Origin of the sequence: Sandaracinus amylolyticus (assembly GCF_000737325.1) — a bacterium.
Classification (GTDB): Bacteria; Myxococcota_A; Polyangia; order Polyangiales; family Sandaracinaceae; genus Sandaracinus; species Sandaracinus amylolyticus.
The window spans coordinates 8,722,716-8,837,409 of record NZ_CP011125.1 but is presented as its reverse complement, the minus strand read 5'-3'; the positions used below and the strand labels follow the sequence as shown (position 1 = coordinate 8,837,409).

Here is a 114,694-nt window from a genome sequence, read left to right as displayed (position 1 = left end):
CGATGTCGGGGAAGCGCATCACCGCCTCGTCGGGCACGTCGAGCGCGCGCGCGATCGTCCTCCACACCGGCGCGCCGCTCATGCGCCGATCGTTCACGAGCGTGCCCTCCGCGATCGCCGCGCCGCTCGCGCCGTCGGGCATGTGATAGCTGTAGCGGTGCCCGTCGCCGTCGTCACCCGCGACGCGCACGTCGCCGTAGTAGCCGCCGCGGATGCGACCGCCCGCGAGGAGGAACCCGTTCTTCCCCTCGTCGCCCGACGAGCCTGCGGCCGGCGCGCGCCCTCCGTCGGTGCTCGAGATCGCGATCAGCGTGCGATCCCAGATCCCCGCGGCCTGGAAGCGCTCGATCAGCCTGACGAGCGGCAGCACCGTCGTCAGCGTCTGATCGCGCATCTGCGCCTCGGTGCGCTCGCCGTGCACGTCGCCGACGTCGATCTCGATCGCGACGCTGCGCACGAGCCCGCCCTCGATCAGCTTGAACGCGTACGCCGCCTGCTCCCACGCGTCGATGCGGGTGCGCCCGTAGCGCGCCGGCACATCCGCCGACCAGAACGCGACGTCCTCCTCGGTCAGCCGCAGATCGACCACCCGCGGTGCGCCGAGGTGCAGGAGACGCTGCACGTCGTCGAGCTGCGCGTCGTGCGCGCTCACCGCCGCGGCCGAGTACCCGCGCGACTCCAAGAGCCGCGGATCGACCCGACCGAGGAAGCGACGCACCAGCTCGGCCTCGCCGGGATCGGGCAGCACGTTGCGATCGATCGCGGTCGCGGGGAACTCGCGCATCAGCGCGTCGACGGTCTGGAAGCGATCGGGCTCGCTCCCCGGCAGCCCCGCGCCGAAGTGGTACATCGCGTGGGCGCGCTCGGTGCCCTTGATGACGACCGCGTTGTGGATCGTCCCGTCGTGCTGGCGCTGCCACCAGTTGTGCAGCGCCAAGGGCGTGGGCGTGCTCGAGTAGAACGCGCCCTCGGAGCTGTCGCCGCCCGGCTCGCCTTCCCACATCGCGATGCGGCCGTTGCCCTGCGCGCGCGTGCGACCGGGCGAGCGCACCGGGTTCGCCGCTTCGTGCCCGTGCACCGGACCGTCGGTGAGCTCGCAGAGCTCCATCATCGCGATGTCGCCGACGTACGGGCGCAGCACCTCGGACTGCGGCGTGAGGAACACGTCGGGCGCGGCCTCGATCAGCTCGTCCTGCCGGTAGAAGAGCGCGCATTGCCGGCCGTGCTCGCCGCGGCGCAGCGAGGCGTGGCGCGCGAGCCCCGGCGGCACCATCACGTGCCCGAAGTCGAGCTGGTCGCGCATGCAGATCTCGACGAGGAACGTCGCGTCGGGCGGCAGCTGCGCGTGCGCGCGGCCGAGCGCGGCGTCTCGGATGCGCGCGCGGAACGACGTCGAGAGCGCGGGCGCCGCGCTCGCGAGCGCGAGCCACTTGAGGAACGTCCGGCGCTGCGACGAGGGCAGTCGATCGACGTACGGCTTGGTCATCGGGCCTCGTTCGCGGCGAGCGCGGCGCGGATCACGTCGGGGTGCAGGAACGCGGCGCGCGCGAGCGCGCGCAGCGAGGGATCGGGCCCTGCGTCGCGCACGATCTCGTCGACCGTGCGTGCGTCGATCGCGGGCCCGGAGGGCTCCGCGAGATCGAAGCCGTACGCGAGCAGATGACGCGTCGCGCACGGCAGGAACGCGGGGCTCGTCGCGATCACGCGCGCCGCGTCCGGCAGCGACGCGACCTCCTGTCCGAGCATCTCGGTGCGCTCGTCGCGCGCGCGCTCGGGGTCGACGAAGTGCGACGCGTAGAGCCCCTCCACGTCGCTCACGCCGAGCTCGCCGCCCGCCCGCTGCGCACCCGTCGCGTCGGCGCGGTAGCGGCCGTCGCGGTCGTAGCGCACGAAGAGCTGCGCGTGGGCGCCGAACTGCCCGTGGCACGTGTAGCAGGCGAGCCCGTTGCCGAAGCCCGCGCGCGCCGCGTCCTCGGTCTGATCGTCGGCGCTCGTCGCGCGGAACATCGGGATCAGCAGCGCGCGCTCGAGGCGCGGCTGCACGTCGTCGGCGATCGGATAGTCGACGCACGCGAAGCGCCGCATCAGCGTGCGCGCGCGGCGGAGGTTGTAGCGGCTGTGGTTGCCCGCGAGGAACGCGCGCGTCGTGATCACGCCCGCCGCGTAGGGCGCGCCGGTGTCGCACGCGCTCGCCGCGCCGCTCGCGTCGACGCAGTGATCGCTCGTGAGGATCCCGGACCACGGTGCGTCCGCGCGCACCAGGTGCGCCGCGAGGTTTCCCGGCAGGTCCAGATCGATCCCGTCGCGATGCCCGCTCGTGCCGAGCAGCGTCGAGATCATGTCGCGCGCCGCGCGCTCGAGGCCCGGCTCGGACGTCCACGCGTCGAGCACCGTCGCGAGCGCGAGCCCGCCGCGCTCGAGCTGCTCGATCTCGCTCTCGCGCAGCGAGCGACGCACCAGCATCGGAGCGAGCCGTCGCGCGTAGCGCTCCGCGTCCTCGGGCGCGATCGCGTCGCGCCGTCGCGCCAGCGCGGCCTCGCTCTCGAGCGCGGCCACGATGCTCCCATCGCCCGCGCCTCCATCGACCTCGAACCGCGCGCGATCGAGCTCGCCCGCCGCGCACCCGAGCGCCAGCACCGCGAGCACGATCATCGCTCTCATCGCGCCACGAGCTCCGTGCTGCTGAGGAGCGCGATGCACATCGCGCGGTACTGCGCGTCGCCGACGAGCGGCACCTCGGCGAGCGCCGCGTCGTACGCGTCGTAGTCCTCGGGGGTCGCGCGCCGCCCGTACGCCGCGATCGCGAGCTCCTCGAGCGCATCGCGCAGCGCCGGATACCGCGCGCGCATCGCCTCCGACGCGCACACCGGGCGCAGCGCACGCGCCCACGACGTCATGCGGCGCGCCGACCACGCGAGATCGGGCGCGACGCCCGCGCCGTAGTCGTGATCGCCCAGCTCGAGGCGCGCCGCGCGCAGGTCCGCGAGGATCGGATCGTCGGTGCTCACGCCGACCGCGTCCGCGACGCGCTGGAGCCTCACGTCGAACGGCAACAGCGTCACCGACTCGAGCGGCGCGACGAACGCGGGTGGGTCCGTCGGATCGTGCTCCGGCCCGCCGAGCACTCCCTCACACCCGGCCAGCGCGAGCGCGACCCACGGCACCATCGACGTCCGCACACGAAGGCGAACAGCAACGTCCGCGCCGCGCAGAACACCGCGGAAAGCGGGGCGAAACACGGAGCGAGCGCCGCTCCCGAGCACCCCGCGCTCCGCTGGTCCCGATCGACCCCAGCTCGACTACAGCTCGGGACCGACTGCGCGTCCCAGCCAGCCGAGCCGCAGCCCCGCCGTCGCATCGAGCGCGACGCCGAGCTGATCCGCGCGCTCCTGCTGCATGTAGAGCCGCACGCCGAGCGTCAGCGCGAGCGGCCCCGCGAGGTCGAACATCGCGTCGAACGATCCGCGCAGCTGCCACCGGTTCTGATCGCCGAGGTCCACCACGAACCAGTCGAGCAGCCCCTGCAGCGTCACGTGTCGCTGCTCGATGCGCGCGATGTCCCACGGGCGCAGCTGCACCACCGCACCGACACCCCACTCGGCCTCGCCGTTCGGATCGAGCAGCTGCGCCTGGAGACCGGTCGAGAGCTTCACGTCGAGCTCGCTCGTCAGCGGAAACCGCGCGCCGATCGTCGGGCGGAAGAGCATCCAGTGCCATCCGCGCCCCGGCGGCTCGCTGAGCTCGCTCTCGAGGAAGATCTCGGCGTACGCGTCGGGCACGTACCAGTGCGCCGGATCCACGCGCAGCCCGCGCCACGCGCCCAGCGATCGCAGCTGGATCTGATCGACCGCCTCCGCGAACGCGCCCGCGACGCCGGGCGTCATGCTCGGCGTCCACTGCGCGCGATAGCGCAAGAGGCCGCTGTTCTCCCACGACCAATCGGGCGCCGTCGCGTCCGCGCGCAGGTTGATCTCCAGCCCGAGCGCGATCGTGTCGCCGCGGTTGAGCAGCGCCGAGTCGTAGAGCGGCGTGCCGTCCGGGCGTCGTGGGTTGTCGATCGACGAGCCCGAGAACGATCCATCGGCGTTCGCGCTCACGATCCACTCGGGCGTCACCGCGGGATCCTCGAGCGCCTCGCGCGCGTCGAGCTCGCTCCCGCGCTGCAGCCGCTCGAGCACCACCGAGCGCAGCGTGCCGACGTCGAGCGGGCTCCACGTGGTGCCCTCGGGCAGCGCGGGCAGCGCGCCGTCGCCTCCGCTCGCGAGGAAGCGCAGCGTCACCACGCGATACGTCGCGCGCGCGTTGACGGGTCTCCCGAGCACGCGCGCACCGTCTCCGTCGCGCTCGAGGCCCGGCGTCACGAGGTGCTGGTCCGCGCTCCTCCGCGCGAGCTCCACCACCCACGACGCGGGCACGTCCGCGACCACCAGCGGCTCGTCGTACTCGAGCGCGATGTAGAGATCGCTCGCCGTCAGCGCGTCCTCGCGCGCCGTCCTCCAGCGCTCGTCGATCGCGCCGAGGTTGATCACCGAGACGTCCGCGTCCGCCGCCTCGAGCACCACGCGCGCCGCGAGCTCGGCGAGCCCGTTCGCGTCGAGCTCGCGCGTGAGCAGCCCGCCGCCGAGCACGCGGCCCCACTCCGCGCAGTAGTCCTCGCCGATGCGATCGAGGAAGTCGAGCACCGGCTCGCCGACGTCGATGCCGCGCCCGCCGAGCGGCTGCACGACCATCTCGTAGCCCGCGCGCAAGAGGCCCTCGCGGATCAGGATCTCCACCGCATCGCCGCGCGGCGCCTCGGCGATCGCGGGCACCACGGTCGACGGTCGCGCGAAGAGCAGCTCGCCGCTGCCCGCGAGCAGCAGCAGATCGGGGCGACCATCCTCGGGCAGCTCGCGCGCGAGCTCGAGCGCGGCCTCGGTCTCGATCGCAGCCACCGCGACGACGACCTCGGCGCCCATCGCGCGCGCGGTCCGAACCTCCTCGGGCATCCGCTCCGCGATCGGCACGATCGAGAGCCCCGCCGAGTTCTCCGGCGCGATCTGCGTCGCTGCGTCGTCGGGCAGGAACGCGAGCACCGCCATCGGCCGCCCGTCGACGACGTGCACCGAGGGACGATCGCCCGCGTCGACGAGCAGATCGCAGAGCACGACCGCCTCGTCCTCGCAGCGCAGGTTGGTCGCGATCGACGGGATGCGGCGCCGCCGCAGCGATCGGATCACGTCGAGCAGCGACGCGCGCGGCGCGCCCAGCTCCTCCACGCCGAAGGCGAGCGCGCGATAGCCGAGCCGATCGACGAGCTCCGCGAGCGCCGTCGGATCCGACACCGCCGCGAACCGCGCGACGCCGTGCGGCGCGAGCAGCCCGCCGGTGTCGAGCACCATCGGCGCGTCGGGCGATCGCGCCTCGCGCACCAGCGCGTACGTGAAGAGCGCGCTCTGCGACGGCTCGATCGTGAGCCCGTGCTGACACAGCGGACGCCCGAAGCGCCCGCCGATCCCGCCCGACGCGAGCACCCGCGCGATCGTCCGCGACTGCACGTCGTACGAGGACTGCGCGCGCGCCACCACCGGAACGACGACGGCGATCGCGAGCATCGCGATCGCCGTCTTCACGACCTCACCTCGCACGCGCGAGGCTTAGCTCAGTCCAGCTGGAGCGCTCGCTGGCGCGGGGTCCGCACGGGAACGTGCGGAGCACGTGGACTCGGTTTCTTCAGCCGTTCGAGCGCTGCACCGGACGGAACGGATGCACGAAGTTCACGAGCCCGCCCGGGTTGCGCGTGCTGATCCAGAGGCGCCCCTGGCCCTGGAAATTGCAGACCAGACCCTCGCCACTGAAGAAGAGGCTCTTCAGCCCGCCGAGGCGCTGCACGTTGTAGTTGAGCCCGCCGGTGAACGCGACGACGTGCCCGGTGTCGCACACGTATCCACCCGGTCCGACGTCGACCGCGTGGATGCCGCCGTAGCTCGCGAAGAACACGGGGCCCGTGCCCTCCGCCTTGAGGAGGAAGAAGCCCTGCCCGCTGAAGAAGCCGCGCGTGCCGCCCCACTTCGTGTCGAGGTTCACGCTCGGCGCCGCGCCGAGGAACGCGCCGCTGTTCATCAGGATCGGGGTGTGCCCGTCGAGCTCGAGCACCTGCACGTCGCCCTCGGGCGCCGGCGCGAAGTACAGCGACTGGCCGGGCGCGGTCGCCGTGAACGTGTTCTGGAAGATGCTCTCGCCGCCGAGCAGCTTGCGCTTCGCCGCCGCGAGGAAGCCGCCCTGCATCTGCGTCTTCATGTCGATCTTCGAGTCGCGCGCGACCATCGCGCTCGCCTCGCAGAGCATCGACTCGCCCTGCTGATCGAAGGTGACCTTCACCATCGTGAAGTCCGGCTTCTCGAGAAGCTCGTAACGCATGTTCGTCGTTCTCCTCTTCTCTTCGCCGAGATCACGCCCTGCGCGGCGGCAGCATCGCCGCGACCGCCTGCCCGTACGCCGGGGGATTGCGCGACTGGATCCAGATGCGCCCCTGGCCCTCGAAGTGACACACGAGGCCTTCGCCGCTGAGGAAGCTGGCGATCCACCCGCTGCCGCTCTTGCCGACCTTGTAGGTCAGGCTCGCGTCCCACGCGACGAGGTGACCGGTGTCGATCACCATGTTGCCCTGACAGACGAGCTCCTCGATGCCGCCGAACGCACCGACGAGGAGCTGTCCCGGCGACTGCGCGCTCGCCTTCATGACGAACATGCCCTCGCCGGAGAAGAAGCTCTTCATCCCGCCGAGCTTCGTCTCGATCTGCACGTTCGGCGTCGACGCGATGAACGACGAGCTCGTGAGGAAATAACCTCCCGGCGTCATCTCCAGCGTCACCATGTCGCCGTTGAGCGCGTGCGCGAGGAGCACCTCGCCGGGCCCGTTGCTCGCGGTGAACGTGTTGCGGAAGAAGCTCTCACCGCCGAAGAGGCGCTTGAGCCCGCCCATCAGCCCGCCCTGCGACTGGGTCTGCATGTGCACGTTCGTGCTCATGCCGACGAGCGCGCCCGACTCCGCGACGATCTGCTCGCCGTGGCCCAGCGACACCTTCGCGAGCGAGTGCGCGGGACGATATCCGATGTCGATCTGCATCGTCGTGACTCCTCAGGAAGGCATGAGCGGGGTGAGCCAGCCCGCGAGCGAGCTGAGGTTGCGCGACTGGATGTAGATGCGGCCCTGTCCGTTGAACTCGCAGACGAGCCCTTCGCCCGACGCCATGAACCCGAGCAGGCCGCCGCCCGCGCTCTTGATGTTCATGGTGAGGTTGCCCTCGTACCCGACGAGGTGGCCGTTATCGACCATGTACGGGCCGTTGATGTCGATCGCCTGGATCCCGCCGTAGCTGGTGAACCAGAGATCGCCGGTGCCGCTCACCTCGAGCATGAAGGCGCCCTCCTTCGCGAGGATCGACTTCAGCCCGCCGAACTTCATCTTCACGTCGATGTCGCCGGCGCTCGCGACGTACGCGCCGCTCGAGAGCACGAGCTTCTCGCCGGGGTTGAGGCGGCGATGCGCGATCTGCCCGCTCATCGTCGGCGCGATCCACACGCTGCCGGGCTGCGGCGCGCTGAAGTGGTTCACGAAGAACGTCTCGCCGCCGACGACCTTGCGGATGAACGCGATCATCAGCGCCCAGACCTTCGCGAGGAAGCCGGCGCTCTTGCCCGCGTTCATCTTCACTTCCATCGCGACGTGCGAGTGCCGCGCGACCATCGAGCCCGCCTCGGCGATCACGACCTGACCGGGCTGCAGATCGACGCGCAGCATCGCGAACGACGGGCCGTGCGTGATGGCGTGCGCGACGCTCGCGCCCCCCGCGGGCGCGCCCATCGGCGCCGGCGTCATGCCCTGCATGGGCTGCTGCCCGTAGCCGCCGGGATGCCCCGGGTGCTGCGGCTGCGCGTACTGCGGCTGCTGATCCATCGATGTCTCCTCCGAGACCCGCCACACGGTGGTCCTACCGCGCGGCCGAGGCGCTCCGAATACGCCGGGGTGCGTCCCCACTTTCCCCGGCGTTTCGCTTCTAACCCGCGCGCCGCCGCGAGGGCAACGGGGTTGGCGGGCATCTGCGCGACTTCAAAGTTCTTTCATCGCTGCCGCGCCCGGGCGATCGCGACGGATCCGTCACCCGCTCGTCTCGCCGGCGATCCGCGACGACACCCCGAGGGAAACCCCGCGTCTCGGGTGCGATCCGGTGCGATACCGCCGCGCGGTCTTGCGGTTTTCTGGGGCGGGCACCACGACAGCTTGTATGGTTCGCGAAATGACAGTGCACATATCGTCATCTCGCGTCATCGTCCCCGATACCTGCCGCCCGAGCGCTCTCCGCATCCCCTGTGATGCCAACTCAAGATGCTGAAATCGCAGGAGAAATGCGAATCGGAAAAAACATGCGTTCAGACCCCTTGACCACCCCTCCGGTGCCCGTTTATCCAGGGGGTCCTTCCACAAGCCGTCGTGGGTTCGGGTGGACGACGAGCCCACCCCTTGTAGGTGCGAGGCAGCGACTTGTGTGACAGGACGTACCGTCCCCGGTCGTAGGCCGGGTCGGACGTAGCTCGATCGGGGACTCGTCCCTTTTCCGGGAAACAGGGGGAGACATGCCCTGGGCGCCGCAGCTCAGGGGCCGGGGTCCCTTTGTCTCTTCTCTTCTTTGTCTTGTCGTTCGTCTCCGTTGCCGTTCGGGTCGGACCTGGGGGGTCCGGCCGAGACCCAGCGGAAAACGCCGCGACTGCGGCCAATGCGTAGGTGGCGGGAGGAAAGCCGTGTCCGTAGATACTCGAACCGTGAGCAACACCGTCGACAGCAAGCCGCAGTCGCACTCTCCCGCGAGCGCGCGTCACCACGCGCTGCCCATCGAGGAGCAAGGCCTCCGCATCGCGCGGCGCTGGACGCGTTCGGGCGTCGAGCCGCTCGACGAGATCATCTACGAGCTGCGCGACAGCGTCATCACGAACCCCGACGGCTCCGTCGTGTTCGAGATGCGCGGCGCGGAGATCCCCGAGGACTGGTCGCAGCTCGCGACCGACATCGCGGTCTCCAAGTACTTCCGCAAGGCGGGCGTGAAGGGCGACGCGAAGAAGGGCGAGACGAGCGTGAAGATGCTCGTCCACCGCATCGCGCGCACCGTGCGCGAGGCCGGCGAGGCGCAGGGCGGCTACTTCGCGACGAAGGAGGACGCCGACGCGTTCGAGGCCGAGCTCTCGTACCTGCTCGTCACCCAGCGCGCCGCGTTCAACTCGCCCGTCTGGTTCAACCTCGGCCTCTACCAGCGCTACGGCATCGAGGGCCAGGGCGGCAACTGGGCCTGGGACGAGAAGAAGGACGACGTCCTCGAGACGACGAACGCCTACGAGCGCCCCCAGTGCTCGGCGTGCTTCATCCAGTCGGTCGGCGACGACCTGATGGGCATCTACGAGCTCGTGAAGAACGAGGCGCGCCTCTTCAAGTACGGCTCGGGCACCGGCACGAACTTCAGCAACCTGCGCGGACGCCAGGAGAAGCTGAGCGGCGGCGGCACGAGCTCGGGCCTGATGAGCTTCCTCGAGGTGCTCGATCGCGCGGCGGGCGCGACGAAGTCGGGCGGGACCACGCGGCGCGCCGCGAAGATGGTCTGCCTCGACATGGATCACCCGGAGATCGTCGACTTCATCGAGTGGAAGACCCGCGAGGAGAAGAAGGCGCGCGCGCTGATCGCGGCCGGCTATCCCGCGGACTTCAACGGCGACGCCTATCACACGGTGAGCGGCCAGAACTCGAACAACTCGATCCGCGTCAACGACGAGTTCATGCGCGCCGTCGAGCAGGACGGTGAGTGGCAGACGACGATGCGCACGACCGGCGAGGTCGTCGACACGTACAAGGCGCGCGAGCTCTGGCGGAAGATCGCGGACAGCGCGTGGCAGTGCGCCGATCCCGGCGTGCAGTACGACTCGACGATCAACGCGTGGCACACGTGCCCCAACACGGATCGCATCAACGCGAGCAATCCGTGCAGCGAGTACATGTTCCTCGACGACACGGCCTGTAACCTGTCGTCGATCAATCTCGTGAAGTTCCTCGACGAGAACGGGAAGTTCGACGTCGAGGGATATCGCCACGCGATTCGCATCATGTTCACGAGCCAGGAGATCCTGGTCGATCACTCGAGCTATCCGACGAAGCGGATCGGCAAGAACAGCCACGACTATCGTCCGCTCGGGCTCGGCTACGCGAACCTCGGCACGCTGCTGATGCGCCTCGGCATCCCGTACGACAGCGATGCTGGCCGTGCGTGGTGCGGCGCGCTGACTGCCATCCTCACCGGTCACGCGTACAAGACCAGCGCGGAGATGGCGGCGAGCAAGGGCCCGTTCCCGGGCTTCATGCGCAATCGCCAGCCGATGCTGCGCGTGATGGGCAAGCACCGCGACATGGCCTACATGATCGACGAGGCGGAGTTCCCCGCCATCGTCGGCAGCGGCGACACCGGTGTTCCCGACGATCTCCTCGGCGCGGCGCGCGAGGACTGGGATCACGCGGTCGAGCTCGGCACGCAGTACGGATATCGCAACGCGCAGGCGACCGTGCTCGCGCCGACTGGCACCATCGGCCTGTTGATGGACTGCGACACGACGGGCATCGAGCCCGACTTCGCGCTGGTGAAGTTCAAGAAGCTCGCGGGCGGCGGGTACTTCAAGATCGTCAATCAGAGCGTGCCCGACGCGCTTCGCAATCTCAGCTACTCGCCGGCGCAGATCGCCGACATCATCGCGTACGTCAGCGGCACCAACACGTTCACCGGCGCGCCCTATCTGACGCGCTCGATGCTGATCGAGAAGGGCCTGACCGAGAGCGAGCTGAGCAAGGCGGAGAAGGCGCTGCCCGGCGTGTTCGACGCGTCGCAGGCGCTCTCGCCGTGGGTGATCGGGACGAGCGCGTTCGAGCGCCTCGGCATCAAGCCCGAGCAGTACAACAAGCCCGGCTTCACGCTGCTCGAGCACTTCGGTCTGACCCGCAAGCAGATCGAGGAGCTCAACGACGTGGTCATCGGCCGCATGACGGTCGAGGGCGCGCCGCACCTGCGCAAGGAGCACTACGCGGTGTTCGACTGCGCGAACCGCTGCGGCAAGCACGGCAAGCGCTTCATCGAGCCGATGGCGCACGTTCGCATGATGGCGGCGGCGCAGCCGTTCTTGAGCGGCGCGATCAGCAAGACCGTCAATCTGCCGAACGAGGCGACGATCGAAGAGGTCGAGCGCATCTATCACGAGGGCTGGAAGCTCGGCCTCAAGGCGGTCGCGCTCTATCGCGACGGGTGCAAGGCGAGCCAGCCGCTCTCGACGTCGAGCGCGGAGAAGGACGACAAGGCCGAGGCGAAGAGCGAGAAGATCGCGGCGGCGCCCGCGGCTGCGCTCGTCCCGCAGGTCGTCAGCGAGCCGGCGAAGCCGCGCACGGTCGAGAACGCGAAGGCGCCGCCGATCAGCGTGCGTCACCGCATGAGCAAGCGTCGCCGCGGCTTCACGCAGGAGGCGAAGGTCGGAGGCCACAAGGTGTTCCTCCGCACCGGCGAGTACGAGAACGGCTCGCTCGGTGAGATCTTCATCGACATGCACAAGGAAGGCGCGGCCTTCCGCTCGCTGATGAACTGCTTCGCGATCAGCGTGTCGATGGGCCTCCAGCACGGAGTGCCGCTGAGCGCGTACGTCGATCAGTTCACGTTCACGCGCTTCGAGCCGGGCGGTCTCGTCGAGGGACACCCGAACATCAAGTTCAGCACGTCGATCATCGACTACGTCTTCCGCGTGCTCGGAGTCGAATATCTCCAGCGCTACGACTTCGCGCAGGTGCCGCCGGCGGAGACGCAGATGGAGCTCTCGAACCCGACGGACGCGGACGCGGTGCAGAAGCTCCCGGCGGGCCAGATCGACAGCATGGCGCCCCCGGCGATCACGAAGGCGCCGCAGATCGAGCTCGCGTTCGCGGGCGCCGATCACGCGGCGGCGAAGGGCGGCGGCAGCGTGCTCGACCAGCAGCTCGGCGAGATGATGGGCGACGCGCCGATGTGCGATCAGTGCGGCCACATCACGGTCCGCAACGGCGCTTGTTACAAGTGCCTGAACTGCGGCGCGAGTCTGGGCTGCAGCTGAACGAGTGAGCGGCACCGCTCTTCGGGGCGGTGCCGGCGCATCGTCGTATGATGCGCACGATGCGTCGGCAGTTACGACGGCGGCGTGACTGACGGAAAAAAGAAAGGGCCCGGCTGGTACCCGGGCCCTCTCTTCAGACCGCCCACTACTGAGGAGCAGCGGTGGATCTGGCTTCCGTGAAGCGAGCCCAAGTTATCGGCCCGAGCGCCGATCGGTCAAGACTCTGGTGTGATTCATCCGTTCCTCGCGGAGATGAGGAACCCGACAATGGCTCACCAGAGCTGCCGAAAGTGCGGCGGACCGATTCGGTTCAGCCGCCGACGCAGGCTTCCTGACGGTAGGATCGAATACCGGAAGAAGCCCTTCCCCATCCACCTCGAACATCCGTGCGTCGACTGACGTGACGGACCCTCGGAGGGCCCACAAGAGTGATCTTGTGGGCCCTCTCTCCGTCCCGGCTGCGCGCGGCATCGCCGTCGACTGACGTGCTCAGAACGTCACGCCGATCGACACGAGCCCGTTCGTCTCGTCGGTGCCGAGCCCGAAAAGATAGAGCGCGACGTCGATCGACTCCGACGACACGCCGGCGAACGGGCCTGCATCGACGTCTCGCGCGCTCTGGTAGAAGCGCGTCCTCTGCATCGCGCCGCCGACGCGCAGCCACTCGATGGGTGACCAGCCGAGCTCGGTCCACGTGAAGAAGAACGCTTCGGCGCGCTGTGACCACTCGACGAAGAGCTCGCCTTCGCTCGACAGATCGAGCGTGCCCAGCACGAGCTCGGCGCGATATGCCACGACTCCGCCCGAGGTCGCGCCCGCGGAGAGCCCGAGCGCGAGGTGCACGTCGTACGTGAGCGTGGAGCCTCCCGCGAAGTGGAGCCCGCCGAGCGCGGTGGCGATGTCGTCGCCCTCGTAGCCGTAACGCGCCTCGACGTGCAGGAGACCGCGATCGAGCCACAGCACGCGCGTCCACGTCACGTCGTCATCGGCAGAAGGCGCGACGCCGACGTAGCTCTCGTGTCGGAATTCCAGCGGTGGGTCGCCGCGGCACGGTGCCGCCATCAGCGCGAGAAGCGCCGCAATCGCCCCACCCGCGATCTCGACCGAGCGCATGAGTCCGGACTCGTGCTCTCGGGGATCTAATCGCGCGCGCTCCGACTTCAGAGCATCTCGGCGACTGCCGTCGACGATCTCGCGATTCGCGCTCGAGGCACGAGCGCACGTTCATTCAGGCGCGATCGCCGCCGATGCTCGAGGCGGAGCCGCGTCCGACGCCGGCGCGAGCTTCGCGTGCGAGAGCGCCATCAGCGGCCCGACGATCGCCCACTGCACGGCGGTGAACGCGGTCTCGATGAGCAGGTAGTCCGGCACGGACGTCATCACGTTCTTCGCGGCGACGGCGATCGTCGTGAAGCTCCACGAGAGCGCGGCGCCGAACGCAGCGAAGGCGAGCGCGCGCCGACCCACACCCGCTGCGCGACGAGCGAACGAAGTGTCGAAGACCCAGGCGAAGAGCAGGGCCTGAATCGTCATCGACAGGAATCCGAACGGGACGATCACGTCCTGTCGATACATCGCCAGACGCTCGTAGTAGCTCTCGAACACCACGAGGTGCCACACGAACCCCAACACGAACGTGGGCACGAGATAACACAGCGCGCCGACTCCGATCCTCCGCATCATCGCGTCGCCCTCCTGCGCTTGGAGCCGGCACCGCTCTCCTTCGCGGGCAGCGTCTCGACGAAAACGCGCGCCAGTCGCAGCCACGACTCGACGCTTCGCGCATCCAGCGCGCCCGTGACCCGGACGAAGCCGCGCATCGTGCGGCCGTTCATCACCATCGGATGAGCGCCCGGCTTGGCGAGCGCCTCGGCTTCGCCGGGCTCGCCGACGCGCACGAGGAGGCCACGGTCGGAGCTCGCCGCGACCATGTGGCCGTTCAGCACGAAGCCGAGGCCACCGAACATCTTGACCTCGCGCACGTGACTCGCGTCCGCGAGCGCGGCTCGCACCTGCGCGGCGAGCGCTTCGTCGATCGCCATCTCAGGGCTCCTCTCGCAGTCGCGCGTCGAGCAGATCGAGCGCGCCGCGCCAGCCCTGGTCGTGCCGCAGGTCGGCGTCCGCGCGTCCGAGCTTCGTGTGGCGGATGGTGAGCTCGGTGCCGGCGTCCTTTCCAGCCAGCGTCACGATCACCTCCGAGTCGATGCCGGCGTGCTCGTCGGGCGGCTCGATCAGCCACGAGAACACGATGCGCGACGGCGGCTCGATGACGCTGTACGTGCCGCCGACGACCATCCGCTCGCCGGTCGGCACGTCGTAGGCGAACCGGTACGCACCACCTCGGCGAAAGTCGAACGCGAGCACGGTGAGCGCGATGTCCGGCGACGGACGCAGCCACCGCGCGACCAGCGTCGCGTCGGCGAAGGCCGCGAACACCCTGTCGGGAGAGGCGCTCAAGAAGCGGCGCACGAGCACGCCGGGGCTCGGAGCGCTCATCGCTCGGACTCCTTCAGGAGCTGCTCGAGCTGATCGACCGCGCCGGTCCAGAACGCCTGATGGCGCTCGAGCCACTGACTGGCTTCCGCGAGCGGCTCGCGACGCAGGCGAAACCGGTGAACGCGCCCCTCGACGCGCCGCTCCACGAGGCACGCCTGCTCGAGCACCTTGAGGTGGCGCGAGATGGTCGGCTGCGCGGAGCGGAAGCGCGCGCCGAGCTCGCCGGCGCTGCGCGCCTCGCCGCTCGCGAGCGCGTGGATCATCGAGCGGCGCGTCGGGTCGGCGAGCGCGCGAAACGTGCGGTCGAGGGCAGCCTCACGATGCATAGCTGTCTAGCTATATGTTCCCGGCCGCCGTGTCAACGACGGCGCCTGTCACATCCGCGCGACGTCCGGTGTCTCCTGCTCGAACGCAGCGCGAAGGAGGCGACATGGCAGGAACGACACGGATCCCCGCGGCCGAGATCACCGGCATCTACGGCGCGATGATCAAGAGGCTCAGCAAGCGGATGCTCGGAGAGGTGCCGGAGTCCCTCGGCGTCTTCTGGCACCACCGCCCGGTGCTCAAGGCGCTCTTCGGGATGTCCGGTCAGGCGCAGAAGTGGGGCGCCTGCGATCGCAACCTGAAGTCGCTCGCGCACATGGCGGTCGCGTCGATGGTCGGCTGCAGCTTCTGCCTCGACCTCGGCTACTTCACTGCCCACAACGAGGGCCTCGACGTGAACAAGGCGCGCGAGGTGCCGCGGTGGCGCGAGTCCCACGTCTTCACGCCGCTCGAGCGCGACGTCATGGAGTACGCCGAAGCGATGAGCGACACGCCGCCGCGCGTCACCGATGCGATGTCCGCCCGCCTGCTCGAGCAGCTCGGCGCGCCCGCGCTCCTGGAGCTCACGGCGTTCGCCGGGCTGGCGAACCTCGCGGCCCGCACCAACGTCGCGCTCGGCATCCAGGCGCAGGGCTTCTCGGCGAGCTGCGGCCTGCGGCCGCTCGCGGCGCACACCGCGGAAACGGCCGCGGCGACATGAGCGACGATCCGTTCGTCGCCCACCGTGGCCTGCTCTTCACCGTCGCGTACGAGATGCTCGGCTCCGTCGCCGACGCCGACGACGTGGTGCAGGAGACCTGGCTGCGGTGGGCCAGCGCGGCGCGGCCCGAGGTGCGCGATCCTCGCGCGTACCTCGTGCGGATCGTCACCCGGCAGGCGCTCAACCGGCTGCGTTCCCGGAAGCGACGGCGTGAGGACTACGTCGGAGAGTGGCTGCCGGAGCCGCTCCTCGTCGGCCCCGAGGTCGCCGAGGACGTCGAGCTCGCGGAGAGCATCTCGATGGCGATGCTCACCGGGCTCGAGACCCTCGGGCCCACGGAGCGCGCGGTGTTCGTGCTCCGCGAGGTGTTCGAGACGCCGTACGACGAGATCGCCGCAGCCGTCGGGAAGACCCCCGCCGCGGTGCGCCAGATCGCGCACCGCGCGCGAGAGCACGTGGCCGCCCGCCGACCGCGGATGCAGGTGACCCGCGCGGAGCAGGAAGCCGTGATCGCGCGCTTCCTCGAAGCGCTGACCGACGGGGACGTGCGAGGCCTCGTCGAAGTGCTCGCGCCCGACGTGGCGCTGGTCCCCGACGGGGGCGGCGTCGTCCCTGCGCTCCGGGTGTCGCTCGTCGGCGTGGAGTCGGTCGTGCGGGCTCTCTCCGGCTTCGCGAAGCGCGCGCGCGCGGGCACGGTCGTCTCGCGGATGTGGATCAACGGCGGCCCTGCGGCGCGCATCGACGTCGATGGCGTGCTCGACACCGCGATCAGCTTCGTCGTCGAGGACGGCCGGATCACGCGCATCTACGCGGTCCGCAACCCTCACAAGCTCACGCCGCTCCGGGAGGCGAAGCAGGTGACGCTGCAGCGCTCGACGTCTCGTGACGACGCTTGAGCGCTCGGCGCATGCCGAGAGACGCGCCTTCGCGGGTACACTCCGACGAATGCGTCCATCTCTCGCGCTCCTCTCGCTCGCCGTCTCGGTGGCGGGCTGCGGCCCAGTCGACTCCGACTGCACGTTGGTGTTCTGCCGCTCGATGCTGGCCATCGATGCGCTCGAGTACGACGCGACCGCGGTCGGCGGCACGGTGACCGTGTGCCGCAACGACGAGTGCGTCGACGCCGCCATCGATGCCGAGGGCGAGCGCACGAGCCCGGCGGTCGTGCCGATCGGAGAGCACTTCCGCGTGGCGCTGTGGAGCGACGGCTCGCGGCGCGCTCGGCTCGACCTCGCGCCGGGCGGCGAGCGCGCGATCGACGTCGAGGGCCGCGACACGTATCGGCTCGAGCTCGTCGCGCACGACGGGACGCTCCTCGCCGCGCACGAGTGGATCGTGAGCTACGAGCGGTTCCGCCCGAACGGCCCGGGCTGTGACCCCGAGTGCACGCTCGGCACGGTCGTCGAGTGATCGTCGACGCCTACAGCCGAGTCCCGCAGCGCTTGCAGAAGCCCGCGTCGGCATCGTGGCCCTCGAGCCCGCAGCCCGGGCACGCCTCGGGCGAGAGCCCGGCGCGCGTCGCGTTCGCGAGCTCCACCGACACGATGCCGGTCGGCACTGCGATCACCCCGTAGCCGCCGATCATCAGCACGGACGCGATCGCTTGTCCGATCGGCGTGCGCGGCGAGATGTCGCCGTAGCCGACCGTCGTGAGCGTGACGATCGCCCAGTACATGCCGCGCGGGATGCTGTCGAACCCCGCGGCGTCGCCTTCCACGAGGTACATCAGCGCGCCCGCGATCACGACGGTGCTGAGGATCGCGCCGATGAACACCGTGATCTTCTGGCGGCTCGCGCGGAGCGCGCGCGAGAGCACCGCGGCCTCGACCGTGAAGCTCGCGAGCTTGAGCACGCGGAACACGCGCAGCAGACGCACCACGCGGATCACGAGCAGCGACTGCGCGCCCGGCACCAGCAGGCTGACCAGCGTCGGCAGGATCGCGAGCAGATCGACGAGCCCGAAGAAGCTCGTCGCGTAGCGCAGCGGCTGGCGAACGATCGCGAGGCGCAGGACGTACTCGATCGCGAAGAGGATCGTGAACGCCCACTCCGACGCGCGCAGCGCGTCGCCCCAGCGCGCGCGGAACGACGGCACGCTCTCGAGCAGCACCGCGACCACGCTCGCGAAGATCGCCACGAGCAGCGCGGTGTCGAACGCGCGCCCCGCGGGCGTGTCGGACTCGAACACGACCTCGAACGCGCGCTCGCGAAGCCCTTCGCCGCCCGGCCTCTGATCCCGACGCTCCACGGGGCGTTACGTAGGCGCGCCTCGGCCCGCGCGACACGCCGCGAAACCGCGCGCGAGCGCGTCCCGGTCGAGCCCGTATCCGACGATCACGAGCCGGCTCCGTCGCACCTCGTCGTCGCGCCACGGCGCGCCGAACGTGACCTCCACCTCGTCGGCGACCCCCTGGAGGATCATGCGCGGCTCGACGCCGCGGATCGCGAGCACGCCCTTGGTGCGCAGGAGACGCCCGGCGATCCGCGCGAGCTCGTCCTCCATCCACTCGAGGAAGCGATCCTCGTCGAGCTCGTCGTCGACCACCAGCGACACCGACTCGATCGCGCTCGCGTGTGCCGCCGCGGGCAGCGCGCGCCATCCGACGTCGGTCGCGCGCTGCGCGAGCAGGCCCTCGAAGCGCTCCGCGACACCGCGCGCCGACGTCGCGACGATCGCGGCGCCGTTGCGCGCACCGACCCACTCGCGCGCCTCGTCGATCGTGTGCTGTGAGCACATATCGGCGCGCGAGAGCACGACGACGTCGGCGTACCCGATCTGCTCGAGCGCGAGATCGTTCGACGCGAGCGAAGGCACGCGCGTCGCGTCCACCACCGTGATCACTCCGTCGAGCCGGAGCGCCTCGGTGCGGCTGATCGCGCGGATCACGCCGGCCGGGGACGCTGCGCCCGACGTCTCGACGATCACCCGGTGCGGCGCGCGCGACGCGAGCTCGGAGAGCGCCTTCACGAGCTCCGCGTACGTCGTGCAGCAGATGCATCCGCCGGTGATCTCCACGAGCGTGCGCGCGCGCTCCGCGAGCAGCTCGCCGTCGATGCCGATCGCGCCGAGCTCGTTGACGATCACCGCGATCTCGCCGCGCGCGTGCTCGGCGAGCCACGCGTTCACCAGCGTCGTCTTCCCCGCGCCGAGGAAGCCGGTCACCACGGTCACCGGGATGGTCCCGACACGCATCGTGGGCAGTCTGCGACGGCGCGCGCTCGGCGTCGCGCGGCTCTGTTAGAGTCGGCCCCCGATGGCTCGCACATTCACGTCGATCGTCGCGCTGACGCTCTCGCTCGGCGCCTGCAGCTTCATCGACGACTTCGGCAAGTTCGAGTTCCAGGGCGACGACATGGACGCGCGCGTCGACGCCGACGGCGGCACGCGCGCGGACGGGTGCAGCGTCGCGAGCGACGAGACGTGCAACGGCGAGGACGACGACTGCGACACGCGCGTCGACGAGCAGCCGACCGAGTGCGGCGGGCCCAACGAGCTCACCGCGTGTCAGGCCGGGACGTGCACGGTCTCCGGATGCGCCGAGGGCTGGGACGACTGCGACGAGGGCGCCGCGGGCTGCGAGCGCGACGTCACGGGCGATCACGGCGCGTGCGGCGGCTGCGACACGGTGTGCGAGGCGACCGATGCGTGCGTCGACGCGACGTGCTCGTCCGGTGAGATCGGCTGGTCGCTCCTGGTGCCCGGCGTGCAGTGGAACGCGATCGCAGCCGGCGAGCGCGCGCTGATCGCCGCAGGCGCGTTCACGGGGACCGTGGCGGTCGGCTCGGCGTCCGTCGTCTCGCACGGCTCCGAGGATGCGCTCGTGACGCGCGTCGACGAGGAGACCGGCACGCCGCTGTGGTCGCGCACGTTCGGTGGCACGTCGCTCGAGCGCGTCGTCGACGCGCAGATCGCGGGCTCGCTCGGCGACGTCGTCGTCGCGGGCACGACCGCGTCGCCCACGATGATCTACGCCGACGGAGCGTCGCAGGCGCTCTTCGGCGCGATGAACACAACGGACGCGTTCGTGATCTCGCTCGCCGACGACGGCACGCTGCGGTGGTGGGCGCAGTACGGCGGCACCGGCTACGACAACGTCGTCGCGGTCGCGCGCGATGCCGACGGCGCGACGTACGTCGCGGGCAACTACTCGGGCGGCTTCTCGATGCGCAACGACCGCGACTCGTCGGGCATCCCGATCCCGTACGCCGACGCGCCGACCGACGGCGTGTTCGTGGTGAAGCACGAGCTCTCGGGGCGCACCGGCTGGGTGCGCACGTTCGCGCGCAATTCCGAGTTCATCGAGGCGTTCGCGGCCGGCGGCGACACGCTGTTCGTCGGCGGCGAGCTCGACGACGGAATGGTCTTCGACGACGTCGAGCTCACGCCGACGACGTTCCGACAGGGCTACGTCGTCGCGCTCTCGGCCGCCGACGGGATGGCCCAGTGGGGACGCATCTACGGCGTGCCGGAGAACGAAGAGGGCGAGCTGCTGCGCTGGATGACGGCGGACGCCGAGGGCAACGTCTACTTCAGCACGCGCACCAACGGCGGCGCCGACTACGGCGGCGGCGCGATCCCGCTGACGCTCGGCGAGGGCTTCACGCTCGTCAGCCTCACGTCGAGCGCGGAGCATCGTTTCTCACGCATCTTCTCGGATCAGTACAGCGAGGGCGGGGTGAACCGCATGCGCTTCGCGGGCGGGCACCTGCTGATCGCGGGATGGTCGGGCGAGGGCGCCGATCTCGGCGGCGGCGCGCTGCCCAACGTGGGCATGCACGACGCGCTCGCGCTGCAGATCACGCCCGACGGCGCGTGGCGCTGGTCGGCGGTGCTCGGGAGCACGGAGTTCGACGGCGCGAGCACGATCACGTCGAGCGCCGACGGACAGCGCGTGTTCGCGGTGATGGGGCTCGCGGGCACGGTCGTGATCGACGGCACGACGTACGGCACGGGCGGGAGCATCCTCGTGGGCTTCGATCTGCCGGGAGGCGCGTGATGACGAGGACGATCGGAGTGCTCGCGATCGCGCTGCTGCTGGGCGCGACGACGACGCGCGCGAGCGCGCAGACGTCGGCGAGCGACGAGCAGGCGCGCATCCACTTCCAGGCGGGCACGCTCTACTTCGAGCAGGAGCGCTTCGAGGACGCGGCGCGCGAGTACGAAGAGGCGTTCGCGCTCTCGCCGCGCCCCGAGCTCCTTCTGAACGCGGCGACGGCGTGGGATCGCGCGGCGCGCCTCGAAGAGGCGATCGCGGCGCTCGAGCGCGTGATGCAGCAGTTCCCGGGCACCGAGTCCGCGCAGCTCGCGCAGCCGCGCCTCGATCGCCTGCGGCGCATGCAGGAGCGGCTCGTGCGCGAGCGCGAGGAGGCCGCGGCGCGCGCCGCGGCGACGACGACCGCGACCACGACCGAGCCCACGACGAGCGAAGGCGGAGGCGGGCTCGACTACCTCCCGGGCACGATCACGCTCTCCGCCTCGGCGGTGATCGCCGCGGTCGCGATCGGGCTCGGCGTCGCGGCGCACGACACGTACTCGACGCTCGAGGAGCAGTGCACGGGCGGCGTGTGCCCCGGCGATCTCCGTGACGATCGCGACAGCGCGTCGACCCTCGCCGACGTGTCCACCGCGCTCACGTTCGTCGCCGCGGCGGGCGGCATCGCGGGCGTGGTGCTGATCGTGGTGGCCGCGATCGACGACGCGCCCAGCCCGACGACCGAGCGCGTGGAGCTCGCGCCGGGACCGGGCGACGTGGGCCTCGGAGCGCGCATCCGGTTCTGAGTGACCCGATCGGCGCGCGCCGCGCCTCTCTCGTTCCATGCGGCGCGCGCGTGTCCTCCTGGTCGGGCTCGCTCTCGTGATCTCGGGGTGCGAGGGCATCCTGATCGAGCGCGGAGGGCTCGGCGAGATCGATGCCGGCCGAACGACGCCGAGCGTCGACGCGGCGCGTCCGATCGATCCGCCGAGCGACGACGATGCAGGGACGTCGCCGCGGGCCGATCCCATCGACGCATCGCTCCCGCCCGACGACGACGTCGACGCCGGCACGCCGCCTCCTCCGCCGCCTCCCCCGATCGACGCGAGCACCGAGCCGGACGCCGGCGCGCCTCCGCCTCCTCCCCCTCCGCCTCCTCCGCCGCCTCCTCCGCCGCCGCCGCCCGTCGGCGGGTTCGCCGATCTCGTCACCCGCGCGCAGTGGGACGAGATGTTCCCGCAGCGCAACGCGCTCTACTCGTACGACGCGCTCGTCGCGGCCACCGAGCACCACCCGACGTTCGCGCGCGAGGGCACGCTCGAGCAGCGCCGCCGCGAGGTCGCCGCGTTCCTCGCGAACATCGCGCACGAGACCACGGGCGGCTGGGACACCGCGCCCGGCGGCCGATACGCGTGGGGCCTCTACTTCATCCAAGAGGTCGGGTGCGAGAGCGGCGCGTGCACCCAGTACTGCGCGCCCTCCGCGACGAACCCCTGCGCGCCCGGCCGCACCTATCACGGCCGCGGGCCGATCCAGCTCTCGTGGAACTACAACTACGGCCCGATGGGTCGCGAGCTCGGCGTCGATCTGCTCGCCGATCCCGACGCAGTCACGCGCGACGGCGTCGTCGCGTTCCGCACGGCGCTCTGGTTCTGGACCACGGCGCAGTCGCCGAAGCCCTCGTGCCACGACGTGATCACCGGTCGCTGGACGCCCACCGACGCCGATCGCGCGGCCGGTCGCCTGCCCGGCTTCGGCATGACCGTGAACGTGATCAACGGCGGGCTCGAGTGCGGACGGCCCGGCGACTATCGCGTCGCGGATCGGCTCGGCTTCTACGCGCGCTTCACGTCGATGCTCGGCGTCTCGCAGGGCGACCACGTCGACTGCGCGAGCATGCGCCCTTATTGAGGCTCACTCCTCGAGCGCGCAGCGCGGCCGCAGCAAGACCGCTTCGCGCACGTCCGAGCCCTCGCGCTCCGCGACCGCGAGCACCCGCAGATCCGCGGTGACCCGCACCGCGCGCGTCACGTGCCACGCGTCGCCCTCGGCGAGCAGCGCGTCGAGCGCGAGCTTCCGCTCGCCGACCATCATCCACCCGTACGCCTCGGGCCCGGTCGCGCTCGGCCCGCTGTCGGTGCCGACGATCACGCCGCGATCGTTCACGTCGGTCGCCGCGCCCCACGCGAGGTCGGGCAGCGGAAGCAGCGGGATGCGCGCGATCACCTCACGACGCCAGACCACCGGCGTCATCACGCTGCTCGTGAGCGACGACGCGGTGCCCACGATGAACGCGCCGTCGTCGGAGATGGCGAGCGCACGCGAATGCAGCGCGCCGTCGTTCGGCAAGAGCCGATGACCGGCCGCGTGGGTCCACACGAACGCGCGCCACACGTCGAGCGTCTCGTCCGCGGTCGACGTGCCCACGACCGAGCCCGCCTCGTCGGCCGCGACGTCGAGCGCCTGCACCACCGCATGACGCGAGTGGCCGTCGGGCGGCAGGCCGAGCGGCAGCACGTGGCGCGTCGTCGTGCGCAGCGACGCGCGCCGCGCCTCGTTGACGAGCACCATGCCGTCCGCGCCGATCGCGGTCGCGCTCGACTCGACCGTGTCGTCGAGCGAGAGATCGACGACACCGCTCGCGGCGCTCCACACGAACGCGTGCGTCTGCTCGCCGTGCCAGATCTGTCCGGCGAGCGATCCATCCGGCGCGACCCGCGCGATGCGCGCGATCCGCCACGGCGACACGCCCGTGAGCGCGTCGAGCGAGAGCAGCTCGCCCGGCGCGTCCCAGCGATACGTGTCGCCGAGGACCTCGAGGTACACGCGCCCGCTCGCGTCGACGTCGTACGGCGTCGACGGGAGGTTGTCCGAGAGCGCCTGCACCTCGAAGAGCTCACCGCCCGGCTCGAACGCGCAGACGTCGGGCTCGACGTGCGCGTCGTGCGTCGTGCCGCCGTCGCGCTCCGTCGCACCGTGATCCAGATAACAGCCGCCGAGCACGACGATCAGCGGCACCCAAGCAAAGGAAGAACGCATCGAGATACTGCTGATTGGCCATCGGCGCGCGTCTCCGTCATCGCTTCGAGGCGCGCGCCGCGACCGCGGCGATCTCGATCACTGCACCTGCTGGATCGCGCTCCCGCCCTGCGCTTGCGCCATCGCCTGGCCCATCTGGCTCGCGAGCGCTTCCTGCTCCGCCGCGAGCTGCTCGATCTGCGCGAGCTCCTCGTGCCACTGCTGCTCGCTCGGGCGGATCGCGATCGCGCGCTGCAGGTCCTGCATGCCGAGCTCGTAGCTGCCCGTGTACGCGCGGATCACGCCGCGGTTGAAGAGCGTCTTGCTCACGATGTCGGCGTCCTCGGGGTTCAGCTGCGCGCTCGCGTCGTCGTAGGGACCGAGGATCTGCGTGTAGACCTGCTCCGCGCCCTGCAGGTTGCCGGCGCGCACGAGGTCGAACGCCTGACCGCATCCGTCGGCGCCGCCGCAGTCGGTGAACGCGACCTCGACGGTGTCGGGCCACGGCAGGATCACGCGCGCGAACTGACCGACGAACGACGTGATCATCGACTCGAGCATCCCGCGCCCGTCGATCGGGCCCGGGCTCCCGTTGGTCGCGGTGGTCGAGCTCTGCAGCGCGTCCTGGTAGGTGCGATCGAACACGACCTGACCGCTGTTCGCGACCATCACGACGAACCGCACGCTCGCGCTCGCGTTGCCCCAGCGCGTCGTCTGGACGCACGGGTAGTTCTCGGTGCGCGTCTGCTGGCGCCCGTTCGCGTCGGTGTACTGCACGCTGCGCGAGCACGTCGCCTGCGCGGTGCTGAAGTCCTCGCGATAGCTGAAGTCCATCACGTCGCCGGTGACGATGATCCCGCCGCCCGCGGCGAGGAGGCGGATCGACGGGTTCAGGCTGTTCGCGATGCGCTGCTGCAGCATCGTCTGCACCTGATACGCGGCGTTGGGATCGACCCCGTTGAACGGCTGCACGCTGAACGTGTTGCCGACCTGCGAAGCGTCGAGCAGCGCGGGCCGGACGACCTCGAAGCGAGCGCGCGAGCCGCAACCGACGGCGAGCAGCGCGACGAGCAGCGTGGAGAGCGAGAGCACACGAGCGAATGGCGAGCGGGGCATATGCGCCAGCGACGCTAGCAGCCGACGCGCCATTCACGAAAGCACGCGTCCCGCGCGGCGCGTGTCGAGCCGTGGTCACGCCGTCGTGAAGCCCCGGCGCCACTCGCGCGATCGTCCCGACCGGTCGCGATCGCGGCCGCTCCGGCGATTCAGCGCGGAGGCCGAGTGGGGTAGGGTCGCACCTTTCCCACGAGAGGTCAGGATGTCCGTTCGGCTGTTTCCTCTTCCTCCATGCGCGGTCGCGCTCGCGCTGATCACCCTGCTCGCGAGCGGCTGTGACTGCGCCGGTGAGCGCACCCCGCGCCGCGGCGCCGGCGATGGCGGCCAGCAGGTCCCCGACGACGACGGCGGCGGCGAGCCGCGCGACGGCGGCCCGCCCGACGAGTGCGGCGACGGCCTCGACGACGATCGCGACGGGCGCGTCGACGAGGACTGTCAGTGCACGCCGGGCGCCCAGCAGCGCTGCTTCGCGGGTGACCCGGATCTCGCGGGCGAGGGTGCGTGCGCGTGGGGCGTCCAGGACTGCGCGAGCGGGCTCGAGTTCGGCACGTGGGACCTGTGCGTCGGCTCGGGCGCGCCGAGCGAAGAGCGCTGCAACGGCGTCGACGACGACTGCGACGGCGAGACCGACGAGGGCTGCGAGTGCCCCGAGGACGCGGTGCGTCCGTGTTACGGCGGCCCTGCAAGCACCGCGGAGGTCGGCCTGTGCGCGAACGGGATCGAGCGCTGCGAGCTGATCGACGGAGGCTCGCGCTGGAGCGGTGAGTGCCTCGGCGAGTCGCTCCCGGCGACCGAGGTCTGCGACGCGACGTTCGACGAGGACTGCGACGGCGTGATCGACGAGGGCTGCGACTGCAGCGCCGGCGAGACGCGCAGCTGCTACGGCGGCCCGGCGGGGACGCGCGACGTGGGCCTCTGCCGCGCCGGCACCCAGACCTGCACCGTGACCGGCGGCATCGCGGGCTGGGGCGCGTGCGTGGGCACGACCTTGCCGACCGGCGAGACCTGCACCGGCGGTCGCGACGAGGACTGCGACGGCGCGATCGACTGCGCCGATCTCGACTGCGACACCCATGCGGCGTGCTGCACGCCGTTCGACGACACCGTCTCGATCGTGCCGGTGGACGCCGAGATCCTGTTCGTCGTCGATCGCTCGGGCAGCATGGACTGGCTCGAGGAGACCGGGACGCAGACGCGCTGGCAGGCGCTCACGACCGCGATGAACGCGGTGCTCCCGTCGATCGGCGATCTGCCGCTCGGCATGCTCACGTTCCCGCTCCGCGATCCCGCGGGCGGCAACGAGCTGCGCAGCTGCATGGTCGCGAGCTCGCCCGAGATCCCGATCGCGGTGGGCAGCGGATCGAACATCAGCGCGCGGCTGATCTACGCCGACCCGCGCGCCGGCGACACGCCGACGCCCGCCGCGATCGCGACCGCGCGCAGCTACCTCGCGGCGAACCCGAGCACGCGCCCGCGCTTCGTCGTGCTCGCGACCGACGGCCTGCCCGAGCCCAACTGCGGCGCGACCGTCGCGTCGACGGTGAGCGCGATCGCGAGCCTGCGCGCCGACCTCGGCGTCGACACGTTCGTGCTCGGCTTCGTCGGGCCCGACGGCAGCGGCAGCGCGGCGGGCATCCCCGCGCTGCGCGACGCGCTGAACCAGATGGCCGACGCGGGCGGCCGGCCGCGCATGGGCGCGGGCACGCTGCGCTACTACGAGGCGGTCGACGCGCCGGCGTTCGAGCGCGCGCTGCGCGCGATCCTCGCGGCGGCGACGGACTGCGCGGTCGATCTCTCGAGCGCGCCGGCGCGTCCGGGCAGCGTGGTCGTGCGGCGCGACGCCGTCGTGGTGCCGAGCTCGGGCTACACGCTCACCGGCACGCGCCTCGAGCTGCTCGGCGCGCACTGCGACGCGATCCGCAGCGGCGCGGTGTCGACGATCTCGGTGACCGACACCTGCGGACGCTGATGGCGCGAGGACACGGGCGTCCTGACGCGCCAGGACGCCCGTTCGCGCCGCAGAGACGCAGTCGGGCGAGAAAAGAGGCTCGTCTGCGCCGCAGAGAACGCAGTCGGACGAGAAAAGAGGCTGGTCTGCGCCGCAGAGACGCAGTCGGGCGAGAAAAGAGGCTCGTCTGCGTCGCAGAGACGCAGTCGGACGAGAAAAACGGCTCGTCTGCGCCGCAGACAGGCGATCCGCAGCGCCCGGACGTGTGTCTGCGTCGCAGAGAAGCGTCCTACGAAGCCAGAACGCGATGTGGCGTTGCCCACGAGCGTTCTGGACGGCCAGAAGGTCGTTCGGCGTCGCGGAGACGCGTTGTCCGGAAATTCACCGCAGAAGCCGCAGCGGGTGAGAGCTCTTCGCGGCGGCCCTCCGTGGCCCTCTGCGGTTGATCGTCTCCGATCACCCCGCGCGACGTCGCCAGCCGCGCTTCTCGATCGCGCGCACGTCGGGCACCGCGCCGAGCTCGTCGAGGTACGCAGCGAGCGCGGGGAGCTCGTCGTCGTCGGGGTCGCCCTCGAAGGGTCGCACGCGCACCAGGTTGCCGTAGCTGCGCGCGATCTTCTCCGGCGAGTCGTCGACGAAGAGGATCGACTCCTTCGCGAACCCGAAGCCGCGCAGCTTGCGGATGTCCTTCAGGTACACGGTGTCGAGGGTCTCGAGGTCGCGGTGCGGCACGCAGCGATCGCGCGCGAGCACGAAGCGCAGTCGCGACCGATCGCCGAACAGCATCGACACGACGCCGCTCGCATACCGCTCGCCCGAGCTCGTCCAGACGCCGACGTGGAAGCGATCGAGCACGTGTGAGAGGAACGCGCGCACCCCGGGCCGCTCGTAGACGTGATAGTCGAAGAGCACGTGGTCCGCGGGCCGCTCGAGCGCGTCCTCGCGCGCGTGCACGAGTGTCTCGTCGAGATCGAGCACCAGCAGCTTCTCGAAGCGCGGCACCCTCCGAAGATGACGAACGATCGGCTCGCCCGCCCGCCCCTCCCGTCCACGCGCTTCGCGCGGTCCCCTCCGGGGCCGACGGGACGAGCACTCTGGCAGAGGCTCAGCCTTCGCCTGCGCTCGCGAGCCCCAGCTTGTTCTTCGCGGCCTTGCCGATCTTCGTGCGGCCGGCCTGCTTCATCACGTGCGTCAGCAGCTCCTCGCCGAGCGGGTGCGCCGCCTCGGCGAAGTGGAAGCCGACGTAGTAGAGGTGCTCCATCTCGAGCGCCTTGTCCTTCTTGAGCGCGGCGCCGACGTCGAAGCCGCGATCCGCGAGCGCCTCGAGCTGCGTCAGCCCCTCGTCGCCGCTGCGCATCGCCGGCCGCGTGTCGAGGTGCGACGCGCGCAGCGCGAGCGACGCGAGCGCGTAGCGATCGTCGTCGCTCGCGTGCTCGGTGCGCGCGAGCAGGCCCAGCGCGATGCGCAGCTCGCTCTCCTTGTTCTTGCTGCGCTTCAGCTTCGCGACGAGCTCGCGCAGCCCCTCCGCGAACGACTTGCTGTCCGCCTCGCGCGCGACGTCGGCGTGGGCCTGCCATGCCTCGCCGCTCGACAGGCGTGACAGCGCGGCCTCGACCAGCTTCTTGCGCGCCGCGGGCGGCAGCTTCTTGGTGTGCGGGCGCAGCGCGTAGCGCAGCGTGTTCGCACGATCGGCGTCGGTCTCCGCCGCGAGCGCGGTCGCGAGCGCGGGGCCCGCGTCGTCGCGCGCCTCGAGCGCCTTCGCCGCGAGCTCTCCGCGCCGACGATCGGCCTTCGCGACCACCTCGACGAGCGCCTTCGTCACCTCGCCGCCGGGCTGCCTCGAGAGCTTCTCGATCGCGATCCGCGCGCGCTCGGGATCGGGATGCACCGCGAGCCGCGCGATGCGCCCCGCGTGCTTCGCGGGCAGCTCGACCGCCGCGAGCCCCATGATCGCCGCCTGCGCGAGCATGCGATCGTCGGCCTCGGCGGCGTCGACCATCGCGTCGATCACGTCGGCGGTGCGCGCCTCGTCCTTCGCGATCACGTACCGCAGCGCGATCAGCGCTTCTTGCCGCACCGCGAACGGCGCGCGCGGATCGCGCGCGTGCTCGAGCAGGATCTCGGTGCCCTCGTCGCGCTCGAGGTAGCCGAGGATCTTCACCGCGGTCGCCACCGGGATCGGCGAGGCGGGCGGCGTCTTCTTCATCTTCTCGAGGATGCGCGTGACCTCGGAGAGCCACATGCGCCGCGTCTTCGCGTCGGCGTCCTTGATGCGCGGCCGCACCTGCAGCGCGACGGCGCGCGCGACCTCGGGATCCGCGGCCTCGAGGTTCGCCAGCAGCGTCGTCACGGCCTCCTTGCGATCGCCGAAGCGCGCGAGGATCGCGTCGAGCGCCTTGCGCTCGTCGCCCTGCGCGGTGGGCACGCGCGCCTTCACCTGCTCGACGACCTCTTCGCCGCACGCGACGATCGCGTCGATCGCGAGGCGCCGCACGTCCGGATCGCGCGCGCCGGCGAGCGGCAACATCGCGGGCAGCGCGCGAGGCGCGCCGATGCGTCCGAGCGCCTCGAGGGCAGGGCGCTGCAGCGGCGGCGCGCCGGTCTCGAGCATCGACACGAGCCCCTTGATCACCTCGGGCCCGCGCGCCTTGAGCTCGCCGAGCACGATCGCGGCGGCGATCCGACGCTCGGGCGCGTCGTGCGTGAGCAGCTGAGCGATCTCGTCGATCGGCGACTTGGCCATGCGAAGAGGATACGCCGCCGTTGCCCGGAGCGGAGACGACGAGCATGCTCGCGCGCCGGCGGATGCAGGATCTCGCGAGCACACGCGCGCGCTGGGCGCTCTGGGGCGTTGCCATCGCGTCGGTGCTGGTCGCTGCCGCGCTGCTCTTCGAGTCCATCGCGCCGACGCGTGGCCGCGGGATCGTGCAGCGCTCGTGGCGCCCTCGCGGCGAGACCTGCGACGCCGCGCCCGAAGACGCGACGCGCGAGATCGTGCGCGACGCGGTGGTGCTTCCGCGCGAGCGCGCGCGTCGTTGCATCACGTGGAGCGCCGCGTTCGTCACGCGGTTCCGCACGCCGGTGCGGTTCGAGATCGAGACGAACCGCGCGTTCGTGCTCCGGGTCGAGGGCGCCGACGTGCTGCACGCGTCGCGCGGCGAGACGGAGGTGCACGCGCACGAGATCGTCCTCGCGCCGGGCGCGCACCCGATCGAGCTCGCGCTCACCGAGCCCACCGAGCCCGGCGCGTACCTGCGGGTGCACACGCTGCTCATGAACGGTGCGCGCCCCTGGGGCTCGCGCCCCGTCGATCTCGACGAGTGGCACGTGTCCGCGTCGAGCGATCCCGCGCCGCGCACCGCCGCGCGCACGATCGCCTTCGCGCTCGCGCTCGTCGTCGCGCTCTCGGCGCTCGTGATCGCGCGTCGCGGATCGATCCGCGACGCGTGGCTCACCGACGCGCTCCTGGTCTTCGCGCTGATGAGCATCTACTTCGTGCCGCGCGCGCTCGCGGCGGGCTTCTCGATCGACGAGCTCGCGTACGTGAAAGCCGGCGAGACGTACGTCGCGAACCTGCTCGCGGGCGACTTCGAGACCGCGGCGTGGCGCTGGAACATGGAGCACCCACCGGTCGCGAAGTGGGTGTACGGATGGGGCGCGCTGCTCGGCGGATGGGGCGGCGCGCGCGCGACCGCGGCGCTCTGTGGCGCGCTCGTCGTCACGCTGATCTCGATCGCGGGGCGCATCCTCGTGTCGCGCCGCGTCGGCCTCGTCGCGTCCGCGCTGCTCGCGTGCACACCGCACTTCGCGGGGCTGATGCGCACATGCACGCTCGAGGCGGTCACGTGCGTGATCTGGGCCGCGCTCCTCGTCGTGCTCGCGCTGTGGATGCGCGACGCGGGGACGGGCGATCACGTCGCCCGGCGCGCGCACCTGCCGCGGGAGCGCGCGCTGCGCGCGCTGGCGGGCGCGCTTCCGATCTTCGGCACGCTCGCGCGCGCGACGTCGGTGTGGTCGGGACCGCTCTCGTTGCTCGCGGCGTGCTTGGTGTCGCGCCGCCGCGGCCAGGGCGGGCTCTGGATCCCGTGGGAGACGATCGCGGGCGCGCTCGTCGCGGTGCTGATCGTCTACGCGGGATGGCCGTGGCTCTGGTCCGATCCGCGCGAGCAATTCGGGCACGCGGTGCGGCACTTCACCGACTACCTGCCGCTCGAGTGGTACCGCGGGCACCTGCACCACCCGGGGCGCGGCTACTTCACGCACGCGTTCCTCGCGACGACGCCCGAGCTCCATCTGATCGCGGGCGCGCTCGGCGCGGTGGTGCTCGCGCGGCGCTCGCCTTCGTACGCGCTGCTCGTCGTCGCGTCGTTCCTCCTGCCGTTCGCGCAGAGCCTCTCGCACGTGCGGCAGGACCTCTCGCGCTACGTCGTGACGGCGTGGCTCGGCCTCGCGCTGCTCGCAGCGATCGGCACCGACGCGCTCGGCGCGCTGCTCGCGAAGCGGAGCGAGCGCGCGCGCCTGGTCCCGGCGGTCGTCGTGATGCTCGTCGCGACGTTCGGCCTGCTCCGCGCCGAGCCCTATCCGCGCACCTATTTCGCGCTCTGGACCGGCGGCGCGCCGCACGTCGCGGAGACGCGCGCGTTCGAGATCGCCGACTGGTGCGAGGGCCTCGAGGACGCGACCGCGTACGTCAACGCGCACGCCGGCGAGGGCGAGCGCGTCGAGTACCGCACGAGCTGTCGCGACCTCCACGATCCGCTGCGCGACGATCTGATCGAGCACCGCGGCGCAGGCGCGCAGTGGGTGATCTCGCAGCGATTCGCGTACGAGCTCGACCAGCACGAGGCTGCGCTCGCGTCGTGCACGATCGCGCACGACACCGTGTCCTCCGGTGTCGTCGTCGCGCGCGTCTGGGACTGCCGCTGATCAGCGCACCTCGGTGGGCGCGCCGGTCGTCGTCGGCGTGGTCGTGCCGGTGATCTCGCGCGGCGGCGTGGGCGGCGGCGTCGCGGCCTGCTGCGCGCGTCGCTGCGCTTCGAGCGCGGCACGCTCGCGCGCCGCGAGCTCGTCGGTCCAGATCTGCGCGACCGTCGTCTCCTCGCGCACGCGCTCGCCCTCCATGCGGCCGCGGATCGTCACGCGCCCCTCGCCCGCGAAGCGCACCGCGACGCTCTCGACGCGCTCTTCTTCACCGCCGTGGCTCTCCTCGCGCGTGACGATCTCCGCGCAGAGCATGTCGGTCGCGCCTTCGGGCACGCCGCAGATCGAGAGCTCGCCGTGCGTGCCGTACGTGTCGGTCGACTCGTAGTCCTCGTCGTCGTCGGCCTCCATGTACCACTCGTCCTCGACCACCACGAGGACCTCGGGGTCGCCGCCCGGCTGCACGTCCTGGAAGCGCAGATCGATCGTGACCGTCGAGTCCATCCCCTCGACCGAGTACACCGGCCCGCGCGTGATCCAGCTCTGTCCGTCGAACGTGAGCAGCTCGTACGAGGTCTCGCCGCGATCGTCCCAGACCTGATCGGGCGTGCCCGCGTCGTCGTAGTCGCCGATCGAGATCACCGCGGCCTGTCGCCGCTCACGACCGCGCGCGACCGCCTCGACGTGCACCGCGCAGCTGCCCTCGGTCGAGTCCTCGCCGATCGTGTCGTCGCCCTCCTCGACCGGCGCGCCGCACACCTCGTTCTCCCGCCCGGTCGCGTAGGTCCACAGCGTCGCGGGCACGGTCTCCGGTCGCTCGCCGCGGCGGCCGAGCTCGGTCGCGACGTCGTTCCATCGCCCGCGCACCGCCTCGTTCTCGCGATACCAGAGCGAGCGCTCGTAGTCGCCGAGCGCGCTCGTCAGGCCGGTGCGCGTCGCCTCCGCGTCGGTCAGCGCGCGCGCCCGCGCCTCCGCGATGCGCCCGCGGTTGTAGAGGCACGCGCCGAGCGTGTTGCGCTTCGAGGCGTCGGCGAGGCGGAAGTCGTTCTCGAGGGTCGCGACGCCACGCCGCGTCTCCGCGTCCGCGCCGTCGAGGTTGCCCACGTCGAAGTAGAGCCACCCGAGCTCGCAGCGCGCCTGCGCGTCGTTGGGATCCGCCTGGATGCGCGCGCGCAGCGGATCGGCCTGCGCCGCGGCGGGCTCGGGCGCGGGCGGCGGCGTCGGAGGCGTCGTCGCCGCGGGCTCGGTCGTGGCGGTCGGCTCGCTCGTCGCGGGCGTCGTGGTCGGTGGAGGCGTCGTGGGATGCGCGGCTGCGGGCCGGGTCGGTGTGGGCGGCGCCTCGCTCCCACCGCTGCACGCACCGAGCCCCATCGCGATCGTGACCAGGATCGTCCGCGTCGTCGCCTTCACGCTGCCCCCTCCGGCGCCCGAGGATACCGATCGGCGCGCACGCATGACACGTACGCTCGGCGTCGCGATTCCGCGCCCCGCCCGCGCTTCCGGAGTAGACTGGTCGCGATGCCTTCGCTGAAGTGGATCCGGCCCGAAGGGCGGCCGAAGGTCTACTCGATCTTCAAGAAGCTCACGTCGATCGGCCGCGCCGGCGGCAACGACATCCCCATCGACGACCGCTCGCTCGCCGAGTACCACGCGCAGATCGTCTTCGACGGCCGCGAGTTCAACCTCAACGAGGTCGACCGCGACGGCGAGATCCTGATCAACGGCAAGAAGAAGCGCCGCTGCAAGATCCAGCACGCGGATCGCCTCACGCTCGGCGGCGTCGAGCTCGTCTTCTCGGCGTTCGACGAGTCGGTCGATCGCGACGCGCCCGAGGGCGACGCGGACGCATCGGTCGCGGCCGAGCTCTCGGGGCTGCGCAAGCTCCACGAGCTCTCGATGCGGCTCATGCAGAGCCGCTCGATGCAGGAGCAGCTCGAGCTCCTGATGGACACCGTGCTCGAGGCGACGCACGCGTCGAAGGGCTTCCTCGTCCTGCTCGAGAACGGCGAGACGAAGATCAGCGTCGCGCGCCACCTCGCGGGCCGCCCTCTGCCCGAGGCCGAGCAGCTGCTGAGCGACTCGATCGTGAAGAAGGTGCTCGAGTCGCGTCAGCCGCTCATCGTGAGCGACGCGGTGAACGACACGTTCTTCGGCGCGAGCCAGAGCGTGATGAACCTGCAGCTCGCGAGCGTGATGTGCGCGCCGCTGATCGCGCAGGGCCAGCTCCTCGGGCTCATCTACGTCGGCAACGACAGCGTGCGCGGCCTCTTCGAGGAGAGCTCGCTCGACGTGCTGACCATCTTCGCGTCGCAGGCGTCGCTGCTGCTGCAGAACGCGATGCTCCTCGATCAGCTCCGCAGCGATCGCGATCAGCTCGCGGAGCAGCTCAACGAGCGTCGCTTCGGCGACATCGTCGGCACGAACCCCTCGCTCGTCGAGGTCTTCCGCAAGGTCGAGAAGGTCGCGTCGACGGACATCTCGGTGCTCATCACGGGCGAGACGGGCACCGGCAAGGAGCTCATCGCGCGCGAGATCCACCGTCGCTCGCCGCGCCACGCCGGGCCCTTCGTCGTCGTGAACTGCGGCGCGATCCCCGAGAACCTCATGGAGAGCGAGCTGTTCGGCCACGTGCGCGGCGCCTTCACGGGCGCGATCGCGACGCGCCAGGGCAAGTTCCAGGCGGCGCACGGAGGAACGCTCTTCCTCGACGAGATCGGCGAGATGCCGCAGCCGCTGCAGGTGAAGCTGCTGCGCGCGCTCCAGGAGAAGGTCGTCGTCAAGGTCGGCGACACCAAGGTCGAGCGCGTCGACATCCGCGTGGTCGCGGCGACCAACCGCAACCTCGAGGACGAGATCCGCAAGAGCACGTTCCGCGAGGATCTCTACTACCGCCTCAACGTCGTGAACCTGCACCTGCCGCCGCTGCGCGAGCGCGGCGACGACGTGCTGATCCTCGCGAAGTTCTTCCTCGCGAAGTACGCGGAGGAGCTGAACCCGAAGGTGAAGGGCTTCACGCCGAACGCACTGATCGCGATCCGGAAGTACGAGTGGCCGGGCAACATCCGGCAGCTCGAGAACCGCATCAAGAAGGCGATCGTCCTCTGCGACAAGACGCTGGTCGGCCCCGAGGACATGGACCTCTTCCCCGAGGCCCTGCAGCCGATCATGACGCTCACGCAGGCGCGCGAGGACTTCCAGCGCCGCTACATCCTCGAGGTCCTCGAGCGGAACAACGGGAACCGAACGAAGACCGCGCGCGACCTCGGCGTCGATCCGCGCACCATCTTCCGGTACCTCGAAGGCATGCCCGACGCGCCCGAGCCCGGCGGCCCGCCGACCGAGTGATCACGGGAGCCGTGATGACGCATCGCGTCGATCCCATCGCGGGATCGGAGGTCTGACATCGATGTCGCGGGCGGCTCGGGCAGCGTTCGACCGGATCGCGCGAATTGCCGCGCGATCCGCGCGCACCGTGGCTCGCGCATCGCGTGGCACCCGCGCTGCATTCGCGGGCGCAGGAATGATCGCGGCCGGTGCGCTGATGGTGACGCTCCCGGGCTGCCTGACGCAGAACGTGCAGTACGACGTCCCGCAGAACTACCCGCCCTCGATCGAGTCGGCGGACACCGCGCTGTTCCCGCTGAACAGCCTGATCCAGTTCCCGAGCGAGCTCGAGGTCGACGCCGACGGCGGGGTCACGACGCTGGAGCGGCTGCCGCTCGAGCTCGACGTGCGCGACCCCAACGTCGCGCAGCGCCTCGAGTACCGCGTCTACATCGACTTCGACTCCGACACCCCGATGCTCACCGGGAGCGCGCCGATCCCGCCGAACCCGCCGAGCGTGCTCCGCGAGGTGGAGATCTTCGTGCCGCGATCGTTCCTCGAGCCCGAGGGCTGCCACCGCATCGAGGTCGTGGTGTCGAGCGCGTTCGCCGGCCCGATCGGCCGCGCGCCGCAGACCCAAGGAGACGTCGCGACCGCGACGTGGTGGGTCATCTCGGACACCGACGGAATGAACGGCGTCGACGCGAGGGGGTGCCAGCTGTGACCCGCGCGAGCCTCGCCCTGCTCGTCGCCGGTGCGCTCTCGGGGTGCACGCTGACGATCGATCCGCCGCGCACCCCGCCCATGAACGCGTGCGGCGAGGACGCGGACTGCGGTGGATCGCGCTGCGATCGCGAGATGGGGATCTGCGTCGCGGAGACGGCCGCGCCGTACGCGTTCAACGTGCAGATGGTGCTGCCCGCGTCGATCGACGAAGGGCGTCCCGCGCTCGTCACGTCGAGCGGCTCGTTCGCGGCGAGCGGCGTCGACGCGAGCATCCAGATCGCGGTGCGCGCGCCGGTGCCGGTGACCGGCTGGGTGCGCGAGGGCGGGACGCGCCCGGTCGAAGCCGACGTCGTGTTCGCGCCGCGCACCAGCGTCCTCGTGCCGGTCGCGCCGCGGCTGTCGGTCAGCACGCCCGGTGTCGAGACCGCGGGCATGGAGCCGATGCGCGCTCACGAGTTCGCGACGCAGCTCGTGCCCGGCCTCGTCTACGACGTGGAGGTCCGGCCGCGCGGCGAGGACGCGCGCCGCCTCGCGCCGACGCGCGCGGTGCTCGAGCTGATGGGCGGGCAGCGCTACGACGTGACGCTGCGCCCGAACGAGGAGCACTTCCGGCTCGCGGGCACGCTGGTCGATCTCGTGGGCACCGGGCACGACGGGCTCGAGGTGCGCGCGATCGACGAGACCGGGCGCCTCGTGTCATCGGTCGCGACGACGTCGACGATGGGCGAGGACGAAGGCGTCTTCGAGCTCTTCGTCGATCCGGCCGCGACCAACTGGCGTCTCGTGGTCTCGGCGCCGCCCGCCTATCAGGCAGCCGCGGCGTTCCCGACGATCACGGTCGATCCCGCGGTGCTCGTCTACGAAGGGCCGACCGACGATCCGCGCGTGCGGGTGCTCGTGCCGACGCCCGATCAGACCGGCGCGTGCTTCGCCGGGACGGTCGAGATGCCCGCCGGGGGCGCGGCGGTCGGTGCGACGATCACGCTGCGCTCGCGCCAGCTCGAGGACGACGGCACCGGGCTCACGGGCACGTTCGCGCTGCAGCTGACGACGTCGGCGGGCGCGGCGGCCGGCACGCCGATCGGGTGCTCGCTCGCACCATTGCCGCCCGGCGGGTTCGAGGCGCGCGTCCTTCCCGGCGAGTACGACATCGAGATCCGTCCTCTCGAGCCGGAGCTCGGCGTCTACGTCGAGCACCGTCGGATCACCGACGACACCGTGGGCCCCGTGTTCGTGCTCCCGGAGCGCGCGCGGCTGAGCGGCATCCTGCAGCGCTCGGCCGGCGAGCCGGTGTTCGACGCGCGCGTCCGCGCGGTCCCGCTGAACGCACCGCTGCCCGGCCCGCGGCTCGACGAGGCATCGCTGCTGAACCGGCCGAACGAGACGATCACCGACCCGCTCGGCAACTTCCGACTGCTCCTCGACGTGGGCGTCTACGACCTGATCGCGGAGCCGGCCGAGGGCAGCGGATGGCCGTGGGTGGTGCGTCCCGCGTTCGCGATGGCCGCGCGCGAGTGGACCGAGGTGCTCGACGTCGGGCACCCGATCGCGGTCCGCGGACAGGCGAGCTTCGACGACGGGGCGCTGATCGCGGGCGCCGAGATCACGGCGTACGCCATCGTCGGTGAGCGCGCGGTGCCGATCGGGCGCGCGACGAGCGACGCGGAGGGCCGTTTCCTCCTGCTGCTCCCGCCCGAGCTGCGCTGAGCTTGCGGGAGGGGTCTTGGAAGACCCCTCCCCCCGACCGGCGGAGCCGGATCGGGGCCCCCACCCCAAACGCTGCGCGCGGGGCCCCAGCCCCGCTTGCTCTTGCTCGGTGGCCGCTTGACGCCCGCCGCGACGGTGACGCGAGACGTCGCGCCGGCGGCTCTTCCTCGGTAGGCTTTTCGCGAGACGTCGGCCGGGCGCCTCTTGCTCGGTGGGCTTTCGCGAGACGTCCGGCGAGGGCCGTCGCGAGAGACCGTCTCGCGCTCGGGTCGGCGTTTCGCGCGCCCAGGCGCATTGCCGGGGTCGCGAGGCGCGGCGAGCTGCGCGGCGCGCGGGGCTCGGAGCGATTCACGCTGGATACGAACGTTCCAGGCGGAAACGGCCGCTCGGCCGGAACGTGCTCGCAGGCTCTTGTCAGCCGGCGTGTATTTCGGCTTAGTCTTCGGCCACCGGACCGGGAGCCGGGCCCTGCAAGGCCCCGAGTGCGGCTCGAACCCCAATGGAACCGGGAGATCTGAGACCATGAACAGCAAGCTGAAGACCTCGCTCGTGGTGGCTGCGTCGGCCCTGCTCGGCCTGAGCGCGTGTGGCGGCGGCAGCGCCCAGAGCTCGGAGTCGACGGGCGAGACCGCCTCGTCGGGCAGCGAGACCACGACCGAGACGACGACGACCGAGTCGACCGGCGACGCGACGGGCACCCAGGCGTCGTGCGGCGCGGGCAGCTGCGGCGGCGCGGCCGGCGAGTCGACCGGCGAGGCGCCGGCCGAGGGCTCGGGGACCTGATCTCCTCGCGCTGAGCGCGGCGCGCGTCGCGTCGCGATCGCGAAGGGGGCCGGCGTACGAGACGTGCGCCGGCTCTCGTCGTTTCAGGAGCAGGATGGCAGCGAAGGAAGCACGAGGGATCGGGCTCGGTCTGCGGCAGGAGATCGCCGCGGAGATGCTCGCGCGGCGGCCCGCGGAGATCGAGTGGGTCGAGATCCACCCCGAGAACTACGTCGAGCGCGCCGGCACCTTCGAGCGACACCTCGCCGACGCCCGCGCGGTCTGGCCGGTCGTGCCCCACGGGCTCTCGCTCTGCTTCGGCTCGATCGAGCCCTTCGAGCCGGCGTACCTCCGCACGCTCCGCGCGTTCCTCGATGCGATCGACGCGCCCTGGTACAGCGATCACCTCTGTTGGGGCGGCGTCGACGGAGTCGCGCTGCACGACCTCATGCCGATGCCCTTCGTGCGCGAGTCGGTCGACGTCGCGTGCGCGCGCATCGCCCAGGTCGAGGACGCGATCGGGCGGCCCATCGCGATCGAGAACGTCAGCTACTACGTGCACCCCGGCGCGCCGGAGATGCGCGAGATCGACTTCGTGCTCGAGGTGCTCGAGCGCTCCGGGTGCCGGCTCATGCTCGACGTGAACAACGTCTACGTGAACGCGCGCAACCACGGGTTCGACGCGCGCGCGTACCTCGATCGCGTGCCTGCCGATCGCGTCGTGCAGATCCACGTCGCGGGGCACCTCGTGCGCACGGGACAGCCGATCATCGACACCCACGCCGAGCCCGTCTGCGACGACGTCTATGCGCTGCTCGGGCACACGCTCGCGCGCATGCCCGACGTGCCGGTGCTGCTCGAGCGCGACGGGAACTTCCCCTCGCTCGACGTGCTGCTCGACGAGCTGCGACGCCTCCGCGCGATCGCGGACGGAGCACGCACGTGACGGTCGCCGATCTGCAGCGCGCGATGCAGCGCGTGTGCTTCGACGCCGCTCCGTCGCGCGAGGACCTGGCGCTCGTGGGGAGCGAGCGTGCGCTCCTCTATCGCGAGCTCGTGCGCTCGCGGCTGCGCGAGCTCGTCTCGAAGGTGCTCCCGAAGACCGAGGCCGCGCTCGGACGCGCGCGGACCAGCGCGCTCTTCGATGCGTTCCTCGCCGAGGCGCCGCCGCGCTCGCGCTTCTTCCGCGAGGTGATCCCCGAGCTCGTCGCGTTCGCGCTTCCGCGCGTCGAGGGCCACGCGCGCGACGTGCTGCTCCTCGAGTCGACGAGATGGGAGCTCGCGTGGCGCGCCGGCGAGGTGCACGGCGACGTCGTCGAGCTCGATCTCGAGAAGATCCCGGTCGCGCACCCCACGTTGCGCGTGCTCGCGCTCGGCCACGCGGTGCATCGGGACGTCGAGCCTCCGCCTGCGGGCGCGTTCTTCGTCTGCGTGCATCGACGTCCCGATCACGTGGTCGAGACGCGCACGCTCGATGCGACGTCGTTCGCGCTGGTGCGCGCGTGGGCACGCGGCGATCGTCCCGCGATCGACGGAGTGCGCGAGGTGCTCGCCGCCGAAGGGCGCGCGCCGGATCAGGCGTTCGTCGAGAAGATGAGCGCCCTGCTGACCGCGCTGCTCGAAGCGGGCGCGCTGCTCGGGTCTCGCGCGTGAGCGCTCGGCTGCTCCCGATGTTCCTGCTCCTCGCTGCGTGTGGTGCGCGCAGCGGGATCGACGTCGTCGCGCACGATGCGTCGCTCGCCCGGCAGGACGCCGGCGCGTGCGAGGTCGAGCGCTGCAACGACGTCGACGACGACTGCGACGGCGAGGTCGACGAGGGCGTGCTCCAGACGTTCTTCCGCGACGTCGACGGCGACGGATTCGGCGCCGAGCCAGTGCGAGGGTGCTCGCTCCCCGCGGGCGCCGTGACCGAGGGCGGAGACTGCGACGACACCGCTCCCGACGTGCGGCCCGGCGTTCCCGAGATCTGCGACGACGCGGTCGACAACGAGTGCGACGGCGCGACCGACTGCGACGACGCCGAGTGCGGCTGCGGCGGCGTCGTGCTCGAGCCGGAGCCCTACTCGATGGGCTCGCCGCCCGGCGAGCGCGGCCGCGAGGACGACGAGGTGCTGCACGTCGTGACCCTCACGCGGCCGTTCTGGGTGATGCGCACCGAGGTCACGCAGGGCCTCTGGGAGCGCCTCACCGGCACACGACCGAGCTACTTCGGCAGCTGCGGTGACGAGTGCCCCGTCGAGTCGATCAGCTGGTTCGAGGCGCTCGAGCTCGCGAACCGCATGAGCGACGCGGAAGGCCTGCCGCGCTGCTACGACCTCGCGTGCACCGGCGCGCTCGGCGAGGGCTGCCCCGATCCCACCGAAGTGCCCGGGACGTGGAGCATGTGCCCCGGCAGCTTCCAGTGCTCGCGCGCCGAATTCCGCGGGCTCGACTGCGAGGGATATCGCCTCCCGACCGAGGCCGAGTGGGAGTACGCCGCGCGCGCGGGATCGCGCACTGCCTTTCCGATCGGCGACGACATCGAGCGCGTCGACGAGATCGGCTGGTGCACCAGCAACGGCGCCGGCGTGACCCACCCCGTCGCGCAGAAGCCCGCGAACCCGTGGGGGCTCCACGACATGACGGGCAACGTCTACGAGTGGGTCTGGGACGGCTACGACGAGTATCCGGCGGGCGCGCAGGTCGATCCGGTCGGGCCCTTCGGGACGCGCACCACGCGTGTCATCCGCGGTGGGTCGTTCGCGTTCGGCGACTTCGCGTGTCGCAGCGCGAACCGCGGCGCGCGTCGCTTCGACATGCGCGAGAACGTCGTCGGCCTGCGCCTCGTCCGCACGCTGCCGGCGGAGTGATCACGCGCGACCGGCGCGAGCGCGCCGACGACGACACCGTTCCCGGACGGCCAGACGCCGTGTCACGCGCGGACATTGCTGCGCGAGCGGTCGCGGAGCCATGTCGCGCGCGGACATCGCGGCGCGAGCGGTCGCGGAGCCATGTCGCGCGCGGACATCGCTGCGCGAGCGGTCGCGGAGCCATGTCGCGCGCGGACATCGCTGCGCGAGCGGTCGCGGAGCCATGTCGCGCGCGGACATCGCGGCGCGAGCGGTCGCGGAGCCATGTCGCGCGCGGACATCGCCGTGCGAGCGCCCGAGCTCGCGGCCTCGCGACGCGCGTCGTCTTCGTGGCGGCGGGGTTATGCTCGCGCGTGTGAGGTCGGCGGCGCTCGGCATCGTGCTCGTGCTCGCGTCGTGCGGCGCGAGCGCGCCGCCGAGCCCTCCAGCGCCGCTGCCCGCGCGCACCGTGCGGTACACGTTCGCGCTCGAGCCCGACCTCGAGCACATGCACACGACGGTGTGCTTCGAGGACGGAGTGCCCGACGCGCTCGCCGCGATCCACGAGGAAGGACGCGCGCGCGTCGAGACCGCGGAGGTGCTGCGCGCGGACGGGCCGCACGCGCTCCCGATCGACGGCGAGATCTCGCTGCGCGGCGTCGCGCCCGGCGAGTGCGTGCGGTATCGCGTCGATCTCGCGCCGGGCCGCCGCGCGACGCCGGGCGCGCCCGGGAGCTATCGCGTCGGCGACGATCTGGTCGCGCCGACGAGCCTCTGGCTGCGCGCGCCCTCGCCGCGCGATGCGTCGACGGCGATGCTCGCGCGGTTCGTGCTCCCCGACGGCGTGCGCGCGTCGACGGTGTGGCCCGACGCCGACGAAGAAGGGTGGATGCGCATCGACGAGCGCGCGTTCCGCTACATCGCGTACGTCGCGTTCGGCGAGCTCGAGGTCGAGCGCGTGCCGGTGCCCGGCGGATGCATCGACGCGGTGGTGCTCGACGGCGCGCTGCAGATCGACGCGGAGCAGCGACGCGCGTGGCTCGGCACCGCGGGGCGCGCGGTGTCGCGCGTGCTCGGTCGATTTCCTGCCGAGCGCGCGGGCGTGATCGTCGTGCCGACGCCGTTCGCCGACACGCCGGTGCTCTTCGGGATCGTGGGACGCGGCGCGCTGCCGACCATCGCGCTGCTCGTCGGCGAGAACGCGCGCCCCGACGCGCTGGTGCCCGACTGGACCGCGGTGCACGAGTTCACGCACCTCGCGAGCCCGTTCGTCGAGCGCGACGAGGCGTGGATCACCGAGGGCCTCGCGACGTACTACCAGCAGGTCCTGCGCGCGCGCGAAGGGATGCTGACGCCCGAGCAAGCGTGGAACGAGATGCTCCACGGGTTCGCGCGCGGGCGCAGCGAGGGCACCGGTCGGACGCTCCGCGAGGAGTCGCGCGACATGCTGCGTACATACGCTTTCGGGCGGGTCTACTGGTCCGGCGCCGCGCTCGCGCTCATGGCGGACGTCGCGTATCGCCGCAGCTCGGACGGGCAGGGCTCGCTCGACGACGCCATGGTGCGCGCGTCCGACCGCCGCGACGAGACGCTGCGCGCCGACGAGCTCGTGCGCGCGATGGATGGCGGCGACGGAGGCCCGTTCGCGCAGGTGATCGCGCCCTGGATCGACCGCGACGAGTTCCCCGACGTCGACGAGACGCTCGCCTGGCTCGGGGTGCGCCGAGGGGTCGCGGGTGTCGAGCTGCTCGATGCGCCAGGTGCGGCGATCCGCGACGCGATCATGAATCCCGGCGCTCCGCTCGCGTCGAACCCCGACGGGTGCCGGTAACGAATTCCGGGGAAATCCCTCTTGTTCGAGGGAGCCCCCGCTGCGAACCTTCGCGCGAGCAGAGGTACTCACGCCGCCGCGGGCAAGCGGTGAAGCGAGAACACGAAGAACTCGTGAGGAGCAAGGAAAGCATGCGACTGCGCACGTCCGGTTGGTTCATCTCGATGCTCGCGTTCGTGGCGGTGACGTCGTTCGTCGCCTCGGAAGCCTCCGCGCAGGCGCGCACGTTCCGCATGACGCGCGGCGGCGGCAGCCGGATCCAGTGGGTCTCGGACGCGCCGCTCGAGCGCATCACCGGCGTGAACAACGCGGTCACCGGTGAGCTCAGCGTGGATCCCGCGAACCTCGCGACGGCGCGCGGCACGGTGAGCGTCGACATCGCGCAGATGCGCACTGGCCTCGACCTGCGCGACGAGCACCTCCGCGGCAGCGACTGGCTCGACGCGCAGCGCTTCCCGAACGCGACGCTCGAGATCACCGGCATCGAGGGCGCGACGGCGCTGCGCCCGAACGAGACGCAGCGCGTGACGATCCGCGGCCGCTTCACGCTGCACGGCGTGACCCGCGACATCACCGCGAGCGCGCAGGTGCGCCTCGTGCCGCTCAACGACGAGCTGCGCGCCGAGGGCATCACCGGCGACGTGATCCGCGCCCAGGCGAGCTTCGACATCGCGCTCGCCGATCACCAGGTGTCGATCAGCGCGCCGGTGCGCCTCAAGGTCGCGAACACGATCCGCGTGAACGTGACCATCCGCGCCGTCGCGAGCTGACGCCCTCTCGCCGCACGACGACCGGCCCACGGCGCGCATCGAATCGCGCAGCCAGATGTGGGCCGGGTCGCGGCGGGATGATCAGGGCGTCGCGCGGATCGCGATCTCGCCGCGCGACGCGAGCGTCTCGAGCACCGCGGTGATCTCGCCGAACTGCACGCTCGGCGCCGCCGCGACCGCGAAGAGCGCGCGCTCGTCGGGCGCGAGCGTCGCGGTCGCGCGCGCGGCGTCGAGACAGCGCGCGAGCGCGTCGACGTCGACGTGACGCTCGCGCGCCGGGATCGCGGGCGCCGACGGCGACACCGCGTCGCACGAGGGTGCGAGAGGCTCGCCTCGGAGCGTCACCTGCACGTCGAGCGTTGCGGTGATCGTGATCGACGGCGACGCGGGCTCGACCTCGGCGTGGCGTGTCGCGCCCTCGCGCCGCGGTGTGCCTTCGCCGAGCGCCTCGAGCGCGGCTGCGACCTCGCGCTCGACGTCGGCGCGCCGACCGCGGTGCGAAGGCGGCAGCGCGAGCACGACCTCGCGCTCGCCGTCGAGCAGCACGACCCGCGGCTCGGCCCAGCCCTCGCGCCCGGCGCTCCACATCGCCTGCGATACGCGCCGCCACGACACCTCGGGGGCCGCTCGCAGCGCGTACGCGATGGGCGTGCCTCCGCCCTCCGCGCGCGCTTCTTCGGTGCGTCGCGCGCGCGCCATCACCTCGGAGAGCGCGGGCACCTCGAGCGCCTCGCTCGCCACCGGGACCTCGGCGTGGATCTCCGCGTCGGACAGGCGCGCGCGATCGCGCTCCGGCCACGTCGCGATCAGCGCGCGGTTGTCGACGGTGAAGCCGTCCTCGCGCACCTCGAGGGTCACCATCGGCGTCGCCGCGGGGAGATCGCCGCGTCGCGCGCGCGGCAGCGCGTCGCGCGGGACATCGACGACCTCGACCTCGACCTCGGGCGTGTGCGCCGGCTCGCAGGTGCACGCGCTCGCGACGCCCAGCATCGCGAGCGCGATCACCGCGCGCCTCACGGCGTCACTCGCACGCCGACCAGAGCCCGAGCCCCGCCGCCTGCGCCGCCGCGCTGTCCTCCGCGATCACCGGCGCGTTCGACGAGTTCGGCTCGATCGTCAGCGGCTCCGCGAAGCCGCGCGCCGCGAGCTGCCGGTTCCACATGTCGCCCGGCCCCGAGCCGACCCACACGTACGCGAGGTCGCGACCGAAGTGGTCCTGGCACTCCGCGTCGTACGTCAGCCACACGTAGCGCCCGCGCAGCAGCTCGGTGAACGCCCACGCCTCGTTGCCGTAGCACTCGGCGGGCGTGATCTCGCCGGTCTCGTCGTTGCGCTTCTCGGTCTCCGGGGTGTCCACGCCGATCATGCGCACGTCGATCGGCTGGCTGTCGGACTCGCGCACCGCGGCGAACGTGTCGCCGTCGGTGATGTTCGTGATCACGACGCGCTGCGGCGGCTGACAGGGCGCGGGAGTCGACGGGAGATCGCTCGCCTCGAGCTCGAGCACGCGCTGGTCCGAGAGCTGGATCGAGCCCTCGAAGAGGTTGCCCACCTCGGGGTCGTAGGTGCCGTCGTCCACCGGCTCGGGCTCACCGAGACAGCCGGTCAGCCCGAGCAGCAGCGCGATCAGTGCGCGATTCGAAAAGCGGAGCACCACGTCCTCACTCTCGTCCGCTCAGAAGCGGAACCGTGCCTCGAGGCGCAGCTCGCGCTCGAGCTCGGGCGCGTCCTCGTCGGACGGGTTCTCCTCGTTGTGCGCCTCGCGGTACATGACCGCGAGGATCCCGGTGCTGCGGAAGAAGTACCAGTGCAGCGCCGCGCGCCACTGGAACGTGTCGAGCTGCTCGCGATAGCTCGGATCGCTCGTCGGCTCCGCGCCCGTCGACCACGGCTGGACCTGCCACACGCCGCCGACGTCCGCCGCGAAGAAGAGCACGCGCGGGATCAGCAGCACGCCGAGCTGCACGTTGAACGCGCTCTGCACCGGGATGGTCTGCGGATCGTCCATCACGAAGCGCGTGTAGTTCTCGACGCGCAGCGAGAAGTGCCAGACCTGGAGCAGCGAGAACGCGTTCGTCGCCGCGAAGCGCTCGGCCGGGCGCTGGTCGTACTTGCCGCCGACCGCGACGCCCCACGTGAGCGGCACCGCGGTGTAGAGGAACGGCGAGTCGAAGCGATCGAAGAACCCGATCAGGTTGAACTGGAACGCGCCGCCCGCGGCCCACGCGAAGTTGCGATCGTCGCTGCGGAAGAACCGACCACCGACGTTGCCGGTGAACTCGCCCGCGCCCGCCGCGCCCCACGCGCGGAAGCGGATCACGCCGCGCTCGTCGATCGGACCGCCGACCTCGAGGGCCGCGCCGTTCCCCTGCTCGAACGCGCGGTACATGTAGAACGGCGGATCGAGCAGCGGCTGGCGCGCCGCCGAGATGATCAGGCCCGGCGACAGACCGCCGAAGCCGCTGTTGATCGAGATGTAGTGGCCGAGATCCGAGATCGGGATCTGGAAGTTCGCGAACGTCAGGCGGACGCGATCCTCGGCGCGCACGTTGATGAGGAAGAACGAGTTCTCGATGAACGGGATCGGGCCGAGCGCGCGCAGCTGGAGCAGCGTGAAGCCCGCCTCGGGCGTGTTCGTGATGCGCTCTTCGCTGCCCGACTGGTCGTAGTCCCAGCCGATGTTCGCGCCGACGCCCGCGACCACCGAGAAGCGCAGGCCGGGCGTGCCGTTGCACACCGTGACCTGGGGATCGAAGCGGCACCCGAAGTCCGCGCAGTCGCTGCGGCCGTCGAAGTCGTTGTCGATGCCGTCGCTGCACAGCTCGTCGGTGCGCTCGCCGTTCGCGTCACCGCCGCGGCCGATCAGATCCTCGACGCTCTGGCCCTCGCCGAGCTCCGGGAGGTCCTCCTCGCCGACCGCCGCCGCACCACCGGCCGCGCCGCCGCTCGCCTGCGCGCCGCCGCGCCAGCTGCCCTGACACGCCGCGATCTGCGGGGTCTGGCAGTCGGCGTCCTCGCAGTCGACCATCTGGTCGCCGTCGTTGTCGATCCAGTCGCTGCACGCCGCGCTGGTGCGCTCCTCGCCGCCGCCCGCGTGGCAGAGGTCGTTCTCGAAGCACTCCGCGTCCGCGCAGTCGACCAGGCCGTCGCCGTCGTCGTCGCGGCGATCGTTGCAGACGGTCTCGCTCGTGCTCGTCGGCGTCGGCGAGGTCGCGGGCGTCGTCTCGGGCGAGCTCTCCGCGGGCGGCTCCGGCGTCGTCGGCTCGGTCGTCGTGTCCTGGGCACGCGCGGCGCTTGGCGGGCAGGCGATCGCCAGCGCGATCACGGGCAGGAGGAGCGCGGCCGCGCCGCGCAGTCGGAGGTGCTTCATCGGAACCGTCTCTCTCCCTGAAAATCGAATGACGAGTCGCGCTCAGCCGCAGATCGGAGCGATCAGCATCTCGCAGTGGCGAACGCCGTCGGGCTCGGTCGGCTCTCCGCAGCGACCCCGACCGCAAGGCGGACAGTCGCTGTCCTCGTCGCAGACCTGCCGCGGAACGTTGACGCATTCGCTGCGAGCGAGCGGATCCCAGTTGCAGTCCCAGTCCTCGCAGTCGGCGAAGCCGTCGCCGTCGCCGTCGACGCCATCGCAGCACGCGTCGCGCGCCTGGCGGGCCGGGTCCTGGAGGACGTAGCCGCCGCTCAGCTCGGGCAGCGGCTGCTCGAACACCGCGCTCTCGCGGCACGGCGCGCGGATCACCGCGCACACCGTCAGCGGCTCGTCGGGTCGATCCTCGCTCGTCGCCGCGTAGCAGTGCGCCGGCGTGCCGTCGCCGAGCGCGCACGCCTCGCCGACCGTGCACGGCAGCGCGATCGTGAACGAGATGTCGACCACGTCGCGGCACGAGAAGTCCGAGCAGTCGCCGAACCCGTTGCCGTCGTTGTCGCGCCCGTCGCGGCAGCGATCGAAGCTGCGCTCGCCCTGGAGCCGGCACGCCGCGACGATCGCGCGATCCGTCGAGCGCGAGCACGAGAAGTCGCCGCAGTCCGCGAAGCCGTTGCCGTCGTTGTCGATGCCGTCGGTGCAGCGCGTGAGGTCGGTCTCCGCGCGGCTCGTGCAGTACTCGACCGCCTCCGGCGACGCGCCGCGATCGACCATCGTGCAGGAGAAGTCCGCGCAGTCGATGAAGCGATCGCCCTCGTTGTCGATGCCGTCGCGGCACTCCTCGAGCGACGTCTCGTCGGCCTCCGCGCAGTACTCCACGATGTCCGGCGTGCCGCGCGAGCAGCCGAAGTCGTTGCAGTCGACGAACCCGTTGCGGTCGTTGTCGACGCCGTCCATGCAGCGCTCGAGCGTGTTCTCGAGGACGCTCGTGCAGTACTCGGCGATCGCGGGGTCGGTCGCGCGCGAGCACCCGAAGTCGGCGCAGTCGACGAAGTTGTTCGCGTCGTTGTCGACGCCGTCCATGCAGCGATCGAGCGTGTTCTCCGGCCCGTTGCGGCCGTCGCAATACAGCACGATGCGCATGTCCGTGCTGGTCGCGCACTCCTGGTCCGCGCAGTCGATCTGCATGTCGCCGTCGTTGTCGACCGCGTCGCTGCAGCGCGCGATCGTGTCCTCCGCGCCCTGGCACGCCGCGCTCGTGCGGCAGTCGGGGTCGCGGCAGTCGGTCGCGCCGTCGTCGTCGTCGTCGGCGCCGTTGCCGCAGTCGAGCTCGCCGCCGGTGCAGACCGCGGCCGTCGCGCAGTCGGTGTCGTCGCAGTCGAAGATGCCGTCGCCGTCGTCGTCGCGATCGTCGGCGCAGTCGGTCTCGCGGTCGCAGACCGTCACGAACGCGTTGTTGCGGCAGCCGTTGTCCGCGCAGTCCGCGAAGCCGTTGCCGTCGTCGTCGAAGCCGTTGCTGCAGAGCTCGTCGCTGAGCTCGATCGAGCAGCAGAGCTCGAGGATCCCCTGGCAGCTGCGATCACCGCAGTCGAACTGGCCGTCGTCGTCGTTGTCGATGCGATCGCTGCACGAGACCGCGTCGTCCTCGGGCTCGATCGTCGGCACCTGGCGGATGATCTCGTCGCACCAGCCGCGCATGATGCAGTCCTCGTCGAGGCAGTCGACGAGGCGGTCGAAGTCGTCGTCGTGCCCGTTCTGGCACGTCTCTTCGTCCGTCTCGTAGCCGAGCGGCGGGCCCTCGGGGATCAGGTCCGGATCGAAGCATCCGGGCACGAGCGCGGCGGACAGCGCGAGCAGCGCCGCGATCGACACACGAGAACGTCGGAGGTCCAAGCGATTCACTTTTCAGCAGGTGCCGCGGGGAGCAGCGATGTCAGTGGGATGCGTGCGACCAGCGCGTGCCGTCGGGCGCGGTGCCGTGACCGCGCAGGCAGGTCGCGCGCTCGCGCCCGTACCAGCGGCCGAACGGGACCGCGATCATGCAGGAGCCCCGCTCCGTGCGCGTCTGTCCGAGCTGCCCCGACGTGCGCTCCGACGCGAGGCGCGCGCGCAGCGGCTCGGCGAGCGCGGACGGCGTGTACTCGGGGAGCTCTCCGAGGCGCGCGTAGCGGCGCACCATCTCGAGCAGCTGGTAGTTCGGCACGTCGGCGGCGAGCGGCGCGAGCGTCGCGTCCTCGCGCACCCGGCGCGCGCTGGCCTCGACGGCGCGCTCGTCGGCGCGGATCTCGTCGTTGCAGACCCACGCGCACTCCGCGTAGGTGTCGTTGTGCTGCATCGACTCCGAGTGGCCGTCGTGCGTCGAGATGAGGCGGTTGTAGTGGTGCTCGCGGCTCGGGTCCTCGTCCGCCGAGTGCACCGAGGTCATCACGTAGTCGGGCACGCCGTGGGCCCACATGCCGCGGCGGTTCTCGATCGCCTCGCGCTGCGCGCGGATGTACTCGGGGCGCGTCGGGCTGTCGTCGACCATGTAGGCCATCGCGAGGCCCTGCGAGATGTGGCTCATCGCGAGGTCGGGGCAGTCCATGAGGAGGCGCCCGTAGCCGTCGCGGTTGCCGTCGGTCGTGCAGTGCCAGGTGCCGCGGCGACCGTTGGCCAGCGCCTGCTTGGCGATCACGAAGAGCTCGTAGGGATGCCAGTCGCCCCACTGGTGCGCGGGGCCGAAGCTCTCGAGCGTGTTGAACCCGCCGAGGCGGCACTGCGAGCCCGCGAGCGGACCGCCCTGCACGCGAAAGCTGTCGCCGTCGTTGAAGCGCACCGGGACGAGCTGGCCGTTGACGAACACGCGCGTCCACTCGTCGGCGATCGCGTGCGATGGGGTGCCGGCCGAGCTCCCGAGCGCGAGGGCGAGCACGAGCAGGGCGACCAGATTCAGAACGCTCTTCCGCACCGGGTGGGGCTCCGCGGGAACGGCTCGGGGCCGAAAAAAAGAAGCCGCCATCCAACGACGTCGGAGGGCGGCTGTCAACCTGACTCGGAGGTACCCCATCGGGGGGCCAGCGGTGGGACGATCCGGTGACGGGCTCGTCGCTCGCGCACGATCGCTGACGGCGCGAGCGGTCGCTGACGGTGGAACAGCCGTGCACGTGACACGTGGCACGTGCACGTGTACGAGGCACGACTCGGCCAGCGCGATCGCGGGCCCGTTCTCCCGCGCGTGATGCCGCGCGACGTCGCGACCGCACGCGGCGTGTCATGCGGAGCGCGGCGCCGGCGTTGCACCCCACCGCGTCGTGAATCGTCCACGTGCACGTGCCACGTGCTCGTGCACGGCTGTTCCCGCGTTCGCTGATCACCTCACTCGATCGCGAGCGAGGCGGCGCGCGCCCAGCGGCGTGTGATGTCGTCGAGCGACGACGTGGGCACGCAGGTGCGCGCCACTGCGCGGAGGACCGCGTCGGGATCACAGCCGCAGATGCCCGCGGCCCACGCTGCGTTCGCCTCGACCACCGCGAAGCCGCGACCCTCGATGCGGCCGACGTCGATCACCACCGTGGGCGGCAGCGCGACCTCGCGCGAGCAGTGACTCGCGATGTCGCCCGTCGCGCACGCACGCCGAGAGCGTCGCCCCCGCACGATCGCTGACGGCGCGAGCGGTCGCCTGCGGTGGAACAGCCGTGCACGTGACACGTGGCACGTGCACGTGTACGAGTCACGACTCGGCCAGCCCGATCGCGGGCCCTTTCTCCCGCGCGTGACGCCGCGCGACGTCGCGACCGCACGCGGCGTGTCGTGCGGAGCGCGGCGCCGCCGTTGCACCCCACCGCGTCGTGAATCGTCCACGCGCCACGTGCACGTGCACGGCTGTTCCCGCGTTCGCTGATCACCTCACTCGATCGCGAGCGAGGCGGCGCGCGCCCAGCGGCGTGTGATGTCGTCGAGCGACGACGTGGGCACGCAGGTGCGCGCCACTGCGCGGAGGACCGCGTCGGGATCACAGCCGCAGATGCCCGCGGCCCACGCTGCGTTCGCCTCGACCACCGCGAAGCCGCGACCCTCGATGCGGCCGACGTCGATCACCACCGCGGGCGGGAGCGCGACCTCGGGATCGGCGAGCAGCGACGCGAGCAACGTGATCGCGTCCTCGCGATCCCGCGCGTCGAGCGGCCACGTGCCGTCCTCGGCGCGCGCGATGTCGCCGTCGCGCACGTACGCCGAGAGCGTCGCGGCCTCGCGATCGACGACGAACGCGCGCACCTCGATCTCGAACCGTACCGGCTCCGAGACCAGCACCGGGAGCGCGTCGGGCAGCGCGTGGTGCTCGTCGATGCGCTCGCCGGGCTCGTACACGCGCGCCGCGAACACCTTCTCGTCCGCCGGCTTGACGAACGCGCGCTCGCGCACCTCGCGCACCGCGGCGAGCGTGGTCGCGCGGATCTCGCGCAGTCGGTACGCCGAGGGCAGCTCCGCGAGCCACCGCACGTCGGGCTCGAGCAGCACCACGCCGAGCTCGGGCGCCAGCGCGTCCGCGAGCAACGTCTCGGCGTAGAACGCGACGTCGGTGCGCCCCGCGAGCTCCGGCGGGACGGCGTAGCGCTGGGCGCGCACCACGTCCCAGCCCGCATCGACCGCGGCGCGCCACAGCGCTTGCGAGTCGGGGGTGTGGCGGCGCGAGAGGATCAGCGTGCGCATCACGGCTTCAGCTTCGCGCGCGCTTCATCGAGGGAGATGCGCGACGCCGCGAGGTGCAGGAGGAACCGCGCGAGCACCGGGCGCGCTGCGGCAGCCGGGACGCCGAGCGCATCGGCGGCGAGATAGACCGCGGCATCGAGCGCTTCGACCTTCGGCGCCTGGTCGGGCGGCGGCTGCGGGGTGGGGACCGGCACGTCGAGCGCGACCGCGACGTCCTTGGCGCGCGCCGCGTCGCGGCTCGCGATCGCCGCCACGATGGCGCTGCGCACGTTCCCGCGCGGCAGCGCGTCGCCGTGCTCCCACCGCGCGATGGTGCGGGTCGCGACCCCGATCAGCGCGCCGAGCTCGCGTTGCTCGAGGCGCAGCGACTCACGCGCGGCCCAGAGGGCATCGGGGAACGTCATCCGCCGGCTCATGACCGGACAGCATAGGACACTCCACGCCATTTCGCGCGACGGATGGCCGTCATGTCGCGCGAGCAACGGCCACTCGCTGGACCGAAGTCCGATCGACGGGACGCTCCACGCCAATGTCCGCGACAGATGTCCGGTACCCGTCGCGAGCGACCAGACATCGCTCGCGGAATGTCCGGTCGCCGGCACGCGCGCCGCCGTCGCGCTCGACCCACGAGCACGAGGGTGCTCACGCCCGCTCGAAGACCGCCCAGAGCGCCAGCGCCCCTCGTCGGTTCGAGGATCGCCGACGACCGAGACAAGACGATCTCGCGCGAAGCGCGCACACGCGCGGAGCGCGGTGCTACGCGCGAGCGTCGTGGGCGCGGCGAAGCGCGACCACGTCGCGAGCCATCTCCACCATCCCCCGGTGAGACGGCAGAACCGCGGTACCGGGCGTGGGGTGGTGGGGCCGACGCCCCCGTGCGACGGGGGCCGACGCCCCCGTGCGACGGGGGCCGCCGAGGCCGACCACGGACTGTCGACAGTCATCGCGGCGCGCCTCGCGCCGCGATGCGCCCACCGCCTCCCGAAGCTCTCACCCGCTCGAACAGCAGCCCGCGAGCACCCAGGGCGTCGGCCCCACCACCCCGCGCCTCACGCCGAAGCCGAACCGTCCAGCGCCGACGGCCGCGCCCGACGAGGCAAGTACCGAGCAGGCAGGAACCCCATCAGCGCGATCACCACCAACCCGACCCAGCCCGGCCACGCGCCGAGCAGCTGGTAGAGCGTCGTGCCGCCCTCGAGCATCGCGACCTCGCCCACCAGGTTCGCGCGCACGAACGTGCCGCTCTGCTCGGTGAGGCGCCCCGCGGCGTCGATGATCGCGCTCACGCCCGAGTTCGTCGCGCGGATGAGGAAGCGGCGGTGCTCGATCGCGCGGAAGCGCGCGAGGTGCAGGTGCACCCAGGGCTCCTGGGTGTCGCCGAACCACGAGTCGTTCGTGATGTTCACGAAGAGGTGCGGGTCGCCCTGCGCCTCGGCGCGACGCACGAACGTCGAGACGATGTCCTCGTAGCAGATGAGGATCGAGAGCCGGTACGTGCGCCCGTCGCGCGCGGTGAACGGCACCGCGTCGGGATCGTCGCCGGGCGTGAAGCGGCCGCTCATCGGCGAGATGTCGTAGACGATCGGGAACCAGTCGCCGAAGGGGATGTACTCGCCGAACGCGAGCAGGTACGTCTTGTCGTAGACGCCGACGATCTCGCCGCGCGCGTCGGTCACGAACGCGGTGTTGCGATCCTGCTCGGCGCCCTCGGCGGTCACGTGCTGGCGCAGCGCGCCGAACACGATCGGCACCTGCACGCGGTCGAGCCCGAGGCGGCGCGCCCAGCGCCAGTCGCGCACGTTCGTGAGGCCGCTCGGCAGGAAGTACGTCACCGCCGACTCGGGCCACACGACGAGATCGGGGTCGTGCTCCTGGGCGATCTCCGCGGTCTGCTCGACGTGGCGGCGCACGCCCATCGCGGGGTTCTGCCACTTCTCGAAGAGCCCCATGTTCGTCTGCACGACGCCCACGGTGAGCTGCGGCGCGGCGGCGATGCGCGCGTCGGTCTCGTGCAGGCGGTACGCGCCGTACGCGCACGCGAAGATCACCGACGCGAGCGCGATGCCGGGCCAGAGCTTCGGGACGCGGCGCTCGCGCGTCCACGTGCTGCCCGCGTCGTAGAGCGCGCCGGCGACGACCATCGCGAGCGCGGTGCACATCATCGGGCCGCCGAGATCGGCGATCTGCATGAGCAGCGGGACCGGGTGGAACGCGCTCCCGTAGTAGTGCTCGAAGAGCATCGGGAAGAGCGTCTCGCTCGCGAGGTACGCGGCGACGAGCGCGGGCGTCGCGGAGAAGCCGCGGGCACGGGCGCGCGCCCAGAGCGCGAGGATCGCGACGAACTGCAGGCCCTGGAAGAGATAGAAGATCGACGCGAAGAGCAGGCAGACGACGACCGGGAACCCCGAGAAGTCCACCAGCGTGTTGGTCAGCCAGTAGAAGCCGCCGAGCTCCGCGACGTAGCCGAAGAAGAGCGCGCGCCAGAAGAAGTGCTTGCCGGGCGGGCGCTCGAAGCCGCCGCGTGTCTCGAGCGGATCGAAGACGAAGAGCGCGGGGATGATGCCGACGAACGCGAGCGGCCAGATGCCGAACCCCGCGAAGCCGAGGAACATCAGCACCGCGGAGATCACGAGCAGCGCCCAGGGGCGCGCGCGGATCACCAGCGGCGTCTTCGGGGCGGGCTCACTTGCCGCGTGCGGCGAGCGCTTTGCGGACTTTGCCAACGAGCTCCTCGGTCTTGAAGGGCTTCGTGACGTAGTGCCGCGCGCCGGCGTTGATGCCGGCGATCACGTCGCGCGCCTGGGTCTTCGCGGTGAGCATCACGACCGGCACGCGGCCGAGCACGGGGTCCGCCTTGAGCTTCGTGGCGAGCGTGAGCCCGTCCATCCGCGGCATCATGAGGTCCGTGACGATCACGTCGGGGACGAAGCCGCCGGTGAGGCGCGTGTACGCATCCTGACCGTCGACCGCGGTCGTCACGTCGCCCACCGTGCCGAGGATCTTGCTCAGCATGCGCCGCAGATCTTCTTCGTCCTCCACGACGAAGATCTTCGGGCGACCGGTGGTCGGAGGCGCAGACACCATCGGAGGGCAGCGAGGCTAGCACGGGAGCTGGATCGGGCCATTGCGCTACCGAGCGCAGCGGAGCGGCGTCGCGACGACGAGCGGGCGCGTTGTGGGGTCGTCCTGCTCGATCGCGATGACCAGCGCGCCGGTGTCGGTGCGGAGGACCTCGGCGTCGCGCGCGTCGGGGGACATCGGGAGGAGCGCGCGACGCGCGCCGTCGGGCGCGAACACGCCGACGTACCACTGCGTGTCATCGGCGACGGGGACGAGGTAGCTGCCGCCGGTCCAGGTGACCTCGAAGCGATGGAGCGGGCGGGTGTCGCCGAGCTCCAGCTCGATGCGGTCCGCGATCTCTCCCCCGGCATCGACCTGCACCGCGTGCAGCGCGTCGGGAGGATCGGCCGGCTTGTCGCGGTCGCTCCACACGACCCAGAGCGCTCCATCGCGCAGCACCGAGGACGCGTGGGCGAGGTCGCGATCCGAGAGCCGCGTGGTCGCGATCCGCGCTCCAGCGGGGTCGAACACGTCCATCGCGATCCCGTCGGCCGCGTTGCCGACGATCACGAAGCTGCCGTCATCGCGCAGCTGGCGCCGCGCATAGCCGATGTGCAGGCCGATCCTGCCTCCGAGCGGGACGCGCTCGAGCTCGCGGCCGCCTCGATCGGCGCGCACGAGCTGGAAGGCGTCGGGGTCGAAGAGGCGTCTGCGCCGCAGCGCGAGCCAGGTGAGCGTCTCGCCATCGGAGCGGAGGTCCCAGGCGGCCTCGTCGGGGTCGTGCGCGACGGTGCGGGTGTAGCCGTCGGGGTCGACGATCGCGAGCGTGCTCGCCTTCTCGACGTCGGTGGCCTCGTAGGCCAGCGCGTAGAGCGAGCAGTCGCCCGCGGCGCCGGGCTCGACGCCCAGCGAGGATCCGCCCACGCGCACGCTCGACACGGTGAGCGCGGCTCCGCGGGGCATGCCCTCGGCGTCGACATCGAGGGCGCGAACCTCGCTGGAGCCGCCGAGGAACTGGCGATACGCGAGCGCGGCGCCGCCGCGGTGTGCGACCGAGCCCACGTCGTCCCCGACGTCGAGCACGACCGACTCACCGCGCTCCCAGGTCTCACAACGGTCGAGCGGCGCGGGCGGTGGTGACGGCGTGCAGGGCGCCGGCGGCGGGATCTCGAGGGAGGTCTTGGTTCCGCACCCGCTGGTCGCGAGCGCGACGAGCAGCACCATCCAACGACGAGGCATGGCGCGGAGCATACGTGAGGCGAGGCGCCCCGCACTCGTTCGAGGGCACTCCGCGTGCTTCGGGGCTCGTCGTGGTCCTGCGCGCCGAGATCAGACCCGAGGTGCGGCTCGCGTGGCGCGGGCCGACGATGCTCGTGACCGACGTGCGCGGCGAGCTCGGGCGCGGCGTGTCGAGCAGCGGTCTGTGGTTCCGCGAGACGCGGTATCTGCGCACGCTGCGGCTGCTCGTGAACGGGCGAGCGCCGCACCTCTGCGCGCTGGGCGGCGAGGGCGCGCACACGCTCGATCTCGTCTACGTGCACCCCGAGCTCGAGGAATTCGGGGGCGGCGGCTCGGGGCTCGCGCGCTCCGAGGAGTCATTGGGGCCCGACGGTGTGCCCCACCGCGCGATCGACCTGCGGGTGACGCACTCGGTGGAGATCGACGGGCTCGAGTCGCGCTTGGTGGTCGCGAACCGCGCGCAGCGCGACGTGCGCCTGGTGATCGACGTCGCGCTCGACGGCGACTGGGCGGACATCGGCGACACGATCGGCGATCGCGAGGCGCCGGTGCGCATCTGGGAGCGCGCGGTGTGCGCGGGGTCGTCGCTCGAGCTGCGCTCCACGCACCCCGAGCTGCCGTACGTCACGCACGTCGAGGCGCCGGGTGCGCGCGCGCACGAGTGCGGCGTGCGATGGACGGTCGAGCTCGCGCCGCGCGAGGAGGTCGTGCTCGCGATGCGAGTGCGCGCGATCGACTTCGAGGACGCGCTGACGGGTGAAGGGATCGCCGCGCGCGAGCGCGTGCTCGAGCGGTGGCGCGCGTCGCACGTCGTGGTCGACACGAGCGGGCACGGCGTGGAGCCGCTGGTGATCGCGGCGGCGCTCGAGGACCTCGCGTCGCTGCCGCTGCTCGAGGGGCGCGCGCGCGAGTGGCTCGCGCCGCAGGCGGGGCTGCCGATCTATCCCGCGCTCTTCGGGCGCGACGCGCTCACGACCGGATGGCAGGCCTCGTTCGTCGACGGGGGCGCGATGCTCGACGCGGCGCTGGCGCGCCTCGGTCGTCACCAGAGCACGCGCGACGATCCGCGCATCGACGCGCAGCCGGGGCGCGTGCCGCAGCAGGTGCGGCGCGGGCCGCGCGCGCGGCTCGGCGACGGCGCGTTCGCGGTGAGCTACGCCGACGTGGCGAGCCCGCTGATGTACGTGATCGCGCTCGCGCAGCTCTACGCGCTGCGCGGCGACGAGGCGCTGATCCGACCGCACCTCGACACCGCGCGGCGCATCCTCGACTGGGCGCGCGAGCAGGCGCAGGGCGGCTTCCTCCACTACCACACGCGCTCGCCCGACGGGCCCGAGCACCAGGGCTGGAAGGACAGCGGCGGCGCGATGGTGCACGCCGACGGAACGCCCGCGCGCTCGCCGATCGCGGCGTGCGAGATCCAGGGCTACTGGTTCGCGGCGCAGGAGCTGCTCGCGATCGTGCTGTGGACGCTCGGGCGCCAGGGCGACGCGCGCGCGCTGTGGAGCGCGGCGCGCGATCTGAAGCAGCGCTTCCACCGCGCGTTCTGGATGGAGGACGAGAGCTACTACGGGCTCGCGCTCGATCGCGACGGGCGCCTGCTGCGCAGCATCACGTCGAACGTCGGGCACTGCCTCGCGTCGGGGATCGTCGCGCAGGACGTGATGGAGCGCGTGGTCGACCGGATGTTCGCGCCCGATCTCTGGAGCGGCTGGGGGTTCCGCACGCTCTCGTCGGCGCACCCCGCGTACCAGCCGCTGTCGTACCACTGCGGCTCGGTGTGGAGCGTGGAGAGCGCGACGATCGCGCTCGGGCTGCGCCGCTTCGGGTTCGATCGGCGCGCGCTGCAGCTCGCGGACGCGACGCTCGCGCTCGCGTCGCTGTACCCCGGGTTCCGAGTGCCCGAGTGCGTCGGTGGGTACACGAAGGACGAGCTGCCGCACCCCGGCGCGTACCCGCGCGCCGATCTGATCCAGGCGTGGAACGTGAGCGCGATCCCGGGCTTGCTCCACGCGATGCTGGGCATCTTCAACGTCGCGCCGCTCGATCTCCTCGCGCTCGATCCGCTCTTGCCGACGTGCCTCGATCGCTTGCGCGTCCGGAAGCTGCGCGTCGGGCGAGGCGAGGTCGACGTCGACGTGTGGCGCGACCGCGACGGGCACTGCCGCTTCGAGGTGACGCGGCGCGAAGGGACGCTGCACGTGGTGCGACAGCCGCCGCCGGAGTCGATCTCGGTGGGCATCGCAGGGCGGATGCGCGCGCTCGTGGACGGGCTGCTCCCGGCGTGAGCGAACACGATCGGCGCGATCGCGGGCGCTGATCAGAGCTCCTGGGCTCGCAGGTGCAAGAGATCGACGTCGGGCCAGCCCCAGCGCGCGACGAGATCGGGCTCGGTGAACGTTCGCCCGTCGGGCGCGATCAGCTCCGCGAGCACGTCGTCGATGTCGACGAGCGCGGCTCCGAGCGCGCGGCTCGCGCGGTCCTGGAGCGCGAGCGCGGTGAGCACGCCTGCGTCGCCCGCCTCGAGCCATCCCTCGCTTCCGCGGACCACGCGGTCGGCGTCTCGGCGGTAACGCATGAGCGTGGTGAACAGGATCACGAGAGAGAAATCCCGCGGTCGACGGTCTCCGGCGTGCTTCGCGAGCCTCGCGAGCGCGCGCGGATGGGCGTCGAGCGCGCGCGCCCGCAGGAACTCACCGCGCGCGAAGCTCTGCGGCGATCCCAGCTCGAACGCGCGCAGCAGCGCGTTCACCCGCGCGTGACGCACGGCGAGCGATCCGTCGCTCGGCGCGCGCGCGGTGGGATCGCCCGCCAGCGGCGAGCCGAGCCACTCGTGCAGCACGTCGATCGCGCCGAGCACCCGCGGCCTCCAGATCACCTCGCCGAACGCGACGTGCTCGACGCGCGCGGTCGCGGCGTCCCACGCGATCGAGATCGCCGCCGCGAAGAAGTGATGCACGCGCCACCCGAGCACGAGCTCCACACCATCGGGACGACCGAAGGCGCGATCGATCTCCTCCTCGGCACGGATGCGCAAGGCCTCGAGCCCCGGTCCACGCACCCAGATGCGTCGCACGACGCCGTCGCGCAGCTCGAACGTGGTGCCCGCGACGAACACTCGTCCGCCGCGAGCGGCGACCTCCTCGCGCAGCGTCTCGGGCGAGACGGGCACGCGACGACCGTCGGGCAGGATGTCGAACGCGCCGTCGGTCCCGTGGCTGCGCGGACCGCTCGCGATCGACTCGTAGCGGACCGAGGCGTCGAGCTCGATCGCACCGATCGCATCGCCGATGCGCGCGCCGCGCACGCGGGCGCTGCGGCCGTCGACGCGTCCCGAGCGCAGCGCGTCCCAGTCGATCATCGCGACAGGCTACGCGATGGCGGCGCGGATCGACTCCTCGAGGATGTCGAGCAGGAGCTCGAGCTCTTCGAACGTCACGTTCAGCGGCGGCGCGACGTACACGGTGTCGCCCAGCGGGCGCAGGTACGCGCCGCGGCGCAGCGCTTCTTCGTACACGCGGTGGCCCATCGCGCCGGAGTAGCCGCCTTCTCCGAGGTCGGCCGCGCCGATCGTCCCGAGGTGACGCACCCGCCGCACGCCGGGAATCTCCGCGATCTTCGCGAACCGTCGCGCGATCGTCGCGGCGCGCGGCGCGACGCCCTCGACGATCTTCTCGTCGCGATAGATCGCGAGCACCTCGCGCGCGATCGCCGCGCCGAGCGGGTGCCCGCAGAACGTGTGGCCGTGCATCAGCGCGCGTGACGGGCCGCCGCGGAACCCGTCGTACACACGATCGGTCGCCATCGTCGCGGCCATCGGGAGGATGCCGGCGGTGAAGCCCTTCGCGATGCACATCAGGTCCGGCGTGATGCCCGCGCGCTGACACGCGAACATGTGCCCGGTGCGGCCGTAGCCGGTGAAGACCTCGTCGGCGATCAGGAACGTGTCGATCTCGCGGGTGATCGCGCGCAGGCGCTGCAGCACCTCGGGCGGGTGCATGCGCATCCCGGCCGCGCCCTGGATCAGCGGCTCGACCACCACGCCCGCGATCTCGTCGGGGCGCGCGCGCAGCTCGCGCTCGACGTGATCGATCACCGCGTCCCATCCCTCGTCGGGCGGCGGCGGGCGCACGATGTCGAAGAGCAGCGGGCCGAACACGCCGCTGAACTCCTCGAGCGCCGCGAGGCTCGCCGCACCGATCGTGTCGCCGTGGTACGCGCCCGCGAGCGCGACGAAGCGATGACGCTTCGGGCGCCCGTTCTGCTGCCAGTGCTGGAACGCGATCTTGATCGCGACCTCGACCGACGTGCTCCCGTCGTCGCTGAAGTGCGTGCGCGTCAGGCCCGAGGGCGCGACCTCGGCGAGCTCCTTCGCGAGCAGCGCGATCGGCGCGTGGGTGATGCCGCCGGCCGCGACGTGGATCAGCTGCTCCGCCTGCTCGCGCAGCACGCGGCGCAGGCGCGGCGGATCGTGGCCGAGCGTGCAGGTCCACCACGACGACACTCCGTCGAGGTAGCGGCGCTCGTTCGCGTCGACGATCCACGCGCCCTCGCCGCGCACGATCACGAGCGGCTCCTGCTGCTCGTGCTTCTCGCTCGACGTGTACGGAGGCCAGACGTGACGGCGCTCGAGCGCGATCACGTCGTCGCGGGACAGCCCGGGAGGAAGGAGCACGACCGCGTCGTAGCGCGCGGATCGAGCGCCGGACATATCCTGACAATCACCTGACACTGACGCCGGTCATCGTCCGGTTCGAAGGAGAACGAACCGTGATCAAGCTCTTCCACGCTCCCTACTCGCGCTCGTCGTCGACCGTGTGGCTCCTCGAGGAGCTCGGCGTGCCGTATCAGCTCGACGTCGTGCCGATCCGCGCGACCGGCGGCGCGCCCGAGGGGTACCGCGAGATCCAAGCGCACAAGAAGGTGCCCGCCGTCGTGCTGGACGGCGTGACGATCACCGAGCGCGCGGCGATCGCGCTGCACCTCGCGGAGAGCTTCCCCGAGACCGGGCTCGCCCCGCGCTTCGGTGACCCGCGTCGCGCGGCGTTCCTGAGCTGGCTCGTCTACTCCGACGCGGTGCTCGACCCCGCGATCACCGCGCGGCTCTCGGATTGGTCGTACGTGCCGCTGGGCGTGTCGTTCGGCACGCTCGACGACGCGGTGCGACACGTCGATCGCGCGCTCTCCGCGTCGCCGTACCTCGTCGGCGACCGGTTCACCGCGGCCGACGTGCAGATCGGCGCGATGCTGCACTACGCGGTGAGCATCGTGGAGGCGATCACGCCGACGCCCGCGATGCACGCGTACCTCGAGCGCGTGCGTGCGCGCCCGGCGTTCCAGCGTCGCGAGCAGATCGATCGCGAGCTCGCCGGCGCGTGATCAGTCGCCGAAGCGCACGACGTACGAGTACACCGCGCGACCGCGCTGTCCGCGCACCACCATCTCGACGGCGGCGCGCTCGACGCACTGGCGCATCGTGGTGTCGAAGCCGCCCGCGCCCTCGAGCTGCGCGCTGCCGACGCGCCCGCCGTCGCTCGCGGTGAACGTCAGCGTCACCTCGCCGGCGCGGTGCGCCGCGCGATCGAGGTACTGGCCGTAACACGCGGCGAGCCGCGATCCGATCCCGCGCATCGCGGCGCGCACGTTCTCGTCCGGGGCCTGGCCCGAGCCGTCGACGCGCTCGCCGCGCACCGCGCGCACCGAGGGCGCGAGCTGGGTGCCGCTCTCGATCTGGTGCACGGTGCCGCGATCGGCGGCGAGCGAGTCGTGCGCGGGGTCCGCGGTGGTCTCGGTGACCGTGCCGTCGACGTGCACCGGGATCGGGTTGCGCTCGATGCAGTGCCGCACCTGCTGCGCGTGCGCGCGGATGCGATCGACGAGCGCGGTGACCGACGCGGCCGCGTCGCGCCGGACGTCGTCGGCGATCCCGGGCTCGTGCGCGCGCGTCTCGGCCTGCTCGAGCAGGCGCATCAGACGCTGCACCTGCTCGTCGTGCTCACGCAGGCACTGCGCGACGGTGCGCGCGCTCGCCGCGGGGTCCTGCGCGTGGGCGATGGTCGCGAGCGACGACAACGAGAGCGCGAGACCGAGAAGGAAGGCGGTGCGCATGGGTCCTCAGACGCGTGGGACGTGCGCCGTCATTCAAGCACGCAGCGGGACGGTGCGATCCGCGGGCCCGTCGGAACGGACGGGAACACCGTCCGCGGATCGAATGAACGGACGCGCGGGGGCTACATTGGTGGGTGATGCAGCGACGAATCATCCCCAGCGTGGTGATCTCTCTCGCGATGCTCGCCCCGATCGGCGCGGCCCACGCGCAAGGGAGCGCCGCTTCGCCCGGTCCGGCGACCGGCATCCCGCGCACCGCCTCGGGCGCCGCGGTCGGGTACGAGATGAGCGGCGCGTCGATCCCGCAGTCGCAGCTCGACGAGCTGCCCAATCGCGTCACCGAGGCGCTCGCGGCGTGCGCGAACGAGGCCGCGCCGCTGATCGGACGGCCGGTGAATGCAGTGCTCACGGTGTCGCCGCCGGGCCGCGTCACCGAGGTCCGCTTCGACGGTGACGCGCGTCCGGACGAGCAGAACGCGCGCGCATGCGTGCAGCGCGCGCTGAGCGGGCTGCGCTTCGGCTCGCGGGCGCGCGCGACGACGCTGACGCTCGAGCTCGCGTTCCGCGAGCAGCGTGGCGGTGGTGGTGGCGGGGCGGCGGGCGATCCGCGCACCGCGGCGTATCGCGAGTCGGTCGTGCGCGCGCTCGAGTCGCATCAGCCCTCGGTGCACGCGTGCTTCGAGCGCTCGCGGCGCGCGCTCGAGTCCCCGGAGCGACAGCTGCGCGTCGAGCTGACGATCCAGGCCGACGGTCGCATGCGCGGCGCGATCCCGGCGGGCGATCTGTTCCCGCAGCTCACGGAGTGCCTGACGCGCGAGATGAGCCGCTGGACCGTGCCGCGCCCGCCGAGCGCGCCGTTCCCGATGGAGCATCGCTTCGACGGGAACATCGCGGCGTACGGCGAGTGACGCGAGAAGCGTCGCTCGCCCGCGGGTCCCTACCGTCTGCGCGCTTCGCGCGCTCCCGTGCGGGACCTGCGGGACGAGCACTCCGGTCGAGGCTCACTCGATCGTGCAGATCGCGCTCGGGCGCTTGATGCGCAGCGCGAGGCACTCGTAGACGCGGAATGGATAGTCCTGATCGCGCTCGCCGAGGTACGCGATCGTGAGGTCCTCGGTGACCGCGATGTCGAAGTTCTGATCGCCGGTCGAGAGCAGGACCGCCTTGCCCTGCGGGATCGTCGGCGTGGTGTACACGCCGTCGTCGCACAGGCGCAGGATCGAGTCGATCTCCGGCGCGAACTGGCCCTCGAGCTGCTGCACCAGGCGCGCGTAGTCCTGCGCCGACACCGCGAGCGCGAACGGGCGGTGGTGGTTGCTCTCGAGCAGCACCTCGGTCGCGCGCACGACGTCGCGGTACGCGTTGCCGTACTTCGTCCAGTCGCTGCGCGCGACCGTCTTGCGCCCGCGCGCGTTCAGCAGGCCCTCGATCCCGAGGCGCGGATCGCCGTTGAAGATCAGCGTGTCCTCGCGATCCGCGACCGCGTGCGCCGCGCGGATCGCGCGCGACGCGTCGAGCGGCGCGCCGAGCTTCTTGCTGAAGGCGACGTCGCGCCAGTGGAGGACGAAGTCCTTGTAGAGGATCGGGACGCGGAGGATGACCTCGTTCGCGCCGTGGATCGGCTTGGGATCGGTGCGGCTCAGGAACTCGATCTCCGCGTCTTCGTCCGGGCCGTACTGCTCGACCGCGACCGACTCGAGACCGGCGCCGAGTGGACCGTAGATGCCGAGGAGTCGGCGACCGACCAACGTGCGTCGCGCTTCACGCACGACCTCTTGCTGCAGGAACTCCCACTGCTCGTCGGTGAGCGGGCTCTGGTTCATGCCGCGAGAGTAGACGAACGCGCGCGTCGCTGCAGCGCCGTCAGCGCGGTCCGTCGCCGCACTCCGCGGCCATCCCCAGCGCGCGCATGCCGCCTTCGTCCTCGAGGCGGGCCGTCCGCTCGGGGCCGAGCGCCTGCTCGACCTCCTCGCGCATCGGGCGCGTCGCCTCGCGCAGCGCGCGCCGTCCACCGCGCACGCCCGCATCGCCGCCGCCACCGCCGCCAGCGCCCGCGCGCCGGTCCTGCCACGCCTGCCGGTACACGTCGCGGATCGCGCAGAGCGTCGGCGTGATCTCGCCCATCGTCGCGTCGTCGATGCCGATCGCGCGGAGGCGCTCGCGCAGCTCGGCCCGACGCGCCGCCCACTCGGCCTCGCGGCGCGCGCGCTCCTGCTCGATGCGCTCGGTCATGCGGCGCTCGACCTCGGCGTCGATGGCGCGCGAGACCTCGGGCGACTCGAGCGCCACGCGCGCCGGCTCGGGCAGCGTCGCGGGATCGATCGCAGGGCCCTCGGCGCGCGCCGGTCGCAGCGCGAGCGCCGCTTCGGCGGACGCGAGTCGGTCCTCACAGGCCTGCAGCGCAGAGGGATCCGACTCGAGCGCGAGCGCGTCGTCCTCCTCGCGCGGCTCGCGGTCGGGCTCGGGCGAGGGCTCGATCGCCACCTGCGGTGCGCTCGACGCGCCGAGCGTGTAGCCCGCGATCCCCGCGATCAGCGCCGCGGCGATCGTGATCGCGATGGTGCGCGCCACGTTACTTGCGCAGCGATCCCACGGTGCCGCGCGCGCCGCCCGGCGCGCTTCCACGCTCGGTGCGCAGCGAGCCCACCGTCGCGCCGCGGCGCGCGCTCGCCGCCGACGCGGCCTCGACCGTCGAGTGCCCCGCCTTCACGCGCGAGAGCGCGGTCTGCAGCCGCGTGTCCTCTTCTTCGAGGAGATGCTCGACCAGCGTCTCGAGCGTCGCGGTCGCCATGCCGGCGTCGGCCAGCAGCGTGCGGAGGAGCTGCTGGTGCTCGGGCTTGAGGGCCGAGAGGTTCCGGATCGCGACCTTGGTCGCAGGGCCGTGCGCGCGCTCTTCGCTCGCCATTCCGGGCATCGTGGGGCGCGCCGTCGAAGCGCGTCAAGCGCGCACGAGCTCGGGTCCCGGCAGCGAGGACTCGATTGGTGTCGTGAGCGAAGGTGGCTATCCGCTCATCCGGATGAGCGGATAGCCGCGCTCGACATCACTCCTCGATGCTGCGGCGCACGCGCTCGGCGTGCGGGCTCTCGGGGTGCGCCGCCAGGAAGCGCTCGCCGCGGCGCTGCGCTTCGGGATCGCGCTCGAGGGCCGCGAGCGCGAGCACGGTGAGCGCTTCGCGCTCCTCCGCGAACAGGCTGCGCGGGCCGTGCTCGCGGCGGCCACGCTCGAGGATCGCGAGCGCGCGCGCCGGCTCCGACGCGAGCGCTCGGCGCGCTTCGGCGAGCTCGCGCATCTCCGCTGCGAGCGCGTCCTCGTCGCTCGGCGCGTCGTCGCCCCGACGTGTCGTGGTCGGGCGCGCCCCCGGCACCGGCTGCACCTCGAGCTCGGGCACCGCCGGCACGTCGGGCACCGCGACCTCGGCCTCGGGCGCGATCTCGGGCTCGGCCGGGATCTCGGCCTCGGTCTCGGCCGCGCTCTCTTCGATGGCGGTCACGCTCGCGGTGTCGGCCGCGGTCTCGTCGGGCTCCCTCGCGGTGTCCCCCCCGCTCGTGGCCCACACCACCGCGCCGCCGATCACCGCGAGCGCGACCACCACCGCGGCGACGCCGGCGGCCCCCGCCGCGCCAGCACCGCCGCTCCCCCCGCTCCCGTCGCTCCACCGCCGCTCTGGATCGCCTGCTCCAGCTTCGCGAGGCCCCCGCTCGCGTCGAACGCCGGGACGATCGCCGCCGAACGTCGGAGCGCGTCGCGCAGCTCCGGCGGCGTGCCGAGGTCGTCGACGAGGCGCGGCGGATCTTGCAGCTCGCGATCGGTCACGGCGTCCCCCCTCCCCACGCGTCGGTGAACTTCTTCCGGGCGTGATGCAGCCGTGAGTACACGGTGCCCACGGGGATCCCGAGGGCCGCAGCGATGGCGCTGCAAGGCTCTCCCTCGAGCTCGAAGAGCACGAACACGGCCCGGTGCTCCTCGTCGAGGCCCTCGAGACAACGCTGCACGCGAGCGAGCGCACGCCGCGCCGAGACCTGGTCGTCGGCGGCCGCGCGATCCGAGATCATCGCGTCGAGCTCGTCGCCCGCCATCTTCTCGGGCTTGCGGCGCTTCGTGCGGCGGTGGGTCGAGAGCACGCGCAGCGCGATCTCCGCGAGCCAGGTCGTGGGACGGGCGGGCCCGGCGACGTAACCGCCGCGGCGGTGCGCCACCAGGAAGACCTCTTGCGTGAGATCGTCGACGTCCACGTTGCTCGCACCCATGCGCGTGAGGAAACCCGCCACGAAGCCAGCATGCGCCCGGAACAGCTCCGCGGCGCCGGTTCGCTCCGGCTCCGCGTCGTCCGTGCTCGCAATGGCTGCATGACCGGGGGTCGCGGGGGCCTTCATTCGATCACCAAGGCTGTCGCGATCACGATGGCGAGCCCCGCCGTCGAGAGTGAGCGCGACGCGACCACACCACCGGTTCCGTCGCCGACGTCGAGCCTGGGCTGCACGAAGGAGAACACTCCCTCGGCGCCGATGGTGAGCGCAAGCGGGTCGACGGGCAGCCAGCGCAGCTCCGCGCGCACGGCGGCACCGGCCCAGGGCAGCACCGGCGCGTAGACGGTCGGCAGATCGCGTCCGCTCGTGAGGAGCGCGCCGCCGAGCACACCGGCGCATCCACCGAGCAGGACGTGTGGCAGGACGCTGCGATCGACGCACGCGTCGATGCGGCCGGTGAGGAGCGAGACGTCCGCGCCACCGGGCACGACCGAGGCGCCGACCAGCTGCGTTGCGAGCACGCCACCACGGATGCGCACGCCCGGATCGATGATCCACGACACCGCGAGGAGGCCGCCGAGCGCGGGGTCGGGCAGGAGCTCGAGCGCGAGCCACGCCTCGAGCTCGATCGAGAACGCGGGGCGCTCTCCGGCCGGCGGAGGAGGCGGGTCGACGCGCGGCGGCGTGGGATCGGGAGTCGGCGTCGGCGCGACGGCGGGCGCGGGCGCAGGGATGCCGATGGACTCGAGGATCGCGGCGTCGAGCGCGAGCGCGATCGCGAGCGCGACCGCGGCGCGGCGGTCGGGGCACTCGGAGGGCAGGCGATCGAAGCGGCGGGTCGCGACCTCCTCGCCGCCGTGGGTGATGACGAACGACGTGGCGCCCGCGTCGGTGCGAACGGAGACGCCGAGCGCGTCGGCGATGCGGTCGCGCTCGAGCCAGGCACCGACCTGGGTCGCGAGCCGCGGGGCCTCGAGACATGGATCGCGGCCGTCGACGGTGATCGCGTCGGTGAGCGCGCGCTCCTGGGCACGGGTCGGCGCGGGCGCGACGCAGCACGCGACGAGGGCGATCAGGAGCGCGACGCGGAGCACGCGCGAAGGATGCCCGATCGCAGCGGGGAGGGTGAGCCGCGAAGCGCGGGTCACGCGCTCCAGTCGATGCGGGCGAGCATGGCCGCCAGCTTCGCGCCGCGACGCTCGCTCCACTGGGCGATCCACGCGATGCGCCCTGCGAGGTGAGCGCGCAGATCGCGATGCGCCCCGAGCTCGTCGGGGCTCGGGCCTCGCGTCGCCGCGCGATGGAGGATCGCGCGCAGTCGCTCGTACTCCTCGCGCGCGACCGCGGGCCTCTCGTTCACCACCACGCCGGCGAGCGACTGGCGCGCGCCGCGGCGCATGACGCGCGTCTTGTGCGACGCGACGCCAAAGCCCTCCTCGCGCGCGATCTCGGCGATGCGCGCGATCACACGATCGATCGCGCCGTGGGATCGATCGCGCTCGAACGAGAGCGCGACGTCGTCCGCATACCGCGTGCATCGCGCGCCGACCGCGCGAGCGAGGCCCTCGATGCGCGCATCCAGACGGAACGCCGCGAGGCTCGCGAGCGCAGGCGACGTCGGCGCGCCCTGCGGCAAGTGCGGGACGCGCAGCCGCGCGCGCACCGCGTGCTCGATGCCGCGCATCTCCGACGCCGGCGTGCGCGTGGTGCAGAGCGCAGCGAGCGTGCGCGCGATCTCCTCCGGGTAGCCCGCGCTGCGGAAGATGCCGATCACGCGGCCGCGCGTGACGCTCGCGAAGAAGTCCTCGAGGTCGACGCGCACCACGACGGCACGTCCGACGTGCGGCGCGACGAACGTGGCGACCGAGCGCCCGCGCCGGAAGCCGTGCGCGACGTCGTGCATCGGGACTCGCTCGAGGACCTCGCGCAGCACGCGGCGCTGGATCGCGGCGAGCCGCGCCTTCGGCGCCTCGATGAGGCGAGCGCCGCCGCTCGGCTTCGGCACCCACGTGCGCACGTAGTGATGCAATGGGCCGACGCGCGCGCGCACCAACATCGCGCGCCGATCCGCGAGCCAGTCGAGCTCGCCGATCTCGACGTCGAGCCAGCGCGCGAGATCGCCCACCGTGTCGATCCGCGGCACGTCCCATCGCGGCGCGCGCATCTCGCCGGGCGTGGCCACCCAGCGCACCACGTGGACGCCGCGGTCGCGTCGCGCGAGCGCGCGACCATGCGCGATCGTCGTCGTGAGCTCGTCGAGCGACGCGCGCCTTAGCGGATCGAAGGTGCGCCGCACGAGCGCGACGAGCGCGCCGATCCACGCGCGTGCGCGCGCCTCGTCGGGCACGTGCAGCGTCGCGAGCGCGGCTTCGATCATCGCGCGCCGGCGTCCGTCGGTGCCGAGGAACGCGAGCGCGAGCGCGCGGGCCAAGCGCAGCTCGGCTGGGCCGGGCGGCGGATCTGCGTCCTCCTCGTCCTCGTCCAGGTCGTCGGCGTCGAACGTCCACTCGGTCATCGGAGAGGGCGGCGGCGTGCGTCGACGATTCCGGTCCTGCGCGTGCGGTCGCTGCGGTTCCGCAGCCGGGGCACGTGCGACGTCGATGCTGGAGGTACGAAGCGTCCGCGAGGAAGCCTCGCGGAGACCGAGGCGTGCGCCTCGATCGGCTCGACGCGCGCCGCCGCCATCGCGCCCAGCGTACCTCGATCACCCGCCCTCGCCGAAGCGGTAGAGACGTGCGGCGTTGTCGACGAGGATCGCGTCGCGCTGCGCAGCGTCGGGCACCTGCTCGCGGAGCAGATCGAGCAGCGCGCCGACCCGCGGCGTCGGACCGGCGTGCGCGGTGTGCGGCCAGTCGCTGCCCCACACCAGGCGATCGGCGCGCGCGTCGACGAGCGCGCGCACGATCGGGATCGTGTCGCGATGCGGCGGGCCCGTCGCGGACACGCGATACGCGCCCGAGAGCTTCACCCAGCAGTGCGCTCCGCGCAGCAGCGACAGCATCGCCTGGGCCGCGGGGTGCGCGATCCCCGCCGACACCGGGACGTGCCCGAGGTGATCGAGCACGAACGGCACCGGCAGTCGCTCGAGGCGCGGCGCGAGCTCGGGCAGCGCGCGATGATCGAGAAGGAGCTCGAGGTGCCAGTCGAGCTCGCGACAGCGCGCCGCGAGGCGCTCGAGATCGTCGAGGCTCGGGCCGCCGCCGAACGCCGTGTTGAGCCGCAGCCCGACCACGCCCGACGACGCGAGGCGCGCGAGCTCCGCATCGGGCGCGTCGGCGTGCACGACTGCGATGCCGCGCAGCCGATCGCTGTGGGCGCTCACCGCGTCCGTCATCACGCGGTTGTCGGTGCCGTGCACGCTGATCTGCACGAGCACGCCGCGCGCGATGCGGTGCGCGTCGAGCATCGCGAGGTACGACTCGACGGTGGCCTCGGGCGGCGTGTAGCTGCGCGCCGCGCTCATCGACGCGCCGATCACGTGCGCGTGCGCGTCGCAGGCGCCCGGCGGGGTCGGATCAGCCGGCATGCAGCGTCCACGTCGACCCGTCGTCGAGCTCGACGCTCGTGTACGCGACGACGATCGCCGCGGCGCCGATCGCGAACACGAAGAACAGCGCGCGGCGCCCGATGCGATCCGCGAGGTGCGCGCCCGTGAGGTACCCGGCGAACGATCCCGCGATCACCACCGCGAGGTACGCGCTGGTGCCGAGCGAGCCGAGCCCGCGCTCGGTCTCGAGGTACGTCGGCAGCCAGGTCGCGATCGCGTAGTAGCCGCCCTGCGCGCCGGTCGTGAGCAGCGACGTCAGCACCGTGATGCGTAGCAGCGGTCGCGAGACGATCTCGCGCAGCCGCGCGCGCGCTCCGACGCGCCGCCGCGTCTCTTCGAACACCGGCGGCTCGGCGACGAAGCGACGCAGCACGAGCACCAGCGCCGCGGGCGCGACGCCGACCGCGAAGAGCGCGCGCCACGCGATCTCCGGCTCGAAGAGCTGGAACGTCACGACCTGCGCCGTGAGCGCGAGCGCCCAGCCGACCGCCCAGCCCGACTGCACCGTGCCGACCGCGCGACCCCGGTGCTCGGGGCGGATCACCTCGCCGATCAGCACGGCGCCCGCGGTCCACTCGCCACCGAAGCCGAGCCCCATGAGCGTCCGCGCGACGAGCAGCTGCTCGAACGTCTGCGCGAGGCTGCACACGAGCGTGAAGATCGAGAACCAGAGGATCGTGAGCTGCAGCGTGCGCACCCGACCGATGCGATCGGCGAGCGCGCCTGCGATCCATCCGCCGAGCGCCGACGACAGCAACGTCGCGGTCGCGATCTCGCCGGCCTCGCGCGTCGAGAGATCCCACGTCGCGATGATCGTCGGGATCACGAGGCTGTAGATCTGGACGTCCATCGCATCGAGCGCCCAGCCCCAGAAGCACGACCAGAACGTGCGCCGCTCGGGCGGCGACATCCGCGCGAACCAGCCGGTGCTCGTCATCGCGACGAGACAGATAGGCTCGTCGCGTGTGCGCGCGCGCTCCGATCAGAACGTGCCGAACACCGACGCGCCCGCCGCGAAGCCGCCCGAGTCTCCGGGCGACGCCATCGGCAGGATCGACCACGCGAAGTCGGAGCGCGGCTCGTCGCTCAGCCCCTCGAGGCGCGACGCGCGCGACGGGATCACGATCATCGGGACGAGGTAGCCGACCGCGAAGCCGAGCAGCCCGCCGATGATGACGTCGGAGAGATAGTGACGATCCGCGACGACGCGGAGCAGCCCGGTCACCGTCGCCGCGGCGATCGAGCCGCCGCACGACGCGATGTCGTGGCCCAGATCGCCGAAGAGGTTGCGCTCGAGGTGCAGCGCGCACGAGAAGCCCGCGGACGTCGCGGCGAGCCCGGTGTGCAGGCTGTAGAAGCTCTCGTAGATGTCGTGCGACTGGCAGCCGGGCGCGCTCGGGTTCGTGGCGCACTCGCGCTCGTAGGGGCGCGCGCGGTTCGTCACGCGCTTCACGATGCCGCCCGCGGTGAGCGTCAGACCGAACGCGAGCGAGTGCGCGAGCGAGGCCTGCCACGCGAGATCGAGATCGCCCTGCACCAGCGGCACGAGCAGCGAGTCGACGAGCGCGGTGTACGCGATCGTGCCGAGCATCAGCGCGTCGCTCGTGTGGCCCGCGATGCTGATCCCGCGCGGGCTGCTCGCGCGCAGCAGGTCGCGGAACGGCTCGTCGGCGACGATGCCGCCGCGCCACACGCCGACGTCGGGGGAGTGCTGCGACGTCGGCGCGACGTAGATGCCGAGCCCCGCGCCGAGCGCGGCCGCCGCGAGCCCGCCGGTGATCGGCGCTGCGATGCCGTCGATGCGCGTGCGCGGCGGCGCTCGGTGCGGTGGCGTCGGCTCCTGGGCGGCGGCTGGGGCCGCAGCGACGCCGATCGCGCAGAGGAGGAAGCCCGAGATGATCGCAGTCGCGTGGCGGCTCACGTCGTGCTCACGAAGGACGAGATTATGACGAGTCTCGGCCCGTCGGTCCTCCCCGATCGGCCAGGACGACCTGATCAGTGGGCGAGTGTGGGCCTTGCGGGCATGCGGCCTCGCCCCAGCCGCGGACCCTCCTGCCGGCGGTGATCGTCCGCGCCTACGTGCCCCGCCGATGGACCGCACCGGCGCGCTCGCGACCCCCGAGCTCCAACCCTTCCTGCCCATGCTCTACGTGGCGTGGGCAGACGACGCGCTCTCGCCCGACGACGTGCGGGTGCTGCGCGAGCGCCTCGAGGCACAGCCGTGGCTGAAGCCCGCGCTGCGCATCGCGCTCGAGCAATGGCTCGACCCGGCGCGTCCTCCGAGCGCCGCGGAGCTCGCGACGCTGCGGCGCACGCTCGAGCGCTCCGTCGGCACGATGCGTCCGACGCGCCGGCTCTCGCTCGCGCAGCTCGCGTCGTCGATGGTCGATGGCCACGCGTGCGAGGCGACGGCGCACGCGCTCGCGGAGATCGAGTCGTTGCTCGCGCTCGACGCCGCGCACGCGCTCGACGACGTGATCACGCCGTACGAGCACGACGCGCCGCGACCCTTCGCGCGCGGTCCGCGCCCCGACGTCGCCGCGATGCGCGCGATGCTCGACGGACCTCACGTCGCGGTGCGCGAGACGGTCCGCGCGTTCCTCGCCGAGCCCGCGCATCGCTCGGCGTACGGGCTGACCAAGGAAGAGCACCGCGCGAAGGTGCTCGGCTGGCTCGAGGAGCTCGCGAAGACGGTCGGAATTGGCGCGCTCGCATATCCCGGCGTGACCACCGACGCGCCCGATCTCGGCGGGTACCTCGCGGCGTTCGAGACCCTCGCGTACGGCGATCTCTCGCTGCTGATCAAGAACGGCGTGCAGTGGGGGCTCTTCGGCGGATCGATCTTCTTCCTGGGCGACGATGCGCAGCGCGCGAAGTACCTGCACGAGGTCGCGTCGCTGGGCCTGCTCGGCTGCTTCGCGATGAGCGAGGTGGGGCACGGCTCGAACGTCGCCGACCTCGAGACGATCGCGCGCTACGACGCCGAGAGCGACGAAATCGTCGTGCACACGCCGAGCGAGAGCGCGCGCAAGGACTGGGCGGGCAACGCGGCGCGCGACGCGCACGTGGCGACGGTGTTCGCACAGCTCGAGGTCGCGGGCGAGCGACATGGCGTGCACGCGGTGCTGGTGCCGATCCGCGACGCGAACGGCGAGGAGCTGCCCGGCGTCCGCACCGGCGACTGCGGGCACAAGATGGGGCTCAACGGCGTCGACAACGGGCGCATCTGGTTCGACCACGTGCGCGTGCCGCGCGCGAACCTGCTCTCGCGGCACGCGCGCATCACCGACCTCGGCACGTACGAGAGCGCGATCACCAGCCCGGGCAAGCGCTTCTTCACGATGCTCGGCACGCTCGTCGGAGGGCGCGTGTCGGTCGCGGCGGGGGCGGTGTCGGCGTCGAAGGTCGGGCTCGCGATCGCGATCCGATACGCGTCGGAGCGCCGGCAATTCGGGCCGACGAAGGAGCCCGAGACGCTGCTCCTCGAGTACCCGACGCACCAACGGAGGTTGCTGATCCCGCTCGCGACGACGTACGCGCTGTCGTTCGCGATCGACGAGCTGCGCGAGGCGTATCTGCGCGCGCAGCGCGAGGGCGCGAAGGACACGCGCGAGCTCGAGGCGCACGCCGCCGGGCTCAAGGCGATCGCGACGTGGCACGCGACGAGGACGCTCCAAGCGTGCCGCGAGGCGTGCGGCGGGCAGGGCTACCTGTCGGTGAACCGCCTCGCCGATCTGAAGAGCGACACCGACGTCTTCACGACGTTCGAGGGCGACAACACGGTGCTCTTGCAGCTCGTCGCGCGCGAGCTGCTCGGGAGGTACGCGAAGCGCTTCACCGGCGGGCCGGTCGCGCTGGTGCGCGCGCTCGCGTCCGCGGCCGTGCTGACGATGCGCGAGAAGGCGCCGTTCCGCGCGCACCGCGCCGACGAGGCGAGCCTGCGCGATCCCGAGATGCAGCGCGCCGCGTTCGCATGGCGCGAGGAGTCGCTGCTGCGCAGCGCCGCGGCGCGCGCGAAGAAGCGCAGCGACGCGGGCATGGACGCGCAGGACGTGCTCATGGAGCTGCAGGAGCACCTCGTCGCGCTCGCGGAGGCGCACGTGGAGCGGCGCGTGATGGACGCGATCGCGGGCGCGGTCGATCGCGCGCCGGACGACGACACGCGCGCGTGGCTCGCGAAGCTGCGCGACCTCCACGCGCTCGCGACGCTCGAGGCGCGCGCGGCGTGGTTCGTCGAGAACGGCGAGCTCGACGGAGGTCAGACGCGCGCGATCCGCAAGCTCGTCCCGAAGATCGCGCGCGAGCTGCGCGACGCCGCGGTCCCGCTGGTCGACGCGTTCGGCATCCCCGACGCGTGTCTCGCGGCCCCGATCGCGTTCCACGATCCCGCGCACCCGCGCTGGTGATCCGCGCGCACGCGCGCCCTTTCTCAGCGTCCGGTGGAGGTCGCGCTGAGCGCCGCGTGCAGTCGCTCCGCGGCGTCGGCGACCTCGGGCCGCCACGCCATCCGCCATCCACGCCGCAGCGGCCCCGACGCGAGCCGCATCGCGACGAGATCGCCGCGCTCGAGGTGCGGCCTCGCGATCCACTCCGAGAGCACCGCGATCCCCATGCCGGCGCGGGTCACGTCGATGATCGCCTCGGTGAGCGGCAGCCGATCGAAGCGCAGCTTCGGGCGCGCCCGACCGAACACGCGGCGCATGAACCAGCGCCCTTCCTCGGCCGGCGCGAGCCCCGTGATCAGCGTGTGCGCGCGCAGATCGTCGGGCGTCAGCGCGCGCCGGGCGGCGAGCGGGTGCGTGCGCGCGACGAGGAACACGATCTCGTCGCTGAAGAGCGCCTTCTGCTCGATGCCGCGCGGCACCTGCGACGTCGTGAGCAGCGCGACGTCCACCTCGCTCGCCTCGAGCGACGGCACCGGGCGCCCCGTGTGCTCGACCGCGAGCGCGACGTCGAGGTCGGGCAGCGAGCGCCGGAGCGTGGTCAGCGTCGACGGCAGCCAGTGGTACGCCGTGTAGCACTCGCACACGATCCGCACGCGCGACGGCGGTGTGGCCGGGAGCGCGACGCGCCGCTCGAGCTCGCCGAGATCGACCAGCACGCGCGCCGCGCCGCTCACCAGCGCCTCGCCCGCCGCGGTCGGCACCAGCCCTCGCGACGTCCGCGCGAAGAGCGGCACGCCGAGGCGCTCCTCCGCCGCGAGCAGCGCGCGGCTCACGGCGGGCTGCGTCAGGTGCAGCAGCGACGCGGCCTTCGCGGTCGTTCCTGCCTCCGCGATCGCGATCACGACGCGCAGATCGCGCACGTCGAGGCGCGGGGCCGGGACTCGGTGGGCAATGCGTTCCACGCATCGACTCTACAAGAGCAATGCGTTGGATGCATCGCGACGCGCGGCGGAGAGTGAGGCGACCAGGAGGAAACCGAATGGAGCTCTTCTTCTCGCCGCTCGCGTGCTCGATGGCCGCTCGCATCACGCTCTACGAGATCGGCGTCGACGCGCGCTTCGTGCCGGTCGAGCCGCGCACGAAGGCGCTGCCCGACGGCACCGACTACCGCGCGGTGCATCCGCTCGGGCTCGTGCCCGCGCTGCGCACCGACGACGGCGCGCTCCTCACCGAGAACGCGTCGATCCTCCAGCACCTCGCGGATCGCCACCCCGAGGCGCACCTCGCGCCGCGCGATCCCGCCGGGCGCAGCAGGCTGCACGAGTGGCTCAGCTTCGTCGGCACCGAGCTGCACAAGACCGTGCTCAACCCGCTGCTCGATCGGGATGCGCCCGACGCGGTGCGCGCCTACGCGCTCTCGAAGTCCGAGGCGCGCCTCTCGTTCCTCGCCGCGCACCTCGAGCGCCGCGTGTTCCTGCTCGATGCCTTCAGCGTCGCCGACGCGTACGCGTCGACCGTGCTCGGCTGGGCCCCCGCGACGCCGATCGATCTCGCGAAGTGGCCCTCGCTCACCGCGTACCTCGCGCGGGTGCGCGCACGTCCCGCGGTGCAGCGCGCGCTCGGAGAGGAGATGGCGCTCTACCGCACGTCGCAGCGCTGAGACCTCGTGTCCACCGGGGCGCGTCCGCGTGGGCCTTGTGACGGGCATGTGCGGGCGCAGATCCACTCTGCCAGGGAGCTGGATGTCGGGGGGCGTGTCGCGTTTTTCCCCGTCGGTCGTCGCGCCGGCGGTGCTCGTGGTGGACGGCGTGCCCGCGCACGTCGAGCCGCTCCTCGAGCGCCTGCGCCAAGTCGGCGCGCGACCGATCGGCACCGCGACGATCGCGCAGGCCCTCGCCGTGCTGGGCAGCTTCCACGTCGACGTCGTCGTCACCTGCGAGGGTGTGCGGAGCGAGGACGCGCTGCGCTTCTTGCGCGCGCTGCGGCAGTCCTCGGAGCAGCCGCGCGTACCGGTGGTGCTCGTGTCGGGGCACGACGCCGAGGGCGGGTTCGCGCGTGATGCGCGCGCGCTCGGTGCTCGCTTCGTCCCGGCGCCGGCCGAGCTCGACGTGTTGATCGACGCGGTGCGCGCCTCGCTGCCCAACGTGATCGACGCACCGCGCGCGCGACGCAGCGATCCGCTGCTGGGCGCGCACGCGCACGCGCCGTCCTCGGACGAGACCTCGATCGATCACGAGTGAGATACCGTGACGCCGTGCAAGCTCGAAGTGCAGCGTCAGGCTGCCGCGAGCTTCGGCACGAACGGGGTGCGCGTGCGCGCCACGCTCATGATGGCGCCGAGGAGCTTGCGCATCGCGGCGATGATCGCGAGCTTCTTCGGTTTGCCGGCGGCGACCAGGCGCGCGTAGAAAGCCTTCAGCCACGGGTTGTGGGTCACGGCGCGCAACGTCGGCATCCAGAGCTTGGCGCGCAGGTCGGCGTCGCCCATCGCGCAGGCGTGGCCTCGCAGCGGCTGGCGTTTGCCCGAGTGGTTCACGAGCGGAGCGACGCCGACGTACGCCGCGAGCGCGGCGGCGCTCTTGAAGCCGTCGAAGTCGATCGAGGCGATCATGCGCGCCGCAGTGTTGTCTCCGATGCCGTCGATGGTCGTCAGCAGCTTGCCGACCTCATGCCGATCCAGGCTCTGGCTGATGTCTTCGTCGAGCTTCCTGATGCGCGCCCGGAGCGTCGCGATGTCCTCGCACGCGTAGCGGATCTGCAGCTCGTAGGGCGTGCCCTGGTGCCGGCCCACGCTGGTCTTGGCGGCCTCGCAGAGCGCCTTTGCGAGCTCGAGACCGATGACGTGGCGCCCGTCGTACTTCAGCTCAGCCAGGACCTTCGGGTCAGCTGCTCGGAACTTCTCGGCGGTCGGGCACACGACGAGCAGCGTAGTGGCCTTGGCCGATGCCACGTCGCGCACGTGGTCGGTGAGCTCCGGGAAGCTCAGGTCCAGCGCGCGATGGACCTGTCGCGCGCGGTCACCGAGGTCCTGCACCAGCCGGTCGCGCAGACGCATCAGCTCGCGCAGCTCGAGCGTCGCTGCATCGGGCATCGGCGTCGCGGCAGGCCGCTTCTGCTGCGCGAACCGCGCGATGCCGAGCGCATCCAGCGCGTCCGTCTTCGCGCGGCGCAGGTCCTCAGCCGCGAACCGCGACGTGCGCGTCGGGTTCAGCAGCGCGATCTGGAAGCCCGCCGCGTGGAGGAACGCGAACAGGTTCTGCCAGTAGTGCCCGGTCGCCTCCATCGCGACGAATGCGTCTGCCGCCTCACCGAGCATCGAGCGCAGTCGCTCGTAGCCCGATGCGTCCTCGGAGAACGGTATTGGCTTGCGCAGCGGCTTGCCCGTCTCGTCCACGATGGCGACGACGTGCTTCTCCGAACCGATGTCGATCCCGACGAATCTCATGTTCCTCTCGACCGTGATCGCGTGCCCGGGAGCCTCGGAGCCGAGCTTCGTGCCCATGCTTGTCCATGCGAGGACGGTGGACGAGCCACGCCTCTGGATACCGTTCGAGCAAAGAAACTCGGTCGAGGGCGCCAATCTCACTCACGGGGACGTTGCCCCAAGCGATGCCCGGCGACCCTCTCCCGAAACCGCGTGGCGGCCTGCTATCACGAACCAGCCGCCGATGACTGGGGTAGATACAAGCGTCGGGCGCTCGTGTGGGTGAGCGCCGCATCTCCGCGCGGTGAAGGCCGCGATCCCGGCGGCCATCCACGCTCGCAGCTGCGCCTTGAGGCGCACACGCGGAAGCGAGGATCGTACGGGGATGATCGAGAAGCTCGAACGTTGGGTCGCCGGCGGGCTCACGGCGCCGCGCGTGATCGCCGGCGCGAGCGTCGGGTGCGTGATGATCGGCGCGCTCGCGTGTGGCAGCGAGCCCACGGCGGTCGTGGTCGCGGAGCCGCCGGTGATCGCCGCGGCCGCTGCGCCACCCGGCGTCGTCGTCGCGCCGCCGGTGGTCGCCGCGGCGGCCCCTGCGGCCCCGGTGGTCGTCACGCCGCCGCCGGCGCCGTCGCACGGCGGCACCGTCGTGATGGCGGGCGCCTATCCGGTCGAGGTCGTGCCGCACGAGTCGGGTGAGGTCTACGCGTACGTCGTCGGCGAGGCGCCGCCGCCCGACGCGGAGCTCACGGTCGTGGTGCCGGTGACCGGCGGCGTGCGCACCGTCGAGCTCGCGTGGGAGCCCGGCGAGCGACGCTTCGGCGGACGCGTGCGGCGCGCTCGGATCGTGCCCGGACCGGTCGACGTCGTGCTCGTCGTGGGCGGCGCGCGCTGGGTCGGTCACGTCGCGACGTTCGTCGTGCTGCCCGCGGTCGTCGTGGTCGAGACCGCGCCCGCCGGTGTGATCGTCGTCGAGGAGCACTGGCACGGGAAGCACCGCAAGCACCGCAAGCATCGCGGGTGGGGACACGGGCGCGGTCACGGCGTGCGCGTTCGCTTCTGATCGTGGCGCGGCGTGCTCGTGATCCGATCGCGATCGGGCTCGTCGCGCTGACGAGCCTCGTCGCGATCGCGGGCGCGTGCGCGGAGATCGGCGGGTACGTGCTCGGCTGGCCGGACGCGCTGGTCGAGCTCGTCGCGCTGAGCTTCGAGGCGAACGTGCCGACGTGGTACGCGAGCGCGCTCCTCGTGCTCGCGAGCGCCGCGCTCGTGCTGTGCGCCGAGCGTGCGCCGCGCGATCGGGGTGCGTGGCTCGCGCTCGCCGCGATCTTCGCGTTCGCGTCGCTCGACGAGGCGATCGAGATCCACGAGCACCTCGGCGGGCTCTTCGAGGGACGCGGGGTCCTCTACTTCAGCTGGGTGATCCCCGGCGCGCTCGTCGTCGTGCTCCTCGCGCTCGCGTTCGGTCGCTTCCTGCTGCGCCTGCCCGTGATCGATCGACGGCGCTTCGTGCTCGCCGCGGTGATCTTCGTGAGCGGCGCGCTCGGCATGGAGCTGCCGCTCGGTTGGTGGACCGAGCGCGCGGGCGACGACAACCTCGTCTACGGCATGCTCGACTGGGTCGAGGAGACGCTCGAGCTCGCGGGCACCACGACGTTCCTCCTCGCGCTGCGAGCGCGGCTGATGCGAGAGCACGAGGCGTGAAGCGGAAGCCGTGGATCGTCTCGGCGGGCTACGACGTCGCGTTCTTCCTCGCGCCGCCGGTGCTCGCGCTGATCGTGGGGATCGCGATCTCGGGCACCGACCTCACGCGCGTCGCGCTCTCGATCGGGCCCGGCGACCTCACGGCATCGGGGCTCTTCATCGGCGTGGTGATCCACGCGCACCTCGTCGCGGTGGTGTTCCGCAGCCACGCGAACCCGACGGTGTTCCGGCGCCATCCGTCGCGCTTCCTCCTCGTGCCCGCGGCGCTGTGGGCCGCGCTGATGTGGTCGGAGTGGATCGCGGTGGTCGCGACGATCGTCGCGACGTTCTGGGACGTGTACCACTCGGGCGCGCAGACGTTCGGCTTCGCGCGCATCTACGATCGCAACGCGGGCGCGCCGCCTCACGAGGATCGCGCGCTCGACTTCTGGATGAACCAGCTGCTGTACGCGGGGCCGATCCTCGCGGGCGCGACGCTGATCGATCACGTCGAGGTCTTCGGCGAGCTCGAGGGGTTCGAGGATCCGCTCTCGCTGTTGCTCGCGTCGGTCCCGGCGTATGCCGAGGGACACCGCGGCGCGCTCGCGTGGTGCGTGATCGCGATCGGGACGGCGATGGTGATCGCGTACGTGATCGCGTCGGTGCGACGACTGCGGCGCGGGGTGCCGATCTCGAAGGTCAAGATCTGGCTCGTCGCGTCGACGGGCCTCTGCTCGATCTACACGTGGGGCCTGAACTCGTGGGGCGAGGCGTTCTTCGTGATGAACCTCTTCCACGCGGTGCAGTACCTCGCGCTCGTGTGGTGGTCGGAGCGCGATCGGATCGCGGGGCTGCTGCGGGTGCCGGGCGCGCGGTCGATCGCGCTCGTCGTGTTCCTCGGGTCGACGCTCGCGTACGGCGCGATGGCGGAGCTCTTCCAGCCGGATCTGCACGCGTGGTGGGCGGTGACGATGGTCGTGTCGCTGATGCACTTCTGGTACGACGGCTTCGTCTGGTCCGTTCGACGGGACGACGTCTAGAGCTGGAGAAGCGTCGGCGGGGGCGCGGGGGTGGGGGTCCGGCGCCCTGGTACTCGCGGCTGCCGGACTGTGACGGTGAGAGCGTCGGGGCGCGGCGCTTCGCTCGCTTGCGCGCGTTCGCGCGCGGCGCTCGCTCGCCGACGATCTCGCGTTGCCGTCGACCGGACCCGCTGCGTGAGGGCGCCGGACCCCCACCCCCGCGCCGTGACGCGGCGTCTGCCGTCTCACTCGGTGGGGCTGAGGAGAGCTCGCGACCGAGACGCGCTTCGCGCGGCTCGGACGCTCGCGGGTCGCAGCGCGCGCCTTCGGCGCCCGACTGCGCGCCCGGTGGCGCGGCAATTGGAGACGACTTCGAACGATGCGCGCGCGCGTTCGGGTCACTCGCCCGACAGGCGCTCGAGCGTGCGCTCGAGGTCGCGGCGGAGGCAGCGGTCGCAGTCCTGGTTGCCGCGGCGGCCGCAGCCGGTCGGCGGGGTCGCTGCGATGCGGTGGAGCGCGGGTATCGCGCGCGGGTCGCCGAACGCGCGCATCGCGAGCACGGCTTCGCGGCGATCGTCGCACTCGGCGCCCGTCTCGTACGCGAGCACCGCGCGCGCGTAGCTCGGCAGCTCGGCGGCGCGCGGCGCGAGGCGCGCTGCCGCCGCGGAGCGCAACGACGCGTCGGGGTGGGTCTCGAGCACCGCGAGATCCTGCGCGAGATCCGGCGGGATCGGCGCGAGGCCGTACGCGGGCGACGCGCTCCCCGTCGCGACCTGTGGTGTGCTCGGCGCCGGAGACGGCACCGTCGGCGGCGCGCTCGCGACCTCGCTCGGGTCCCCCGAGCACGCGATGCGCGTGACCACGCACGAGAGCACGACCAGCGCGAGCACGCCCGCGCCCGCGCCACCGATCAGCCACGCGAGCGTCTTCGACGGGGGCGCGACGATCGTGGTGGGCGCGTGCGGCGAGACCGTCGCGCTCGGGCTCACGAACGACGGGACGGCCTCGCTCGCGAACGCGGTGGGAGCGTGGGCCGCGATCGCCGCGCTGGTGCCGATCTGCGAGCTCTGCGCGAGCTCGGTGCGCGCATGCGCGGACGCGGCGCTCGCGATCATCCCGCTCGAGCGAGCGCCGAGCGCAGCCGGGTCGAGCACGCCGCTCCCCGCCGGACCGACCGCGAGCCCGACCGACGCGCCGATCGCGCGCAGCGCGTCGCGCACCTCGGCGCCGTGGCTCGGCCGCGACGTCTTCGAGCCCGCGAGCATCCGCGCGACGAGCGCGTCGAGCTCCGGCGGGACCTCCTTCACCTCGCTCGCGAGCGCTGGCGCGCTCGACGTGAGCTGCGCGCTCACGATCGCGCCGAGCTCCTCGTGATCGAAGAGCGCCTGGCCCGCCGCGAGCTCCCACAACATCACGCCGAGCGCGTACACGTCGGCGCGCGCGTCCACCGCTTCGCCGAGCGCCTGCTCCGGCGCCATGTAGCCGGGCGTGCCCATCACCGTGCCGACGCGCGTCAGCGGGCCCGTGTCCTTCGGCGCATCGGCGACGCGCGCGATGCCGAAGTCGAGCACGCGCGCGTGCAGCGCCCCGTCGCGATCCTCGACGATCACGTTCTCGGGCTTGAGGTCGCGATGCACGATCCCCGCGGCGTGCGCCGCCGCGAGCGCGTCCGCGATCTGCGCGCCGATCGACAGCGCGAAGCGCCAGTCGCCGCCGCGCTCGCGCATCCACGAGCGGAGCCCGCGACCGCGCGCGAGCTGCATCACGAGGTACGCGCCGCCGCCCTCGAGCGCGCCGTAGTCGAGCGCGCTCGCGACGTGCGGGTGATCGAGCCTCGCGCTCACCATCGCCTCGCGCGCGAAGCGCTGCGCGAGCTCGGGATCGCCCGCCAGCTCCGGCAGGATGATCTTCAGCGCGACCGGCTTCTGCAGCGCGATCTGCTCCGCCGCGAACACCGCGCCCATGCCGCCCTCGCCGAGCACGCGCTCGATGCGGTAACGACCGTCGAGCACGCGCCCGATCCACTCCGTCGTGTGCATCGCGTTCATCCCGCGACGATGCGCGCGACCGGTCGCGGCACGCGCGACAGCGCGACTCGCATCTCGCGCGCGTCGGCGAAGCGATCCTCTCGACGCTTCGCCATCGCGCGCTTCACGACCGCCTCGAGCTCGGGGCGCGCGTCGAGCTCGGGGCGCACGGCCCTCAGCGCGGGCACGGGATCGATCGCGTGCGCGCGGAACATGTCGGTGATCTCTTCGGCGACGAAGGGCCAGCTCCCGGTGAGCAGCTCGAACAGCACGACGCCCGCGCCGTAGACGTCGGTGCGCGCGTCGACGGTCGGGCCGAACACCTGCTCGGGCGCCATGTACGCGGGCGTGCCGAGGATCGCGCCGTGCTGCGTGAGCACGCTGCCGCTGCCCCACATCGCGCCCTCGGTGAACTTCGCGAGGCCGAAGTCGAGCAGCTTCGCGACCGTCGCGCCGCCGGGCTGCCGCGCGAGGAACACGTTCTCGGGCTTGATGTCGCGGTGGAGGATCCCGTGCGCGTGCGCGAACGCGAGCCCGGCGAGCATCTGATCGGCGATCGCGATCGCGTGCTCGGGCGCGAGCCGCTCGCGCGCGAGGAGCGCCTCGAGCGTGTGCCCCTCGAGCAGCTCCATCACGAGGCACGGCGCGCCCGCGAGGTCGGCGAGCTCGAGCACGCCGATCACGTTCGGGTGCGTGACCGCGGCGAGCGCGGCGGCCTCGCGCTCGAAGCGACGCCGCGACTCGGGACGCTCGATCGACTCGGGGTGCATCAGCTTGATCGCGACCGGCATCCCGTCGGCGCGCGTGCCCCGATACACCGCGCCCATCGTCCCCGAGCCGAGCGGCGCGTCGATGCGATATCGGCCCGCGATCCAGCTCCCGATCGCCGGCGGGCTGGCCCCGGTGCTCATGGCTCGACCGGTATACCGCAGCGCGAGGTCCCGCCGCGATGTGGCTGTGTGGAGCACAGCGCGCGGGCCCGCGAGCGCATCGGCGGATAGACTGCCCACGATGGCAGGCGGCGCAGCCACGCTCGTGCGCATGACGCGAGAGCAGTACCTCGCGGCCGAGCGTGCCAGCTCCGAGAAGCACATCCTCTGGGACGGCGCGGTGTACGCGATGGCCGGCGCATCGCTCGCGCACAACGCGATCGTCGCGAACCTGGTCATCGCGCTGGGCACGCGCCTCGATCGGAGCGCGTGCCGGCCTTACCCGTCCGACCTCCGCGTGCGGATCCCGGGCAGCGATCGATACGTGTACCCCGATGCCACCGTGGTCTGCGGTCGAGCGCAGCTGGAAGACGAGCACCACGACGTGCTGCTGAACCCGACGGTCGTGATCGAGGTGCTCTCCGCGGGGACCGAGGCGTTCGACCGCGGCGAGAAGTTCGCCGCGTATCGCACGATCACGAGCATGCAGTCGTTCGTTCTGATCTCGCAGGACCAGCAGCGCGTCGAGATCTACACGCGAGGCCCCGAAGGGGTGTGGAGCTTCCGCGAGCATCGCGGAGGCGACGTGACGCTCGCGCTCGGGAACGAGCGAACCGTCGCGCTGCCGATCGACGCGCTCTACGCAGGCGTCGAGCTCAGCGGCTGACGCGCGCCGCCACGAACAGCACGTACCCGTACTCGCCGCGCGTCGCGCGCCACAGCGCGATCTCGCGGCGCGCGCTCTCGATCGCCTCGTTCATCGAGGGATCGGCAGCGAGCGCGTCGCAGCGGGCCTCGAGCGGTGCGTAGTAAGCGTCCCACGCGCGCTCGGGCAGCACGATCGTCTCGATCACCGCGAAGCCTGCGTTCTCGGCGCGGCATCTCGCGCCCTCGACGTCGGTCATGTCGGGGTACGCCTCGGCCCAGAACGCGCGCGCTGTATCGGTCCGCTCGTCGCGCAGCCAGCACAGCTCGCTCACCACCGCGTGGGCACCCGGCTTCACGACGCGCCGCCACGAGCGCAGCGCCGACTCGAAGCCCATCACGTACGCCGCGCCCTCGGACCAGATCAGATCGACGCTCTCGTCCGGGTCCGAGAGCGCGTCCATCGACTCGACGCGCGTCCGCAGGCTCGGCGGTGCGTCGCGCATCGCCTCCTCGAGGAAGGGCACGTGCACGTCGATCGCGACGACCTCCGCGTCGGGCACCGCGCTCGCGATCATGCGCGCGCTGCGCCCGGTGCCGGCGCCGACGTCGAGCACCCGCGCCCCCGGCGGCAGCGGCATCACCCGGCGCAGCGCCGCCCGCGACGTCTCCTCGTCGCCGGGCGCCAGCAGCGCGAGGCCTTCGTAGAGCCGGAAGAGCGCGTCCATCGAGGCGATCTGCCACGGGACGCAGATTCTGAAAATCGTCTGTCGGCGCCGGCCATACTCGTTCGTCTTACGAAAGGACGAGGTGCGACTCCGATGCTCTACGCGATCCTCTGTTACGACTCGGAAGAGGTCGTCGAGGCCTGGACGAAGGATCAGGACGACGCCGTGATGAAGCGGCTCGGTGCGGTCCAGGACGAGCTGCGCGCGAAGGGACGCCTCGGCCCGGTCGCGCGCCTGATGCCCACCACCGCCGCGACCTCGCTGCGCAAGGGTCGCGAGACGATCGTGATGGACGGCCCCTTCGCCGAGACGAAGGAGCAGCTCCTCGGCTTCTACGTCGTCGAGTGCGAGTCGCTCGAGGAGGCGATCGACACCGCGAAGAAGCTCGGCGGTGCGAGCGGGAGCCACGGCACGTTCGAGATCCGCCCGCTGCGCTACTTCGCACCGAACGGGAGCAGCCCGACGTGAGCGAGCTCGCGTGGATCGGCACGGCGCTCGGCGCGGCGCGACCTCAGGTCGTCGGCGCGCTGCTGCGTTACTTCCGTGATCTCGACCTCGCCGAAGAGGCGTATCAGGAAGCGTGCCTCCGCGCGCTCAAGAATTGGCCGCAGAACGGGCCGCCGCGCGATCCCGCGTCGTGGCTCATCTTCGTCGGGCGCAACGCCGCGATGGACGTCGTGCGGCGCCGCAAGAAGCAGCGCGACCTCCCCGACGAGGACGCGATCTCCGACACCGACGACGCCGAGACGTCGCTCGCGGAAGGGCTCGACGGAGCGCAGTACCGCGACGACGTCCTGCGTCTGCTCTTCATCTGCGTTCACCCGGAGATCCCCGCGACGCAGCAGATCGCGCTCGCGCTGCGCATCGTGTGTGGGCTCTCGGTGCCGCAGATCGCGCGCGCGTTCCTCGTCAGCGAGGCCGCGATGGAGCAGCGCATCACGCGCGCGAAGGCGCGCATCGCGGACGCGAACGTGCCGTACGAGACGCCCGGCGCGCCCGAGCGCGCGGAGCGCCTGAGCGCGGTCGCGTCGGTGCTCTACCTGATGTTCAACGAGGGCTACTCCGCGCCGAACGGCGAGAGCGCGAGCGCGCGCGCTCCGCTGTGCGACGAGGCGATCCGTCTCGCGCGCATCTTGATGCGCCTGTTCCGCCACGAGCCCGAGATCATGGGGCTCACCTCGCTCTTCTTGCTGCAGCACGCGCGCAGCGCGGCGCGCTTCGACGCGCACGGCGAGATCGTCCTGCTCGAGGCGCAGGATCGCAGCCGCTGGGATCGCGCGCTGATCGACGAGGGCCTCGCGCTGCTCGACAAGGCGCTGCGCCATCGTCGTCCCGATCCGTATCAGGTGCAGGCCGCGATCGCGGCGCTCCACGCGCGCGCGTCGCGCCCCGAGGACACCGACTGGGCGCAGATCGATCGGCTCTACGCGACGCTCGAGCGACTCGCTCCGTCGCCCGTGATCACGCTGAACCGCGCGGTCGCGGTGTCGAAGACGCGCGGCGCGGCGGACGCGCTCGCGATGATCGAGCCCCTCGCGCCGAAGCTCTCCGGGTACTTCCACTTCTTCGGGCTGAAGGGCGCGCTGCTCCTGCAGCTCGGACGCGACGCCGAGGCGCGCACCGCGTTCGGCCAGGCGATCGCGCTCGCGCGCACCCCCGCGGAGGCGGCCCACATCCGGATGCACCTCGACCGTCTCCAGGCCGACGCGAAGGGCTGAGCGCCAAAAAACAAAAAAGACGGGATCGAGTGTCGGGACGGCCCGGGCTCGTTCGTCCTCGGAGCACACAAGGAGGCTCCGATGACGATCCAGCAGGTCGATCCCTACCTCTCGTTCGACGGTGATGCCGCGGCCGCGATCGCGCTCTACGAGCGCGCGCTCGGCGCGCAGGTCGAGCGGATCATGCGCTACGGCGACGTGAAGGAGTTCGCGTCGGTGCCGGGCCATGCGGCGCGCGTGATGCACTGCGTGCTCCGCCTCGGCGCGTCGCGCGTCCTGCTCAGCGATGCACCGCCCGGCATGGAGGTCGCGACGGCGAGCCGCGTCCACGTGTCGCTCGACTTCGACGACGCCGCCGAGGCCGCTGCGAAGTTCGACGCGCTCGCCGCGGGCGGGCGCGTGCTCTACCCGCTCCACGACACGTTCTTCGGCGCGAAGCTCGGTGGGCTCACCGATCGCTTCGGCATCTCGTGGACGTTCCACTGCGCCGCCGCGCCGACCAAGGCCTGAAGGAGAGACGAACATGGACATCGCACTCACGCAGCAGCAGCCCGTCTCGATCGCGCCGACGAAGGCGCGCCTCTGGACCGGACGCATCCTCGGTGGGCTCGCCGCCCTGTTCCTGCTCGTCGACGGGCTCGTGAAGTTCACGACCGTCGAGGGCGTCGTCGAGGCGCACGCGCGGCTCGGCATCCCGATGCACCTCGCGCCGGTGATCGGCGCGCTCGAGCTCGCGTGCCTCGCGCTCTACCTCGTGCCGCGCACGTCGTTGCTCGGTGCGCTCGCGTTCACCGGGTTCCTCGGCGGCGCGGTCGCGATCCACGTGCGCAGCGAGACGCCGTTCTGGTTCCCGCTGGTGATCGCCGCGATGCTCTGGGGCTCGCTCGCCCTGCGCGACGCGCGCGTGATCGCGCTCTTGCGAGGGAAGTGAGATGAGCACCTCGCTCACGCTCGTCCCGTCGGCGCTGCGCAGCACGCGCGCCGTGCTCGCCGGCGCGCTCGTCGTGGCGGTGGTGTCGACCGCGATCGACATGGTGCTGCACGCGACCGGGATCTATCCGCCGCTCGGACAGCCGATGGCGGAGCCGCTGTTCGTGCTCGCGCTCGGCTATCGAGTCGTCGTGAGCGTCGCGGGCGGGTGGCTCACCGCGCGTCTCGCGCCCGCGCGACCGATGACGCACGTCGGGGTGCTCGGCGCGATCGGGCTGCTCGCGGGCACCGTCGGCGCGATCGCGACGTGGGACGCAGGCCCGGAATTCGGGCCGAAGTGGTACGGAGTCGCGGTCGCCGCGACGGCGCTGCCGAGCGTGTGGCTGGGCGGTCTCCTTCGCGGAGCGCGCGCATGACGAGCTTCGTCACGTCGAAGGACGGCACGCGCATCGCGTTCGATCGTCGCGGGCGAGGCGCCCCGGTGATCGTCGTGGGAGGCATCCTGTGTGATCGCGATCGCACCCGCCCGCTCGCGCACGAGCTCGCGAGCCGGCTGACGGCGATCGACTACGACCGTCGCGGTCGCGGCGAGAGCGGCAATCGAGCGCCGTGCTCGCTCGAGCGCGAGATCGAGGACATCGCCGCGCTGATCGCCGAGGTCGGTGGGAGCGCGGCGGTCTACGGTCACTCGTCGGGCGCGGCGCTCGCGCTGAACGCTGCGGTGCGCGGGCTCGCGATCACCAAGCTCGTGCTGCACGAGCCCCCGTACGGCGGAGACGACGACGAGAGCGTGCGCGGCGCGCGAGGGCTCGCGGAGCAGGTGCGCGACCTGCTGCACGAGGACCGGCGCGCCGAGGCGATCACGACGTTCCTCGGCGCGGCAGGGGTCCCGCCCGAGATGATCGAGGCGATGGCGCGCGACCCGAAGATGCTCGCGATGGCGCCCACGATGCTCCACGACTTCGAGGTGATGGGCGAGCTGCGAACCGGCGGCGTCATCCCGCGCGAGCTGGTGCGCGCGATCCGGATCCCGACGCTCGTGCTCGCAGGCACCGAGAGCGCGCCGTTCTTCCGCGACACCGCGAAGCGCATCGCGGAGCTGCTCCCCGACGGACGCTACCAAGTGCTCGACGGGCAGGACCACGGCGCCGCGCCCGACGTGGTCGCGCCGATCGTCGCGACGTTCGTCGCCTGAGCCCGCTCGACGCAGCGACTGGAGCCGGCCGACGCATCTCGCGCGCGGAACGAGCGATTCGCGCCGCGTCGATCGCGCTCACAGCGTCGGGATGTGCTCGGGGAAGCTGCGGTGCGCGACGAGCCCGTGCGCGAACAGCGCCTCGAGCATCGCGCAGCGATCGGGCTCTTCCTGCGGGCTGCACGCGAGCCACTCGCTGCGCAGCGCATCGAGGTCGACGAGATCGTCGTCGCGCGGCCGCAGCGCGCCCGACACGAACGCGTCGGTGAAGTCGATCGTCTCGTCGCGCTCCTCGCTGCGGTGGCACCCGCCGCACGTCGTGCCGGTCTCGTAGAGAACGCGCTCGTAGGGCGCCGCGCTCGAGACCGGCGTCGCGATCGGCATGTGCAGCTCGGCCTTTCGGCTCCGCGTCTCCTCGACGAACTCGGACATCTCGAGCAGCGGCGCGCCTTCGCCATCGGGCACGATCGAGAGCACGAGATCACCGACGAACAGGAAGATGCGCGGGCTGCGCTCGCCGAACGCCGGCTGCGCGCTCACGCGGCTGAGCGTCGCCTCGACGTAGAGCGGCCGATCGAGCGCCTCGAGGAAGCACGGGATCGTCACGGGCGAGGGCAGCGCGTTGATCAGCGCGACGACCTCGTCGATGGTGCGCGGTGACGCGCTCACGCCCTCGGGCGCGACGCAGCGCGTGCTCGTCGATGCATCCCTCGAAGCCGAGGCATCACTCGTCGCGCGAGGCGCCGGAGAACAGCCGACGAGCACGAGCATCAGGAGCGCGAACGAACGAACCATCGAGGCGCGATCGTGCCGAGAGTTGCACCCATTTCAAGCGCACCTCACGGCACACCCGCGCCCCGATTCGACCGCGATCACGAGACCGGCGGCGTCGGCGGCAGCGGCTCGTCCGGGTCGTCGTCGCCGGGCGTCGGCTCGACCTGCGGCTGATCGGCGCTCGCACGCGTCGACGCGCGGTAGGCGTCGAGCGGCCCCACCGCGCGCCGGAACCGCGCGACCGACGCCTCGTCGTCCTCGTCGAGCTCCGCGACCAGCACGCGGCTGTAGGCCGCGACCGACTTCATCGTGCGCGCGATCGCGTCCTGCACCGCCGTCGTGCTCGGCACCTCGGGCGTCGAGCGGCCGAGCCCCAGCACCTCGCCGAGGGCAGCGTGGGTGATGCGCACGCCGTCGAGGAACGGCGCGCCCGCGATCGCGATCACGTCGCGCTCGACGCGCTCTACGATCTTCGCGAGACGCGTCTCGCCCTCGAAGAACGCGGTGTCGTAGTTGCCCGCGACGAACACGAGCCCGTTCGGGAAGATCGACTCGATCAGCTCCGCCGCGCGCGGCGCGAGCGGATACACGTCGGTCGCGAGCTTGGTGCCGGCGTCGAGACGCGCGTGCAGCGCGCTCCACGCACGTGCGTGCGCGAGGCCGAACGGCCGACTGCGCGCCGGGCTGGCCGCGTCGCGCTCCTGGATGACGACGCGCAGCGCCTCGCCGTCGGTGCGCATCTGCCGGAGCACGCGGCGCAGCAGCGGCGAGGGATCGGCGGGCGCGTGTTTGATGAGGCGCCGCACCAGCAGCACGCCGGAAGGCCCGTCGAAGCGGGGCGAGTGGAAGTAGATCGGACTGTCGTTCGGAAGGATGCCCACGGCCATGTCTCCTCGAGGTCGAGAGGGGAGGGCACGGGGCCGAGGTGCCCCGCGCAGATGGCCCTTCGTCGGACCGAGCGGGCGACCGTTGCGCGACCGACGTCGATTTCGGAGCGTGATGGTTCGACCCACCGACCAACGAGCTCGATTGGGGCGAACGAAGGGTCGACCCATCACACGTCGAGCTGGACTGAGTCGCCCGAAGGGTCGACCCGTCGCGGTTCGAGCTGGACTGGGTCGCCCGAAGAGTCGACCCATCGAACGTCGAGCTGGATTGAGTCGCCCGGAGGGCCGACCCATCGCGATTCGAGCTGGACTGGTCGCCCGAAGGGTCGACCCATCGAGGCACGAGCTGGACGCATCGACGAACATCCGGATTGGTGCTTTCGCGCTACGACTTCGGGACGATCGGGAACACGCGCCGATGTAGGGAAGGAGCCGATGGCGAGCTGCAAGGAGAGGGCCCGCCCCGCACCGACGACGGCACGCAGCGAGACTCGCACGGTGCGCGAAATGGCGAGCCGTGCCGTCGCGGGCCTGCTGGCTGTTTCCGTGCTCGCGTGCGGTTCCGGATCGCATCGGGTCTGTGTGCCGCCGTCAGCCGTCGTGGCGCTGCCCGTCGGCCACGCACCCGTGGTCGCGATCGATGGCCCGAGCGCTGGACCCGGCATTCCGATGGCCGTCGGTCGGACGCACGTGTTGGTCGCGGAGCCCGAGGGCGCGACTCAGCTCGTGCTTCGCGACCTTCCCTCCATGCGTCCGGTCTGGCGGCTGAGTGTTCCAGCGGGCGTGTGGTCGGCCGACGTGGACGAGCCCGACGACGAGGTGGTCGTCTCCGCTCGTTCTGGCGAGATCATCCTCGTCCGCGGCGGAAGTGTTGCGTGGCGGCGCGCCGACGTCGCACCGGTCCGCGCGTCGTTCTTCGGGCCGTACGTTCTGGTCGACCGCGGCGGCATGCCGCCGTTGGTTCTTCGGAGCCTGGACGGTCGCGAAACGCAAGAGCCCGAAGGACAGCTCTTCGACCATGCGTACCCGTTCCTGATCACGGGACAGTTGGGGGTGCCCATGACGTCCGAGCACGTCAATGCGGTGTCACTCTGGCGCGCCGACGCAGGAAGAGGCCTCGCTGCGCTCTGGAGTCAGTCGGAGGTTCGACTGGCGCACTCGGCAGGGCACTGGGTCGCGGTGGAGCGCGGCGACGGGAACGTCATCGTGGACGCACGGACAGGCTCGGTGGCGTGCGTGATGCCACCCGAGTCCAACATTCAGCTGGAGAGTGATGGGGCAGAAGGCTTCTACGTGACGCTCGAGCACGACGTGTGTCGCTTCTCCGGTCGCGACTGGGAATGGTGCATCGATCGCGCAGGCGCGCTTCACGTGGAGCGATTCGGCGCAGACGCGATCTTGCTCGGGGAAGACGTGCGCCAGATCGACCGTGGATCCGGCGCGCTCGTCCGCCGCTTCGTTCTTCCGCCTGATTTCGTCTCGCTGTCACGCGATATCCGTGCGCGCCGGCTGCTCACCACGGACCGCTGCTTCATCGTGAGCGACGTCGCGATCGGATCCTACGTGCACCATTGTTCCCGATAGCAGCTCACGCACAGGCCGCCCCGATTCAGAGCGTGTCGAGGCCGTCGTTGCCTCGAGTCACCGCTCAGCTCAGGACCCCTCCGCACGCCGATCACAGTGCGTTGATCAACACCTCTCGGCGCCCACCCGCCTTGCCCGTCGCCGGCCCGACCACGCCCTCCGCTTCCATCTTCTCGACCAGCTTCGCGGCCTTGTTGTAGCCAATGCCCAGCTGCCGCTGGATGTGCGAGATCGAGCAGTATCCGGCCGTCGCCACGCACGCGACCGCGCGGTCATAAAGAGGATCGTCCGAGTGCGACGGACCGTCGTCGCCCAGCACCTCGCCGCTCTCTTCGTCGCGCGGCGCGAGGATCTTCTCGTCGTACACCGGCTTGCCCTGCTCGCGCAGGTGATCGCAGAGCCCCTGCACCTCGTGCTCCGACACGTACGCGCTGTGCACGCGGCGCAGGTCGCTCGCGCCCGGCGGGATCATCAGCATGTCCCCCTGACCGAGCAGGTGCTCCGCGCCGATGCGCCCGAGGATCGTCTTGCTGTCCTCGCGCTGGCTCACCTTGAACGCGATGCGCGCCGGGAAGTTCGCCTTGATCATGCCGGTGATCACGTCGACCGACGGACGCTGCGTCGCGAGGATCACGTGGATGCCCGCCGCGCGCGCCTTCTGCGCCAATCGCGCGATCGCCGCTTCCACGTCCTTCGCCGCGACCATCATCAGGTCCGCGAACTCGTCGACCACCACCACGACGTACGGCAGCTTCGTCGGCATCGGCACCGCGTCCGCGGCCTCGTCGTCGACGGGATTGAGATAGACGTCCTCGCCGTCGGCGCCGATCGCCTTCTGCTTGCCCGCCTTCTTCGGCGCGAGCTTCTCGGGCGCGAGCTCTCCGCGCAGCACCTTCTCGACGCGCTCGTTGTACGTCGTGATGTTGCGCGCGCCCGCGTCGGCGAAGAGCTGATATCGACGCTCCATCTCGTCGACTGCCCACCTCAGCGCGAGGCTGGCCTTCTTCATGTCGGTGACGACCGGAAGGAGCATGTGCGGGATCCCGTCGAACACCGCGAGCTCGACCACCTTCGGGTCGATCATCAACATCCGCACTTCTTCGGGCGTCCGCTTCATCAGCAGCGAGCAGAGCATCACGTTCAGACCGACGCTCTTGCCCGCGCCGGTCGCGCCCGCGACGAGCAGGTGCGGCATCTTCGCGAGATCGCCGTAGACCGGCTGGCCCGCGATGTCCTTGCCGAACGCGGTGGGCAGCGCGGCCTTCTCCGCGTTCTCCTCCCAGCGGCGATCCTCGAGGATGTCGCGCAGGAAGACGGTCTGTCGGTGCTTGTTCGGCAGCTCGAACCCGACGCGCGCCTTGCCCGGGATCGGCGCCACGATGCGGACCTTCTGCGCGGCGAGCGCCATCGCGAGATCGTCGGCGAGCCCCGCGATCTTGCTGACCTTCGTGCCGCTCTCGGGCTCGAGCTCGTACATCGTGACGACGGGCCCCGGGTGGATCTCGTCGACGCGGCCCTTCACGCCGTACGCCTCGAGCTTCTGCACCAGGCGCACCGCGTTGTTCTGCAGCGTCGCGGCGTCGATCTCGATCTGCTGCGACGGGGGCGAGTCGAGCAGCGAGGTGGGCGGCATCACGTACTCGCCCTTCTGTTCGATCTCGTCGCTCTCGCGCGCGGGCTCCTGCTTCACGACGTCGGCGCGCGGCGCGACGATCGTCGGGCCCTTCGCGACCGGCTCGGCCTTCGCAGCCACCGCGGGGGCGGGCTTGCTGGGGCGCTTGCTCGGCAGCGGGGGAGGGGCGGGCTCCTCGACCTCGTCCTCCTCGTATGCCTCCTCGGCGCTCGCGACGATCTCTTCCTCGTCTTCCTCTTCGATCACCGGCGCGGCCACGCGCGCGGCCTTCGCCGGCTTCGCGGCCGGCGTGGTGTCGATCGTCGCGGGCTTCTCCTTCTTCGCGCGCGACTTCTTCGCCTTCTTCTCGACGACGACGGGCTCGGGCGCGGGCTCGACCGGCGCGAGGTCCTCCTCGGCGATCGCTTCCTCTTCGAGCTCCTCGTCGGCCTCCGACTGCGACGCGCCTGGGACCACGATGCGCGGCGCGTTCCGCGCCGCTTCCTCCTCGCGCTCGCGACGCTCGATCTCGCGCGCTTCCTGCCACGCCTCCCAGACCGAGCTCGTCCACTCGCGCGCCGCGCTCGCGCCCGCGGCCGCGCCGCCGAACACCGTGCGCGCCGCGCCGACGATCGAGAACGACGTGCGCAGCACCATCGTCACCAGGATCACCGCGGTCCCGACGACGAACGCGCCGACGAGCCCGAGCAGCGAGCGCAGCACCTCGCCGAGCACCTCGCCGAACATGCCGCCCGGCAGGTGCCCACCGAGCACCTCTTCGCCCGGCATCGCGAGGTGCACCATCGCGCAGCCGACCAGCACGATCACGAGCGTGCTCGCGAGGTGCGCGAGGCCGACCGGCGAGCGACGTCGCTGGAAGAGACGAATCGTCAGCAGCGAGAGCTCGAACGGCACGACCCACGCGGCCGCGCCGAACGCGGTCGCCGCGATGTTGGCGATCCACTCGCCGACCGGGCCGATCCAGTTCTCGCCGCCGCGCGCGTCGTAGGTGTAGAGCGAGAGCGCGAGCAACGTGGTCGCCGCGCCGCTCAGGATGCCGAGCACCTCGTGACGACGTCCGCCCTCCGTCGTCGCCAGCACTCCGATGGTGGATTCGTGCGCACTCATGCCCACATCGCAGGGTGCCGTCACGAGGGTCGCGAGGTCAACTTTCTGGTGCCGCGAAAGCGCGTGGTTTTCCGGGGGTTCGCAGGTCGCCCGGCTTGGCGTGCGTGGAGCGCTCTGCTACGTCGGCCGCGATGGAGAACCAGACCTGGGGCGCGCCAAACGCGCCTCCCGCGCCCTTGGAGCTCGGCGACGCGATCGCCTCGACGTTCCGCGCCGTGGGGCAGAACCTCGTGCCCTTCCTCGTGATCTCCGCGATCGTCGTGCTGCCGACGGTGATCGTGCAGACGATCCTCGAGGTACTGATCTACAACGTGACCCAGCAGTCGCTGGCGTCGACGCGCCCCGAGGAAGCGCTCTCGATGCTCGGGCTGCTGAGCCTCGGCTACATCGGCGTGCTCGGGCTGATCATGCTCATGTACGCGTTCGGCCAGGGCGCGATCATGTACCTGACGGTCGAGAGCCTCGTCGGGCGCAAGGCGTCGGTCGGCGACGCGGTGCGCGCGGTGCTCGGCCGCATCGTGCCGCTGGTGATCGCGTCGTTCCTCGTCGCGTTCGTCACGGGCATCGGCGCGATGTTCTGCTTCGCGCCCGGCATCATCGCGTGGATCTGGCTGTCCGCGGCGCTGCCCGCGTGCCTCGTCGAGCGCCTCGGTCCGATCCAGTCGATGCAGCGCAGCATCGAGCTCACCGAGGGGCATCGGATGACGATCTTCCTGATCTTCCTCGTGCTCTTCGGCGGCTTCTTCGGCGTGACGCTGTGCGTCGCGATGCCGGCGCGCCTCGCCGGTGGGATGACGCCGGGCGCGATCCCGAACCCGCTCGACCCGCTGCAGCTCGCCGCGAAGCTCGTGATGTTCGTCGTGCAGCTCGGCTCGACGATGGTGCTCTCGGCCGCGATCGCGGTGGTCTACGCCAAGCTGCGCGGGCTGCGCGACGGCGTCGACGCGCAGGCGCTCGCGCGCGTGTTCGCATAGTCTCGCGCGTCGACGATGCGCGGCCTCGCCACGGTGATCGCTGCGGGCGCGAGCATCATGCTCGCGCTCGCAGTCGTTCCGGCGGCGGCGCAGGAGGATCCCGCGGCGGTTGCTGCGCGGGTGCGCGAGCAGGGCGGATATCCCGCGGACGTCACGGTGCTGGTGCCCGAGCACGAGTCGGGCGGCGCGCCCGAGGGGGCCGAGGGCGCGGGTCGCGGGCCGCGCGGCGAGACGTCGATCGACGGCGAGCGCGAGTCGCCCGATCCCGGGCCGCAGGTGGAGCTGCCCTTCGCGCGGCCGCTGATGGACTGGCTCGCGAGCGTGCTCGCGTCGCTCTCGGGGCCGCTCGGGTACGTGTTCCTCGCGCTGGGCCTCGCGGTGCTCGCGCTGGTGATCGTGTTCTTCGCGGCGAGCATGCGCTTCCGCGCGCCGCGCCTCGAGGCGAGCGCGCGCGACGAGAGCGTGGGCGAGGCCGCGATCGATCCGCTGCTGGTCGGCACCGGGGAGAGCGCGGACGCGCTCGCGGCGCAGGGCCGGTGGCGCGAGGCGATCCACGCGCTCTTCCTCGACTCGCTGGGGCGGGTCGGAGGCGCGGAGGGGCGCCATCGTTCGCGCACCGCGCGCGAGCTGGTCCGCGCGATCGACGGACGTCGTGCCGGGCGCGCGGAGCTCGAGTCGCTGCTCGATCTGACCGAGCGCGTGTGGTTCGGCGCGCGCGACGCCGACGAGACGCAGTTCCGGGATGCGCGCGCGCTCGCCGACGCGGTGCCGCGCGGCGCGGTGATCGAGGAGGACGCGTCGTGAGCGATCGCGCGCTCTTCGGGGATCGCGTGCGCCGCGTGGTGATCGCGGTCGCGGTGATGTCGCTCGTCGCGACCGTCGGCGCGCTGGTGTTCGGGCGACGGCTCACGACGCCCGAGGCGCAGCCGCGCGACTCGTACGGCGCGGGCGCGCTCGGACATCGCGCGTTCCTCGAGACGATGCGCGCGCTCGGCGTGCGGGTGCAGCGCTGGACGCGCCCCGAGTGGGACTCGGTGAGCGCGCCGCTGTGGATCATCGAGCCGAACCAGCCGTGGGTGATGGTGCAGTCGCGCACCACGACGCTCGGCGAGCTGGTGCGCGCGCGCGCCGACGCGGAGCGGGTGACCGTGATCGTGCTCCCGAAGTGGCAGCCCGGGATGCTCGGGATGGTCGCCGACGAGGACGCGATCGAGATCGCGGCGATCCTCACGGAGCTGCCCTTCGCGGTCTCGCTGGTGCGCGGTCCGATCGAGGACGACTGGCGCACCATCGACGCGCACGAGCTCGCGCGCGACGCGACGCGACGTCTCGAGCTGCGCTGGCCGCAGCGCGTGCAGGGCGGCGTGCCGGTGCTCTGGGACGACGAGGGCAGCTTCGTCGTGCGCGACGACAAGGCGCTGATCTACGTGGTGTCCGATCCCGATCTGCTGCACTCGTTCAACCTGCAGCGGGGCGCGCACGCCGCGCTCTGGCGCGACTTCACGCGCGACACGCTGCACGCCGAGGACATCGTGATCGACGAGGTCTTCCACGGCGCGGTGCGCACGCGATCGCTGCCCGAGCTCTTCGGGCGATGGCCCGGCGTGCTGGTGCTGGTGCACGGCGCGATCGTGGCGCTCGTCGTGCTGCTGATGGGACGGCGTCGGTTCGGCCCGCCGGATCCGATCCCCGAGGCGCTCGGTCGCGGGCCGCGCGAGGTGATCGACGTCGCGGCATCGGTGCTGGCGAACGGCTCGCGCGAGACGACGCTCGCGCTGCGCTACGTCGAGGACGTGATCGCCGACCTGCATCGGCGGCTCGGGCTGAGCGAGGCCGCGACGGCCGACGCGCGCGCGGCGCTGATCGATCAGGCCGCGGAGCGACGGCGTGTGGGCGCGAGCGCGGCGAAGCTGCTCGCGGACGCGCGCGCGGTGGAGAAGACGCGGCGGCGGCGCGAGGCGCTGGTGATCGCGCGGCGCGCCGCGGAGCTGCGGGCGGCGCTGATGGGGACGAAGAAGGAGGAGCGGGCATGACCCCGGACGTGGTGCGGCATCACCTGCGCGCGCTGAGCGAGCAGATCGGGCGCGTGGTGTACGGCGCGGAGGAGCACACGCGCCTCGCGTTCGTGGCGATCGCGGTGCGCGGCCACGTGCTGCTCGAGGGCGTGCCGGGCACCGGCAAGACGCTCTTCGCGCAGTGCCTGAGCCGCGCGCTGGGCCTCCCGATGCGGCGCCTGCAGTGCACGCCCGATCTGATGCCCGGCGACGTGCTCGGCGCGAACGTCTTCGACTTCCGGACCCAGACGTTCCACCTGACGCAGGGCCCGGTGTTCACCGAGGTCCTGCTCGCCGACGAGATCAACCGCACGCCGCCGAAGACGCAGAGCGCGCTGCTCGAGGCGATGCAGGAGCGCAGCGTCACGATCGACGGCACGACGCACTCGCTCTCCGAGCGCTTCACGGTGATCGCGACGCAGAACCCGGTGGAGCAGGAGGGCACGTACCCGCTGCCCGAGGCGCAGCTCGATCGCTTCTTGTTCAAGCTCGACGTGGGCTATCCCGCGTTCGAGCAGGAGCTGCGCGCGGTGCTCACGCACGGCGGGCAGGCGGGCATGCCGCCGATCGACGCGCTCGGGATCGAGCCGGTGATGGACCCGCAGCAGATCGATCAGCTGCGCACGATGCCGGGGCGCGTGCACCTCGACCCGAAGATCGGCGAGTACGTGGTCGGGCTCGCGCGCGCGACGCGACAGCACCCGGCGCTCGCGGTCGGGCTCTCGCCGCGCGCGGCGACGATGCTCGCGGCGGCGGCGCGCGCGGCGGCGCTCTGTGCCGGGCGCGACTTCGTGGTGCCCGACGACGTGAAGAGCCTGTTCGTGCCGCTCGCCCATCATCGCGTGGTGATCACGCCGAGCGCGGAGATGGAGGGCGTGCGCGTGGAGACGGCGCTCGCCGAGATCCTCGCGCAGATTGCGCCGCCCCGCTGATGATCGCCGACCGAGATCTCGACCTTGTCGCGCTCGCGCCGCTCGCGATGCCGCGGACGATCGCGACGAGCTGGCTGCGGCTCGTGGTGCGCGACGAGAGCGGCTGTGATCGCGGCGCGCGCACGCTCGACGCGTCCGACGCGCGGGTGTGGTGCGACGCGTCGTTCGCCGACGATCACGTGGTCGTGGTGATCGAGCAGACCGCGACCGGCGCCCAGCAGATCCAGGCGTTCCACGTCGAGACCGGCGCGCCCGCGGGGCTCCAGGTGGACGTCGGCGACGCGCGCATCGCGACGCATCCCGCGCTGCGCGAGGTGGTGATCGCGACGTCGCGCTCGCTCGCGGTGTGGGGCATCGACGGGACGCGGCGCGGCGAGTGGAGCGGTGTGTTCGTCGGCGAGAGCGCGCTCGGCGCGTCGATCGTGGTGCACGTCGACGAGGATCTGATCAGCGTGCTCGACCGCGCGCGCGGCGCGCGCCGGCACGTGCGGAACCCACGACGTCGCGACCCCGAGGTGGTCTCGCTCGATCCCGACGAGCAGCACGTCGACGTGGTGTGGAGCGGCGGCAAGGTCGATCGCATCTCGCTCGGCGACGGACACCTCGCGCCGCTCGGCCATCACCTCGGCGCGCGATGGATGGTGAGCCGGCCCGACCGCGTCTACACGGCGGACGAGCACGTCGTGATCGAGCGATGCGTGGTCAGCGGGGCGACCCGGGCGATCGACGGCGTGCGCGGACCGCTCGGGTGGGAGTCGGGGCGCGGCGTGCTCCTCGGCGTGTCGCGCGACGGGCGCGTCGTCGCGATCGACGGGTGACGATCACGACGCGAACGTGCCGACGCCGACCTCGCCGAGCAGCGCGGTGACCGGCGGATCGGGCGCGACGATGCCGCGAGCCGCGAGCTCGGCGACCGCGATCGTGTGGTTCGCGAGCTGGACGTGGTTCGGCGCCGCGCGGACGCGCACGCGCTGCTTCAGCTCGACGACGACGCAGCGGCGCAGCGCGCGCGGCGCCGACATGTCGACGACCACGAGATCGCCGCACGCGCGCAGCTGATCGCAGCGGAACACCCAGAGCTGGGTGCGCGCCGCGAGCAGCTCGCGCACGAAGCGACGCTCGTGGCTGTGCAGCCCGAAGCGGAATTCGAGCTCGCGCGGATCGCGCAGATCTCCGCGCGCACGCGCGATGCGCGCGACGTCGAGCCCGACGCGCAGCGCGCGGTGCGGGAGATGGAGGAGCCACGGCTCGGTCATGGCGTGCTCCTCGCGCGGAAGGCGTCCCACAGGATCACCGCCGCGGCGTTCGAGACGTTCAGCGAGTCGACCACGCCCGTCATCGGGATCGCGACGCGCTCGCTCGCCGCGCGCACCAGCTCGGGGTGCACGCCGCGCTTCTCGTTGCCGAGCACGACGATCGCGCGCTCGTCCGCGCGCCACGCACGATCGCCGTCGGGCACCAGCACGACGAGGCGACGTCCGAGCGCGCGCGCGAGCAGCTCGTCGCGCGTCGCGGCGCAGGTGGGCGTGTGGAAGAGCGCGCCCGTCGACGCGCGCAGGCACTTCGGGTGGGTGATCTTCTCGGCATCGCCGAGCACCACGACGCCCGCCGCGCCCCACGCGTTCGCGGTGCGGATCACCGCGCCGACGTTGCCGGGATCGCTCGGCGCGTCGAGCGCGACGACGAGCCCGCTCCGGCGGAGCACCTCGTCGAGCGTCGGCCACGCGGGCCGCACCACGGCGATCACTCCGTCCGCTTTGTACGAGATGCGCGAGAAGTCCCGCGCCGACAGGCGCGCACGAGGCACGCCCTCGCGCTCGAGCGCGGCCATCAGCTGTTGCGCTGCGGGCGCGTCGCCGCCGTGCTCCGGCGCATACGCGAGCGCGTCGAGCGCGACCCCCGCGCGGCGCGCGGAGAGCACCATCCGCACGCCCTCGAGGAGCAGCCTGCCTCGCGAGTCCATCCCCTTGCACGCGCGCAGCGCGAGCAAGTCGGCGAGGATCTCGCCGTACCGTGTCGTTGCCATGAACCGAGCCCACGTCGAGAGACCGAGTCTCGACCGAGCTCACGCGGGGACCGCCGCCGATGCGAAGGTCGGCGATCCCCAGAGCCCGGTCAGCGCGTGAGAGCGAGGGCGTTCATGGCGAGCGAGAGATGAGGGACGACGCGCGCTTCGTCAAATCCGATCATCACACGAGGGTCAGCTCGCACTCGGCATCACAACCGCTCGTGGGCGCGCCGTTCTCCTCGCCGGCATCGCACTCCTCGGCGCCCTGACGCACGCCGTCGCCGCACCGCGGGCCGGCCGTGCAGTCGGGATTGCAGCCGCCGTATCGACCGTCGTTGTCGGGGCCCTCGTCGCACTGCTCGACACCGCTCTCGACCGCGCCATCACCGCAGTACGGGCCGCGACTGCGGCAGTCCGCTCCGCAGCGCCCGTACTCGCCGGTGTTCATCCCGGGCCCGTCGTCGCAGAGCTCGTATCGCGTGACGATTCCGTCTCCGCACGTCCAGTCACAGCGCGACTCGCGGGTGACGAACCCCGAGAGCGTCAGTCGGAAATTCGACGCGCAACAGCGACGCTCGGCGTGGAACACGATCACTTCGTACACGCCGCCGACGGTGAGCCGATCGCGGCACTCGGTGACGATGGCGGTCTGTCGCGCATCTCCCGCGTTGGCCGGATTCGCGAAGTCCATCACCGCAGGGACCGCGGGGTGCAGCCCGCCGACGTCGAGGCACAGGTGCCCGTCGACGAACACCCACACATCGTCGTCACCGCGGAAGTCGAGGCGCTCGTCGCCCTGGTACTGGAACCAATAACGAATCTCCGTGGTGAACCCGTAGTTGTGGTCCTCCATGTACGTCTCGGGCGCGGTCGAGGTGGGCGAGTCCCAGCCCTGTCCGTCGAGCGGGAAGAACGCGGTGCTCGCGAACTCGTACTGATCGGTCGTGCCGACGCGCGTCAGCTCGATCGTCGACAGCACCGGCGTGTTGCGCGCGCTGTCGCGATACCAGTCGTGGAACGACTCGGTCGAGAGCGCGCCCGAGCCGCCGACCACGAGACCGCTGAACACCGGTCGTCGCTCTGCGTCGAGGGTGTCGCTGACCATGTCGAACGTGATTCCGTCGCCGCCGCGCGTGTTGAAGTCGGGGTGCGTCGGACTGCCCGCCTGATCGCCGCCGCGGAAGTCGCGATGCACGACGGGCAGTCGGATCGAGGGCGGCAGCGGTTGCTCGACGAGCGAGCACTCGAATCCGTCCTCTTCGTCGCACGTCGCGGAGCACCCGTCGCCGCTCAGCGTGTTGCCGTCGTCGCAGTCCTCGGCGGTGCCGGGGAGGATCACTCCGTCGCCGCACGTCGCGGCGCACGTGCCGCCCATGCACGAGGGCTCGTTGCGACACTCGTTGTCGCAGCCGTCATAAGCGCGGACGTTGCCGTCGTCACACTGCTCGACGCCTTGTCGCATTCCGTCGCCACACCGCGTCGGGGCGCACGCGGCGCCCGGCGTGGGGCAGTGATATCCGGGCTCGAGACGGCACTCCGCGCTGCATCCGGCGGTCGCGGCGCCGCCGTCGTCGCACTGCTCGAACCCCGCGACGATTCCGTCGCCGCAGCTCGCCGCCTGACACTCGAGGCCGGGGATCGTGCACGCCCATCCGTCCTCGACCTGACAGCTCGCATCACATCCGTCGCCGGCGTCGGCGTCGCCGTCGTCGCAGCGCTCCGGCGACTCCACCCTTCGGTCGCCGCACACGATCGCGCGACACGCGCCGCCGGCCGGCGGACAGCGGAATCCTTCTTCGACGACGCAGGTCTCCGAGCATCCGTCGCCGGGATCGGCGTCGCCGTCGTCGCACGCCTCGGTGATCCCGCGCATTCCGTCGCCGCACACGTCTCCGGCGTCGGTGCGCGGAAGCGCATCACGGGGCGGAACCGCGGCGTCGAGCGGCATGCCCGCGTCGAACGTGCCGAGCGCTCCGCCGCCGTCGGGCCCCGGCCTCGCTGGATCGTCGGGATCGCAGGCCGTGAGACACACGAACGAGAGCGATACGAAAGACACGCGGGACCACCACATGCCGGTGCGATATCGCGCCCCGTCGACCCGACTCCAACGGGTCCATCGCACTCACCTCCGGCGAGGACGCCACCCGGTGAGCGAGACGAAGAGGAGCCGTCTCGCGACGTGCATCGCGATCGATTGGAGCCCTCAGGCCGGCGCCGCTGCGCCCTCGATGATGCGACCCTCGCGCGTGCGCACGACGCGACGCATCGCGAGCGAGCCGACGACCCACGCGATCCCGCGCGAGACGAGCTCGACGCCGACGATCGTTCCGACGAGCCACAGCGCCGAGACAGGCCACGACGCGAGCAGGTAGACGCCGAGCAGGAGCGCGACGACGCCGTAGAGCGCGTCCCAGCCCCAGCGCGGATATCGATCCGCGACCGCCGCGATGCCGCGCACCAGGCCGGCGGCGACCATGAACGCGCCGATGAACAGCGTCGCCACCGCGAGCCCCGTGAACGGTCGCGAGACGATCGCGACACCGACGACGATCGACAGCGCGCCGCTGAGGAACGGCAGCCACATCGAGCCGTGCCGGCGCAGGCGGAAGCCCGCGATGATCTCGGAGACGCCGGCCGCGACGAGCAACACGCCGGCGAAGACGACGGTGACGAGCCCGGTCGTGAGGCTCGCGCCGATGCAGAAGATCCCGCCGAGGATCATCAGGACGCCCATCGCGACCCCAGCGGCCCAGCCGTACGAGAACGAACGATTCGTGGTCATGATCCGACTCCGGACGTACGCAGCCCGAGCGCGACGCGGGGGCGCACGTCGAGAGCGAGCCAGGGTCGTGCCACGACGCACACCAGGGCCGATGCACGTCGCGCGACGCCGACTTCGTCGCATCGAGCGCCAGCGACGTGTCGTGCGAGGGGCGCCGCGCGCCAGCGCGCGATCGTCGTGAGCGCGCGCGAGTTCCTCAGCTACGCTCGGGCCTCTCGCCGTGGTCCCGACTCCGCGCCTCCTCGTCGTCCTGCTCGCGATCGCGCCGCTCGCGATCCTTCCTCTCGCGATCGAGCCAGCGTGGATCGCGCTCGCGGTCGCTTGGGTCGCGGTCGCCGTCGCGGTGGGGGTCGACCTCGCGCTGCTCGCGAGCGCGCGGCTCGACGTCGCGCTGCAACGGCCGGCGAGCGCGGGCGTCGGGCGCGCGGTCCGCGCGAAGGCCGCGATCGATCTGCGGGCCGCGGCGCCGCTCCACGGGACGCTGCGCGCGATCGCGGAGGCTCCGCTGAGCGCGTCCGCGCCGATCGCGGTGCGCATCCCGCGCGGTGCGTCGGAGCTCCCGATCGATCTGCACGCCGACGCGCGCGGCACGGGCGCGCTGCGCGAGATCTGGCTGCGCGTCACCGGTCCGCTCGGGCTCGTCGCGCGCATCGAGAAGGTGGACCGCGGCGCGGGGCCGATCGCGGTCGTGCCCGACGTCGAGCACGTCGATCGCACCACGATGGCGGTGCTCGGCGCGCAGCCGATGCTCTCCGGGCTCAAGCGCGAGAAGTGGACGGGCGAGGGCGGCGAGTTCGAGTCGCTCCAGCAGTACACGCTCGGGATGGACCTCGGATCGGTCGACTGGAAGGCGTCGGCGCGGCACCAGCAGCTGCGCGTGCGTCGCTTCCACGTCGAGCGACGCCAGCGCATCGTCGTGTGCCTCGACGTCGGCCGCGCGATGCGCGATCCGATCCAAGGGCTCGAGCGTCTCGATCACGGCGTGCACACCGCGCTCGTGCTCGCGAAGGCGGCGCTGCGCGCGGGAGATCTCGTCGGGATGCACGCGTACGGCGGCGAGCCGCGCGCGTGGGTGCCGCCGCGCTCGGGCGTCGGTCAGTTCGCGCGACTGCGACAAGCGGCGGCCGCGCTGCGCGCCGAGACCGACGAGACCAACCACGTGCTCGGCCTGCACGATCTGCTGCGCCGCCTCAGCCGCCGCACGATGGTCGTCGTCTTCACCGAGTTCTCCGATGCGACGACCGCCGAGCTGATGCTCGACGCGCTCGGTCAGCTCGCGCGCAAGCACGTGATCGTGTTCGTCGCGCTCGACGATCCGCTGCTCGAGGAGCCGCTCTCGACGCTGCCCTCCGACGCGTCGGATCTCGCGGCGGCGGTGGTCGCGTCGAACCTCGCGCAGCGTCGTCATCTCGTGCTCGCGCGCCTGCCGCGCCTGGGCGTGCACGTCGTGCACTCGCGCCCCGGCGCGGTCGCGGCGGACCTCGTCGAGCGATACGTGAACATCAAGGCGCGAGGGCTGATCGGATGACGACGGACCGCGTGTCCGATCCGATGCGCGTCGAGCCTCGCTCGGTGCGCTTCCGCGCCGAGCGCGAGGCCGAGTGGAGCGAGCTCGAGCAGATGCTCGATCGCGCGCTCGCCGGGGGCCTCCGCCGGCTCACCGAGGAGGAGCTGCATCGCCTCCCGATGCTCTATCGGAGCGCGGTCTCGTCGCTCAACGTCGCGCGCAAGACCGCGCTCGATCGCGCGCTCGTGACGTACCTCGAGTCGCTGGTCGGTCGCGCGTACCTCGCGGTCTACACGTCGCGTCGCCCCGAGCGCGGGCCGCTGCGGCGCTTCTTCTTCGAGCGCTTCCCGATCGCCGTGCGCTCGATGGCGCGCGAGCTCGCGCTGTCCACCGCGATCTTCGCGCTCGGCGTGCTGGTCGCGTACGCGATGGTGCGGGCCGATGCGGAGTGGTACTTCGCGTTCGTCGACGCGGGCCTCGCGGGCGGGCGCTCGCCCGGCGCGAGCACCGAGTTCCTGCGCGACGCGCTCTACGCGCCGCAGCACGACGGCCTCTCGATCTTCGCGTCGTCGCTCTTCAGCCACAACGCGGGCATCGGGCTGCTCGCGTTCGCGCTCGGGTTCGCGGCGGGCGTGCCCACGGCGCTCCTCGTGTTCACCAACGGGCTGATGCTCGGTGGGTTCCTCGCGCTCTACGACGAGCGCGGGCTGCTCGTCCCGCTGCTCGGCTGGCTGCTCCCCCACGGCGTGCCGGAGATCGGCGCGATCCTCCTGTGTGGCGCCGCGGGGCTCGCGCTCGGTCGCAGCGTGCTCGCGCCGGGCGCGCGGAGCGTGCGCGATGCGCTGGTCGACGCGGGACGGCGCGGCGCGGTGGTGGCGGCGGGCTCGGTCGTGCTCTTCCTGATCGCGGGGTTCGTCGAGGGCGTGTTCCGTCAGGTCGTGACCCACGACCTGCTGCGCTTCGCGCTCGCGCTGTTCAACGCGGCGTGGCTGAGCGCGTGGATCGTCCTCGGCGGTCGGGCGCTCGTGAGGCGTCGGTCGTGAGCGAGCGAAGCGTGCGCCTGCTGGCGCCGGAGGGCACCGAGATCGGCCTCGCGCTCGCGAGCGTCGGCGAGCGCGCGATCGCGTACGTGCTCGACGTCGTGTTCTCGCAGCTGCTGTTGCTGCTGTTCGTGGTGATCGGCCTCGTCGCGACGGTGATCACGACGAGCGAGCACGTGCTCGCGCTGCTGATCCTCGGCGCGTTCGTGATCCGGCACGGGTACTTCCTGTTCTTCGAGACGCGCTTCCAGGGCTCGACGCCGGGCAAGCGCCTCTTGCGGTTGCGCGTGGTGTCGCGCGACGGCGCGCAGCTCGGGCTCGACGCGATCGTCGCGCGCAACGTGATGCGCGACCTCGAGGTGATGCTGCCGCTGATGCTGCTCGTGGCGCCGGAGGCGGCGATCGGTCGCGCGCCGGCGTGGCTCGCGTATCCCGCGGTCGCGTGGCTGATGTTGGTGGCGCTGCTGCCGGTGCTCACGCGCGAGCGGACGCGCGCGGGCGATCTCGTCGCCGGCACGGTGGTGGTGCGCGTCCCGCGGAGCGAGCTCTTGCGCGACGAGGCGCGCGGCACCCGGGCGACGCGGCTGCGTTTCACGCGCGAGCAGCTCTCGGTGTACGGCGAGCACGAGCTCGAGACGCTCGCGCAGCTGCTGCGCTCGGCCGAGGCGGGCAAGGCGGACGACGACGACCTGCGGGTGGTGGCGACGACGATCGCGCGCCGCATCGGGTTCGAGGGGAACGAGCCCCAGCGCGCCCCGGGGACGTTCCTGAGGGCGTTCTACCGGGACCAGCGCGCCGAGCTCGAGCGGAACCTGGTGCTCGGCCGACGCATCGCGGACAAACACGAGCGGAACAACAAGCGCTGACGCGTCCGGGGCGGCCCCGGGTACCGGTCCCCGCTCCGGTTCGGGCCCCGGCCCGGTCCCGCTTCGGCTCGGGTCGGCCCGCTTCGGCCCCGGTCGGCTCGCTTCGGCTCCCGTTCGAGCGCCTGCGCCGGCTCGGCCCTGCGTTCCGTCCGGGTCCGGGTCCGGGTCGCGACCCCGACCCCGCCCCCGTGACTGGGGTTGCCCGCCCCCGTTCGACTCCCTCCGCGCTCTTGATCCCTCGGCCGATTCCTCCGTACTATCGAGCACCCATCGCCAGGCCGAGGTGTGCGGAACGCCTGGTGTGACGCACGCGGCGGGGCCCCTCTCGGGGGCGATACCGGCCGGGCCCCACGCTCGTGGTGCCTTCACGAGGATCCATGCACCTCCACGTTCGCTCGCTCCGGAACCTGTTCACCGTGCTCTGCTCCGTGGCGCTCCTCGCCGCGTGCGCGGTGACGCACGAGGACGTCGACACGTGGATCGGCACGGTCCGCGGCCCGGGGAAGATCAAGGCGGTCCTGCTCTCGGACAAGTACGACGACGAGCTCCGCATCCACGCCGGTCTCGCGCTCGTGCGCATGGAGCGACAGGACGTGGAGGGCGTGACCGAGCTGCAGAGCGCGCTGCGCCAGCTCGACGACGAGACGCGCCGCCGGATCGTCGACGGCATGACGCCCGGCCTGCTCGAGCTCATGCGCGGCGAAGGGCAGCCCCAGCAGGCCGAGGAAGGCCCGCCGCCGACGCTCCAGGTCCGTGCGAAGGACGCGGCGTTCCTCGTGCTCCAGTACGCGAGCCCGACGCAGCAGGGCCAGCTCACCGACGGCGTCGTCGGCTGGTTCGTCGAGGACTTCAACGGCCGCAGCCTCGCCGGCAACTTCAGCGCGGAGCAGGTCGTCCGCCAGCTCGGCGCGCCCGCCGCGCAGCGCCTCGTCGACGCGATGAACGCGCGCATCCCCCAGCAGGCGCTGGTGAAGATCGCGGAGCTCGTCGCCGCGCTCGGCTCGCCGGAGACCAAGACGCGCGCCGCCGAGCGCCTCGTCGCGATCGAGCGCGAGATGGAAGGGCCGGAGTTCGGCACCTGGCTCGGCGAGCGCATCCGCACCCAGCTGGCCGCAGCGGGTGGCGCGGCGCCCGACGACGCGCGCGTGCAGGCCGCGGTCGCGCTCAACCGCGAGCAGTTCATCACGACGGGCGCGCTGCCCGCGATGCACCACCTCGCCGATCAGCCGACCGTCTCGAACCGCCTGCTCGAGATGGCGACGCAGACCGCGGGCAGCACCGAGGATCGTCGCGTCGTCGCGCTCCAGGCGATGGAAGGCCACGTGCGCCCCGATCAGAACGCGACGCTGCTCGCGCTCGCGCTCGATCAGAGCTCGCCGGTGCGCGTGCGCGACTACGCGTTCGACCGCATCGCCGACAGCCGCGCGCGCGAGGCGATCCCGCAGCTGTGGCCGCTCGCGACCAGCGCGGACAACGCGCAGTGGCGCCAGCGCTGGCGCGTGGGCTCGCTGATCCTGACGCTCGGTGGCCCGGAGATCCTGCCGGAGTGGCTCGGTCGTCTGCCGAACGCGCGCGACATCCAGTACGCGCGCGAAGAGCTCAACGGGTACGCGACGCGCATCGCCGCGATGCGCCCCGAGCCGGACGCGCTGATGACCGCGCAGCTCGCGTCGCCGAACTGGTGGAACCGCGCGATCGCGCTCTACTACTTCGAGCGCCAGGGCGACGAGGCGGACCTGCCGCGGATCCAGGCGATGGCGGGCGACACCACCGCGACGCGCGGCGAGCACTGGGAAGAGCACGACACGGTCGGGAAGATCGCGCAGGACGTGGTCACCGCGATCCGCGAGCGCATGACGCGCGGCGCGGCGGGGGCCGGTGCGACGGGCGCGACGGGGGCCGGGGGCACGGGTGGAGCGGCCGCGGGTGGCGCCGGCTCCGCCGGTGCGCCTGGTTGAGGGACGAAGCACGACGATGAACGACCAGAACAAGAAGACCCTGCGGCAGTTCCAGTGCCGGGACTACCTCTGGGAGATCTTCGAGCAGATGAGCGGCGAGCTCGAGTGCTCCGTCGACTATCTGATCAACGAGGCCATGCGGCAGTACGCGCGGTCGCGGAACTACGGCGCGCGCACCGGGCCGACGCCCGATCCGACCGGGCAGCGCGCGCGCCCCGAGCCGACCGCGCAGCAGGGCCGACAGCGCGTGCCGAGCCAGCCCGCGATCCCGTCGGCGCCGCCGCCGCCGCCCGCGCGCGGATCGTACCCGCAGCCCGGCGCACCGTCGTACGGGCAGCCCTCGCCCGCGCCGGTCCCGGGCTCGGCCGGGTATCCGCCGCCGCCTCCGGGGCGCTCGTCGCCCGGTGGGTATCCGGCGGCGCCTCCTGCGCAGCAGCCGCCCGCGGCGTACGGCGGTGCGGGCTACGGCGCGCCCGCGCCCCAGGCGTACGGCGCGCCCCCGATGCAGCCGCAGTCGCAGGCCGGCGGCTACGGTGGAGCGCCTTACGGCGCGCCGACGCCGGGTTATCCCGCGCCGCCCTCGTATCCCGCGGCGTCGTCGCCGGGCGGCTATCCCGCGCCGCCCGGGTACGGCGCGCCGCCGCCGCGTCCGGCCGCGCCCGCCGCGCCCTCGTCGTATCCGCCGCCCCCGCAGACCACGCGTCCGCCGGCGTACGGCAGTGGGGGCGCGCCCGCGTCGTACGGCGCGCCGCCTCCGCTCCCGAGCGCAGCGCCTCCGCTGCCCGGCGCGGGCGGAGGCACGCACCCCGCGGGCATGCCGACCCTCTTCGTGATCTTCAACGGGCAGAAGTTCCCGGTGAACAAGGAAGAGTTCATCATCGGCCGCGGCACGAAGACCGCGGATCTCGCCATCAAGGACGGCAACATCTCGCGTCGCCACGCCGCCGTGATCTTCCAGAACGGCGGCTTCTACATGAAGGATCTCGGCAGCACGAACGGCGTCGAGTTCCAGGGCCGGCGCGTCGACGGGAAGCGCATCGAAGAGGGCGACGTCTACCAGCTCTGCGACTACGAGCTGCGCTTCACGTATCGCTGAGCTTCCCTGGAGGGTCTTGGAAGACCGCTGAGCTTCCTGGAGGGGTCTTGGAAGACCGCTGAGCTTCCCTGGAGGGTCTTGGAAGACCGCTGAGCTTCCCTGGAGGGGTCTTGGAAGACCCCTCCCCCCGACGTCGTCGGGGCCCCCCTCCCCAAACACTGCGCGCGGGGCCCCAGCCCCGCTTGCGCGTGCTCGGGAGCGCTTCGGAGCGCTTCGGAGCGCGGGGCCCCAGCCCCGCTTGCTCGGGCTCGGCACGCGCGGATGACCGGATACCGGCCGCGACCGCAGCTCCGGGTGCGAGCGCGCGTGAGGCGCATCGCGTTCGCGAGCGCGCGCGTGAGGCGCATCGCGTTCGTGCGAGCGCGCGTGAGGCGCATCGCGTTCGTGCGAGCGCGCGTGACGCGCATCGCGTTCGTGCGAGCGCGCGTGAGCGCATCGTGCTCGTGCGAGCGCGCGTGAGCGCATCATGTTCGTGCGAGCGCGCGTGAGCGCGTTGGCTCGTGCGAGCGTGGTGTCGAGCGATCGATGCGGCGTCGCGTCGCGCGTTCGTCGATCGCGGGACACGTCGCGTCGGGCGACGCGCGGGGCACGCGCGCTGCACCCGTCCGCACCGACCCGCGGACGAGGAGCGAACGCGATGGCCTCTCGCATCGAAGACTACGGATTCATCGGGGACATGAAGGGCTCGGCGCTCGTCTCGCGCCACGCCGACATCGACTGGCTGTGCGTGCCGCGCTTCGACTCCGAGGCGTGCCTCGCCGCGCTGCTCGGCCGCGACGAGCACGGACGATGGGCGCTGCGCCCGACCTCGCGCGTGCTCGAGACGCGGCAGCGTTATCGCGGCGACACGCTGGTGCTCGAGACCGAGCTCGAGTGCGACGAAGGCGTCGTGCGGATCGTCGACTTCATGACGCCCACGTCGGACCGCAGCGACGTGGTCCGGATCGTCGAGGGCGTGCGTGGCGCGGTGACGCTCGAGATGGTGCTCGACGTGCGATTCGGCTACGGCGCGAGCTTGCCCTGGATCCGCAGCTACGACCGGCAGGTCACGCTCGTCGCGGGGCCGGACTCGATGCACCTGCGCGCCTCGGTTCCGCTCACGTCGACGCGCACTCGCGTGTCCTCGATCTTCACCATCCGCGCGGGCGAGCAGGCTTCGTTCGTCGCGACCTGGGCCGCGTCGGACTGCGCCGCGCCGCCGCCGCTCGACGCAGGCCGCGCGCTGCAGGAGACCGAGCGCTTCTGGCTCGAGTGGGCAGGGCGCTGCACCTATCGCGGCAAGTGGCGCGACGCGGTCGTGCGCTCGCTGCTCACGCTGAAGGCGCTCACGTACGCGCCGACCGGCGGCATCGTCGCCGCCCCGACGACCTCGCTGCCCGAAGAGATCGGCGGCGTGCGCAACTGGGACTATCGATTCTGCTGGCTGCGCGACGCGACGCTCACGCTCGATGCGCTGATGATCGGCGGCTACTCCGACGAAGCGCGCGCGTGGCGCGACTGGATCGCGCGCACCGTGCTCGGCGATCTCTCGCGGCTCCAGATCATGTACGGCCTCGCGGGCGAGCGGCGGCTGACGGAGTTCGAGCTCGACTGGCTCCCCGGCTACGAGGAGTCGCGCCCGGTGCGCGTCGGCAACGGCGCGTGGAACCAGTTCCAGCTCGACGTGTACGGCGAGACGCTCAGCTGTCTCTACCAGGCGCGTCGCGCCGGACTGTCGGCGCTCGAGGAAGCGTGGGACATCGCGCACGAGCTGCTCGAGCGCATCGAGAGCATCTGGCAGAAGCCCGACGAAGGCATCTGGGAGGTGCGCGGCGGCGGCCTTCGGCACTTCACGCACTCGAAGGTGATGGCGTGGGTCGCGATCGATCGCGCGATCCGTCTGATCGAGGAGTTCGGCGTCGGCGGCGAGCGCGGCGCGAACGATCTCGCGCACCTGCGCGCGCTGCGCGAGCGCATCCACGAGGACGTGTGCACGCGCGCGTGGAACGAGGGCATCGGCGCGTTCGCGCAGTCGTACGGATCGGACGCGCTCGACGCGAGCGTGCTGATCATCCCGCACTGCGGGTTCCTGCCCGCCGACGATCCGCGGATGCTCTCGACGGTGCGCGCGATCGAGAAGCGCCTGGTGCGCGGCGGGTTCGTGCAGCGCTACTCGACCGAGCTCGGCCTCGACGGCTTGCCCGGCGACGAGAGCCCGTTCCTCGCGTGCAGCTTCTGGCTCGCCGACAACTACGCCTTCCAGGGGCGCATCGCCGAGGCGGAGGAGCTCTTCGAGCGGCTGCTCGCGATCCAGAACCACCTCGGCCTGCTCGCCGAGGAGTACGACCCGAACGCGGGCCGGCAGATCGGGAACTTCCCCCAGGCGTTCTCGCACCTCGCGCTCATCTTCACCGCGAACGCGATCGAGACCTGTCGCGCCAAGAAGACGACGCGCGCGCAGCCCGCGCCGCAGCCCGCGCATCCGTGAGCATGTGGCGCGCGACCTCGCGCCACGCGACGGTCCGGCTCGTGCGTGACGGCGTCGCGTGCCCGTCTCCACGGACCCGCGATGCGCCGAGCTCGCGCGCATTCTCCGCCGCGAGAAGCAGCCGATCCTCGACACCTGGATCGCGCGCGTGCGCGCCGACGAGCGTGTGCCGCGCGCCCGAGCGCTCTCCGACCCCGAGCTGCTCGATCACTCGCCGATGCTGCTCGACGAGGTCAGCGATGCGCTCGAGGGGCACGATGCACCGCAGCGGCGCCACGATGCGGCCTCGGAGCACGGCGCGCAGCGTGCGGGGCACGGCTACGACATCCGCGCGGTCGTGCGCGAGATCGCGTTGCTGCGCGACATCATCGTCGAGCGGCTGGCGCCCGACGAGCAGCTCCTCAGCGGGCCGCCGGGGCGCACGTTCCACGGCGTGTTCGACGACTCGATGGCGGCGTCGGTCGAGCGCATGGAGTCGGTCGCGCGCGCCGCGATCGCGCGCGAGCGAGACGAGGCGCAGCGCGCGAAGCTCCGCGCCGAGCGCTCGGACGCCGAGAAGGATCTCTTCGTCGCGGTCATCGCGCACGAGATCCGCACGCCGCTGACGGCGGTGCTCGGGTGGATCGCGCTCGCGCGCGAGCGAGTGCGAGAGGACGAGCTGCTCGTGCGCGCGATCGACACGATCGATCGCAACGTCGCCGTGCTGCGCCGTCTCGTCGAGGATCTGCTCGATCTCGCGCGGGTGCGCAGCGGCAAGCTCTCGCTCGATCTGCAGCGCGTCGACGCCGCGCGCTTCGTCACGGCGGCGGTCGAGTCGGCGCGGCCGCACGCGGCGGGCAAGGGCGTCGACCTGTCGATCGAGCACATCGCGCCGGCGCACGTGCAGGGCGACCCCGACCGCCTCCTGCAGGTGCTCTCGAACCTGCTCGTGAACGCGATCAAGTTCACGCCGCGGGACGGACACGTCGTCGTGCGCGTGGCGCGCGCCGCCGATCGGGTGCGCGTCGAGGTGAGCGACGACGGGCCGGGCATCGCGCCGGAGATCCGCGCTTCGGTGTTCGACCCGTTCAAGCAGGGCGATCCGCTCGCGGGCAGCCGTGGCGGCGGGCTCGGCCTGGGGCTCGCGATCGTGCGCGAGGTGGTCGCGGCGCATCACGGCAGCGTGGGCGCGGAGAGCGAGGGCGTGGGCAAGGGCGCGACGTTCTGGTTCGAGCTGCCGCTCGCGCCGCCGTGATCGATGGCTCACGCAGGCGCGGGCGCGCCGAGAGCCTCGGTGTCGATGTCGCGGCGGCGCCACGCCGCGAGATAGAGCGACTGCACCACGAACGCCGTGACGATGTACGGGACGAGCACCGCGAGCGGGCGACCCTCGGGGAACGCGACCGACGCGATCAGCAGCGCGAGACCGGGGTTCCGGAACGAGGTCTCGAGCGCGAGCGTGACGCGATCCTCGCGGCGAGGACCTCCGAGCAGGTGCCCGATCGCGAGCGCGCCCGCGACGAAGAGCGTCATCGCGACGTACGAGCGCACGTCCATCGCGAAGATCGATCCCGACGACGCGACGAGGATCAGCACCACGGCGATCGCGAGCGCGAGCTTCGCGATCGCGCCGATCGGACGCGCGAGACGCGCGAGCGCGGGCGCACGCCGCGCGGCGACGATCCCGAGCACCATCGGGGCGAGCAGCGCGGTCGCGAGCTGGCCCGCGACCTGGCTCGGGCCGACCGACGCGCGGAACCCGAGCACCGCGCCGAGCGCGGCGAGCACGATCGGCGTCGTGAACACCGCGAGCGAGCCGAGCGTGAGGTGCATCGCCGTCGCGAAAGGCACGTCGCCGCGCTGCCCCACGATGCGCCCGAGCGCGAGCGGCGCGACCGGCGACGCCGCCATGATCGCGATGCCCACCCGCACCCTCGGGGTCGTGGGCACGACCAGGAGCACGAGCAGCGCGAAGAGCGGGACGAGCACGATCACCGCGAGCACCGCGCGCGACATCCACCAGGGGCGATCCGCGCCCGCAGCGCGGCGCTCGTCGACGCGCATCGAGAGCCCGTGCGCGAACATCATCGCGGGCAGCGCGACCGCGATGACCGTCCGGATCGCGTCGGACATCGGCGGCTAGTCGTCCTCGCCGCGCAGCGTCGCGTACTCGATCGCCTCGCCGGTCGAGAGCTCGCAGTCGCCCATGCCGCCCGACGCCGGGCCATCCTCGGGCCGCGCGAGCACGAACGCGCACCGCATCCGCTGTCCTTCGGGGCCCTCGAGCTGCGCGATGACGCGACCCGAGTACGTCCGCACGAAGCCCGGATAGTCGTAGTACATGTCCGGGTAGCCGTAGCCGCCGTACCAGGTGTGTCCCCACGTGGTCCAGTACGGCGAGATGTCCGTGCCGAGCGTGGTCGACGTGACCTGCAGGAACGAGCCGCGGAACACGCGCCCGTCGGGCAACGTCGCGGCGATGTCGCCGCTCGTCGCGTCGGGCTCGGCGACCCACGCGAAC

105 protein-coding genes (2 of these 105 only partly in view) are annotated in these 114,694 nt (G+C 72.0%); 47 read left to right on the top strand and 58 right to left on the bottom strand.

Annotated features, from left to right (window positions below):
* The 7 genes from DB32_RS37230 to DB32_RS37200 form a co-directional block, all read right to left on the bottom strand.
* Positions 1-1,486 carry the 5' portion of a DUF1501 domain-containing protein gene (locus DB32_RS37230; protein WP_053237410.1) on the bottom strand. 35 nt of this gene lie to the left of the window's left edge, so the window shows 1,486 of its 1,521 coding nt (coding positions 1-1,486); its start codon is at positions 1,484-1,486; the stop codon falls past the left edge of the window.
* The gene (locus DB32_RS37225) at positions 1,483-2,661 is read right to left on the bottom strand and encodes a hypothetical protein (RefSeq protein WP_053237409.1); all 1,179 of its coding nucleotides are present in this window, start codon (positions 2,659-2,661) and stop codon (positions 1,483-1,485) included. Before DB32_RS37225 ends, DB32_RS37230 begins: the two co-directional genes overlap by 4 nt.
* Complete coding sequence (locus DB32_RS37220; protein WP_169791681.1) at positions 2,658-3,179, bottom strand: hypothetical protein; 522 nt, start codon at positions 3,177-3,179, stop codon at positions 2,658-2,660. Before DB32_RS37220 ends, DB32_RS37225 begins: the two co-directional genes overlap by 4 nt.
* Before the next feature lie 120 nt (positions 3,180-3,299).
* Positions 3,300-5,627: a bifunctional UDP-sugar hydrolase/5'-nucleotidase gene (locus tag DB32_RS37215; RefSeq protein ID WP_053237407.1), complete on the bottom strand. Its 2,328-nt coding sequence runs from the start codon at positions 5,625-5,627 to the stop codon at positions 3,300-3,302.
* A gap of 85 nt (positions 5,628-5,712) precedes the next feature.
* The gene (locus tag DB32_RS37210) at positions 5,713-6,399 is read right to left on the bottom strand and encodes a TIGR00266 family protein (RefSeq protein ID WP_053237406.1); all 687 of its coding nucleotides are present in this window, start codon (positions 6,397-6,399) and stop codon (positions 5,713-5,715) included.
* Positions 6,400-6,430: 31 nt separating this feature from the next.
* Complete coding sequence (locus DB32_RS37205) at positions 6,431-7,108, bottom strand: TIGR00266 family protein (RefSeq protein WP_053237405.1); 678 nt, start codon at positions 7,106-7,108, stop codon at positions 6,431-6,433.
* A gap of 12 nt (positions 7,109-7,120) precedes the next feature.
* Positions 7,121-7,939 carry a TIGR00266 family protein gene (locus DB32_RS37200; RefSeq protein WP_240481298.1) on the bottom strand — a complete coding sequence of 273 codons (819 nt, stop codon included), beginning with the start codon at positions 7,937-7,939 and terminating at the stop codon, positions 7,121-7,123.
* A gap of 863 nt (positions 7,940-8,802) precedes the next feature.
* On the opposite strand from DB32_RS37200, the gene DB32_RS37195 reads away from it, so the two are divergent.
* A complete protein-coding gene (locus tag DB32_RS37195; protein ID WP_075097714.1) occupies positions 8,803-12,144 on the top strand; it encodes a vitamin B12-dependent ribonucleotide reductase in 3,342 nt (1,113 codons plus the stop codon).
* A gap of 489 nt (positions 12,145-12,633) precedes the next feature.
* Here the strand turns inward: DB32_RS37195 and DB32_RS37190 are convergent, their stop codons facing one another.
* From DB32_RS37190 to DB32_RS37170, 5 genes are all read right to left on the bottom strand, one after another.
* Entirely contained in the window at positions 12,634-13,122 is a 489-nt protein-coding gene (locus tag DB32_RS37190) for a hypothetical protein (RefSeq protein ID WP_157069906.1), read from the bottom strand.
* A gap of 246 nt (positions 13,123-13,368) precedes the next feature.
* The gene (locus DB32_RS37185) at positions 13,369-13,827 is read right to left on the bottom strand and encodes a hypothetical protein (RefSeq protein WP_075097713.1); all 459 of its coding nucleotides are present in this window, start codon (positions 13,825-13,827) and stop codon (positions 13,369-13,371) included.
* Positions 13,824-14,186 carry a TfoX/Sxy family protein gene (locus DB32_RS37180; protein ID WP_053237402.1) on the bottom strand — a complete coding sequence of 121 codons (363 nt, stop codon included), beginning with the start codon at positions 14,184-14,186 and terminating at the stop codon, positions 13,824-13,826. Before DB32_RS37180 ends, DB32_RS37185 begins: the two co-directional genes overlap by 4 nt.
* A 1-nt stretch (position 14,187) precedes the next feature.
* Positions 14,188-14,640 (bottom strand): SRPBCC family protein, encoded by a 453-nt coding sequence (locus DB32_RS37175; RefSeq protein ID WP_053237401.1) that lies wholly within the window; start codon positions 14,638-14,640, stop codon positions 14,188-14,190.
* Complete coding sequence (locus DB32_RS37170) at positions 14,637-14,966, bottom strand: ArsR/SmtB family transcription factor (protein ID WP_053237400.1); 330 nt, start codon at positions 14,964-14,966, stop codon at positions 14,637-14,639. Before DB32_RS37170 ends, DB32_RS37175 begins: the two co-directional genes overlap by 4 nt.
* Before the next feature lie 104 nt (positions 14,967-15,070).
* Here DB32_RS37170 and DB32_RS37165 point away from each other — a divergent pair, with 104 nt between their 5' ends.
* From DB32_RS37165 to DB32_RS37155, 3 genes are read left to right on the top strand one after another with little or no spacing between them, the layout of a single operon-like run.
* Complete coding sequence (locus tag DB32_RS37165) at positions 15,071-15,664, top strand: carboxymuconolactone decarboxylase family protein (protein ID WP_053237399.1); 594 nt, start codon at positions 15,071-15,073, stop codon at positions 15,662-15,664.
* Positions 15,661-16,560: an RNA polymerase sigma-70 factor gene (locus DB32_RS37160; protein ID WP_053237398.1), complete on the top strand. Its 900-nt coding sequence runs from the start codon at positions 15,661-15,663 to the stop codon at positions 16,558-16,560. Before DB32_RS37165 ends, DB32_RS37160 begins: the two co-directional genes overlap by 4 nt.
* Before the next feature lie 49 nt (positions 16,561-16,609).
* Positions 16,610-17,074 carry a hypothetical protein gene (locus DB32_RS37155; RefSeq protein WP_053237397.1) on the top strand — a complete coding sequence of 155 codons (465 nt, stop codon included), beginning with the start codon at positions 16,610-16,612 and terminating at the stop codon, positions 17,072-17,074.
* Positions 17,075-17,084: 10 nt separating this feature from the next.
* Here DB32_RS37155 and DB32_RS37150 read toward each other — a convergent pair whose 3' ends face one another.
* Positions 17,085-17,912, bottom strand: coding sequence for an ion transporter (locus DB32_RS37150; protein ID WP_053237396.1), 828 nt, complete (start codon positions 17,910-17,912; stop codon positions 17,085-17,087).
* Between the two features lie 6 nt (positions 17,913-17,918).
* Positions 17,919-18,857 (bottom strand): CobW family GTP-binding protein, encoded by a 939-nt coding sequence (locus DB32_RS37145; protein ID WP_053237395.1) that lies wholly within the window; start codon positions 18,855-18,857, stop codon positions 17,919-17,921.
* Positions 18,858-18,918: 61 nt separating this feature from the next.
* Between DB32_RS37145 and DB32_RS37140 the strand changes: the two genes are divergently transcribed.
* From DB32_RS37140 to DB32_RS37130, 3 genes are read left to right on the top strand one after another with little or no spacing between them, the layout of a single operon-like run.
* The gene (locus DB32_RS37140) at positions 18,919-20,661 is read left to right on the top strand and encodes a hypothetical protein (RefSeq protein ID WP_053237394.1); all 1,743 of its coding nucleotides are present in this window, start codon (positions 18,919-18,921) and stop codon (positions 20,659-20,661) included.
* The gene (locus DB32_RS37135) at positions 20,661-21,443 is read left to right on the top strand and encodes a tetratricopeptide repeat protein (protein WP_053237393.1); all 783 of its coding nucleotides are present in this window, start codon (positions 20,661-20,663) and stop codon (positions 21,441-21,443) included. Before DB32_RS37140 ends, DB32_RS37135 begins: the two co-directional genes overlap by 1 nt.
* A gap of 37 nt (positions 21,444-21,480) precedes the next feature.
* Positions 21,481-22,548: a glycoside hydrolase family 19 protein gene (locus DB32_RS37130; protein WP_053237392.1), complete on the top strand. Its 1,068-nt coding sequence runs from the start codon at positions 21,481-21,483 to the stop codon at positions 22,546-22,548.
* A 3-nt stretch (positions 22,549-22,551) separates the two neighbouring features.
* Here DB32_RS37130 and DB32_RS37125 read toward each other — a convergent pair whose 3' ends face one another.
* Both DB32_RS37125 and DB32_RS37120 read right to left on the bottom strand, forming a co-directional pair.
* The gene (locus DB32_RS37125) at positions 22,552-23,676 is read right to left on the bottom strand and encodes a hypothetical protein (protein WP_157069904.1); all 1,125 of its coding nucleotides are present in this window, start codon (positions 23,674-23,676) and stop codon (positions 22,552-22,554) included.
* A gap of 78 nt (positions 23,677-23,754) precedes the next feature.
* Positions 23,755-24,771: a tetratricopeptide repeat protein gene (locus DB32_RS37120; protein ID WP_169791679.1), complete on the bottom strand. Its 1,017-nt coding sequence runs from the start codon at positions 24,769-24,771 to the stop codon at positions 23,755-23,757.
* 202 nt (positions 24,772-24,973) lie between these two features.
* Here DB32_RS37120 and DB32_RS37115 point away from each other — a divergent pair, with 202 nt between their 5' ends.
* Positions 24,974-26,740, top strand: coding sequence for a vWA domain-containing protein (locus DB32_RS37115; protein ID WP_053237389.1), 1,767 nt, complete (start codon positions 24,974-24,976; stop codon positions 26,738-26,740).
* A gap of 435 nt (positions 26,741-27,175) precedes the next feature.
* Here the strand turns inward: DB32_RS37115 and DB32_RS37110 are convergent, their stop codons facing one another.
* Together DB32_RS37110 and DB32_RS37105 are read right to left on the bottom strand one after the other, a co-directional pair.
* Positions 27,176-27,721: an NIF family HAD-type phosphatase gene (locus DB32_RS37110; protein ID WP_053237388.1), complete on the bottom strand. Its 546-nt coding sequence runs from the start codon at positions 27,719-27,721 to the stop codon at positions 27,176-27,178.
* 103 nt (positions 27,722-27,824) lie between these two features.
* On the bottom strand, positions 27,825-29,462 hold the full coding sequence (locus tag DB32_RS37105; protein WP_053237387.1) for a HEAT repeat domain-containing protein: 1,638 nt from the start codon (positions 29,460-29,462) through the stop codon (positions 27,825-27,827).
* Positions 29,463-29,482: 20 nt separating this feature from the next.
* On the opposite strand from DB32_RS37105, the gene DB32_RS37100 reads away from it, so the two are divergent.
* Positions 29,483-31,645 carry a hypothetical protein gene (locus tag DB32_RS37100; protein WP_053237386.1) on the top strand — a complete coding sequence of 721 codons (2,163 nt, stop codon included), beginning with the start codon at positions 29,483-29,485 and terminating at the stop codon, positions 31,643-31,645.
* On the opposite strand, the gene DB32_RS37095 is transcribed toward DB32_RS37100, so the two are convergent.
* Complete coding sequence (locus tag DB32_RS37095) at positions 31,646-33,049, bottom strand: tetratricopeptide repeat protein (RefSeq protein ID WP_053237385.1); 1,404 nt, start codon at positions 33,047-33,049, stop codon at positions 31,646-31,648. It lies immediately after the preceding gene.
* A gap of 108 nt (positions 33,050-33,157) precedes the next feature.
* Between DB32_RS37095 and DB32_RS37090 the strand changes: the two genes are divergently transcribed.
* From DB32_RS37090 to DB32_RS37045, 9 genes are all read left to right on the top strand, one after another.
* Complete coding sequence (locus DB32_RS37090; protein ID WP_053237384.1) at positions 33,158-34,984, top strand: sigma-54-dependent Fis family transcriptional regulator; 1,827 nt, start codon at positions 33,158-33,160, stop codon at positions 34,982-34,984.
* Positions 34,985-35,159: 175 nt separating this feature from the next.
* On the top strand, positions 35,160-35,687 hold the full coding sequence (locus tag DB32_RS37085) for a hypothetical protein (protein ID WP_053237383.1): 528 nt from the start codon (positions 35,160-35,162) through the stop codon (positions 35,685-35,687).
* A complete protein-coding gene (locus DB32_RS37080; RefSeq protein WP_053237382.1) occupies positions 35,684-37,396 on the top strand; it encodes a hypothetical protein in 1,713 nt (570 codons plus the stop codon). The genes DB32_RS37085 and DB32_RS37080 overlap by 4 nt, the downstream gene beginning before the upstream one ends.
* 522 nt (positions 37,397-37,918) lie before the next feature.
* Positions 37,919-38,179, top strand: coding sequence for a hypothetical protein (locus tag DB32_RS37075; protein WP_053237381.1), 261 nt, complete (start codon positions 37,919-37,921; stop codon positions 38,177-38,179).
* Positions 38,180-38,273: 94 nt separating this feature from the next.
* On the top strand, positions 38,274-39,104 hold the full coding sequence (locus DB32_RS37070; protein ID WP_053237380.1) for an MbnB/TglH/ChrH family RiPP precursor modification enzyme: 831 nt from the start codon (positions 38,274-38,276) through the stop codon (positions 39,102-39,104).
* Complete coding sequence (locus DB32_RS37065) at positions 39,101-39,811, top strand: HvfC/BufC family peptide modification chaperone (RefSeq protein WP_053237379.1); 711 nt, start codon at positions 39,101-39,103, stop codon at positions 39,809-39,811. The genes DB32_RS37070 and DB32_RS37065 overlap by 4 nt, the downstream gene beginning before the upstream one ends.
* Complete coding sequence (locus tag DB32_RS37060; RefSeq protein WP_169791678.1) at positions 39,808-41,007, top strand: SUMF1/EgtB/PvdO family nonheme iron enzyme; 1,200 nt, start codon at positions 39,808-39,810, stop codon at positions 41,005-41,007. The genes DB32_RS37065 and DB32_RS37060 overlap by 4 nt, the downstream gene beginning before the upstream one ends.
* Before the next feature lie 355 nt (positions 41,008-41,362).
* A complete protein-coding gene (locus tag DB32_RS37050) occupies positions 41,363-42,817 on the top strand; it encodes a M61 family metallopeptidase (protein ID WP_169791677.1) in 1,455 nt (484 codons plus the stop codon).
* A 131-nt stretch (positions 42,818-42,948) separates the two neighbouring features.
* Entirely contained in the window at positions 42,949-43,587 is a 639-nt protein-coding gene (locus tag DB32_RS37045; protein WP_053237375.1) for a YceI family protein, read from the top strand.
* Between the two features lie 81 nt (positions 43,588-43,668).
* On the opposite strand, the gene DB32_RS37040 is transcribed toward DB32_RS37045, so the two are convergent.
* From DB32_RS37040 to DB32_RS36990, 11 genes are all read right to left on the bottom strand, one after another.
* Positions 43,669-44,604 (bottom strand): hypothetical protein, encoded by a 936-nt coding sequence (locus DB32_RS37040; protein WP_157069896.1) that lies wholly within the window; start codon positions 44,602-44,604, stop codon positions 43,669-43,671.
* A gap of 4 nt (positions 44,605-44,608) precedes the next feature.
* Positions 44,609-45,241 carry a thermonuclease family protein gene (locus DB32_RS37035; protein WP_157069893.1) on the bottom strand — a complete coding sequence of 211 codons (633 nt, stop codon included), beginning with the start codon at positions 45,239-45,241 and terminating at the stop codon, positions 44,609-44,611.
* Positions 45,242-45,262: 21 nt separating this feature from the next.
* Positions 45,263-46,957, bottom strand: coding sequence for a hypothetical protein (locus tag DB32_RS37030; RefSeq protein WP_053237372.1), 1,695 nt, complete (start codon positions 46,955-46,957; stop codon positions 45,263-45,265).
* A 42-nt stretch (positions 46,958-46,999) separates the two neighbouring features.
* Positions 47,000-48,823 carry a hypothetical protein gene (locus tag DB32_RS37025; protein WP_053237371.1) on the bottom strand — a complete coding sequence of 608 codons (1,824 nt, stop codon included), beginning with the start codon at positions 48,821-48,823 and terminating at the stop codon, positions 47,000-47,002.
* 61 nt (positions 48,824-48,884) lie between these two features.
* A complete protein-coding gene (locus DB32_RS37020) occupies positions 48,885-49,898 on the bottom strand; it encodes a thermonuclease family protein (protein ID WP_053237370.1) in 1,014 nt (337 codons plus the stop codon).
* Positions 49,899-50,305: 407 nt separating this feature from the next.
* Entirely contained in the window at positions 50,306-50,500 is a 195-nt protein-coding gene (locus tag DB32_RS49230; protein WP_240481296.1) for an ATP-grasp domain-containing protein, read from the bottom strand.
* Between the two features lie 336 nt (positions 50,501-50,836).
* Positions 50,837-51,640 (bottom strand): ATP-grasp domain-containing protein, encoded by an 804-nt coding sequence (locus tag DB32_RS37010; protein ID WP_053237368.1) that lies wholly within the window; start codon positions 51,638-51,640, stop codon positions 50,837-50,839.
* Entirely contained in the window at positions 51,640-52,056 is a 417-nt protein-coding gene (locus DB32_RS37005; protein ID WP_053237367.1) for a helix-turn-helix domain-containing protein, read from the bottom strand. The genes DB32_RS37010 and DB32_RS37005 overlap by 1 nt, the downstream gene beginning before the upstream one ends.
* Before the next feature lie 633 nt (positions 52,057-52,689).
* Entirely contained in the window at positions 52,690-54,300 is a 1,611-nt protein-coding gene (lnt, locus tag DB32_RS37000) for an apolipoprotein N-acyltransferase (RefSeq protein ID WP_053237366.1), read from the bottom strand.
* 22 nt (positions 54,301-54,322) lie between these two features.
* Positions 54,323-54,724 carry a response regulator gene (locus DB32_RS36995; protein ID WP_053237365.1) on the bottom strand — a complete coding sequence of 134 codons (402 nt, stop codon included), beginning with the start codon at positions 54,722-54,724 and terminating at the stop codon, positions 54,323-54,325.
* Between the two features lie 45 nt (positions 54,725-54,769).
* Positions 54,770-55,939, bottom strand: coding sequence for a hypothetical protein (locus DB32_RS36990; RefSeq protein ID WP_157069891.1), 1,170 nt, complete (start codon positions 55,937-55,939; stop codon positions 54,770-54,772).
* 14 nt (positions 55,940-55,953) lie between these two features.
* Between DB32_RS36990 and DB32_RS36985 the strand changes: the two genes are divergently transcribed.
* A complete protein-coding gene (locus tag DB32_RS36985; protein WP_157069889.1) occupies positions 55,954-58,227 on the top strand; it encodes a glycogen debranching N-terminal domain-containing protein in 2,274 nt (757 codons plus the stop codon).
* Between the two features lie 32 nt (positions 58,228-58,259).
* On the opposite strand, the gene DB32_RS36980 is transcribed toward DB32_RS36985, so the two are convergent.
* Both DB32_RS36980 and bioA read right to left on the bottom strand, forming a co-directional pair.
* Positions 58,260-59,300 (bottom strand): hypothetical protein, encoded by a 1,041-nt coding sequence (locus DB32_RS36980; RefSeq protein WP_053237362.1) that lies wholly within the window; start codon positions 59,298-59,300, stop codon positions 58,260-58,262.
* A 9-nt stretch (positions 59,301-59,309) separates the two neighbouring features.
* Positions 59,310-60,614, bottom strand: a complete 1,305-nt coding sequence (gene bioA, locus DB32_RS36975) for an adenosylmethionine--8-amino-7-oxononanoate transaminase (protein ID WP_240481295.1) — start codon at positions 60,612-60,614, stop codon at positions 59,310-59,312.
* 95 nt (positions 60,615-60,709) lie between these two features.
* On the opposite strand from bioA, the gene DB32_RS36970 reads away from it, so the two are divergent.
* Positions 60,710-61,318: a glutathione S-transferase family protein gene (locus DB32_RS36970; RefSeq protein ID WP_053237361.1), complete on the top strand. Its 609-nt coding sequence runs from the start codon at positions 60,710-60,712 to the stop codon at positions 61,316-61,318.
* Here the strand turns inward: DB32_RS36970 and DB32_RS36965 are convergent, their stop codons facing one another.
* Complete coding sequence (locus DB32_RS36965) at positions 61,319-62,047, bottom strand: hypothetical protein (RefSeq protein WP_053237360.1); 729 nt, start codon at positions 62,045-62,047, stop codon at positions 61,319-61,321. It lies immediately after the preceding gene.
* Positions 62,048-62,184: 137 nt separating this feature from the next.
* On the opposite strand from DB32_RS36965, the gene DB32_RS36960 reads away from it, so the two are divergent.
* The gene (locus tag DB32_RS36960; protein ID WP_053237359.1) at positions 62,185-62,955 is read left to right on the top strand and encodes a hypothetical protein; all 771 of its coding nucleotides are present in this window, start codon (positions 62,185-62,187) and stop codon (positions 62,953-62,955) included.
* 93 nt (positions 62,956-63,048) lie between these two features.
* Here DB32_RS36960 and DB32_RS36955 read toward each other — a convergent pair whose 3' ends face one another.
* From DB32_RS36955 to DB32_RS47545, 11 genes are all read right to left on the bottom strand, one after another.
* Positions 63,049-63,870, bottom strand: coding sequence for a family 1 encapsulin nanocompartment shell protein (locus DB32_RS36955; protein ID WP_053237358.1), 822 nt, complete (start codon positions 63,868-63,870; stop codon positions 63,049-63,051).
* A 40-nt stretch (positions 63,871-63,910) separates the two neighbouring features.
* The gene (locus DB32_RS48785; protein ID WP_053237357.1) at positions 63,911-64,618 is read right to left on the bottom strand and encodes a hypothetical protein; all 708 of its coding nucleotides are present in this window, start codon (positions 64,616-64,618) and stop codon (positions 63,911-63,913) included.
* 1 nt (position 64,619) lies between these two features.
* Positions 64,620-64,952 (bottom strand): hypothetical protein, encoded by a 333-nt coding sequence (locus DB32_RS36945; protein ID WP_053237356.1) that lies wholly within the window; start codon positions 64,950-64,952, stop codon positions 64,620-64,622.
* Positions 64,953-65,088: 136 nt separating this feature from the next.
* Positions 65,089-65,640 carry a hypothetical protein gene (locus DB32_RS47560; protein WP_157069887.1) on the bottom strand — a complete coding sequence of 184 codons (552 nt, stop codon included), beginning with the start codon at positions 65,638-65,640 and terminating at the stop codon, positions 65,089-65,091.
* Complete coding sequence (locus tag DB32_RS47555; RefSeq protein ID WP_053237354.1) at positions 65,619-65,861, bottom strand: hypothetical protein; 243 nt, start codon at positions 65,859-65,861, stop codon at positions 65,619-65,621. The genes DB32_RS47560 and DB32_RS47555 overlap by 22 nt, the downstream gene beginning before the upstream one ends.
* On the bottom strand, positions 65,858-66,421 hold the full coding sequence (locus tag DB32_RS36930; protein WP_075097712.1) for an RNA polymerase sigma factor: 564 nt from the start codon (positions 66,419-66,421) through the stop codon (positions 65,858-65,860). The genes DB32_RS47555 and DB32_RS36930 overlap by 4 nt, the downstream gene beginning before the upstream one ends.
* Positions 66,418-67,443: a hypothetical protein gene (locus DB32_RS47550; RefSeq protein ID WP_157069885.1), complete on the bottom strand. Its 1,026-nt coding sequence runs from the start codon at positions 67,441-67,443 to the stop codon at positions 66,418-66,420. Before DB32_RS47550 ends, DB32_RS36930 begins: the two co-directional genes overlap by 4 nt.
* The gene (locus DB32_RS36920) at positions 67,440-68,810 is read right to left on the bottom strand and encodes a reverse transcriptase family protein (protein WP_053237351.1); all 1,371 of its coding nucleotides are present in this window, start codon (positions 68,808-68,810) and stop codon (positions 67,440-67,442) included. Before DB32_RS36920 ends, DB32_RS47550 begins: the two co-directional genes overlap by 4 nt.
* A gap of 189 nt (positions 68,811-68,999) precedes the next feature.
* Entirely contained in the window at positions 69,000-69,821 is an 822-nt protein-coding gene (locus tag DB32_RS36915; protein ID WP_053237350.1) for an amidohydrolase family protein, read from the bottom strand.
* Positions 69,811-70,779, bottom strand: coding sequence for an MFS transporter (locus DB32_RS36910; RefSeq protein ID WP_053237349.1), 969 nt, complete (start codon positions 70,777-70,779; stop codon positions 69,811-69,813). Before DB32_RS36910 ends, DB32_RS36915 begins: the two co-directional genes overlap by 11 nt.
* A gap of 45 nt (positions 70,780-70,824) precedes the next feature.
* The gene (locus tag DB32_RS47545; RefSeq protein ID WP_053237348.1) at positions 70,825-71,763 is read right to left on the bottom strand and encodes a phosphatase PAP2 family protein; all 939 of its coding nucleotides are present in this window, start codon (positions 71,761-71,763) and stop codon (positions 70,825-70,827) included.
* 169 nt (positions 71,764-71,932) lie between these two features.
* On the opposite strand from DB32_RS47545, the gene DB32_RS36900 reads away from it, so the two are divergent.
* On the top strand, positions 71,933-74,248 hold the full coding sequence (locus tag DB32_RS36900) for an acyl-CoA dehydrogenase family protein (RefSeq protein WP_053237347.1): 2,316 nt from the start codon (positions 71,933-71,935) through the stop codon (positions 74,246-74,248).
* Positions 74,249-74,271: 23 nt separating this feature from the next.
* Here the strand turns inward: DB32_RS36900 and DB32_RS36895 are convergent, their stop codons facing one another.
* Positions 74,272-75,189 carry a LysR family transcriptional regulator gene (locus DB32_RS36895; RefSeq protein ID WP_053237346.1) on the bottom strand — a complete coding sequence of 306 codons (918 nt, stop codon included), beginning with the start codon at positions 75,187-75,189 and terminating at the stop codon, positions 74,272-74,274.
* Positions 75,190-75,266: 77 nt separating this feature from the next.
* On the opposite strand from DB32_RS36895, the gene DB32_RS36890 reads away from it, so the two are divergent.
* Both DB32_RS36890 and DB32_RS36885 read left to right on the top strand, forming a co-directional pair.
* Entirely contained in the window at positions 75,267-75,887 is a 621-nt protein-coding gene (locus tag DB32_RS36890) for a glutathione S-transferase N-terminal domain-containing protein (RefSeq protein WP_053237345.1), read from the top strand.
* 94 nt (positions 75,888-75,981) lie between these two features.
* Positions 75,982-76,467, top strand: coding sequence for a DNA-binding transcriptional response regulator (locus DB32_RS36885; RefSeq protein ID WP_157069880.1), 486 nt, complete (start codon positions 75,982-75,984; stop codon positions 76,465-76,467).
* A gap of 35 nt (positions 76,468-76,502) precedes the next feature.
* Here the strand turns inward: DB32_RS36885 and DB32_RS36880 are convergent, their stop codons facing one another.
* Positions 76,503-77,807: an IS110 family RNA-guided transposase gene (locus DB32_RS36880; RefSeq protein ID WP_157069877.1), complete on the bottom strand. Its 1,305-nt coding sequence runs from the start codon at positions 77,805-77,807 to the stop codon at positions 76,503-76,505.
* A 229-nt stretch (positions 77,808-78,036) separates the two neighbouring features.
* Between DB32_RS36880 and DB32_RS36875 the strand changes: the two genes are divergently transcribed.
* From DB32_RS36875 to DB32_RS36865, 3 genes are read left to right on the top strand one after another with little or no spacing between them, the layout of a single operon-like run.
* Positions 78,037-78,714 (top strand): hypothetical protein, encoded by a 678-nt coding sequence (locus DB32_RS36875; protein WP_053237343.1) that lies wholly within the window; start codon positions 78,037-78,039, stop codon positions 78,712-78,714.
* Positions 78,715-78,716: 2 nt separating this feature from the next.
* On the top strand, positions 78,717-79,355 hold the full coding sequence (locus tag DB32_RS36870; RefSeq protein ID WP_053237342.1) for a hypothetical protein: 639 nt from the start codon (positions 78,717-78,719) through the stop codon (positions 79,353-79,355).
* Positions 79,352-80,374 carry a hypothetical protein gene (locus tag DB32_RS36865; protein ID WP_053237341.1) on the top strand — a complete coding sequence of 341 codons (1,023 nt, stop codon included), beginning with the start codon at positions 79,352-79,354 and terminating at the stop codon, positions 80,372-80,374. Before DB32_RS36870 ends, DB32_RS36865 begins: the two co-directional genes overlap by 4 nt.
* Before the next feature lie 377 nt (positions 80,375-80,751).
* Here the strand turns inward: DB32_RS36865 and DB32_RS36860 are convergent, their stop codons facing one another.
* Together DB32_RS36860 and DB32_RS36855 are read right to left on the bottom strand one after the other, a co-directional pair.
* Complete coding sequence (locus DB32_RS36860) at positions 80,752-82,392, bottom strand: serine/threonine-protein kinase (RefSeq protein ID WP_169791675.1); 1,641 nt, start codon at positions 82,390-82,392, stop codon at positions 80,752-80,754.
* 5 nt (positions 82,393-82,397) lie between these two features.
* Entirely contained in the window at positions 82,398-83,291 is an 894-nt protein-coding gene (locus DB32_RS36855; protein WP_053237339.1) for a serine/threonine-protein kinase, read from the bottom strand.
* A gap of 100 nt (positions 83,292-83,391) precedes the next feature.
* Here DB32_RS36855 and DB32_RS36850 point away from each other — a divergent pair, with 100 nt between their 5' ends.
* On the top strand, positions 83,392-83,976 hold the full coding sequence (locus DB32_RS36850; RefSeq protein ID WP_053237338.1) for a Uma2 family endonuclease: 585 nt from the start codon (positions 83,392-83,394) through the stop codon (positions 83,974-83,976).
* On the opposite strand, the gene DB32_RS36845 is transcribed toward DB32_RS36850, so the two are convergent.
* Positions 83,966-84,682, bottom strand: a complete 717-nt coding sequence (locus tag DB32_RS36845; RefSeq protein WP_053237337.1) for a class I SAM-dependent methyltransferase — start codon at positions 84,680-84,682, stop codon at positions 83,966-83,968. The genes DB32_RS36850 and DB32_RS36845 overlap by 11 nt on opposite strands.
* Positions 84,683-84,775: 93 nt before the next feature.
* Between DB32_RS36845 and DB32_RS36840 the strand changes: the two genes are divergently transcribed.
* The 6 genes from DB32_RS36840 (at position 84,776) to DB32_RS36815 (ending at position 88,525) form a co-directional block, all read left to right on the top strand.
* Positions 84,776-85,150, top strand: coding sequence for a YciI family protein (locus tag DB32_RS36840; RefSeq protein ID WP_053237336.1), 375 nt, complete (start codon positions 84,776-84,778; stop codon positions 85,148-85,150).
* Positions 85,147-86,400: an RNA polymerase sigma factor gene (locus DB32_RS36835; RefSeq protein ID WP_053237335.1), complete on the top strand. Its 1,254-nt coding sequence runs from the start codon at positions 85,147-85,149 to the stop codon at positions 86,398-86,400. The genes DB32_RS36840 and DB32_RS36835 overlap by 4 nt, the downstream gene beginning before the upstream one ends.
* 81 nt (positions 86,401-86,481) lie before the next feature.
* Entirely contained in the window at positions 86,482-86,910 is a 429-nt protein-coding gene (locus DB32_RS36830; protein WP_053237334.1) for a VOC family protein, read from the top strand.
* 13 nt (positions 86,911-86,923) lie between these two features.
* Positions 86,924-87,331, top strand: a complete 408-nt coding sequence (locus DB32_RS36825) for a DoxX family protein (protein ID WP_053237333.1) — start codon at positions 86,924-86,926, stop codon at positions 87,329-87,331.
* 1 nt (position 87,332) lies between these two features.
* Positions 87,333-87,746 (top strand): hypothetical protein, encoded by a 414-nt coding sequence (locus DB32_RS36820; protein WP_053237332.1) that lies wholly within the window; start codon positions 87,333-87,335, stop codon positions 87,744-87,746.
* Entirely contained in the window at positions 87,743-88,525 is a 783-nt protein-coding gene (locus DB32_RS36815) for an alpha/beta fold hydrolase (RefSeq protein WP_053237331.1), read from the top strand. The genes DB32_RS36820 and DB32_RS36815 overlap by 4 nt, the downstream gene beginning before the upstream one ends.
* A 78-nt stretch (positions 88,526-88,603) precedes the next feature.
* Here DB32_RS36815 and DB32_RS36810 read toward each other — a convergent pair whose 3' ends face one another.
* Both DB32_RS36810 and DB32_RS36805 read right to left on the bottom strand, forming a co-directional pair.
* Positions 88,604-89,320, bottom strand: a complete 717-nt coding sequence (locus DB32_RS36810; RefSeq protein ID WP_053237330.1) for a hypothetical protein — start codon at positions 89,318-89,320, stop codon at positions 88,604-88,606.
* A 77-nt stretch (positions 89,321-89,397) separates the two neighbouring features.
* On the bottom strand, positions 89,398-90,186 hold the full coding sequence (locus DB32_RS36805; protein WP_053237329.1) for a hypothetical protein: 789 nt from the start codon (positions 90,184-90,186) through the stop codon (positions 89,398-89,400).
* 435 nt (positions 90,187-90,621) lie between these two features.
* On the opposite strand from DB32_RS36805, the gene DB32_RS36800 reads away from it, so the two are divergent.
* The gene (locus DB32_RS36800) at positions 90,622-91,770 is read left to right on the top strand and encodes a hypothetical protein (protein ID WP_157069874.1); all 1,149 of its coding nucleotides are present in this window, start codon (positions 90,622-90,624) and stop codon (positions 91,768-91,770) included.
* A gap of 91 nt (positions 91,771-91,861) precedes the next feature.
* Here the strand turns inward: DB32_RS36800 and DB32_RS36795 are convergent, their stop codons facing one another.
* Positions 91,862-94,510: a DNA translocase FtsK gene (locus tag DB32_RS36795; RefSeq protein ID WP_083458246.1), complete on the bottom strand. Its 2,649-nt coding sequence runs from the start codon at positions 94,508-94,510 to the stop codon at positions 91,862-91,864.
* Positions 94,511-94,641: 131 nt separating this feature from the next.
* Between DB32_RS36795 and DB32_RS36790 the strand changes: the two genes are divergently transcribed.
* The 5 genes from DB32_RS36790 to DB32_RS36770 are packed head-to-tail and all read left to right on the top strand — an operon-like array spanning position 94,642 to position 99,288.
* Positions 94,642-95,484, top strand: coding sequence for a hypothetical protein (locus tag DB32_RS36790; protein WP_157069872.1), 843 nt, complete (start codon positions 94,642-94,644; stop codon positions 95,482-95,484).
* A gap of 15 nt (positions 95,485-95,499) precedes the next feature.
* On the top strand, positions 95,500-96,288 hold the full coding sequence (locus DB32_RS36785; protein WP_053237325.1) for a DUF4129 domain-containing protein: 789 nt from the start codon (positions 95,500-95,502) through the stop codon (positions 96,286-96,288).
* Positions 96,285-97,517: a hypothetical protein gene (locus DB32_RS36780; protein ID WP_053237324.1), complete on the top strand. Its 1,233-nt coding sequence runs from the start codon at positions 96,285-96,287 to the stop codon at positions 97,515-97,517. Before DB32_RS36785 ends, DB32_RS36780 begins: the two co-directional genes overlap by 4 nt.
* On the top strand, positions 97,514-98,470 hold the full coding sequence (locus tag DB32_RS36775; protein WP_053237323.1) for an AAA family ATPase: 957 nt from the start codon (positions 97,514-97,516) through the stop codon (positions 98,468-98,470). Before DB32_RS36780 ends, DB32_RS36775 begins: the two co-directional genes overlap by 4 nt.
* Positions 98,470-99,288, top strand: coding sequence for a hypothetical protein (locus DB32_RS36770; protein ID WP_053237322.1), 819 nt, complete (start codon positions 98,470-98,472; stop codon positions 99,286-99,288). The genes DB32_RS36775 and DB32_RS36770 overlap by 1 nt, the downstream gene beginning before the upstream one ends.
* Positions 99,289-99,291: 3 nt before the next feature.
* On the opposite strand, the gene DB32_RS36765 is transcribed toward DB32_RS36770, so the two are convergent.
* The 4 genes from DB32_RS36765 to DB32_RS48780 all read right to left on the bottom strand — a co-directional run bounded on the left by DB32_RS36765 (position 99,292) and on the right by DB32_RS48780 (position 103,260).
* Positions 99,292-99,726, bottom strand: coding sequence for a hypothetical protein (locus DB32_RS36765; protein WP_157069870.1), 435 nt, complete (start codon positions 99,724-99,726; stop codon positions 99,292-99,294).
* Positions 99,723-100,496 (bottom strand): TrmH family RNA methyltransferase, encoded by a 774-nt coding sequence (locus tag DB32_RS36760; RefSeq protein WP_053237320.1) that lies wholly within the window; start codon positions 100,494-100,496, stop codon positions 99,723-99,725. Before DB32_RS36760 ends, DB32_RS36765 begins: the two co-directional genes overlap by 4 nt.
* Positions 100,497-100,659: 163 nt before the next feature.
* Positions 100,660-102,534, bottom strand: a complete 1,875-nt coding sequence (locus DB32_RS36755; RefSeq protein ID WP_053237319.1) for a DUF4215 domain-containing protein — start codon at positions 102,532-102,534, stop codon at positions 100,660-100,662.
* Between the two features lie 147 nt (positions 102,535-102,681).
* Positions 102,682-103,260, bottom strand: coding sequence for an HdeD family acid-resistance protein (locus DB32_RS48780; protein ID WP_053237318.1), 579 nt, complete (start codon positions 103,258-103,260; stop codon positions 102,682-102,684).
* Positions 103,261-103,480: 220 nt separating this feature from the next.
* On the opposite strand from DB32_RS48780, the gene DB32_RS45955 reads away from it, so the two are divergent.
* From DB32_RS45955 to DB32_RS36710, 7 genes are all read left to right on the top strand, one after another.
* Positions 103,481-104,788 (top strand): DUF58 domain-containing protein, encoded by a 1,308-nt coding sequence (locus DB32_RS45955; RefSeq protein WP_053237317.1) that lies wholly within the window; start codon positions 103,481-103,483, stop codon positions 104,786-104,788.
* On the top strand, positions 104,785-105,810 hold the full coding sequence (locus tag DB32_RS36740) for a stage II sporulation protein M (RefSeq protein ID WP_157069859.1): 1,026 nt from the start codon (positions 104,785-104,787) through the stop codon (positions 105,808-105,810). The genes DB32_RS45955 and DB32_RS36740 overlap by 4 nt, the downstream gene beginning before the upstream one ends.
* The gene (locus DB32_RS36735; protein WP_075098116.1) at positions 105,807-106,673 is read left to right on the top strand and encodes an RDD family protein; all 867 of its coding nucleotides are present in this window, start codon (positions 105,807-105,809) and stop codon (positions 106,671-106,673) included. The genes DB32_RS36740 and DB32_RS36735 overlap by 4 nt, the downstream gene beginning before the upstream one ends.
* 377 nt (positions 106,674-107,050) lie before the next feature.
* Positions 107,051-108,631, top strand: a complete 1,581-nt coding sequence (locus DB32_RS36730; protein ID WP_053237315.1) for a hypothetical protein — start codon at positions 107,051-107,053, stop codon at positions 108,629-108,631.
* 16 nt (positions 108,632-108,647) lie between these two features.
* Positions 108,648-109,727, top strand: coding sequence for an FHA domain-containing protein (locus DB32_RS50105; protein WP_157069857.1), 1,080 nt, complete (start codon positions 108,648-108,650; stop codon positions 109,725-109,727).
* A gap of 637 nt (positions 109,728-110,364) precedes the next feature.
* Positions 110,365-112,194 (top strand): glycoside hydrolase family 15 protein, encoded by a 1,830-nt coding sequence (locus DB32_RS36715; protein WP_053239085.1) that lies wholly within the window; start codon positions 110,365-110,367, stop codon positions 112,192-112,194.
* 58 nt (positions 112,195-112,252) lie between these two features.
* Entirely contained in the window at positions 112,253-113,428 is a 1,176-nt protein-coding gene (locus tag DB32_RS36710; RefSeq protein ID WP_053237312.1) for a sensor histidine kinase, read from the top strand.
* 8 nt (positions 113,429-113,436) lie between these two features.
* Here the strand turns inward: DB32_RS36710 and DB32_RS36705 are convergent, their stop codons facing one another.
* A complete protein-coding gene (locus DB32_RS36705) occupies positions 113,437-114,306 on the bottom strand; it encodes a bile acid:sodium symporter family protein (RefSeq protein ID WP_053237311.1) in 870 nt (289 codons plus the stop codon).
* A gap of 6 nt (positions 114,307-114,312) precedes the next feature.
* Positions 114,313-114,694 carry the 3' portion of a hypothetical protein gene (locus tag DB32_RS45950; RefSeq protein ID WP_053237310.1) on the bottom strand. It continues 149 nt past the right edge of the window, so 382 of the gene's 531 nt are visible here — the last part of the coding sequence; its start codon lies beyond the right edge, outside the window — the gene reads right to left on this strand; it ends in the stop codon at positions 114,313-114,315.

What these genes read in the sequence shown, in the direction of transcription:
- DB32_RS36945 (WP_053237356.1), bottom strand. Translation starts at nt 64,952, where the DNA reads ATGGCGAGCGAAGAGCGCGCGCACGGCCCTGCGACCAAGGTCGCGATC.
- DB32_RS37045 (WP_053237375.1), top strand. Translation starts at nt 42,949, where the DNA reads ATGCGACTGCGCACGTCCGGTTGGTTCATCTCGATGCTCGCGTTCGTG.
- DB32_RS37200 (WP_240481298.1), bottom strand. Translation starts at nt 7,939, where the DNA reads ATGGATCAGCAGCCGCAGTACGCGCAGCCGCAGCACCCGGGGCATCCC.
- DB32_RS36890 (WP_053237345.1), top strand. Translation starts at nt 75,267, where the DNA reads ATGGAGCTCTTCTTCTCGCCGCTCGCGTGCTCGATGGCCGCTCGCATC.
- DB32_RS36965 (WP_053237360.1), bottom strand. Translation starts at nt 62,047, where the DNA reads ATGCGCACCGCCTTCCTTCTCGGTCTCGCGCTCTCGTTGTCGTCGCTC.
- DB32_RS36825 (WP_053237333.1), top strand. Translation starts at nt 86,924, where the DNA reads ATGGACATCGCACTCACGCAGCAGCAGCCCGTCTCGATCGCGCCGACG.
- DB32_RS36790 (WP_157069872.1), top strand. Translation starts at nt 94,642, where the DNA reads ATGGAGAACCAGACCTGGGGCGCGCCAAACGCGCCTCCCGCGCCCTTG.
- DB32_RS37180 (WP_053237402.1), bottom strand. Translation starts at nt 14,186, where the DNA reads ATGGCGATCGACGAAGCGCTCGCCGCGCAGGTGCGAGCCGCGCTCGCG.
- DB32_RS37120 (WP_169791679.1), bottom strand. Translation starts at nt 24,771, where the DNA reads ATGCCCCGCTCGCCATTCGCTCGTGTGCTCTCGCTCTCCACGCTGCTC.
- DB32_RS36820 (WP_053237332.1), top strand. Translation starts at nt 87,333, where the DNA reads ATGAGCACCTCGCTCACGCTCGTCCCGTCGGCGCTGCGCAGCACGCGC.
- DB32_RS36915 (WP_053237350.1), bottom strand. Translation starts at nt 69,821, where the DNA reads ATGCCGGCTGATCCGACCCCGCCGGGCGCCTGCGACGCGCACGCGCAC.
- DB32_RS36810 (WP_053237330.1), bottom strand. Translation starts at nt 89,320, where the DNA reads ATGGTTCGTTCGTTCGCGCTCCTGATGCTCGTGCTCGTCGGCTGTTCT.
- DB32_RS37115 (WP_053237389.1), top strand. Translation starts at nt 24,974, where the DNA reads ATGTCCGTTCGGCTGTTTCCTCTTCCTCCATGCGCGGTCGCGCTCGCG.
- DB32_RS37185 (WP_075097713.1), bottom strand. Translation starts at nt 13,827, where the DNA reads ATGATGCGGAGGATCGGAGTCGGCGCGCTGTGTTATCTCGTGCCCACG.
- DB32_RS36770 (WP_053237322.1), top strand. Translation starts at nt 98,470, where the DNA reads ATGATCGCCGACCGAGATCTCGACCTTGTCGCGCTCGCGCCGCTCGCG.
- DB32_RS37225 (WP_053237409.1), bottom strand. Translation starts at nt 2,661, where the DNA reads ATGAGAGCGATGATCGTGCTCGCGGTGCTGGCGCTCGGGTGCGCGGCG.
- DB32_RS37075 (WP_053237381.1), top strand. Translation starts at nt 37,919, where the DNA reads ATGAACAGCAAGCTGAAGACCTCGCTCGTGGTGGCTGCGTCGGCCCTG.
- DB32_RS36955 (WP_053237358.1), bottom strand. Translation starts at nt 63,870, where the DNA reads ATGAACCAGAGCCCGCTCACCGACGAGCAGTGGGAGTTCCTGCAGCAA.
- DB32_RS37155 (WP_053237397.1), top strand. Translation starts at nt 16,610, where the DNA reads ATGCGTCCATCTCTCGCGCTCCTCTCGCTCGCCGTCTCGGTGGCGGGC.
- DB32_RS36900 (WP_053237347.1), top strand. Translation starts at nt 71,933, where the DNA reads ATGGACCGCACCGGCGCGCTCGCGACCCCCGAGCTCCAACCCTTCCTG.
- DB32_RS36830 (WP_053237334.1), top strand. Translation starts at nt 86,482, where the DNA reads ATGACGATCCAGCAGGTCGATCCCTACCTCTCGTTCGACGGTGATGCC.
- DB32_RS37030 (WP_053237372.1), bottom strand. Translation starts at nt 46,957, where the DNA reads ATGAAGCACCTCCGACTGCGCGGCGCGGCCGCGCTCCTCCTGCCCGTG.
- DB32_RS37175 (WP_053237401.1), bottom strand. Translation starts at nt 14,640, where the DNA reads ATGAGCGCTCCGAGCCCCGGCGTGCTCGTGCGCCGCTTCTTGAGCGCC.
- DB32_RS37140 (WP_053237394.1), top strand. Translation starts at nt 18,919, where the DNA reads ATGGCTCGCACATTCACGTCGATCGTCGCGCTGACGCTCTCGCTCGGC.
- DB32_RS36775 (WP_053237323.1), top strand. Translation starts at nt 97,514, where the DNA reads ATGACCCCGGACGTGGTGCGGCATCACCTGCGCGCGCTGAGCGAGCAG.
- DB32_RS37160 (WP_053237398.1), top strand. Translation starts at nt 15,661, where the DNA reads ATGAGCGACGATCCGTTCGTCGCCCACCGTGGCCTGCTCTTCACCGTC.
- DB32_RS48780 (WP_053237318.1), bottom strand. Translation starts at nt 103,260, where the DNA reads ATGACCACGAATCGTTCGTTCTCGTACGGCTGGGCCGCTGGGGTCGCG.
- DB32_RS36815 (WP_053237331.1), top strand. Translation starts at nt 87,743, where the DNA reads ATGACGAGCTTCGTCACGTCGAAGGACGGCACGCGCATCGCGTTCGAT.
- DB32_RS37010 (WP_053237368.1), bottom strand. Translation starts at nt 51,640, where the DNA reads ATGCGCACGCTGATCCTCTCGCGCCGCCACACCCCCGACTCGCAAGCG.
- DB32_RS37135 (WP_053237393.1), top strand. Translation starts at nt 20,661, where the DNA reads ATGACGAGGACGATCGGAGTGCTCGCGATCGCGCTGCTGCTGGGCGCG.
- DB32_RS36805 (WP_053237329.1), bottom strand. Translation starts at nt 90,186, where the DNA reads ATGGCCGTGGGCATCCTTCCGAACGACAGTCCGATCTACTTCCACTCG.
- DB32_RS36990 (WP_157069891.1), bottom strand. Translation starts at nt 55,939, where the DNA reads ATGCCTCGTCGTTGGATGGTGCTGCTCGTCGCGCTCGCGACCAGCGGG.
- DB32_RS37005 (WP_053237367.1), bottom strand. Translation starts at nt 52,056, where the DNA reads ATGAGCCGGCGGATGACGTTCCCCGATGCCCTCTGGGCCGCGCGTGAG.
- DB32_RS37085 (WP_053237383.1), top strand. Translation starts at nt 35,160, where the DNA reads ATGATCGCGGCCGGTGCGCTGATGGTGACGCTCCCGGGCTGCCTGACG.
- DB32_RS36920 (WP_053237351.1), bottom strand. Translation starts at nt 68,810, where the DNA reads ATGACCGAGTGGACGTTCGACGCCGACGACCTGGACGAGGACGAGGAG.
- DB32_RS36875 (WP_053237343.1), top strand. Translation starts at nt 78,037, where the DNA reads ATGATCGAGAAGCTCGAACGTTGGGTCGCCGGCGGGCTCACGGCGCCG.
- DB32_RS36730 (WP_053237315.1), top strand. Translation starts at nt 107,051, where the DNA reads ATGCACCTCCACGTTCGCTCGCTCCGGAACCTGTTCACCGTGCTCTGC.
- DB32_RS37205 (WP_053237405.1), bottom strand. Translation starts at nt 7,108, where the DNA reads ATGCAGATCGACATCGGATATCGTCCCGCGCACTCGCTCGCGAAGGTG.
- DB32_RS36760 (WP_053237320.1), bottom strand. Translation starts at nt 100,496, where the DNA reads ATGGCAACGACACGGTACGGCGAGATCCTCGCCGACTTGCTCGCGCTG.
- DB32_RS37130 (WP_053237392.1), top strand. Translation starts at nt 21,481, where the DNA reads ATGCGGCGCGCGCGTGTCCTCCTGGTCGGGCTCGCTCTCGTGATCTCG.
- DB32_RS37090 (WP_053237384.1), top strand. Translation starts at nt 33,158, where the DNA reads ATGCCTTCGCTGAAGTGGATCCGGCCCGAAGGGCGGCCGAAGGTCTAC.
- DB32_RS37145 (WP_053237395.1), bottom strand. Translation starts at nt 18,857, where the DNA reads ATGCGTGTCGGGACCATCCCGGTGACCGTGGTGACCGGCTTCCTCGGC.
- DB32_RS36910 (WP_053237349.1), bottom strand. Translation starts at nt 70,779, where the DNA reads ATGACGAGCACCGGCTGGTTCGCGCGGATGTCGCCGCCCGAGCGGCGC.
- DB32_RS37070 (WP_053237380.1), top strand. Translation starts at nt 38,274, where the DNA reads ATGGCAGCGAAGGAAGCACGAGGGATCGGGCTCGGTCTGCGGCAGGAG.
- DB32_RS37170 (WP_053237400.1), bottom strand. Translation starts at nt 14,966, where the DNA reads ATGCATCGTGAGGCTGCCCTCGACCGCACGTTTCGCGCGCTCGCCGAC.
- DB32_RS36845 (WP_053237337.1), bottom strand. Translation starts at nt 84,682, where the DNA reads ATGGACGCGCTCTTCCGGCTCTACGAAGGCCTCGCGCTGCTGGCGCCC.
- DB32_RS36800 (WP_157069874.1), top strand. Translation starts at nt 90,622, where the DNA reads ATGGCGAGCTGCAAGGAGAGGGCCCGCCCCGCACCGACGACGGCACGC.
- DB32_RS36765 (WP_157069870.1), bottom strand. Translation starts at nt 99,726, where the DNA reads ATGACCGAGCCGTGGCTCCTCCATCTCCCGCACCGCGCGCTGCGCGTC.
- DB32_RS36705 (WP_053237311.1), bottom strand. Translation starts at nt 114,306, where the DNA reads ATGTCCGACGCGATCCGGACGGTCATCGCGGTCGCGCTGCCCGCGATG.
- DB32_RS37210 (WP_053237406.1), bottom strand. Translation starts at nt 6,399, where the DNA reads ATGCGTTACGAGCTTCTCGAGAAGCCGGACTTCACGATGGTGAAGGTC.
- DB32_RS37165 (WP_053237399.1), top strand. Translation starts at nt 15,071, where the DNA reads ATGGCAGGAACGACACGGATCCCCGCGGCCGAGATCACCGGCATCTAC.
- DB32_RS36960 (WP_053237359.1), top strand. Translation starts at nt 62,185, where the DNA reads ATGCAGCGACGAATCATCCCCAGCGTGGTGATCTCTCTCGCGATGCTC.
- DB32_RS37125 (WP_157069904.1), bottom strand. Translation starts at nt 23,676, where the DNA reads ATGCGTTCTTCCTTTGCTTGGGTGCCGCTGATCGTCGTGCTCGGCGGC.
- DB32_RS36740 (WP_157069859.1), top strand. Translation starts at nt 104,785, where the DNA reads ATGACGACGGACCGCGTGTCCGATCCGATGCGCGTCGAGCCTCGCTCG.
- DB32_RS36980 (WP_053237362.1), bottom strand. Translation starts at nt 59,300, where the DNA reads ATGATCGACTGGGACGCGCTGCGCTCGGGACGCGTCGACGGCCGCAGC.
- DB32_RS36930 (WP_075097712.1), bottom strand. Translation starts at nt 66,421, where the DNA reads ATGAAGGCCCCCGCGACCCCCGGTCATGCAGCCATTGCGAGCACGGAC.
- DB32_RS36850 (WP_053237338.1), top strand. Translation starts at nt 83,392, where the DNA reads ATGGCAGGCGGCGCAGCCACGCTCGTGCGCATGACGCGAGAGCAGTAC.
- DB32_RS36795 (WP_083458246.1), bottom strand. Translation starts at nt 94,510, where the DNA reads ATGAGTGCGCACGAATCCACCATCGGAGTGCTGGCGACGACGGAGGGC.
- DB32_RS36840 (WP_053237336.1), top strand. Translation starts at nt 84,776, where the DNA reads ATGCTCTACGCGATCCTCTGTTACGACTCGGAAGAGGTCGTCGAGGCC.
- DB32_RS36860 (WP_169791675.1), bottom strand. Translation starts at nt 82,392, where the DNA reads ATGCACACGACGGAGTGGATCGGGCGCGTGCTCGACGGTCGTTACCGC.
- DB32_RS36995 (WP_053237365.1), bottom strand. Translation starts at nt 54,724, where the DNA reads ATGGTGTCTGCGCCTCCGACCACCGGTCGCCCGAAGATCTTCGTCGTG.
- DB32_RS36855 (WP_053237339.1), bottom strand. Translation starts at nt 83,291, where the DNA reads ATGAGCACCGGGGCCAGCCCGCCGGCGATCGGGAGCTGGATCGCGGGC.
- DB32_RS36715 (WP_053239085.1), top strand. Translation starts at nt 110,365, where the DNA reads ATGGCCTCTCGCATCGAAGACTACGGATTCATCGGGGACATGAAGGGC.
- DB32_RS36785 (WP_053237325.1), top strand. Translation starts at nt 95,500, where the DNA reads ATGCGCGGCCTCGCCACGGTGATCGCTGCGGGCGCGAGCATCATGCTC.
- DB32_RS50105 (WP_157069857.1), top strand. Translation starts at nt 108,648, where the DNA reads ATGAACGACCAGAACAAGAAGACCCTGCGGCAGTTCCAGTGCCGGGAC.
- DB32_RS37105 (WP_053237387.1), bottom strand. Translation starts at nt 29,462, where the DNA reads ATGGCCAAGTCGCCGATCGACGAGATCGCTCAGCTGCTCACGCACGAC.